We start from the raw sequence: 114,410 nt of genomic DNA, 5'->3' as shown, positions 1-114,410 counted from the left end.
GAGCAGGTTGCTGATCTTCGGTTTCGTCGGGGCCCAGTCGCGCTCCTCGGTCTCGCCGTCCTTGCCGGGCGCCCGGTAAACAGCGTGCTCCAGACGCTCGTACATGGCCTTGCGGACCTGGGCTTCGTCGATCTCCCGCCAGCAGGTGCCGTTCCAGCGCATCCAGGAAGCACGCCAGCGCCGGTAGACGAGTTGTCCGTCCTCGGCCTGCCAGTCCGGCAGCAGACGGCGCGCGACGGCCATGGGGTGCGAGGGCGCGGGGAGTTCCTCGTTCTCGGGGGCCGGGCGGTTGCCGGTCACGCGGCTTCCCTCCCTTCCTGGGGGCTGTGGATCGGGCAGAGGCTGCGGTGGAAGTCGTAGTCGTCGACCAGCGCGGCCACGGCCCGCAGGCCGGTGGCGGTGGCGGTGTGGCCGCACGCACAGGCGTATGCGGCGGTGGGGGTGTCGGCGAGGCGTTTGGACCAGCGGGCCCCGTCCTTGGGGTGGCGGTAGACCGGCGGGGCGTAGATGCGGATGCCGGGCCGTTCCGGTGTGGGGTCGTCTGGGTGGTGGAGCGGGGTGGTGTCCGGCTGCGGGTCCGGACGAAGGACAGAGAGGACGCCCTGACGGGCGACGACCTTCGGCACGCCCACGGTGGGCCGTGGCGGGCCCTGTGCGGCGCCCTGAGGGCCGTTTACGGGGGTTCGCGTTGCTTTGTTCATGCCACCTGCCCGGAGCGCGTCTCAAGGCCGTTGAGGACGGCGCGGCGGGCGTAGGGCTCGGGGACGCCCACGGAGACGGCGGCGGCCACGATCTCCTCCCCGAGGGCTTCCAGGGCGCAGGGGCCGGGGCAGGCGGTGTGCTGGGCGGCGAGGAACCGGGCGACGCCGAACGCCTGTGATCCGGCACCCGATTCGGTCCGGGCTCTCACGCGGGCGAGGCCGCGGGCGAGGCCGGTGCGAATGAAGCGCTCGGTGTGCCGGCACCCGGTGGCCGCGTGCCGGTCCCACGGGGCGCGGAGGGAAGACACCACCCCCCCGCGGGCGGGGGTGGTGTCTTCCTTCACGACCAGCGCCCGGACGGCCGCCGGGAGTTCGAGCATGCGGCCGGTGCCGGGACCGAGCCACCGGGCATAGGCCATGGACGACTTGACGTCGACCCCGGGGCGCACGTGGTTCGCGGAGCGCATCACTCCCCGGTAGATCCAGTGCTCGCCCCGTGTCGTCTGCACGGTCCGGGTCGGGGGCAGGTTTTCACGGGCCCAGTCGACGGCCGCCGCGTCGTCCAGGTCGACGACGGTCACGCCGGCGCCACCGGGGTGGTACGCGACGGCGGCGGCCCGACGCCACGTGGCCACCCACAGCGGGGAGGTAAGGGTGTGGGTCTCGGTGGTGGCGGCGGCCCAGCCGTGGCAGACACCGGGGCAGCGGCAGGGGCCGGGGGTCTTCATGTTCGGCCGTCCGCCACACGCGTTGCCCGAGCAGGCAGGGCAGTTGCCGAACGGCACCTTGCCCGCCCGCAGGGGCAGCACGGGCAGGCCGCGGGCTGCGAGACACCGGGCCGTGCGCAGATGCTCGCTCATGCGGCCGCCCCCAAGGCCGAGCGGACCGGGATGCCGGTGGGCACGGAGACGATGTGTGCGGCGAGCAGCGGGGGGACGGCGTTGCCGACCTGCTCGAACTGCTTGGTTCGGGTCCCGTGGAACGGGTGATCGACCGGGAACGATTGGAGAATCGCGGCTTCCGCGAGCGTCAGGTTGCGCTCCTCGACGCCGTCCCCCACCCACTTGCAGCGGTTCGCGGTGCTGGTGATGGTGAAAGAGGGTTCGCTCAGCGCCCGCTCGTACCGTTCGACGTCGCCGGAGGGCAGCTTCCAGCCCTGCCCGCTGCGCAGCTTCCAGGAGCGCGCCCGGCCGGTCAGTGCGTTGCTCGGGCCGTCGGCCGTGAACTCGTTGCCGCCGGCCGCCCGCCCACGCCCATCCCTGGGGCGGTCGCCGCGCGTGTTGACCGTGACACCCGACGGCAGGCGCAACGCGTCGGCCATGGACACCCAGGGAGCCGGGCACCCGCCGAACAGATCGGTCGCCGGGCTTTTGGCGTGCGTCGGAACGGGCGCGGTCACCGGGCGGACGCGGGAGGCCAGGAGGATCGCCCGCTTTCGGGTCTGCGGCACGCCGTAGTCGGCGGCGTTGAGGATGCCGACCCACACGCTGTAGCCCCAGCCGCGCAGGATCCCGGCGTACTGCTGGAACAGCGGCAGGACGTCGGGGACTTCTTCCAGGCACACCCACTCGGGGCGCAGGTCGTACAGCCAGCGCATCGGCTCTGCGGCGAGCAGGGACCGCGCGTCCTTGCACTGAGAGATGAGTTCGGCGCGGGTGTCGCGGCCATGGGCGAGGTCGTGAACGGCCTGGTGCACGAGCGCCTGATCGGCGAGCCCGCCGCGCTTGCCCGCGCGGGACCAGGCCTGGCACGGCGGCGACGCGATGAGCCCGGTTACGCGGTGCTTGAACGGATCGGTTGGGTAGGCGGCCACGTCGGTCTGAATGGTCGTGTGGCCGGCGGCGCACGCGGTCCTGCACGCCGCCGTGTCCCACTCCAGGCCGATGTCGGCCAGGCCGAGCATGCGCAGGCCCTCTGCCCAGCCACCAGGGCCACGGAACAGTTCAACGATGCCGTCGGGGACGCTCTTGGTCGAGAACGCGTCCACAACCCTGAAGGGCCGGGACACGACCGGTGCTCGCCGGAAGTCGGTCGGTTCGGTCATGCTGGATGTCTCCAGTTCCTTGATGGTGACTGGCTGGACAAGGGCGGCCCCGCGACTTTGGCGAGACGAGGGGGCCGCCCTTGGCGTAGCTACTGGTCGTCGGCCGTCGTGCGGGCGTACTGCTGGCGGACGTAGGCGCGCGGGTCGCAGATGATGCCGGGCTCGTCGATGTCGAGCAGGGCGACGGCCGCCGCGTAGGCGGTCTGGGCGTTGTCGCCGGTCGGGTCCGGCTCGTTCAGGAGCGCGATGCGGTCCAGCAGCGCGGCCTTGCGCAGGTAGAACTCGCGGCCCAGCTCGGTGAAGCACGGGGTGGCGGCGAGAGTGTCGGCCGTCCAGCAGATCTCGTCGGCGATGCCGGGGGCGTCGGCGTAGGCCTGCTCGGGGGTCGGCCACGACGCGGGGTCGGGACGGTGATCGGCGTAGAGGTAGAGGCGGGTGCGCTCGCCGCCGTCGCCGGGGTGGACGGTGATGGTCCCGGCGTCGAAGGCCCCGTCCAGGGCGACAACGACCCGGTCGGTGTCGGCGGGCTCGCAGATGATCCGGATCTCGAACACGAGGGCTCCTGTCAGCCGTAGAACTTGTTGCGCTTGATGACGGCCTTGCGGATGTTGACCGTGGTCCCGGCGCCGTGCCGGTTGCCGCTGAAGATCTGCACGGCGATCCAGCCACCGAAGATCACGGCGGCGAGGGCGATGAGCTGGGTGACCAGCGCGGCCAGCGCGGTGATGAACGCGGTGAGCATCAGCAGGCCGCCGCACACGGCGAGGAACCCCACGCCTCCGACGGCGACGTTCACCGCCGTCCGCGAGACGGCCGGCCGGGTGGCGACCGGCTCGGGCTGCACGGGGCTGACGGCGTACCCGGTGACGACCCGGCCGTCCGGCAGGACGACGCTCGCGACCGTCGGCACCGTGCCGGGCTGCACCGGCACGAGAGGCGCCACGGCGGGCGTGATGGGGGTGGGGTGGTGGACTTCCGGGGCCCGTACGGCGGGCACGTGGTCGGGCTGTTCGGGGTACATGTGGAATCCCTTCCGGTGGTCGGGCAGGGAGGCGGAGGCACACCCTTGCCGGGTAGCTGTGGAGGGGGTTTCAGGGGCGCTGACCTGCACGCCTCCCTGCCTCCCTGAAGGATCATTTGCGCAGGTGGGAGCCAGGGAGGCGGGCGAGGGAGGGGGTTAGGGAGTTCTCCCTGCCTCCCTGGCCCGGGGAGGGTCCGCCTCCCTCTACTTCGAGGCGGAAGCGGAACCGCCTCCGTCGCGGTTGGCGAGGGCGCGGGCGAGGCGGTCGCGGCCGATGACCTTGACGCCGTCGGACTTGTACGGCTCGGCCCCGGTGCCGTCCAGGACGCGGGTGAGGTCGGTGAACGACCAGCGGCCGTAGGCGTCCTCGTTCAGCGCGGAGAGCCGCTTGATGACGTCCTGGGTGCGCACCCGCGCCGCCGTGCCGACCACGGCGGCGATGTCGGCGAGCGGGTCGCGGTCCTCGCCGCGCTCGATGACGTGCAGGGTGGTGACGCCGTCCCGCAGCGCCTTGGCGCGGTCGGCGATCACCTGCGCTTCGTCGGTGCTGATGTAGTGCGTACGCACGGTGATGGACGTCTGTCCCTTGGGGATCTCGATGCCGTCGGAGGCGACGACCAGGGTTCCCTTGTCCAGGCCCTGCCGCAGCAGGTGCGGGGCGGCGCCGCCGTTGACGGCCTTTTCCCCGAGCGCCATGACGGCCTGCGATTCGGTGCCCAGCGCGAGCGAGGCGCGGGTGTGGGCGCCCTCGCGGACCAGCTTGGGGAGGTTCTGGTCGGTGGGGTCCTGCGTGCCCTGCCACAGCAGCACGTTCACGGCCCGCCCCTGGTTGTGAATCTTGCGGGCGGCCATGAAGTAGCGGGAGGTGGAGGACGACCCGCCGTAGGGGCGCTTGTCCTCGTCCTTGACCGGGCACATGAACGCGACCTGCGCCTCGTCCACGATCACGATCAGCGGCGGGAACTCCGTCCCGGGCGGGGCCTGGAGACGGCGGTTCATCTCCTCCACCGCGTCCTCCGCCATCTCGGTGACCTGGATGACGTGATCGTCGGTCGGGCCCTGGATCAGCCGGGTGGCGATGCCGTCGAACATCTTCCAGTCGCCGGCGCCCTTGAGGTCACCCAGCCAGAACTCCACCGACTTGTCCAGCGCGAGCCACAGCGCGAGCGAGCGCAGGGCGGCGGTCTTGCCCTGGTTGGACAGGCCCGTGATGAGCAGGTGCCGCTGATACAGGCTGATCGTGGCGGCGTCGCCGCGCAGGTCCTGCCCCCACGGGGCCTTGCCGGTCTTGTAGTTGGCGGTGATGGTCTCGTCGGTGACCAGCGGGGACGGGCCGATCGGCTCGTCCAGCGCGCCGGAGTCGGCGATCCACAGCCGCACCGTGCGGGCGGCCTCCGGAATCGTGATGAACACTTCGTGCTCGTGCCGGGTGAGGTTCTCCGCGAGCTTCTTGCGGCGCTTCTGCACCTCGTTCGTGGCCACCCCGGACGGGAGGGTGACGTCGACCTCGACGCCGCATCCGGCGATCCGGATGGGGCCGAGCATGGAGGCGCCGGCGTCGCCCATCTCCTTGATGGCGTTGCGCAGGGGCGCGATACCCAGGTCGCGCAGGGCCTTGACCACGATGGACGGGGTGATCGGCTCACCCGCGCCGCTGCGGACGGTGGCGGGAAGAGCCCACTGCGGGGCGGCCTGCTGCTTGCTGCCGACCGCCCACAGTGCGAGCAGGGCCAGGAACGGGCCCAGGGTGACCAGCGGGCCCCAGACCACCTGCACGATCCAGATCAGCAGGTTGATGAAGTCCACCGTGGCCATCAGCGGCGTGACGACGTCCGTCACGTCCTTCGTGGCGACGGCCATGACGATGCCGAGGGCGACCAGACCGCCTATGCCGGTCCCGGTGCCGACGGCCAGGCCCTTGGCCGCGTCGAGCGGGGAGTGGAGCAGGTCCATCCGGCGGCGGTGACGTGCCTCGCGGTAGCGCTGCCCGCGCTCCTCCCACTCGGCGGCCAGCTCCATGTTCCCCGCGGCCTCCGCCGTGCGCATGTAGCGCTCGTAGCGGGCGGCGGTCCGGCCGTCCCACGCGCGCCGGCCGACGATCCGGGCGCCGCCGACGACGTAGAGGCTGTGGCGGGCGACGGCGCGGGCGGTCGTCTTCGTGCGGTCGTGCGTGATGGCCGTCTTCACGGCGCGGCCGGAGCGCACCCACAGCGGGACGGGCGCCGGCGGGGCGGGGTCGGGGACCACGGTCAGCGTGGTCACGGCGGAGGAGTCGGTGGGGGTGGTGTCTTTGTGCAGGTGAACGACGTTCTCGGACATGCGGAAGTCTCCTCAGCACCCCACGACGGGGGCAGGACAGGAAGGGCATGCGGGAAGGGTTGGGGCCGGGACGGGCAGGGCGACCGTCCCGGCGGTGGTTCACGCGGTGCGGGCGGGTGTCACGACCAGCCGGAGGACTTCTTGGCGGCCTTGGCGGCGGCGTACTCGCGCACGATCCGCGCCCGCTCCATGTGCAGCGCGGTCAGTTCGGCCGTCAGCCGGGTGACCGCCTGCTCCGAGAGCGACTCCAGCCGGTTCTCTTGACGGGTGGCGCTCTTGCCGCGCAGGACCCGGTACGAGCCGCCAGCGAGCGCGCCGATCACGGCACGGCGTTCGCTGCTGTTCAGGGGCCAGGTCTCGCCCCGGCGGACGGCCTCCAGCTTGCGGGTGGTCTTGCTGATCTCGCGGTCGATGCTGCGGGTGTCGGGCTTGCCCATGGTCAGGAACTCCCTTGGGAACGTGTGGGGGCCGCGCGTCGGGCGGCGGGTGGGTGAGGTCGCAGGGCTCGTGCGGTCACGCCACGCGCTTCCATGCCTGCCGCAGCCGGACCTCAGAGGCGGAGTGGCCAGCCGCGCGGAAGCGCACGGCCATCTCGCGGTAGGACAGGGCCGGGGTCTCGCTGTGACGGATCTCGTCGACCAGGGCGTCAAGCTCCGCGTCCGTCAGCGCCGGGCCAGCCGCGAGCGCCAGGACCGGTTCCGTCGGGCCCCACACGGGCAGCTCCCACGTGGGTGTGACGTCGGGTGTGACGCGGGCCGTCACGCTGGTCAGCGCCCTGCCGGTGTCCTCGCCCTGCCGTGCCGTCTCCAGCGTCGACCAGGCTTCGGCGAGGGTGGCGGCGGTCTTGGCCTGGACGCGTGCGACGCGGGCCCCGGCCTGCGTCACGGCCGTCAGCCGCGTCTCCTCCGTGCCCGCCTCCGCTCGCAGCTGCGCACGCGCCACGGCCGCCTCGTCGCGCGCTTCCTGCTGGATCCCCCGGATCGCCCCGAGGGCACCGGGCGTGAGGGCGGTGCGCTCCCACAGGCCGTGCACCAGCCACAGTGCCTTGGCGGCGACCGGCAGCCACGCCACGGCGAGCCACGCGCCGGCCGACTGCTCCGCCAGCAGCGCGTGAGCGACCAGCACGCCAGTGGCGATCAGGCCGAAGAACCAGCCGACCGCCATCACGGCGTGGCTGTGGTCGCCCTGCGCGGCCAGGCGGCGTTCGTAGGCGAGGGTGGCGAGCCATCCCCCGTCGATGCCCAGACCGACGACCAGCGCGACCGGCCACGGCATCGCCGTGCCCAGCCACATCACCACCACGGCCAGGGTGAGCACCATGGACACGGCCGTCATGGCGACAGCGGGCAGTACGGTCTTGGTCCGCCCTGCGGCGGCCAGCGCGGCCCTGGTCTTCATGCCGCACCGCCCGCCGTGCTCGCGCCGGCCGCGCGGTTGGCCAGGTCCCGGCGGGCGGTGAGCACCCGGTTCCGGGCGCGGCGGATCCGGCGGGTGTCGATGTCGTTCTCGGGGTGGTCCATGGCCTTGATCTGCGCGTCGAGCAGGTCGACCTCCGCGAGGATCAGCGGGGACTCCTGCTCGATCGCGTCCAGCTCCGCGAGCGTCGGCTCACGGTCGAAATCGTCGGCGGTAACAACCACCTGAACAGCACCGATGTGCTTCATGGGTCTGTGTTCCTCTCACACAGGAACGGCCCGAACAGCGGCCCCGGTGTTCCAGCACCGGGGCCGCGCGCCGTTGAAGTCGGAAGATCCGGCTCCCCTCTGCGCTGCACGTACAAGACGCGCAACGGAGGCAACCGGCCGCAGCGTTGCTTGCGGGATTGAGTCGCTCTGTACTTCACGCGGGAGACCCCGCGTGGCCGCCTACTTGGCCAAGGAGAGGCGGCGTGATCCCCATTCAGTTGTCAAAGAGCGGCCGACGTGGGGCCCCAACTGCACGAGCTATCCCGAACCGGAGCGGCCTGGAGGCAGGCCAAAACAGCCCCTTCCAACCCGCTGTCCTAGGACTGCGAGCGGCCTGAGATGAAGATGGCACGTAGTCCTAGGACTGTCAACAGTCCTAGGACTGTGCTTCACTGGGTCGCATCGAGAGGAGTTCGGCGTGGCACCCAAGTGGCGCGAGCTGGCGGACAGGCTCGCGGAGCAGATCAGAAACGGTGAGTACGAGCCGGGCGCCCAGTTGCCCCAGATCAGGGAGCTGGTCGAGGCTGGCGAGGGCTCGAAGGCCACAGTTCACCAGGCGTACAAGGCCCTGGAGGCTGAGGGGCTGGTGACCTCGACGCGCGGTCACGGGACCGTTGTGCGGCCTCGTACTCCCCTCAAGCGGCTCGGGATCGCCCGGTACGACAAGACCAAGTGGCGTGACGGGGACGAAGTCGCGTTCATCGCAGACCGTGTGGCGTCCGGCCGTGCGTACAAGCGCAACGAGCAGACGCAGACGGTGAGCCGCGAGATTGCCAGCAGTCTCGTGGCGGAGGGCCTAGGCGTCCCGGTCGGCTCTGACGTCTACGCTCGCGCTCGTCTCGTGAAGGAAGGGGCGCAGCCGACCCACACTCTGACCAGCTACTACCGGCCCGAGCATGTCGAGGGGACGCGCATCGTGGACCCCACCCCGGGCCCGGCCGGCCGTGGCGGCGGGTACCGGGTGCTCTATGACGCTGGTTACGAGATCGACCACATGAAGGAAGCGCTGTTCGCCCGCGTCCCGACGGCGGAGGAGGTGCAGCTCCTCCAACTCCCGGCCGGGGAGCCGGTCGTCGAGTTGCACCGGACCACGTACACCGGGGACGGTACGGTCGTCGAGTTCGCCGTCGGCATCCACTCGGCCTCCCGTTTCGCGTGGGAGTACGAGTTCAAGGTTCCCGACTCCGCCAACGACAGCGGCGCGGAGGATTCAGCGTGATCTCCGAACAGGACTGGCAGGACGCCCAGCTCTTGTGGGACTACCAGCAGATGCACCACCAGCCGCGCCCTTGCTCGGTGGCCATCGGTCTGGGCAGTCACGATCTCGGCGTCGCCGACGCCACCGTTGACCTATACCGGCGCGGCATGATGCCGCTGATCGTCTTCACGGGCGCCACCAGCCGGACCACGCAGGACCGCATGCCCCGGGGAGAAGCCGAGCACTACCGGGATCGCGCTGTGGAGCTGGGCGTGCCGGCGGATGCCATCCTCATTGAGCCTTACGCGCGCAACACCGGCGAGAACATCACTCTGTCCCGCGCGCTTCTGGCAGAGCGGGGGATTGCTGTTGAGTCCGTGCTGCTCGTCAGCAAGCCGTACGAGGAACGGCGGGCCTACGCCACAGCCCAGAAACTCTGGCCAGCAGTGGGGTTCGTTAGCGCGTCCATCCTCATGACGCTCCCCGACTACGTCGATTCCATCCAGAACCCGCATCTCGTCATTGATATGCTCGTCGGCTCGCTGCAACGCTTGCTGGTCTATCCCGCGCAAGGCTTCATGATTTCTCAGGATGTACCTGATGATGTGATCTGCGCCTACGAACGGCTTGCGGGCCACGGCTTTACTAGTCGACTCATTCTTGGGGAATCGGGAACGATTCCTAACAGGTACGGTGCGGCGTTCACGTCCAGAACGTCTTAGCTTCCGTCATAATTACCCCGTCCGGCGTCGCCTACTCCGATCCACGCGCAGGGCTGGCGTATGGGTTTGAACGCTGCCAGCCTTGCCCCGCGTAGGACGGACGGACCGAGTGGGAGTAGACGCCACGGTCGCGTTGCGCCGCTTCACCATGCACCATCTGGCCCCGGTTGGATGCGTTACAGCCCGCCCATCAACCAATTCTCAAACATTGCGACGGCCTACATCGAACGGTTTGGGTCGTCGCAATGCGTTTGCCGAGAGGGAGACCATTCCCGCCAAGCTGGAGATTTTCCCCGGACCTAGGAGAGTGTTTGCAAGTCCGCCTCCCCACCTCTTGCAGCGCTGTGCTGGAAGCCACGGTATGTCCCAGGAAGCCAGGGCATGGTCAACTTGCATCAATTGATCAAGACTCGCGGGGGTTTAGTCCGTGGAGGTTTGGCTGGACGTCTCATCGTGCCTCTGACTGCTCACGGCGGCGCATCGTCGCCTCTGCCTGAGCCGGCGGGATCAATTAGCGGTACATGAGGGGACTGTGGATGTCCTGGCGGTTGTCGGTGCCGGGCGGCCCTGGGGCCGTCCGGGGGTGATCAACGACAACCGCCAACGGCCAACAACGGCCAAGGGGGGGGCAGTCGTCTTCTGTGCCCCCTTGCTGTATCGGACCAGCTAGACCCACGTGCCCAGCCACATCCGCGACCGCCAGTCGTCGATCGGGATCGCGGTGCCCGTGTTCAGGGGCCAGAAGTAGATGAAACAGCTCACCGGCAGGTTGAATGATCGGCACACTCTGGTCATGGTTGCTGCCGCTGCTGATCCGTGGTGGGCCGACTGGCCCAAGTTCGTTCCTGGCTGGCTCGCGTTCGTGTGGACCCTGGGTGCTGGTGCTCGCAAGCTATGGCTCCGCCGCCATCAACTTGCCCTGGGACCTGAGGCGGAAGAGCTACGCAAACAGCTCACTGCATTCCGTGCCCTCCTGGACGATGTGGCCTCCGGCAGCCACCGGTCGGACTGGTTCATGCATGAGGACCGGCGCGAGACCAGTCGGGCCCTGCGGGACGCCGCTGGCCGTCGGGATGACCCGGCGCTCAGACTGTCACTGAACCGGTTGGCTGATGCGTGGAATGAGATCTTTGCACTGGCGCCCCCACCGCGCGTCAAGCTGCGCTTTCTCGGCGGCATTGAAGAGGTCCGCCAGCAGCGGGACGCCGCCAGCCAGGAAGCTAGGGACGTGGAACGCATTTCCCAGATGTGCGAGCTGGCGCACACAGCACAGATCGACGTGCAGTCCGCACTCAGTCGCCTAAACGAGCTGGAGCGCAAGACGCACGGCCGCGGCTAGGGTTGTGTGATCCGTCGCGCTACGTCCTGGCAACGACGCCTAGCGGTCAGTGATCCGCTTTCTTCCGGTGGTTGGTGACACTTGCTGGCGCGCCGCGATACTCGCACTCCGGGCACGCCGTCCAGATGCCCCGCGCTTCGGCTTCGTCGACGACTGAGATCTCTGAGCTGAAGCCGTGGTGCGCCAGCAGTCGAACGACGTTGGTTCCGTAGCGTGTGGCCAGCACGGCAGCTTCGGCGATCTTGTCGTGACCTTGGCGAAAGTACGCCCCGGGTCCGGTTGCCGTCCCACATCCGCACCAGCACCTACCGGTCGGCGCCGGTTGCCCCGGGCTCGCTTCGAGTGTCATGTTCACAGGCTAGGGAACCACGGGGGCAGACCGGGCATAGATCGCGGAACCTGGCTCTTCTGGAGAGTGGTGTCAGTGCACGGAGCTACGCTGCGCCGCGTGGATGATCTCCTGAGCAAAGTCCTTGAACTCCAGCCGTCTTGGACGGCGACGAACACGGAGAAGATGCAGGAACGCGGTGCTGTCATCCGACAGCACCTGCCCGACCTACTGCGGGCGGACAAGGCCAGTCTGGCGGCCAAACTCAGGGTTTCGCCCGATGACCTGGGTGTCGAGGGGCGCGACGGTACGGGACTCAAGTCGGAAATCCCGTGGGTTCGCGTGTTCGGGCGCGAGCAGTCGCCCAGTTCGACCACCGGGTGGTACGTGGTCTACCTGTTCAGCGCATCCGGCCAGCGGGTCTACCTGTCGTTGAACCAAGGGACGACGATCTGGACGGGGGGCGTCTTCAAGGCGCGCAGGGTCAAAGACCTCCGGGCCCGTGTCGACTGGGCCCTGCCGCTGCTGGCGGAAGCGACGGCCGGGCGTCCGGATCTGCACGAGACCATCGAACTGGACGCCCGAACCCCCCTGGGGCGGGGCTACGGTCCCGGGAACGTGCTGGCTGTCGCGTACGAGCGCGAGCAGCTGCCTCCGCAGGAGACCCTGCTGGCGGATCTCCTCTTTATGACCGGGCTGCTCAGCATCCTGTACGCCGCGGAGCGACTGGCCCCATACATCCCCGGGGACCCGACCCCCGAGGTGCTGGAGGCTGAGCAGAGCGCGGCGAAGACCGCCGGCCGCCGCACCCCGAGCGGCACGCGGCCCCGCAAGGCGGGACAGGGCTTCCTGCTCACGTCCGGCGAGCGCCGGGCCATCGAGCGGCACAGTGTCCGCATGGCCACCGAGCACTTCGAGGCGCAGGGGTGGAAGGTCAAGGACGTCGGAGCCACAGAGTCCTTCGACCTCTTGCTCACAAGGGGCGAACGACGGCTGCACGTCGAGGTCAAGGGCACGACCTCGGCAGGGCTGGAGGTGATTCTCACCCGCGCCGAAGTCGAGAAGCAGCGAAAGTACTACCCCGACAACGCGCTGGTCGTCGTGCACTCGATCGAGCTGGACCGCACAGGGGTGGAGCCGGCGACGTCGGGGGGTGTCCTCCACTGCACCTCACCGTGGGTTGTGGAAGACGATGACCTCACGGTGATCTCGTACGCCTATCGAACGAAGGTTGGCGGGCCGGTGTCCCGTGATGTGGTCGGGGAGCAGGACCCGTTTCCCCCAGGCGTCCCCCAGCAGCGGCAGGCACAGGAAGAATCGCAGGCCACCGGCGGTGGAGCCAGCCCGCTGTAAATCTGTTCCGTGAGGGGGCCGCTCGCGGGGGAGCATGCGTCACCGACGCCCTCGGTCGCGTGGGGCGGGATCACGGCGCCATGGCGGCGGTCGCCTGGGCCGAGAGTCACGGTCGGTGGTGCCTACTCCAGGAATCCCAGCGCGGTATCAGGACGGCAATGCCTGCATGCCGGCACCTGCTGACGCAGTGCGTCGAGTGCCTGTGTCCGCGAGACGCCGACGCACCGGCCGCTCTTGTGCACCTTCCAGCAATCCCCGGTGTGCACCGCTACCAGATTCCTCTTGTCCAACCCCCGCTCGATCATCCACTCAGGCGGAGCCGGCCGCTTCTCCTCGCCCCGTCGACACTCTGCCTCCCGGCGCTGTTCATCGGCGATCCACCGATCGAGCTGGGCCAGCGCGGCCGTCGCCTGCTGGACCACGACGCGGCGAGCGAAGTGCAGCAGTTCTAGGCGAGAGGGCGCGGGATCGTTCACGCGTTCGATTCTAGATTCGAGTGTGAGGGTGAGCACCACCGGCCCGGGTGAAGCTGCACTGGGCCGTGCGGGGTGGAGCGACGCGGCTTCACCTGCGCAGACGCGCTCACTGGCCACGCAGGGCCGGGCCGTCTGTGGGCCGTCCGAGGGGGGCCCGGGACGACCAGGGACGACCGACAACGACCGCGCTGCGCGGCTCGCGGCGCAGGTCACGACATTCGATCTGCGACACTGGTAGGGCTATGCCTAAGCCCGGAGAACTCACGTTCGTCGCCCCCCGCGGAGCCAAGAAGCCGCCGCGGCATCTTGCTGATCTCTCGCCTGCGGAGCGTAAGGAAGCCGTCGCGGAGATCGGTGAGAAGCCGTTCCGCGCCAAGCAGCTCGCGCAGCACTACTTCGCGCGGTACGCGCACGACCCCGCGGAGTGGACCGACATCCCCGCCGGGTCGCGGGAGCGGCTGCGCGAGGCGCTGCTGCCCGATCTGATGACGGTCGTACGGCATCTGTCGACCGACGAGGGGACCACCCGCAAGACGCTGTGGCGGCTGTTCGACGGCACGCTCGTCGAGTCGGTGCTGATGCGCTACCCGGACCGGGTGACGATGTGCATCAGCTCGCAGGCGGGCTGCGGGATGAACTGCCCGTTCTGCGCGACCGGGCAGGCGGGGCTGGACCGCAATCTGTCGACCGCCGAGATCGTGCACCAGATCGTGGACGGGATGCGGGCGCTGCGGGACGGGGATGTTCCGGGCGGGCCCGCCCGGCTGTCCAACATCGTCTTCATGGGGATGGGCGAGCCCCTCGCGAACTACAAGCGGGTGGTGGGGGCGATCCGCGCGCTGACCGACCCCGCGCCGGACGGGCTGGGGCTGTCGCAGCGCGGTATCACCGTGTCGACGGTCGGGCTGGTGCCCGCCATCCACCGGTTCTCCGACGAGGGGTTCAAGTGCCGGCTCGCGATCTCCCTGCACGCGCCGGACGACGAGCTGCGTGACACGCTCGTCCCGGTGAACACGCGCTGGAAGGTGCGCGAGGTGCTCGACGCCGGGTTCGACTACGTCGAGAAGTCGGGCCGTCGGCTCTCCATCGAGTACGCCCTGATCCGGGACATCAACGACCAGGCGTGGCGGGGCGACCGGCTCGGCCGGCTGCTGCGCGGAAAGCCGGTGCATGTCAACCTCATCCCGCTGAACCCGACACCCGGGTCCAAGTGGACGGCCTCCCGGCCCGAGGACGAGAAGGCGTTCGTCGAGGCCATCGCGGCGCACGGGGTGCCGGTGACCATCCGGGACACCCGTGGTCAGGAGATCGACGGTGCCTGTGGTCAGCTCGCGGCCACCGAGAGGTAATCTGGCCAGGTACCGTCACATCTTCATATTCCGACAGGGGAGCGCCACAGCGCTGAGAGTGCGGCAAGCAGGCCGCAGACCCTCTGAACCTCGCCCAGGTCATTCTGGGTAGGAAGTTCGGTCACTACTCAAGCTGTTGCGCCCTGCCCAGAAGCCTTTCCGGCGTCCGGGCAGGGCCGCGTCTCTTCCTGGTCAACTCCAGGAGGAAGTCCAGTGCAGTTCAAGACGTTCGCGGCCGCCGCCGTGGGCCTCGGTCTCGTCACGCTGTCCGCCTGCGGTTCGTCCGCCGACGAGGGCAGCGGGTCCGAGGGGTCCAAGACCGTCACGCTCATCAGCCACGACTCGTGGGCCGTGTCGAAGGACGTGCTCGCCGCCTTCGAGAAGCAGTCCGGGTACAAGGTCAAGGTCCTCACGGACGGCGACGCCGGGCAGGCCGTCAACAAGGCCGTCCTGACCAAGGACAACCCGCAGGGCGACGTCTTCTTCGGCGTCGACAACACCCTCCTCTCCCGCGCCCTCGACAACGGTCTGTTCCAGCCGTACGAGGCCAAGGGGCTGGACCAGGTCGACGCCCGGTACCAGCTGGACGCCGGCAAGCACCGGGTCACCCCGATCGACTACGGCGACATCTGCGTCAACTACGACAAGCAGTACTTCGCCGACCACAAGCTGGACCCGCCGACGTCGTACGACGATCTGATCAAGCCGGCGTACAAGAACCTCCTCGTCACCGAGAACGCCTCCACCTCCTCGCCGGGCCTCGGCTTCCTGCTGGGCACCGCCGCCGCGTACGGCGACGAAGGCTGGGAGGGCTACTGGAAGAAGCTCGAGGCGAACGGCGTGAAGGTCGTCGACGGCTGGGAGCAGGCGTACAACGAGGAGTTCTCCGGCTCCGCGGGCGGCAAGAAGGCCAAGGCCGACCGGCCGCTCGTCGTGTCGTACGCCTCCTCCCCGCCTGCCGAGGTGATCTACGGCGACCCGAAGCCGACGACCGCCCCCACCGGCGTCGCGACCGGCACCTGCTTCCGGCAGGTCGAGTTCGCGGGGCTGCTGAGCAACGCGGGCAACAGCGAGGGCGGCAAGGCGCTGATCGACTTCCTGATCGGCAAGAAGTTCCAGGAGGACATGCCGCTCAACATGTTCGTCTACCCGGTGCTCAAGGGCGCGGCCGTGCCCGCCGAGTTCACCGAGTACGGTCCCGCCGCCGAGAACCCCGAGACGATGGACCCGGCGAAGATCGCCGCCGACCGTGACCAGTGGGTCAAGTCGTGGACCTCTCTCGTACTGAAGTAGCCGCCCGCCGGCGCGGCAACGCGGCGCGGCTCGGCCTGATGGCCCTGCCCGTCGCGTTCTTCGGGCTCTTCTTCGCCTGGCCGGTCGCCGCGATCCTCGCGCGCGGACTGAAGGTCGACGGGGTGTGGCGGCTCGGACGGCTGGGGGAGGTCCTTGCCCAGTCCGACATCCGGCACGTGCTGTGGTTCACCACCTGGCAGGCGCTCGCCTCCACCGCGCTGACCCTGCTGGTCGCGCTGCCCGGCGCGTACGTCTTCGCGCGCCTGGACTTCCCGGGCAAGCAGGTGCTGCGGGCCGTGGTCACCGTGCCGTTCGTGCTGCCGACGGTCGTCGTCGGTACGGCGTTCCTCGCGCTCGTCGGGCGCGGCGGACTCCTCGACGAGCTGTGGGGCGTACGCCTCGACACCACCGTGTGGGCGATCCTGCTGGCGCACGTCTTCTTCAACTACGCGGTCGTCGTACGGACCGTGGGCGGGCTGTGGGCGCAGCTCGACCCGCGGCAGGAGGAGGCCGCGCGGATGCTCGGCGCCTCCCGGCTGCGGGCCTGGCGGACGGTCACCCTGCCCGCGCTCGGGCCCGCGGTCGCCGCCGCCGCGCTCATGGTCTTCCTCTTCACCTTCACCTCCTTCGGTGTGGTGCAGATCCTGGGCGGCCCGACCTTCTCCACCCTGGAGGTGGAGATCTACCGGCAGACCTCCGAGATCTTCGACCTGTCCACGGCCGCCGTGCTCACCGTCGTCCAGTTCGCCGCCGTCGGCGCGATCCTCGCCGTGCACGCTTGGACCGTACGGCGGCGGGAGACCGCGCTGCGGCTGGTGGACGCGTCCGGGACGGCGCGACGGCCGCGCGGCGCCGGGCAGTGGGCGCTGCTGGCCGGGGTGCTCGCGAGCATCGCGGTACTGCTGGTGCTGCCGCTGGCGGTACTGGTGCAGCGGTCGTTCGACGCACCCGACTTCGCCTACTACCGGGCGCTGACCAGCGACGACGGCAATGTCTTCCTGGTCCCGCCGATCGAGGCGATCGGCAACTCGCTGGAGTACGCCCTCGCCGCGACCGGGATCGCGGTGGTGATCGGTGCTCTGGCCGCGGCCGCGCTCACCCGCCGGGACGCCGGACGGCTGGTGCGGGGCTTCGACGCGCTGCTGATGCTGCCGCTGGGCGTCTCCGCGGTGACCGTCGGCTTCGGGTTCCTGATCGCGCTGGACGAGCCCCCGCTGAACCTGCGCTCCACCTGGATCCTCGTTCCCCTCGCCCAGGCGCTGGTCGGCGTCCCCTTCGTCGTACGGACCATGCTGCCCGTGCTGCGGGCGGTGGACGGCCGGCTGCGGGAGGCGGCGGCGGTGCTGGGGGCGTCGCCGTGGCGGGTGTGGCGGGAGGTGGACCTGCCGATGGTGCGGCGGGCGCTGCTCGTCGCCGCCGGGTTCGCGTTCGCCGTGTCGCTGGGGGAGTTCGGGGCGACCGTGTTCATCGCCCGCTCCGACAACCCGACGCTGCCGGTCGCCGTGGCACGGCTGCTCGGCCGCGCCGGTGAGCTGAACTACGGCCAGGCGATGGCCCTTTCGACGATTCTGATGCTGGTGTGCGCGGTGGCCCTGCTGGTGCTGGAGCGGCTGCGGACCGACCGGACGGGGGAGTTCTGATGCTGCTGAGCCTTCGGGCCGCGACCGTGCGCTTCGGCGGGCGGGCCGTGCTCGACGCCGTCGGCCTCGATGTCGCCGAGCAAGAGATCGTGTGCGTGCTCGGGCCCAGCGGCAGCGGCAAGTCCACGCTGCTGCGTGCCGTCGCCGGACTTCAGCCGCTGGACTCCGGGCGGGTGCTGCTCGACGGGCGCGACCAGGCGGGGGTGCCCGCGCACAAGCGGGAGCTGGGGCTGATGTTCCAGGACCATCAGCTGTTCCCGCAGCGGGACGTCGGCGGCAACGTGGCCTTCGGGCTGCGGATGCACGGCGCCTCGAAGCAGCGACAGGTCGAGCGCGTGGCGGAGTTGCTGGAGCTGGTCGGGCTCCCGGGCGCCGGCCGGCGCGCCGTGGCCGCGCTCTCCGGTGGTGAGCAGCAGCGGGTGGCGCTGGCCCGCGCCCTCGCGCCCCGGCCCCGGCTGCTGATGCTCGACGAGCCGCTCGGCCAGCTCGACCGCTCGCTGCGGGAACGGCTGGTCGTCGAACTGCGGGAGCTGTTCGGGTGGTTGGGGACCACCGTGCTCGCGGTCACCCACGACCAGGGTGAGGCGTTCGCGCTCGCCGACCGGGTCGTGGTGATGCGGGACGGGCGGATCGCCCAGTCCGGTACGCCCCTTGAGGTGTGGCAGCGCCCGGCGGACGCGTTCGTGGCCCGTTTCCTCGGCTTCGACAACGTGGTGGCGGCGACCGTCACCGACGAGGCCGCGGTCACGCCGTGGGGCAAGGTGCCGGTGCCCGTGGGCTCCCCGCAGGGGCCGCGCGCGCTGCTCGTCCGCCCCGCCGGCGTGCTGCTGACGGACCCCGACGAGGGCCTGCGCTGCACGGTCCTCGCCCGCACCTTCAAGGGCACCCATGTCACCGTCCGCCTCCAGCCGGAGGGCGCGCCCGCCCTGGAGGCGGCCTGCGCCCTGCGGGCGGCGCCGGAGGTCGGTGACACGGTCGGGGTGACCTTCGACCCGGTCGAAACCGTCGTGCTCGACCAGGGGGGCACCGGGGCCGACTCCTAGGGAGGATGTCCGGGAGGTCGGGATCCCGCGGGAGCGAGTTCGGCTGAGCGGTCGGTGGCCCGGTACGGCTGTGGCCCGCCCCCGGGAAAGGGGCGGGCCACAGCTGAGCCGGTCGGGGGTCAGCGGTTGCTGGAACCCCGGCGGCGCATGCCGAAGAACACCGCGCCGCCGCCGAGGACGACGAGCAGGGCCGCGAGGCCGGCGATCAGACCGGTGTTGCCGGCGCCGGTCTCGGCGAGGTTGGACTCCTGGGCGGCCGGCGAGACGTCGTTGCTCACCGGGCCGGGCGTGGTGCCGGTGTCGCTCGAGGACTCCGACGGGGCCGGGGACTCGGGCTCGGCCGGCTCCGAGGCGGTCGGCGACGGCGTCGTCGTCGACGGGGTGCCGGACGGCGGCTGCGAGGGGGTGGAGGTGTCGTCGGCCTGGCAGGCCTTCGCGGGGGCGGTCAGGAACGGCTCGATGTCGGCGTTGACCAGCTCCTTGCCCTTCTTCACGGCGTTGATGTGGATCCGGTAGACGGCGTTCGGCTCCCAGTCCTCGGCGAAGGAGATGGTTTCGCCCTTGGCGGAGCCCTCGACGGTCTGCGCCGTGCCGACCTGGCGGACGTCGGCGTTGTTGTTCTCGAGGAAGACGGTGACCACGGCCGGGACACCCGAAGCGTCCTTGTCCGTGACGGTGATGACGCCCTTGGCGCCGTCACAGGCTGCGGTGGCCGAGAAGTCACCGATCTCGCTGGCGAGCGCGGAGCCGGCGGCGCTGAGCGCGAGGGCGGCGGAGGCGGCGGTGACGCCGAGGGCGCGCACGGACCGGGCGGCGGTACGGCGGGAAAGGGACACGTTTGTCCTTACGGGAAGCGCAACTGCGGGGGGTGGAGGGGGAGATGGCGCGGCGCCCCCGGTGAAGCCGAGTGCGTCACCATCCCCAGCAGGCTCACAGGTCTATAAGCGTTCCATAAGAAGTGTCAATCCGTGGACCCCTCTGAACCCTTGGCTTTGCCCGCTTATTAACCGCCGAGACGTTTCAACGCCGCCGGAGCCTCCTCGATCCGGTCAACGAGGGCGATACGGGACTCCATCGACCGCTCCCGGGCGAGTGACCGCAAGAGCGGCCAGGCGGGCAGCCGTTCCGTCCAGTGCGCCCGGTCCACGAGCACCATCGGCGTCGGCTCGCCCCGCGACCCGTAGTAGTTGGGTGTCGCGTTGTCGAAGATCTCCTGTACGGTCCCGGCGGCGCCCGGCAGGAAGACCACACCGGCGGTGCAGCGGGCCAAGAGGCCGTCCTCGCGGGTGGCGTTGGAGAAGTACTTCGCGAGGTGCGCGGCGAACGGGTTCGGCGGCTCATGGCCGTAGAACCAGGTGGGGATGCCGACGGACGGGCCGCCGCCGGGCCACCGGCCGCGCACCTCGAAGGCGGCCCGTGCCCAGTCGGTGATCGACGGGGTGAACCCGGGCGCCTTGGCGAGGATCCGCAGCGCCTCGGTCAGCATCCCGTCCTCGAAGGGGGCGGAGTACGCGCCGAGGTTGGCCGCCTCCATCGCTCCGGGGCCGCCGCCGGTCGCCACCATGAGCCCCTCGCGGGCGAGTTCACGGCCGAGCCGGGCCGCGCCGGCGTACGCCTCCGTGCCGCGCGCCATCGCGTGACCGCCCATCACGCCCACCACCGGGGCGGCGGCGAGGAGTTCGTCGAGCGCGTCGGATATCGCGTCGTCGTGGAGCGAGCGGAGCATCGAGCCGAAGATGTCGCCGTCGGCCTTGGTCTGCTGGAACCACGCGTACGTGCGGGCGTCCGGGGTCGCCTCGTAGCCCTCGTCCAGGTCGGCGAACAGTTCGTCGGGGGTGTGGACGAAGCCGCGGTACGGGTCGAAGGAGAGGCCGGGTACGGGCGGGAAGACCAGGGCGCCGGAGGCGCGGACCTTGGTCGCGGCCTCGGGGTCCATCGGGCAGCCGAGGAAGACGGCGCCCGAGGTGTCCAGGGCGAGCAGGACGTCCGTACGGTCCGTCAGGTCGACGGACTGGACGCGGAAGTGGGAGAGGGTGCCGTGGTCGCGGACCACCTCGTCGAACTCGGCGAGGGACTCGATCTCACGGTCGTGGGAGCCGTCGTACGGCTGGGCGGGTGTCGTCGGATGCACCCGCCCATGCTAGGCACCGCCGGGCGACGGGCCGGTGAACTCCCGTCAGCCCTCGACGGCCGCCGGGTCCATCCAGACGATCTCCCAGGTGTGGCCGTCGAGGTCGTCGAAGGAGCGGCCGTACATGAAGCCCATGTCCTGCGTGTCGCCGCTCGGTGTGCCGCCCAGCGCGAGCGCGCGGTCGACCAGCTCGTCGACCTTCGCGCGGCTCTCGGCGCTCAGGGCGATCAGCACCTCGCTGGTCTGCGTGGCATCCGCGATCTCCTTCTTGGTGAAGGTCGCGTAGAACGGCTTGGTGAGCAGCATCGCGACGATGGTGTCGCTGATCACCACGGAGGCCGCGTTCTCGTCGCTGAACTGCGGGTTGATCGTGTAGCCCAGCTCCGTGAAGAACGTCTTCGCGGCGGCGAGGTCGTTCACGGGCAGGTTCACGAAGATCATCTGCTGGTAGGCCTGGGCGGTCATCGGGGTCTCTCCCATCGGGCGGTGTGTGTCGCGTGCGTGCTGTTCGGTGGGTAGACCGGGGGGCCGGGCGGAACTCATCGGCGGGGCGGATCTTTTTCTCACTGGGCCAGGGGGAGCGCCGCCAGCTCGGCCACGGTCAGGGTGAGCGGGACGAACACCGCGAGGAGCGCGCCCGTGCGCAGGGCGGCTGCGGTGCGCAGCGTCTTGGCGGGGGCGCCGAGGCGGAGCAGGGCGGCGGTGGTCTCGGCGCGGGCCTGGCGGGCCTCCACGGCGGCGGTGAGCAGCGTGGCGATGGTGCTGCCGGCGACGACCAGGGCGCCGAGGGCGGTGAGCGGGCCGAAGGACGGGTCGGCGGGGTCGTACAGGGCGGCCATCGTGTACGCGCCGGAGGCGACCGCGCAGACGACGCCCAGGGGGCGGCCGATGCGGGAGGACTCCTCCATCAGGCCGCGGCCGGCGAGGAGGCGGAGGGCGCCTGGGCGGACGGCCTGGAGGAGACGGCCGCAGAGGTGGGTGAGGCCGGGGCCGGCGAGGGCGAGGCCCACGGCGGTGAGGGTCCAGCCGAGGAGCACCGCGGCGGGTCCGGTGGGCAGGCCGGTGGGGAGGGGGACGTCGGTGGCGGTGGTGGTGCGGCTGGCGTATCCCTCCACGGCGAGGCCGGCGGCCAGGAGGGCGGCGCCCCAGGGGAGGGCGGTGGCGTTGGGGGCCGGAGGGTCGGTGGGGTCGGTGGGGTCGGTGGGGTCGGCGGGGGTGGCGTGGGGCTCCGGGGTGTCGGCGCGACCGCTCGCCGACGGACGGAGTGGCTGGGCGTCGGCTGCGGTGCCGACGCCGGCGGCGGTGTCGACCGCGGTGCGACCGGCCGCGGGCTGACGGGCCTTGAAGCTGCCGTACGCCCCGAACCTCTCGCGCGCACCCTGGCCGCCGTACGCCCCGAACCTGCCGAACATCCTCGGTGCCGCCGCGTGGGCCGCCAGACGGGTGTCCCGGGGGCGGAGCATCAGGGCCACCGACACCGAGGACGCCAGGGGGACCAGGGCGAGGAGGGTCAGGGTGGCGGGGAGCGGGAGGGGGGCCTCGGCGGCCAGGAAGTCGGCGGCGGCGCCGTCGAAGGGCATGCCGGTGAGGTCGCCGCGGAGGTGGAGGAAGAGCAGCAGGGCCAGCATGGAGCCGAGGAGGGTCGACAGGGCGGTCGTCGTCGCCGAGACGGCCATCAGCCGGGCCGGGCCCAGGCCGATCGCCGCCAGCCCGGGACGGGGCCGGGTGCCGGGGTCGGTGCGGGCGACGGCCAGCGCGAAGTAGACCGTCGCGGCCAGCGGGATCGCGCACCAGCCGAGGCGGAGCACGGACGCCGGTGAGGCGTCGGGGTGGGTCAGGGCGTGGCCGAGGGTGCACAGCAGAAGGAAGCCGGTGCCCGCCGAGGCCGCCGCTACCAGCAGACGGCGCAGCTGGACGGCGGGGTGGGCGCTGCGGGTCAGACGGAGAGCGAGCATGCGGCCCCCCGCCCTTCCGGCTCCGGAACCGGGGGGAGGTGGACGGTGGTGACCCGGCGCCCGTCCATGAGCGGCACCGTGCGGTCGGCGAGGGCCGCGGTGTCCGTGTCGTGGGTGGCCAGGACGACGGTGATGCCGTGGGAGCGGGCGGCCGTGGTCAGGGTGCGCAGGACGTGGTTGCGGTCCGCGCGGTGCAGGGGGGCCGTCGGTTCGTCGGCGAAGAGGATCGACGGGGCCGGGGCCAGCGCCCGGGTGATGCACACGCGCTGGCGTTCGGCCTGGGTGAGTTCGTGCGGGCGGCTGCGGGACTTGCCGCCGATGTCGAGGCGCTCCAGCCACTCCAAGGCGGCCGCCTTGGCCCGGCGGCGGCTGGTGCCGCGCAGCATCAGGGGGAGGGCCGCGTTCTCCCAGACGTTCAGTTCGGGGACGAGGACCGGCGCCGGGTCGATCCAGCCGAAGCGGTCGCGGCGCAGCCGTTCGCGGGCCGTCGGGCCCATGGTGTGCACGGGGACACTGTTGAACCAGACCTCGCCGCGCTGGGTGGGCACCAGGCCGGACAGACACTGCAGCAGGGTCGTCTTGCCGCTGCCGCGTGGGCCGCTCACGGCGAGGATCTCGCCTTCCCGCACGCCCAGCGTGACACCGCCGAGGGCGGGTGAGCCGTCCCGGTGCGTGAAGTGCAGGGAGCGTGCCCAGAGCACGTCGTTGTCCGGCGGGGCCTCCATGGCGTACACCTCGGTTCAGATCTGTGGTTCCCGTGCCGATCCCCCGTCCGGGGGAACGAAGACAGGGCCGATCGGTCACGAGCACGCTAGGCAGGCACGAGGGGCGGGCCGGACAGCACACGGCCCCGGGCGCCCGTTTCTCACTCGAACGGACGGCACCGGGGCCGGTGTTGATCATCCAGGAGGAAGATCAGTGCGCGAGGGGCACAGCTGTCACAGCTGTCGCATCTCTCACAGCTGTCACAGCTTGGTCCACGCCTCCGTCAGCGTCGCGCGCAGGATCTGCTCGATCTCGTCGAAGGTCTCCTGGTTGGAGATCAGCGGTGGGGCGAGCTGGACGACCGGGTCGCCGCGGTCGTCGGCACGGCAGTACAGGCCGTTCTCGAACAGGGCCTTGGACAGGAAGCCGTACAGGACGCGCTCGGTCTCGTCGGCGTCGAAGGACTCCTTGGTCGCCTTGTCCTTGACCAGCTCGATGCCGTAGAAGAAGCCGTTGCCGCGGACGTCGCCGACGATCGGCAGGTCGTGCAGCTTCTGCAGGGTCTGGAGGAAGGCGCCCTCGTTGTCCAGCACGTGCTGGTTGAGGCCCTCGCGCTCGAACAGGTCGAGGTTGGCGAGGCCCACCGCGGCCGACACGGGGTGGCCGCCGAAGGTGTAGCCGTGCAGGAAGGTGTTGTCGCCCTTGTAGAACGGCTCCGCCAGCTTGTCGGAGATGATGCAGGCGCCTATCGGGGAGTAGCCCGACGTCATGCCCTTGGCGCAGGTGATCATGTCCGGGACGTAGCCGAACTTGTCGCAGGCGAACATCGTGCCGAGGCGGCCGAAGGCGCAGATGACCTCGTCCGAGACGAGCAGGACGTCGTACTGGTCGCAGATCTCGCGTACGCGCTGGAAGTAGCCGGGCGGGGGCGGGAAGCAGCCGCCGGCGTTCTGCACGGGCTCCAGGAAGACCGCGGCGACGGTCTCCGGGCCCTCGAAGAGGATCTGCTGCTCGATCTGGTCGGCGGCCCAGCGTCCGAAGGCCTCCGGGTCGTCGCCGTGGATCGGGGCGCGGTAGATGTTGGTGTTCGGGACCTTGTGGGCGCCCGGCACCAGCGGCTCGAAGGGGGCCTTCAGGGCCGGCAGACCGGTGATGGACAGGGCGCCCTGCGGGGTGCCGTGGTAGGCGACCGCGCGGGAGATGACCTTGTACTTGGTCGGCTTGCCCTGGAGCTTGAAGTACTGCTTGGCGAGCTTCCAGGCGGTCTCGACCGCCTCACCGCCGCCGGTGGTGAAGAAGACCTTGTTGAGGTCGCCCGGCGCGTGGTGGGCGAGGCGCTCGGCCAGCTCCACGGCCTTGGGGTGGGCGTAGGACCAGACCGGGAAGAACGCCAGCTCCTGCGCCTGCTTGAAGGCGGTCTCCGCCAGCTCCGTGCGGCCGTGACCGGCCTGCACCACGAACAGGCCCGCGAGACCGTCGAGGTAGCGCTTGCCCTTGTCGTCGTAGATGTAGGTGCCCTCGCCCCGGACGATGGTCGGGACCGGGGAGTTCTCGTACGAGGACATGCGGGTGAAGTGCATCCACAGGTGGTCGTACGCGGTGCGGCTGAGGTCCTTGGTGCTCACGGTTATCGGGTCCTCACGGTTATCGGGTTCCCCACATGTAGGTCTGCTTCTTCAGCTTCAGATAGACGAAGCTCTCGGTGGAGCGCACGCCGGGCAGGGCCCGGATGCGTTTGTTGATGACGTCCAGCAGGTGGTCGTCGTCCTCGCAGACGATCTCGGCGAGGATGTCGAACGAGCCCGCGGTCATCACCACGTACTCGACCTCCGCCATGTCGGTGAGTGCCTCGGCTATGGACTCCACGTCGCCCTCGACGTTGATCCCGACCATCGCCTGCCGCCGGAAGCCCACGGTGAGCGGGTCGGTGACGGCGACGATCTGCATCACGCCCTGGTCGAGCAGCTTCTGGACGCGCTGGCGCACGGCCGCCTCGGACAGGCCCACGGCCTTGCCGATCGCGGCGTAGGGCCGGCGGCCGTCCTCCTGGAGCTGTTCGATGATGGCGAGGCTGACGGCATCCGGATGAGGGGTGCCGTTCCTGGACTCGCGGGAGTCCCGCTGCTCTGCGCTTCGACTGGCCACGACCTCACTCTGCACGACGTCTCGACAGTTCCGCAAGGCTGTTGCGATGAAAATCGTTGTTTACGTGACTGAAGCCTGCGGATTTCGCAGCCCTGGCGGGATCGGGGGTGTTGAAAACGTGGGCCTGCGGATTAGGGTGGGTGTCTCAACCTTTGGACACCCACCACGAGGCGCCCGGTCACCGGGCACCCGGCCGTGGGACACCTGCGAACTGGGAGGACCGGCAGTGAGCACCGAGCTGCGTCGTCTGCGCAACTACATCGACGGTGAGTTCCGCGACGCCGTCGACGGACGGACCACCGAGGTGGTCAACCCCGCGACGGGCGAGGCCTACGCGACCGCGCCGCTGTCCGGCCAGGCGGACGTCGACGCCGCGATGGCCGCCGCCGCCGCGGCCTTCCCGGGCTGGCGGGACACCACGCCCGCCGAGCGTCAGAAGGCCCTGCTCAAGATCGCGGACGCGTTCGAGGAGCGGGCCGAGGAACTCATCGCGGCCGAGGTGGAGAACACGGGCAAGCCGATCGGGCTGACCCGCTCCGAGGAGATCCCGCCGATGGTCGACCAGATCCGCTTCTTCGCGGGCGCGGCCCGGATGCTGGAGGGGCGTTCGGCCGGCGAGTACATGGACGGGATGACCTCGATCGTCCGCCGTGAGCCGGTCGGCGTCTGCGCGCAGGTCGCGCCGTGGAACTACCCGATGATGATGGCGGTGTGGAAGTTCGCCCCGGCGATCGCCGCGGGCAACACGGTCGTCCTCAAGCCCTCGGACACCACCCCCGCCTCCACCGTCCTGATCGCCGACATCATGGGCTCGATCCTCCCCAAGGGCGTCTTCAACGTCGTCACCGGCGACCGCGACACCGGCCGGCTGATGGTCGAGCACCCGACCCCCGCCATGGCCTCCATCACCGGTTCCGTGCGCGCGGGCATGTCCGTCGCCGAGTCGGCGTCCAGGGACCTCAAGCGCGTCCACCTGGAGCTGGGCGGCAAGGCGCCGGTCGTCGTCTTCGAGGACACCGACATCGCCAAGGCCGTCGAGGACATCTCCGTCGCGGGCTACTTCAACGCCGGCCAGGACTGTACGGCGGCCACCCGCGTCCTCGTCCAGGAGTCGATCCACGACGAGTTCGTGGCGGCGCTGGCGAAGGCCGCGGCCGAGACGAAGACCGGTCAGCCGGACGACGAGGACGTGCTGTACGGGCCGCTGAACAACCCCAACCAGCTCAAGCAGGTGTCCGGCTTCATCGAGCGGCTGCCCGCCCACGCCAAGGTCGAGGCCGGCGGACAGCGGGTCGGCGACAAGGGCTACTTCTACGCCGCGACCGTCGTGTCCGGTCTGAAGCAGGACGACGAGATCATCCAGAACGAGGTCTTCGGGCCGGTCATCACCGTCCAGTCCTTCACGGACGAGGAGCAGGCGGTGGAGTGGGCCAACGGCGTCGACTACGCCCTCGCCTCCTCGGTGTGGACCAAGGACCACGGCCGCGCGATGCGGATGTCCAAGAAGCTCGACTTCGGCTGCGTGTGGATCAACACCCACATCCCGCTGGTCGCCGAGATGCCGCACGGCGGCTTCAAGAAGTCCGGCTACGGCAAGGACCTCTCGGGGTACGGCTTCGAGGACTACACGCGCATCAAGCACGTGATGACGTCCCTGGACGCGTAGCGCTCCGCGGGTTCGGCCCCCGGTTCTCGACCGGGGGCCGTTTGCCGTGCCGGGCGGCCGCCGGGCGACAGGGTGTCGGGTTCCGCTCGGTGCGCTCGACGCAGCGTCGATTGTCCGCGTGCGGGCCCTCGCGGCATGCTGCCGTGATGCCCCGGACTCCCGCGAACTCCCGTCCCGTGTCCCGCCGTTCCCTGGTGCGTGCCCTCGGCGGTACCGCCGCGCTCGGGGCCCTCGCCGGCTGCGGGGTGCGGTCCGCGTACGTCCAGCCCGGGGACCGGGCCGCGGCCGATCTCTCCGCCACGGACAAGCGGCTGACCTGGGCGAACTGGCCGCTCTACATCGACACGGACGACGCCGACACGACGAAGCGGCCCACGCTCGACGCCTTCGAGCGACGCACCGGCATCGCCGTCGACTACGTCGAGGAGATCAACGACAACGACGAGTTCTTCGGCAAGATCAGCCCCGCGCTGATGAACCACCAGCAGACCGGGCGCGATCTGATCGTCGTCAGCGACTGGATGTGCGCGCGGTTCGTACGGCTGGGCTGGGTGCAGGAGATGGACCGGTCCGCCCAGCCGAACGTCACCGCGCACCTGGACCCGCTGCTGCGTTCGCCCGCCTTCGACCCGGGCCGGCGGCACACCGTGCCCTGGCAGTCCGGCATCACCGGCATCGCCTACAACCGCCGCGAGCTGGGCCGCGAGATACGCGGCGTCTCGGAGCTGTGGGCGAACGACCTGGAGGGTCGCGTCACCCTGCTGTCCGGCCTCGACGAGGCGTTCGCGCTGCTCATGCAGGGCAACGGCGTCGACATCACACGGTGGACGGCCGACGACTTCCACACCGTGTGCGACCAGGTGGAGAAGCAGGTCGGGGCGGGCCGGATCCGCCGCTTCACCGGCAACGACTACACCAAGGACCTGGTCAGCGGGGACGTCCTGGCCTGTCAGGCGTACTCCGGTGACGTCATCCAGCTCCAGGCCGACAACCCCGACATCCGCTTCGTCGTCCCCGAGGAGGGCGCGGAGCTGTGGTCGGACTCCCTGATGATCCCCGACCTCGCCCGGCACAAGGCCAACGCCGAACGGCTCGTCGACCACTACTACGACCCCGAGGTGGCCGCCGAACTCGCGGCCTGGGTCAACTACGTCTGCCCGGTGCCCGCCGCCCAGGCCGTCCTCGCCGACTCCGACGACGCGGAGACCGCCGCGCTCGCCGAGAACCCGCTGATCTTCCCCGACGCCTCGATGCGCCGTCGGCTGGCGGTCGCCCGGGACATCACCTCCACGGAACGGGTGGAGTTCACGAAGCGGTGGAACGCGATCGTGGGGTTGTGAGGGCGAGCAGGGCGGAATTGTGACGAGGATTCTTAGTTGGCACAAAAGAGGGATAGTTGGCACCAAGATCACGACCGTTCTCCGAGGTGGCGGCGCATGACCTCGATGCACACGGCTCGGGCAGCGTTTGATCGGTCGCGCGGATACGGTGCGCCGAGGTTCATGCCGCTGCCGGTTGTGATCGGCGGCTGGTCCCAGGCGAGGCTCATCTGTGCGCCTGCCTCCGCTCGGGCTGTGGCCACGAGCGTCGCGTAGGGGCCCGCGACGGCCGATGCCTCGATCTGGAGCCACGCCTGGTGGAAGGCCATCCGGGCGAGTAAGCCGCTGACTTCGTCGGTGAGCTGTTGTCGTACGGCGGAGGAGGATTTGGGGCGACGCCGTATGCGGTACGGCATCTCCAAGTACTCTTCGACCGCGGTCAGGGCTTCGGCGAAGGTCTTGGCGCGGCGTTCCCTCCGTACGGCCCGCTGGTTGAGGGCGTACGTGAGATAGGCGCCGAAGAGAGCGATGCAGGGGACGATCAGCGCGGCTGTCTGGGCCCAGGTCCAGGTGCCGTCCGTCGCCTGTGCCGCCGCGATGACCGCCACGCACCACTCTCCGGCATGTTGACGAACTGATCCCATGACGCGGTCGTCGAGGTGCGAAGTCGCCGAAGGTACATCGCGGACCTGCCGGAACACCGAGACGGCTTGGCGTCAGAGCGTCGCCCCCAGTTCCGTGCCCTGGCGGATCGCCCGCTTGGCGTCGAGTTCTGCGGCGAGGTCCGCGCCACCGATGAGGTGGGCCGACAGCCCGGCCTCACGCAGTTCCTCGTAGAGGCTTCGGTTGGGTTCCTGGCCCGTGCACAGGACGACCGTGTCGACCGGGATCACTCGCTCCTCGCCGTCGACCGTGACGTGCAGACCCTCATCGTCGATGCGCCGGTACGTCACTCCCGCGACCATGGTGACCCCGCGGTGCTTCAGCTCGGCCCGGTGGATCCACCCCGTGGTCGCGCCCAGACCGGCGCCGACCTTGCTGGTCTTGCGCTGGAGGAGGTGAACGGTTCGTCGCGCCGTGGGCCGCTCAGGGCGCCCCAGTCCGCCACGCGTGCGGTAGTCGACGTCGACGCCCCAGCGCCGGAAGTAGACGTCAGGGCGGCGGCTGGCCTCGTCGCCCGGGTCGGTCAGGTAGAGCGCGGTGTCGAACCCGATACCGCCCGCCCCGAGGACCGCCACCCGCTCGCCCACCGGCACCTGGTCGCGCAGCACGTCCAGGTAGCTGACGACATTCGGGCGATCCCTGCCCGGGATGTCGGGAATGCGGGGGGCGACGCCCGTCGCGACGACGACCTCGTCATAGGCGCCCTCTGCCAGCGCCTCAGCGGTGACCTTCGTGCCGAGGCGGACGTCCACGCCGTGCTCGTCGAGCTGGACGCGGAAGTAGCGCAGGGTCTCGTTGAACTCGTCCTTGCCCGGGACCTGCCGGGCGATGTTGAGCTGGCCGCCGATCTTGTCGTTGGCGTCGAACAACGTGACGTCGTGGCCGCGTTGGGCGGCCGTCACCGACACCGCCAGCCCGGCCGGACCTGCCCCCACCACGGCCAGGCGCTTGCGGTGGCGCGTCGGAGACAGCACCAGCTCCGTCTCATAGCCGGCCCGCGGGTTGACCAGACAGGAGATCGTCTTCTCGCTGAAGCCGTGGTCCAGGCACGCCTGGTTGCAGCCGATGCACGTGTTGATCGTGTCAGGGCGTCCGGCGCGTGCCTTGGCGACGAAGTCCGGGTCGGCGAGGAACGGACGGGCCATCGAGACCATGTCCGCTCTGCCTTCCGCCAGCAGTTCCTCCGCGACCTCTGGGGTGTTGATGCGGTTGCTGGTCACCAGGGGGACGGAAACGACTCCCTTCAGGCGCTGAGTGATCCATGAGAACGCGCCGCGCGGCACTGAGGTCGCGATGGTGGGGACGCGTGCCTCGTGCCAGCCGATCCCGGTGTTGATGATCGTGGCGCCGGCCGCCTCCACCGCCTTGGCGAGCGTGACCACCTCGTCCAGGGTGCTGCCGTCCGGGACGAGGTCGAGCATGGACAGGCGGTAGATGAGGATGAAGTCGGGGCCGACCCGTTCGCGCACGCGACGGACGATCTCCAGGGGGAACCGGACCCGGTTCTCGTAGGTGCCACCCCAGCGGTCGGTGCGGTGGTTGGTGGCCGGGGCGATGAACTCGTTGATCAGGTAGCCCTCGGACCCCATGATTTCGACGCCGTCGTAGCCGGCTGTCCTGGCGAGCGCGGCCGCACGGACGAACGCCTCGATCGTCTCCTCGATCTCGTCATCGGTCAGCGCATGCGGCACGTATCTGCTGATCGGCGCCTGGAGTGCGCTGGGGGCGACCAGATCGGGGTGGTAGGCGTACCGGCCGGTGTGCAGGATCTGCATCGCGATCCGGCCCCCCTCGCGGTGCACCGCCTCGGTGACGAGCGCGTGCTGCTCGGCCTCAGCCTCGGTGGTGAGCTTGGCGCTTCTGGGGAAGGCCCGACCTCGGTGATCCGGGGCGATCCCGCCCGTGACGATGAGCCCGACGCCGCCGCGGGCCCGCTCGGCGTAGAAGGCGGCCATCCGCTCGAAGCCTCGCTCGGCCTCTTCCAGGCTCAGGTGCATCGAGCCCATCAGGACACGGTTCGGCAGGGTGGTGAACCCCAGATCGAGGGGGCTCAGCAGGTGAGGGTAGGGGGACATCGGCAGGGCTCCTGCTCCTGAGTCGTGCTGCGGCATGCAAGCAGTTTTATGACCCCGGAACGTTTATGCAATCAGTTGCAAAAGATCGCCGAAGTCTCGCGAAACAGGCTGTTCACCCCATTCACCAGCGGCTTCGCATCTGAACCGGGTCGCCGCAGCCGACCGTCCCGCAGAAGACAGGTAGGGGATCAGGTATGCCATCAGGTATCCCTACCCGTAGCCCTCGCAACGTGCTGAACCCAGAGTCGGTACATGGACGAAACACATGTCGACGCAGTCATCGTGGGTGCCGGCTTCTCCGGCCTCTACGCCACCCACCGCCTCCGCAACCAGCAGGGTCTGTCGGTTCAGTCCTTCGAGGCGGCCTCGGGGCCGGGCGGCGTCTGGCACTGGAACCGGTACCCCGGCGCGCGTTGCGACTTCGAGAGCATCTTCTACTCCTTCTCCTTCGACGAGGACCTGCAGCGGGAGTGGCGCTGGAAAGAGCGGTACGCCGCGCAGCCGGAGATCCTGGCCTACCTGGAGCATGTGGCCGACCGGTTCGACCTGCGCCGCAGCTACCGGTTCAGCACGCGCGTCACGTCTGCGGTCTGGGACGACGCCGCTCAGCGCTGGGTTGTCGGCACGGACGACGGCGGCGTCACCATCGCGCGGTTCTTCATCAACGCGGCCGGCGCCTTCTCGGTGAACAAGCCGAACGACTTCCCGGGCCAGGAGACGTTCCGAGGCACAGTCGTCCACACCAGCCGGTGGCCGGCCGACGGCGTCGATCTGGCCGGCAAGCGTGTCGCCGTGATCGGCACCGGCTCGACCGGTATCCAGGTCATCCAGACGATCGCCCCGCAGGTCGCCGAACTGACCGTGTTCCAGCGGACCGCGAACTTCGCCTGTCCCCTCGGGAACCGTCCGCTCACCGATGGGGAGTTCGAGCAGACTGTCGCCGATTACCCGAGGCTGCGGGAGGAGTCGCGCAACAGCCTGGCCGGCGCCGCGTACCCGCGCGCCACGCGCTCCGCGATGGCGGACAGCCCCGAGGAACGCCACAAGACGTACGACACGTACTACAACGGCGGCGGCTTCCGGATGCTCGCGTCCACCTACTTCGACCTGATCTTCAATCCGGCCGCCAACGAGACGGCGGCGGACTACATCCGGGACCGGATCCGGGAGCGGGTCAAGGACCCGAAGACCGCGGAACTGCTGACTCCGAAGGGGCACCCGTACGGCGCCAAGCGCGCCACGTTCGAGACGAAGTACTTCGAGACGTTCAACCTGCCGCACGTGCGTCTCGTCGACGCCAAGACGACCCCGATCGAGCGGATCACCGAGAAGGGCATCGCCACCACGGCCGAGGAGTACGAGTTCGACGTGATCGTGCTCGCCACGGGCTTCGACGTGGGCGCGGGCGCCCTGATGCGGATGGGCGTGGTGGGCCGCGACGGCCGGAAACTGACCGACCACTGGGCGGACGGGCAGCGCGCGTACATCGGAATGGCCAACCACGGCTTCCCGAACCTGTTCCACGTCAACGGTCCGCAGAGCGCGGCGGCTCTCTTCAACAACCCGATCGCCATCGAGGACAGTGTCGACTTCATCGCCGACCTCATCGCCTATACGGACGCGCACGGTCACCGGACGGCCGAGGTGACGGCTGCGGCCGAGGACCGGTACAACGAGGTGGTCACGGAGGTCGCCGATGTGACCCTGTTCCCCAAGGCGGTCACCTGGTACATGGGCGACAACATTCCGGGCAAGCCGCGGAGGCCGATCTCGCTGTTCACCGGTGCGCCGATGTACCGCGCCATCTGCGCGGAGGTCCAGGCGACCGAGTACGCCGGCTTCTCGCTCGACGGGGACGAGCGAGCCCTGCCGAACACGATCAAAATGGACGGTGCGGCGGTCTTCCTCCTCGCCGGCATGATGAACATGGGCGCCAAGCCGCTCGAGGGGGCCTCCCTGGAGGAGATCCGAGCCGCCATCGAGAGCTTCAAGCACCTGCAGCTGCCGGTTCCCGCGGATGTCGGCATCACCGACACGCAGTACCCGACGGACGGCGGTGAGCGGATGGTGCGCCTGTACCGGCCGCCGGTCGAGGGCCCGCTGCCCGTGGTCGTCTTCCTCCACGGCGGCGGCTGGGTCGCCGGCAGCCTGGACCTGTACGACGAGCCCTGCGCGTCCCTGGCCCGGCGCCTCGGCGCTCTCGTCGTGTCCCCGGACTACCGGCTCGCCCCCGAGCACCCCTTCCCGGCGGCGATCGACGACACGATGGCGGCGCTGCGCTGGGCGGCGGAGAACATCGCCGAGTACGGCGGCGACCCGGAGCGGATCGCGGTGGGCGGCGAGAGCGCCGGTGCGAACCTGGCCGCGGTGGCCGCGCTGCGCGCCCGGGACGAGGGCGGACCGCGCCTTGCCGCCCAGGTCCTCGTCACTCCGCCCACCGATTTCACCGCCGACACCGAGTCCCGCAAGACCTTCGCGCGCGGCCCGATCATCTCCACTGAGTTGGGCGCCCGCATGGCGGCCTGGTATCTCGGCGACCCTGCCCACGTGACGTCGTCCTGGGCCGCGCCGGCACACGCGCCGGACCTGTCGAACCTGCCGCCCGCACTCGTGGTCACCATGGAGATCGATCCGCTGCGTGACGAGGGCGAGGACTACGCGCGAGCGCTGACGGAAGCCGGTGTGCCGACCGTCTGCAAGCGCCTCGACGGTCTGATCCACACCACGTTCGTGCTCTCCGGCTCGATCCCTCGCGCCGCCGAGATCCAGGACGCCATCAGCGACTTCCTCGCGCCGCTGCTGTCGGCCGAGGCCGGGACGGAGAAGGCCGCGGCCACCCTCGTCTGAGCGGGCCCGGCGAGTTCACGGCACACGAGCCGTGAGCGACGGGTGCCGATTGCTTGCCGGGCGCCCGGCCGGGCCTGTGCCCCGCGCGGCATCGATGGCTTGATGCCCACGGGGCACCGCTTCTGACGCTCGCTCAGCGCACGCCAGGGATACCTGCCGCCGTCCGGCGTGCGATGGCGGGGCACCACAGCACGATCACCATTGCGCAGACCGGAGAGGAAATCAGCATGACCGGAATTCTGGAGGGCAAGCGTGCGCTGCTGACCGGCGCGCACCGGGGCATCGGCCGGGCGGTCGCCGAAGCGTTCGTCGCCGCCGGCGCCCGCGTCGTGATCGCCGACATCGAGGGGGCCGACAAGGCAGCTCTGGAGATCGGCCACGACACCGTCGGCGTCACCTGCGACGTCCGCTCCGGCGACAGCGTGGCCGCGGCGGTCGCCGAGGCCACGCGTGCCCTGGGCGGACTCGACGTGCTGGTCAACAACGCCGGTGTCGAGTGCTTCGGTCTCCTCCACGAACTGACCGAGGACGAGTTCGATCGGATGTACTCGGTCAACCTGCGGGGTACATGGCTGGTCTACAAGCACGCGGTTCCCGCGCTGACGGACGGCGGCGGCGCGATCGTCAACCTCGCGTCGCTGGCCGGCGTCGTCGGGTTCCCCCTGCTCGGCGCCTACGCGGCGGTCAAGGCCGGTGTCGTGCGCATGACCGAGGTGATGGCGCTTGAGCTGCGCGACCTTGGCGTCCGCGCCAACGCCATCTGTCCCGGGTTCATCGACACCCCCATGATCGAGCGCGCCTTCACAGAGTTCGAGGCCGCCACCGGAACACCGCTGAAGGATCTGATCACCCAAGGGCAGGGACGGCTCGGCACACCCGGGGAAGTGGCTTCGCTGGCCACCTACCTGGCCTCGGAGGGGGCCTCGTTCGTCAACGGCACCGCCACCGTGATCGACGGGGGAATGAACGTGCGGCGACTGTGAGAGGGCGAATCTGCCCATTTCTCCCTCTCTCGGATTAGTCCAGGTGCCACTCGTACAGGCCGCTGGTCGGCCTGGGCGCCACGGTGAACTTCCCGAGGGCCAGAACAAGCGAGGCAGCGCGGCCCGCTCCCGGCGCTCGTGCCGGTCTGGGACGAGGAAGGCGGACTCGTCCTTCGCGCGCAACGGCCGGCCTCCGGGCCTTGGGCCCGACTGCCACTCACCGCCGGCGCACCCACTCGGTGGGCAACCGTGCTCACCGGCGGCGTCAGGCGCCGAGGCTCTTGGCGACCGAGCGGGCGGCGACCATCCCCAATCGGAGCGGGGCGGCCCACGTCCCTGGTGAACCCGACGTTTACGTCACAAGAGGGACGGCGGCACAGGCCCTGCCCGACCGGTCCAGCGCGCGGGCAGCCACTGCGGCGCCGCCGACGATCGCCTCACCGAGGTTGGTGGCGTAACCGGTGCGGCGCACCTGGGCCGGCGCCTGCTCGAAGTCCGAGGCGGTGCAGATGGTGGTGTCCGTGCGGGGCGGACATCCGGCGGCCCCGCGGGCCGCCGCCAGGGCAGGGTCGAAGGCCGCGATCGCTTTGCCGGCGCTGGAGCAGTGCGTGGGCCGGCGCCGCTTCGCCTGGCGGGTGGCCGGCTTCTTTTCCGCGAGGCCGCGGCTGCCCAGCATGGTCAGCAGCCGGTGCGCCGTGCTCCTGGCCACACAGAGTCGGCGGGCGATGTCGGACCGCCGACTCTCGGGTTGAGGCCGGGGACAAGATGGGTGTCGCGGGTGGATGCTGCGAGCAGGCTTGTGCTTGCTGGGGGTGGTCGCGAGAATTGATCAGACCCGCGAGGGTGTGGTGTTCGGGTCGGACTCGCCTAGGATCTCTGCATGACTAGCGCCCAGGCCCCTCAACGAGGAGGGAACCGGGTCGGTCCGTCTCTGAATCGCTTGATCGCGCGCAGGAGCGATCTCGACGTCGCACAGCGGACACTTTCGGAATCCAGGCTGCTGACCTTCGTCGGGGCAGGCGGTGTGGGTAAGACGCGGCTGGCCCTGGAATTGGCCTATCGAGCTCGCAACGGCTTCCCCGACGGTGCGTGGCTGGTCCGACTGGCCGATCTGAGCATCGGTGCAGGGGGCGCGGAAGTGGAGTCCGCGGTGGTCGGCGCTTTGGACATCAACGATCAGTCCGCCACACAGCCGCGTGAGAAGCTGCTGTCCTTCTTGAGCAACCGCAAACTGCTGCTGGTTATGGATAACTGCGAGCACGTGCTGGATTCCGTGCGGGCGGCGGTGCCGGTCATGCTGCGCGAGGCTCCGCAGCTGCGCGTGGTGGCCACGAGCCGGGAACCCCTCGGTGTCGAGGGGGAGGTGCTGCGGCCGGTGCTGCCACTGAGCGTGCCCGAACCGGCCACCCCGGCTGCGCAGCTGATCGTGGACGGGTCGGTGAGCCTGCTGGTGGAGCGGGCGCGTGCCGTCGATCCCGAGTTCGATGTCACCGAAGACAACGCTGAGGCCGTGGTCGAGCTGTGCCGACTGCTGGAAGGCATACCGCTGGCTATCGAGCTGGCAGCAGCGAAGCTGCGAGCGCTGACCGTCGAGCAGGTGGTGGAACGGTTCGGCCGACGACTGGCGTCGTTGACCGCGCCGGTTGCCGAGTCCCGGTCGCGGCACGGATCACTGCGGGCGATGGTGGATTGGAGCTACCAGCTCTGCCCGCAGACCGCGCAGATCCTCTGGCGCCGTTTGTCTGTGTTTCCCGCAACCTTCGATCTTGAGCTCGCTGAAGAGGTCTGTGCTTTTGGCGAACTGCACCCCGACGACGTCGTCGATTCCATCGAGCGTCTGGTCGGGCAGTCGATCCTGCTGGCCGAGCGCGACGTCGGCACCATGCGGTACCGCCTGCTCGCTCCCGTCCGTGAGATCGCGGCCGAAAACGCCGAACAGGCTGGCGAAGCGGACGAGTTGCGGCGCAGACATCGCAACGTGATGCTGCGCCGGGCCCAGTGGGTCCTCGACCAGTGGTGCGGTCCCCAGCAGGAGGCCCTGCTGGAGCGGATGTGCCTGGAGCACGCGGACCATGTCGCAGCGGTGCAGTGGAGCCTCTCCACTCCGGGGGAGGAACGAGCCGCTCTGCGCCTGATGGCACGGCTGCGTTACCACTGGCTGTCCGGAGGGTTCCTCGCCGACGGCCGGACGCGGATGGAGGCGGCGCTCGCCGCGGTCACCGCGCCGTCGCCGGAGCGGGCCGAGGGCGTGTGGGTGGTGATCTGGATCGCGTTGATCCAGGGGGACCACCACAGTGCCGCACGGTGGCTCAGCACACTTGCGGACCTCGCCGAGGAACTGGACGACCCCGGCGTGAAGCTGCGTGTCACCCACTGGGGGGCGCTGTGGGCGCTCTTCACCGGAGACACCGACACCGCGGTGCAGGGCTTGCGGACCGCTGTCGACGGACACCGCGACCACGGTGATCGTGAGTTGGAACTCGCCGCTCGCTATATGCTCGCCACCGCGCTCGCCTGCGCCGGCCGGGCGGCCGAGGCCGTGGAGATCAGCCGCAGCACGGTGGCGTTGTGCGAGACGTACCGAGACAGGTCCGCCCGCGCCTTCTCCCTCTGGGCTGAAGGCCTGGCCGAGTGGACGTCGGGCCACCTGGAGGAAGCGGAGCGATCGGCCCGTGCGGCACTGCGGGTTCAGCTCCCGTCCGAAGGGATCGGCGTCGCGCTGTGCACCGACCTGCTGGCCTGGGTGGCCTACGACCGTGGTGAGGTGGACCGCGCGGCCGCCCTGTGCGAGGCGGCACGGCGAGTGTGGCGTTCCCTCGGCACGTCGATCGCCGCATTCGGGCCGCAGGTGTCGGAGTCCGCGGAACGCCACTGCCCCCACCGGCCCGATCTGCCGAGTTCCGGGGGCGGCGAGCCCTCCGTTCCTCTGTGGCGCCTGCGGGACGTGATCGATCTGGCCCTGGGCGCCGAGGGGAGTACGGCCGTGGCCCGGCGCGCCGATGCCACCGAGCCACTCACCAAGCGGGAGCTGGAGGTCGCCGCCCTGATCGAATCCGGCTTGTCCAACCGGGAGATCGCCCATCGGCTGGTGATCGCGAAGCGCACCGCCGACGGTCACGTCGAGCGGATCCTCGCCAAGCTCGGGTTCACCTCGCGGGCCCAGATCGCCGCGTGGATGGCCCGCCGACGCGCACAGTTCGCCGGGCGTACGGGCGGGATCGGATAGCGCCGACCGCACCCGGCTCCGACCGCTGTCGCCAGGCAGACGTGAGGGCCCCCGAGCCGCCACAGCTGCTCAGAGGCCCTCATCCCTTGTCCTCAGACGCTGGGTGCGGTGATCTCCCGCTTGAGGATCTTGCCGGTGGGCCCGGTCGGCAGCGACTCGGCCAGCCACAGCCGGCGCGGGTACTTGTACGCGGCCACCCGCTCCTTGACGAACTCCTGCAGTTCCTCCGGCGTGGCCTGCGCGCCGGGGCGCAGGACGACCACGGCGGCCACCTCCTCACCGAGCATGTCGTCCGGCACACCCACGACGGCGGCCAGGGCGACGGCGGGGTGCTCGTGCAGGACCTCCTCGATCTCGCGCGGATAGACGTTGTAGCCGCCCCGGATGATCAGGTCCTTCTTGCGGTCGACGATGTACAGGTCGCCGTCCTCGTCCCGCCGGGCCATGTCACCGGTGCGAAACCAGCCGTCGGAGATGGCCGCCGCCGTCTCCTCGGGACGGTTCCAGTAGCCCTTCATCACGTTCGGGCCGCGCACGACCAGCTCGCCCACCTCGCCAGTGGCCACTTCCTGTCCGCCGGCGTCCAGCAGCCGTACCTCGACGTCACGGACGGGCGTCCCCACCGAACCGGGCTTGCGCAGGCGGTCAGGGCGGCAGAAGGAGACGGCGGGGCTCGTCTCGGACAGGCCGTAGCCCTCCAACACCATGCAGTCGAAGCGGCGCTCGAAGCCGTGCAGGATCTCCACCGGCAGCGCGGCCCCACCCGAGATGCAGGTACGCAGGGCGGACACGTCCGCGTTCGCGGCAGCCGGGTGCTGCAGCAGCGCCGCGTACATGGTGGGGACGCCCTCGAACACGGTGGCAGCTTCACGAGCGAGGATGTCGAGCACGGTCTCCGCGTCGAACCGGGGGACGAGCACGAGCAGAGCGCCGCTCTTCACCGCGGCGTTGAGGGTGGCGGTCTGGCCGAAGATGTGGAAGAGCGGCAGGCAGCCCACCACCACGTCGTTCGAGGTCATCCTGGCCAGGTCGGTGACGATGATCTCGGTGTTGTTGCGCAGGTTCGCATGGGTCAGCGAGGCGCCCTTGGGGCGGCCGGTGGTGCCGGAGGTGTAGAGGAGGACCGCGATGTCGTCCCCGTCGACCGCGGCGACCTGTCGATCGGGCTCGTGCCGCCCGAGACGCTCGGCGAAGTCGGCGGGCTCGACGACCAGGTGCCGCACGCCGGCGGCGGCAGCGCCCTTGTCGCCCTCACCTGGTGCCTGGTGCCACTCGAAGAGCAGCACGGCACCGCAGTCGCCCAGGTGGTAGGCGACCTCCCGCTCCTTGAGCAGCGGGTTCAGCGGCAGGACTATGCCGCCGGCGCGCAGGATGCCGTAGTAGAGGATGACGAACTCGGGTGAGCTGGGCAGCATCAGGGCGACCCGGTCGCCGGGCCGGATCCCCTCGGCGCGCAGCAGTGCGGCGGCTCGGGCGCTCGCCTCGTCCAGCTCCGCGTAGCTGATGGTCGTCGTTCCCAGCCGCAGCGCCGGACGCTCCGGCTGTCGGGCGGCCGTCGCCACCAGGAAGTCCGCGAGATTGGGCATGAACTGTCTCCTCGTTACCACGATGTGCATCGCTCGTCCCAGCGACACTGGCGGCATGCTGCCGTGGGCAATTGAGGAGCGTCTATGGCAGCACGTACAGTCTCACTGTGGCCTCTTTGTTCCCAGAAACAAGGCCAACGTCATAAGCTGCGAAGATGGACCTCTCGGGTGTGGCTTCGGTGCTGCAGGAGCGTCTCGACGAAATCAGTGAGACGCTGGCACTGCGCATACGCGCCGAGGTCGATTCCTACGCCGATGAAGTGGTCGTCCCCCGGGAATCGCTGCGGCTTTCCCTGGACCGCAATGCCCGGGTCGTCCTGGCGTATTTCGCCGAGGGCATCGAGCCTGACACCCGCCCGGCGCGCGAGACCGGGCGGATCCGCGCCGAGCAGGGCGTCCCGCTGGTGGACGCCCTGCACGCCTACCGGATCGCGTTCGACTCGCTCTGGGCGCAAATCCTCGACGAGGCCCGGCGCTACCCCGAGGTGGACCAGGCGCAGCTCGCAGCCGGATCCTCGGAGATCTGGATGCTGTTCGGCCGGTACGCGGAGGTGCTCGCCACCGCATACCGGGAGACCTCCACCGAGTTGAGCCAGCAGCGCGAGGCGAGACGTTCAGCACTGGTCGAGGCACTGTGCAGGGGCGACATATCGGACGGTGCCGGCCTCGACGACGCGGCCCGCCACCTCGGGCTGCCGCAGGAGGGACCGTACGCGGTGGTGGTGGCCGCGGCTCCCGGAGCGGGGGAGGAGCCGTTGCCGGGGATCGAGGCGGCTTTGCGCGAGGCCCTTATGCCCTCGGCCTGGCGACTGCAGCCGGACCAGCAAATCGGCCTCCTCTCACTCGCCGTCAGCGACGCCGAGACGGTGAGCCTTGGGACGCTGCGACGCTACCGCGCCCGCATCGGGATCAGCCCCCTGTTCGACTCGCTCGGCGATGCCCCCCAGGCGCTGCGCTTCGCACAGCTGGCGCTCACGGGGCTGTCCGACAAGTCGGCGGGGGTTGCCCGATTCGACGACCAACCGCTGGCCATGGTCCTCGCGGCCGCACCCGTGGAAGCGACGCGCCTGGTGCGCGTCGTTCTGGCACCCGTGCTCGCTCTGCCTCCGCACGATCGGGCGCGCTTCCTGGAGACTCTCGGCCACTGGTTCGCTGCGGGCGGCCGGGCACCGGACGCTGCAGCGCGTATGTTTCTGCATCCGAACACGGTCCGTTACCGGCTGCGCCGCGTCGAGGAGCTGATCGGTCGCTCTCTGTCAGACCCCCGCACCGTGGCCGATCTCGGGGCGGCGCTCGAAGCCCTGCGTGTTCTTCCTCGCTGAACAGCCGGTACGGCTCGAGCTAGGAGGCAGCGGCTGGGTGTGTGCTCTGCCCGGCCTATGCTCCCCCGCATGGAGCTACGGCACATCCGGTACTTCGTCGCCGTTGCCGAGGAGTGCCACTTCGGGCGCGCCGCGGAACGTCTGCACATCGCCCAGCCTCCGCTGTCGCAGCAGATCAAACAGCTGGAGACGGAACTCGGCGTACAACTTCTGACCCGGTCGACCCGCCGGGTCGGACTCACACCCGCCGGTGCCCGGTTCCTGGAGCGGGCGCGCGGCATCCTTGCCGCGGTGGACGCCACCGCGGACGAGGCAGGGCGCGTCGCCTCCGGCCTGGTCGGCAAAGTCGCCATCGGTTTCACCGGTTCGGCGACGTACGAGCTGTTGCCGACGGTGGCCCGCGCGCTGCGCGAAGAGTTCCCGGGGATCGAGCTGGAGCTCAAGGGGGAGATGCTGACACCACGCCAGGTGGAAGCGCTGCACGACCGGTCCCTGGACATCGCCTTCCTGCGCCCCCCGGTACGCGACCCCGAGCTGAACGTCCTGGTGTTCCGTCGGGAACCGCTCATCGCCGTGCTGCCGGAGGGGCACGAACTCGCCGACCGGAAGAGCGTGCCGCTGGCCGAGCTGCAGACCGAACCGTTCATCTGTTACCCCTCCCAGCATCGATCGGTGGTGTACGACGCCGTCTTCGATGCCTGCCAGCGAGCGGGCTTCCATCCTTCGGCAGTGCAGGAGGTGGCTGAGACCTCGACTCTCGTTGCCTTTGTCGCCGGCGGGCTCGGCGTCGCGCTCGTGCCCGCCTCGGTGCGGCACCTGCACATCACGGGGGCCACATACCGGCCCCTGTCGGGCACGACCGAGGAGGTCGAGCTGGCCGTCGCGACCCGAGCGGGCGAGGACTCCGCGCTGCTCGCCCGGGTGATGCCCCGCCTGCGGTGGCTGCTGGGCGGCGGCCGACCTGCCGCCCGCTGACGGCTCGGACCTGCTCTGACGTGTCGTGCGTCTCTGTACTGACACGATGGCCGACCGGTAATCTCGCAAAAGCAAGCGCTTAGTCAGACGCTTTCTGTGTGCTCGCCGGTCCGCTGGTCTCCGCTGGTCGCGAGCCGTAACGAAGGAGCATGTCCGTGCGCCGTACGGTATTCAAGGAAGATCACGAGGCGTTCCGGGAGACCCTCCGCGCCTTCATCGAAGCCGAGGTCGTTCCGGTCCACGACGAATGGCTCGCCGCCGGCCAGGCGCCGCGCGAGTTCTACTACAAGCTCGCCGAGCTGGGCCTGTTCGGGATCAACGTGCCGGAGGAGTACGGCGGCGCGGGCTTGCACACCCCCAAGTTCGAGGCCATCCAGTACGAGGAGACGGCGCGCGCCGGTGTCACCTTCGGCGGGTCCGGCGTCCACGTCAACCTCTGCCTGCCCTACATCAAGATGCTCGCCACCGACGAGCAGAAGAAGCGCTACCTGCCCAAGTTCGTCTCCGGTGAGGAGATGTGGGCCATCGCGATGACCGAGCCGGGCACCGGCTCCGACCTGGCCGGCATGAAGACCACAGCCAAGCTGAGCGAGGACGGCACGCACTACGTCCTCAACGGCGCCAAGACCTTCATCACCGGCGGTGTGCACGCCGACCGCGTCATCGTCTGCGCCCGCACCGCCGCCCCGACGGCCGAGGACCGCCGCCACGGCATCTCCCTCCTCGTGGTGGACACCAAGTCCGAGGGCTACTCGGTCGGCCGCAAGCTCGACAAGCTCGGTATGAAGACCTCCGACACCGCCGAGCTGGCCTTCGTCGACGTCAAGGTGCCCGTCGAGAACCTCCTCGGTGAGGAGAACAAGGGCTTCTACTACCTCGGCCACAACCTCGCCTCCGAGCGCTGGGGCATCGCCTACGGCGCGTACGCGCAGGCCAAGGCCGCCATCCGGTTCACCCAGCAGTACGTGCAGGATCGGGTCGTCTTCGGCAAGCCGGTCGCCACGTTCCAGAACACCAAGTTCGAGCTGGCCGCCTGCAAGGCCGAGGTGGACGCGGCCGAGGCCGTGATCGACCGCGCCACGGAGGCCCTCGACGCCGGTGAGCTGACCCCGGCCGAGGCCGCCAGCACAAAGCTCTTCTGCACCGAGGTCGCCCACCGCGTGATCGACCGCTGCCTCCAGCTGCACGGCGGCTACGGCTACATGAACGAGTACCCGATCGCCCGCCTGTACGCCGACAACCGCGTCAACCGGATCGTCGGTGGCACCAGCGAGATCATGAAGACGATCATCGCCAAGGACATGGGTCTGTAGGCATCAGGCACTCCCGTCCCTGCTCGATCGGCTCGACGTCGGGTAGATCGAGCAGGACGTCTTCTGAACATGACGCCCCGGATATCAATCCATTAGTAACCGATATTTCACACGTCATTGCGGCGCTGTAACACTCAGAGCAACCGCAGGCCGCGGCAGTGGCGCACCGCCCGAGCGGCCCCGCGGACGTCGGCTCGGACCAAGGAGCGCCCGATGACGCCGTTCATGATTTCCGTGATGTCCCTGCTCGACGGGGCGCCACCGCCCGTGCCGGAGACCGAGCCGAGCCAGGCCGGCCCGGTGGCGGTCCTCACCGACACGCAGGTCGTCGTCCGGTCCCTCGCAGAGCAGTTGATCTGCGAGGCGAACACCGTCCTCCGGGACCACGGCACCGCCTTCACCCTGGTGGACGCGACCGGCCCCGGAAGCCTGTCATTCACCATCGGCTGCGGCGAAGCCGAAGCCCGGGTGGAGACCGCCGTGTCCGGCCGTACCGCCGTCGCCCGGCTCACCGCCCCCAGTCTCCCGGACGACGTACCGCGCCGGCTCACCAGCGAGGACGAGCTTCAGGCACTCCTGCTCGGCCTGATCGCCGCCTCCGTACGCCGCTGAAACAGCGCGGCAACCGTCCCTGATGCCGATGAAGCCCGTCAGGAGAAGCTCGTGCAATACGAACTGCGCTACCGGGTCCTCGAACCGAGGCGCCAGACCTACCAGAACGTGATCGACCGCCTCGGCGACCAGCCGGCGAGCCGCTATCTCGAAGCGACACTCGACGTCGAGCCGACGGAGAACTTCCACTACCGGCCCACCTGGGCGCAGGACCGAGAGCTGTACGACGAGCGGTTCTCCGCCCTGCGGCTGACGGATCCGTACAGCTACACCGATCCGCGCCAGTACTACTACACGCCGTACGTGACTCAACGGGCCGCGCTGCACGACGAGTTCGGCAAGACGCTGGGCTACCTGGAGGCGCGCGACCTGCTCGCGAAGCTGCCCGAGGCGTGGCACACAGTGCTGACCTCGGTGGTCGTCCCGCTCAGGCACTACGAATCCGGGGCCCAGCTGGTGAGCGTCTCAGGCGCCCGCTTCGCCTACGGCACCTCCCTGGAGCAGTGCTGCACCTTCGCCGCGTTCGACCGGATCGGCAACGCGCAGATGCTCTCCCGGGCCGGGATCGCCGCCGGTGGCGGCACCGCCGAGGCGCTCAAGGAGGCCAAGCGGCAGTGGCTTGAGGGCGAGCACCTCCAGCCGCTGCGCCGCCTGACCGAGGAGATCATGGTCGTCGAGGACTGGGCGGAGGGCCTGCTGGCCGTCGACCTCGTCGACTCACTCGTCTTCCCGCTGCTGTACCAGCACCTCGACGAGACCGCGCTGCTCGGCGGGGCCGGCGCGTACAGCCTGGTCGCACAGCACCTGGCCACGTGGTACGCCGACCAGCGCAAGTGGCTGGACGCGCTGCTCACCTGCTGGGCGAACGACCCGGAACGCGGCGAGGACAACCGCGCCGTCCTGACCCGGATCGCCGCCACCTGGTCCGACCGGGCACGCGAGGCGGTCGCGGCCCTCACCGAGGCGATCGACCAGGCGCTCCCGCAGGCGGCGAGTGCCGCGGCGCTCGGCGAGCTCGCCGACGCCCACGCCACCGCATGGACCAAGACCACCGGAGGCGCCGCATGAGCACCGGAACACTGCGCCAGGTCGCCATCGACCTCCAGGAGTCCGAGGAGAACCGGGCCCTGATCGAGGCGATCAAGGACGACAACCCCGAACTGACCCTCCGTCACCTTCCCGGCCTCGTCAAGCTGCAGGCGGCGGGCCGGATCGTCATCAACCGCGAAAGCGTCGAGAACCGCCTCGGGCGGGAGTGGGAGACCGGCGAGTTCCAGCTGGCCATCGTCTCCTACACCGGCAACTTCTCCGAGTGGGACGACGACCGGATCATTGTGAGCTGGGAGCACTGACATGAGCGTGCCCACGAAGAAAGCCGCCTCGAAGCCGGCCCGCAAGCTGCCGCTCAAGGAGCGCTACGCGCTGCTCACCCGCGACCTGGACTGGGAGCCGGGATACGTCGACCGTGAGCAACTCTTTCCGCACACTCGCTACGAGGGCATCAAGATCCACGACTGGGACGGCTGGCAGGACCCCTTCCGGCTGACCGTGGACGCCTACTACAAGTACCAGGCCGAGAAGGACAAGCGGCTGTACGCCGTGCTGGACGGCTTCGCCCAGAGCCAGGGTCACCTGTCGCTGTCGGACGCCAGCTATCTGAACGCCATCAAGCTGTTCATCCAGGGCGTCACGCCCCTGGAGTACGCCGCGCACCGCCACTTCGCCTACCTGGCCCGCCACCTCGAGGGACCCGCCCCACGATTCGCGGCGCTGTGCCAGAGCGTGGACGAACTGCGCCACTGCCAGACGCAGATCCACACCATCAGCAACTACAACAAGTACTACGGCGGCTTCCACAGCTGGTCGAAGATGCACGACCGGGTCTGGTACCTGTCGGTGCCCAAGTCCCTCTTCGACGACGCGATGACCGCCGGGCCGTTCGAGTTCCTCATCTCCATCTCGTTCAGCTTCGAGTACCTGCTGACGAACCTCCTGTTCGTGCCGTTCATGAGCGGCGCCAGCTTCAACGGCGACATGCCCACCATGTCCTTCGGCTTCTCCGCCCAGTCCGACGAGAGCCGGCACATGACCCTGGGCCTGGAGGCCATCAAGTTCCTGCTGGAGCAGGACGAGGGCAACGTGCCGATCATCCAGGACTGGATCGACAAGTGGTTCTGGCGGGCGTACCGGATGTCCGCGCTGGTCGCGGGGATGATGGACTACATGCTGCCCAAGCCGGTGATGAGCTGGCGCGAGGCATTCGAGCTGTACTTCGAGGAGCAGATGCTCGGCGGGCTCTTCCCCGACCTGGAGTACTACGGCATCCAGCCGCCCCGGCACGTGAACGACGCGATCGCCGAGAAGGACCACCTCTCGCACCAGGTCTACAAGATCCTGCACAACTTCTCGTTCGCTGCCGCCTTCACCACCAAGACGCCCGACGAGGCACACATGGCGTGGCTGGCGGAGCAGTACCCGGACTCCTTCGACCAGGTCTACCGGCCGGTCTGGGAGAAGCACCGCAAGATCGAGGCCGGCGGCGGCCGGGTGTTCTTCCAGGGGCTGCCGCAGCTGTGCCAGGTCTGCCAGGTGCCGATGGCCTTCACCGAGCCCGGAAATCCGGACCGGATCTCCTTCCGGCGCAGCACCTTCCGCGACGAGACCTTCCACACCTGCAGCGACGGCTGCCAGTGGATCTTCGAACGGGAGCCGGAGAAGTACGTCCAGGCCTGGCTCCCCGTCCACCAGATCTACCAGGGCAACTGTGGCGGCCCCACCGTGCCCGATGTGCTCGCCTGGTACGGCATCCAGGAGGGTGACAACGGCGAGTACACGGGTTCCCCCGACCAACTCGCCTGGGCCGCATGGCACAGCGACGGCGACCGCGACGGCAAGGCGGTGTGAGATGACGGTCAAGGCGCTGTACGACTACGAGTTCCCGTCGGCCGACCGCGCCGAGGTGTTCGGCGACGACCAGCTGGTCTACGTGCACTGGCGGGGCAACCCGCTGTTCTGCTCGGCCGCCTGCTTCCGCGTACCGAAGAACATGCCGTTCGCGGAATTCGTCGATTCGATGGTGCACGGCTGGGCCGCGTCCGACCCCGACTTCGATCCCGCGTCAGTCACCGACTGGCGGCTGTTCGACGAACCGCTCACCGGCGGGCAGGACAAGTCGCTGGCCGACCTCGGCATCGGACACAAGGCTCTGCTCAGCTTCGCGGCCTGAGCGGCCACCGCAATCCACCCGCGGGTGCAGGCGCTGCCCGAGAAGCCCCGCACCCGCGGGTCCGGCAAGGGAGAACCGCAGTGACCACTCACACTGTCCGCATCGAGCCGCTCGGCGCGGAGATCGAGTGCCGTGAGGACCAGACGGTGCTGGACGCCGCTCTGCGCGAGGGCATCTGGCTGCCACACGCGTGCACCCACGGCACCTGCGGCACCTGCAAGGCACAGATCCTCGAGGGCGACGCCGACCTTGGTGACGCCTCCCCGTACGCGCTGTTGGAGAGCGAACGTGAGGAGGGCTGCGCACTGCTGTGCGTGGCCTGCCCCCGCGGCGATCTCGTCGTGGAGGGCGAGGTGGACGTCGAGGAGGGCGTGGACATCCACCCGGTGCGGGACCGGGCGGGCCAGGTGACCGTCGTCGAGGACATCGCCCCGGACGTGCGGCGGGTCGTCATCACGCTGGACGAGCCGCTGGCGTTCAACCCGGGACAGTACGTCCTGCTGGACGTGCCCGGCGGCGAGCAGCGGCCGTACTCCATCGCCAGCAGCCCCGCCGACGGCGGTCGTATCGAACTGCACATCAAGCGTTCCGAGGGCGGGGTGTGCACCGACGGCTGGATCTTCAAGACTCTGAGTGCGGGGGAGCGGGTCGCACTCTCCGGTCCGTACGGCCAGTTCTCCTTCCGGCCGCTGCGCGAGGAACCCGTTCTGCTGCTGGCCGGCGGCACCGGTCTCGCACCGATGGTGTCGATGCTCCGGCACCTGGTCGAGACCGGCACCGAGCGCGAGGTGGTGCTCTACCACGGCGTCGCCGCCCAGGAGGACCTCTACGACGCGGAGTGGTTCGAGACGCTTCAGGCGGAGCACGACTGGTTCACCTACCGCCCCGCCCTCTCCCGCGACAGCTGGCAGGGCCGCAGCGGGCGAGTCCCCGCCCTGCTGGCCGAGGACTATCCCCGCGCCTCCGGCCACGTGGCCTACGTCTGCGGCAGTCCGGCAATGGTCGCCGACACGCTGAAGGCTCTGATGAAGGCGCGCCTCTTCCCACGTGACATCTACAGGGAGGACTTCTTCGACGCGGCCGACCGCGCTGCCGGCACTCACGTCGTGCGCAGTCCGCTCATCCGCCGATAAGGACCAGACGTGAAGATCACCAGGATCGAGACGATCCCGTTCGCCATCCCCTACCGCAAGGCGCTGCGCTTCGCGAGCGGAGAGGTGGGCACGGCCGAGCACGTACTCGTCCGCGTCCACACCGAGGACGGGATCACCGGCACGGCGGAGGCGCCACCCCGCCCCTTCACCTACGGCGAGACCCAGGCGTCGATCATCGCCGTGATCGACACCGTCTTCGCCCCGCAAATCCTGGGCGAGTCCGCGCTGCGCCGTGAGGCGATCTGGACCCGGCTGGCCAGGACGGTCGGCAACCCCACCGCCAAGGCCGCCCTCGACATGGCCCTCTGGGACGTCATAGGCCAGTCGCTGGGCGTGTCGGTGACCGAGCTCCTCGGCGGGTTCACCGACCGGATGCGGGTCGCCCACATGGTCGGCTTCGCCCCGGCGGCCGAGATGGTGGCCGAGGCCGAGAAACTGCGCGCCGAGTACGGCATCACCGCCTTCAAGGTGAAGGTCGGGCGCCGCCCCTACCGGGACGACGTCGAGGCCACCCGCGCCCTGCGGGAAGCCCTCGGTGAGGACGTGGAGCTCTATATCGACGGCAACCGGGGCTGGACCGCGGCTGAATCGGCCCGCGCCCTGCGCGAGCTGGAGGACGTGGGCCTCACCTTCGCCGAGGAGCTGTGCCCGGCTGACGACGTCCTCGCCCGGCGCTGGCTCGCCGAGCACAGCAGCATCCCGCTGTACGCCGACGAGAGCGCCACCCGGCCCGCCGAGGTCACCCGCGAACTCCTCGCCGGAGCGGCGCACGGGGTGAGCGTGAAGACGGCACGCACGGGGTTCACCCAGTCCCAGCGCATCGTCCACCAGTGCGAGGGCCTGGGCGTCGACGTGGTGATGGGCAACCAGATCGACGGCCAGATCGGCTCCCTGTGCAGCGCCGCGTTCGGAGCCGCATTCCAGACGACCGCGCGGCGCCCCGCGGAACTGTCCAACTTCCTGGACATGACCGACGACCTGCTCGCCGAGCCGCTGCGGATCGAGAACGGCACGGTCCGCGTACGCGCGGCCGCCGGCCTCGGCATCGAGATCGACGACAACAAGCTGAAGCACTACCGCCAGGACATGTGAACCGCCCATACATCTGACTCGACGACCAGCTCGAAGGAGAGCCGGACATGACCGATGTCACCACACAGCAGAGCATGGAACAGAAGGCCACCGCCGCTGCCTCGGGAGCCTCGGCGACCGAGCGTTTCCAGGCCAAAGAGCGCAGCGAGGCCGCCAGCAGCAAGGAGCGGGTCAGCACGCTCGCCTCGGAAGTCCTGGCCGCGGTACACGACGTGATCCGCCGTCACAAGGTCACCTACGCCGAGTACGACGCCCTCAAGGCCTGGCTGATCCAGGTCGGCCTCGACGGCGAGTGGCCGCTCTTCCTCGACGTGTGGGTGGAGCACGTGGTCGAGGAGGTCAACAACGAGGCCCGCCCCGGCAGCAAGGGCACCATCGAAGGGCCGTACTACGTTCTGGGCGCCCCGGCCCTGTCTGCGGACGCCACCCTGCCCATGCGTGAGGGCGAGAGCGGTACGCCCCTCGTCTTCCAGGGCCAGGTGCGCAGCGCCGACGGCACCCCGCTGCCCGGCGCCCTGGTCGACATCTGGCAGGCCGACGCCGACGGCCTGTACGCGCAGTTCGCGCCGTACCTCCCGGAGTGGAACCTGCGGGGCAGCGTCACGGTCGACGAGAAGGGCACCTTCCGTATCCGCACCGTCGAACCGGCCCCCTACCAGATTCCGACGGACGGCTCCTGCGGCAAGCTGATCGCCGCCGCCGGCTGGCACGCGTGGCGCCCCGCCCACCTCCACCTGAAGGTCAGCGCACCCGGCCACCAGACGCTCACCACCCAGCTGTACTTCCGCGGCGGCGAGCACGTCACCGATGACATCGCCTCCGCCGTCAAGCCCGAGCTGGTCCTCGACCCCGCCCCGGCGGCGGACGGCAACGGGCACGAGGTCCACTACGACCTCGAGCTCGCGCCGCAACAGTGAAGGACCGGAGGAAACGCGATGCTGTTCGCGGTGCGCATGGACGTGGAGATTCCGCGGGACCTCGACCCCGAGGTACGCGCGGACCTGGTGGCCCGGGAGAAGGTCTACTGCCAGGAACTGCAGAAGACCGGTGAGTGGGTGCACATCTGGCGGTGCGTCGGCCAGTACGCCAACATCAGCGTCTTCGACGTCGCCGACAACGAGGCGCTGCACCGGATCCTGTGGAACCTGCCGCTCTTCCCCTACATGAGCGTCGAGGTCATCCCGTTGGCCCAGCACCCGTCCGACCTCGCGGCCGGCGTGGAAGTGGCCTGATGGACAAGACGGTGGCCACCGCCCACGAGGCGGTGGCCGACCTACCGGAGGGTGCCTCGCTGGCGGTGGGCGGGTTCGGGCTCAGCGGTGTGCCGAACGTGCTCATCCAGGCGTTGTACGAGCGCGGGGTCGGCGGGCTGAGCGTGGTGTCGAACAACTGCGGCGCCCTGGAATCCGGTCTCGCGGTCCTGCTGGCCGCGGGCCGGATCGCCCGGGTGACCGGCTCCTACATCGGCGCCAACAAGGAGTTCGCCCGCCAGTACCTGGCCGGGGAGCTGGAGGTGGAACTGATCCCCCAGGGCACGCTGGCCGAGCGGCTGCGTGCCGGGGGCGCCGGGATCCCCGCCTTCTACACCCCGGCCGGGGTGGGCACGCAGGTCGCCGAGGGTGGGCTGCCCTGGCGCTACGACGGTTCCGGCGGCGTCGCGCTGGCCTCGCCGCCGAAGGAGGTGCGGGAGTTCGACGGCGTGGAGTACGTCCTGGAGCGCGGCATCCGCACCGACTACGCCCTGGTGCGCGCGGCCCGCGGAGACCGGCACGGAAACCTGGTGTTCAACAAGTCCTCCCGCAACTTCAACCCGCTGGCGGCGATGGCCGGGCGCATCACCATCGCCGAGGTGGAGGAACTGGTCGAACCCGGCGCGATCGACCCCGATGCAGTGCATCTGCCGGGCATCTTCGTGCAGCGCATCGTCGCGCTCACCCCTCAGCAGGCGGAGGACAAGAAGATCGAGCAGCGGACGGTGAGCCCCTAGATGGCCTGGACTCGCGAACAGATGGCCGCTCGCGCCGCCCGCGACCTGAAGGACGGGCAGTACGTCAACCTCGGCATCGGACTGCCCACACTGATCCCCAACTACCTGCCCGATGACGTGGAGGTGGTGCTGGAGTCGGAGAACGGCATCCTGGGCACCGGCCCCTACCCCACCGAGGACCAGGTCGACCCGGACCTGATCAACGCCGGCAAGGAGACGGTCACCGTCCTGCCCGGCGCCTCCTTCTTCGACTCGGCGCTCTCCTTCGCCATGATCCGCGGCGGGCACATCGACGTCGCCGTGCTGGGCGCGATGCAGGTCTCCGAGCGCGGTGACCTGGCCAACTGGGCCATTCCGGGAAAGCTGGTGACCGGGATCGGCGGGGCGATGGACCTGGTCCACGGCGCCCGACAAGTGATCGTGGTGATGACCCACACCGCCAAGGACGGCAGCCCGAAGATCCTCACCGAGTGCGCCCTGCCGCTCACCGGCAGGGCGTGCGTGAACCGGATCATCACCGACCTCGGCGTCCTCGACGTCACCGACGACGGACTGGTCCTCGTCGAAACCGCGCCGCGCATCTCCGTCGAGGAGATCACCGCCCGGACCGATGCCAAGCTGATCGTCCCGGAGGGCCTCGCCTGACATGAAGACCGTCTACATCGTGGACGCGGTGCGCACCCCGATCGGCCGCTGCAACGGCGCCCTCGCCGCCGTCCGCCCCGACGACCTGGCCGCCCACGTCATCCGACAACTCCTGGGCCAAACCCCCGAGTTGGACCCGGCCGTCATAGGTGACGTGTATTTCGGCAACGCCAACGGCGCCGGCGAGGAGAACCGCAATGTCGCCCGCATGGCCGCCCTGCTCGCCGGACTGCCCACTTCCGTGCCGGGGGTGACCGTCAACCGGCTGTGCGCCTCCGGCCTCGAAGCCGTCATCCAGGGCTACCGGGCGATCGCGCTCGGAGACGCGAGCGTCATCGTGGTGGGCGGGGTGGAGTCCATGACCCGCGCGCCCTACGTGCTGCCCAAGTCCGACCGGCCCTTCCCGGCCGGGCACGCCGAGCTGTACTCCACCACCCTCGGCTGGCGCATGGTCAACCCGAGGATGGACCCGCAGTGGACCATCCCTCTGGGCGAGTCCGCCGAGCTCATCGCCGACAAGCACAAGATCAGCCGAGAGCAGCAGGACGAGTTCGCCCTGCACAGCCACCGCAAGGCCGCCCCAGCTCAGCGACAGGGCCTGTTCGACGCCGAGATCGTCCCCGTCACCATCCCGCAACGCAAGGGCGACCCGGTCTCCTTCGACCGCGACGAGGGCGTCCGGCCGGGCGCCTCGCTGGAGGCGATGGCCAAGCTCAAGCCGTCCTTCCGCGCCGCGAGCGAAGCGAGATGGGGGTCCCCCCGGCCGGAGGCTGGGGGAGGCACGATCACCGCGGGCAACGCCTCACCCCTCAATGACGGCGCGGCAGCCCTACTGCTGGTCGACGAGGAGGGCCTGAAAGCCACCGGTCGCGAGCCGCTCGCCCGCGTGAGCGCCAGCGGCACATCGGCAATTGACCCGCACTACTTCGGACTTGCCCCAGTCGAGGCCGTCAACCGCGCCCTGACCAAGGCCGGCAAGACCCTCGCCGACCTCGACGTCCTGGAACTCAACGAAGCCTACGCCGCCCAGGTCCTCGGCTGCCTCGCCGAATGGCCCGAGTTCGACCCGGCGGTCCTCAACCCCCAGGGCGGCGCCATCGCCCTCGGCCACCCCCTCGGCGCCTCTGGCGCCCGCCTCGCCGGCACGGTCGCTCACCAGCTCGCCCGCCGGGGCAGTGGCACCGGCATCGCAACCCTCTGCATCGGCGTAGGCCAGGGCCTCGCCCTCCTCCTCGAACGCTGAGAACCTCCACAGGAGCCGCAGTGAAGCATCGCCCTCTGCTGCATCACCGGGTGCTCGGTCCCGTCGACGCGCCGCTGCTCGTCCTGGGACCCTCGCTCGGCACGTCGACGACCGTATGGGAACCCCATGTGGCGGTGCTTGCCGAGAGCCACCGCGTGCTGTGCTACGACCTTCCAGGGCACGGCGGCTCGCCGAGCGATCTCGTCCGGGATCACAATCCCGGCCGTACGACAGTCGGCGACCTTGCCCACATGGTCCTGGACCTCGTCGCCCACCACGGCCGGGACCGGTTCCACTACGCCGGCATCTCGCTCGGCGGCGGTGTGGGGGTGCACCTCGCACTGCATCAGCCGGACCACATCGCCTCGCTGGCGCTGGTCTGTTCCTCGGCGTACTTCGGCCCGCCGCAGTTCTGGCAGGAGCGCGCCGATCTCGTACGACGCGAGGGGACCGGCGCCCTGCTCGAGGCCATGCCCGGCCGCTGGTTCGCCGATCCCGGCACAGCCGCGACCTCCCTCGGGAAGACGTTCCTGCAGGACCTCGCCACCGCCGATCCGATCGGCTACGCCGCCTGCTGCGACGCCCTTGCCGCCTACGACGTTCGGCGCGACCTGAGAAGGATCACCGCCCCCACGCTCGTGCTCGGTGGCTCCCAGGACACCGCCACACCCCTGCCACATGCCAGGGAACTCGCCGAGGGGATTTCCGGGGCGAAGTCGGTGACGGTGCATACGGGTCATCTCGCCGTGGAAGAGCCACAGGCCGTCGGGGCGGCGTTGCTGGCCCATCTCCGAATGGCGGGCGGCGCGGAGGACGCCGACCGGAGCTCGTAGAGTGGCTGTGTGTCACAAGGAAACAGCGTTGTCGCGCGCAATGTGCGCCTTCTCAGGGAGCAGCGCGGCCTGTCCCTGGCCGAGCTGGCCCGCCGGGCGGGGCTGGCCAAGCAGACACTGTCGAATCTGGAGCAGGGCACGGGCAACCCCACGGTCGACACCCTGTTCTCCATCGCCACGGCCCTCGGCGTGCCGGTGACCCGGCTGGTCGCCGAGCGGGAACAGGTCATCACCGTGCAGCGGGGCGACGACGTTGTCTGGGAGCAGCACGGAAGGTACGAGTCACGGTCGCTCGACCACATCTACGGCTCAGGTGTCATCGAGAACTACGTGGTGCGCATCGGCCGGCACAGCGACGGTGCGGACATGCCGTCCGAACCGCACCCGGTGGGCACGCTGGAACACCTCTACGTCATCAGCGGCAAGGTACGCGTGGGGCCTGTCGACAGCCCGCTGGAGCTTGCCGAGGGGGATTTCGCGCGCTATCCGGGCGACCGGCCCCACGTGTACGAGTCACTGGCGGACGAGAGCCTGGTGCACATCGTGGTGAGTGTGCCGCGCGTCCAGCCTGGCACCGGCGGTACGAACCTGGCGCGGACCCACGGGAACGAAAGACGCTGAGCTTCGCCGCACCTGGTGTGCCGCATCTCGGCACAACCGATTGGCCCACCCCCGGGACAGGGCGGAATCTGGCGTTGGCCGCTCGTCAGGGCGGTCCGGGGCCGCCAGGCGTGAGCGTCCGGGCTAATACCGTGGTGCTCTTGCGCGCACGCCTGGCCGGCCACCGTTCTCCGCGTCCAGACCAGGGATGGTCGTGTCGGAGACCGGGATCCCTCCACAAACGGGTGGGGCCGGACAGTCCGCGACGGCATGGCAGGCGGATCGGCCGGGTCGGCGTGTCCGATCCGCTTCCCCGGTGACCTCGGTGCCGCGCATGCCGGGGGCACCGGCGGTCCGCTCAGGCCGCCGGCGGCCTGCTCACGTCGTACGGCGCTGCCGCTTGGCGTCCCTTCGCTGCGGTGAGGGCGCTTGCCGCCTCGAAGGCCACGCGGCGCAGGGCCGGGGCGTATCGGGACGGCTCGAAGCGGTGGTGGGCGCCGGCGACCGAGAGCGCCGCCCTGCACGCCTCCTTGGACGGTGCCCGCTGCCGGACTTGCCTGGCCGGTCACTGCCATGACCCGTCCATGTACTTCGCCCATGACATGCGAAGGGCACACACTGTGACCACCGAGGCGTACGTCTACGACGCCATCCGCACTCCACGCGGCCGAGGCAAGCGCAACGGCTCCCTGCACGGGACCAAGCCCATCGACCTGGTCGTCGGGCTGATCCACGAGCTCCAAGCCCGCTTCCCCGGTCTGGACCCGTCCGCGATCGACGACATTGTGCTCGGTGTGGTCAGCCCGCTCGGCGACCAGGGCGGCGACATCGCCCGGACCGCCGCCCTCGCGGCCGGCCTTCCCGACACCGTCGCGGGCGTGCAGGAGAACCGCTTCTGTGCCTCCGGCTTGGAGGCCGTCAATCTGGCGGCGGCAAAGGTCCGTTCGGGCTGGGAGGACCTGATCCTGGCCGGCGGGGTGGAGTCGATGTCCCGGGTCCCGATGGGCTCCGACGGCGGCGCCTGGCTCATGGACCCGCTGACCGCCTACGAGGCCCGGATCGTGCCGCAGGGCGTCGCCGCCGACCTCATCGCCACCATCGGGGGCTTTTCCCGCACGGAAGTGGACGCCTTCGCCGCCGAGTCCCAGAACCGTGCCGCCAAGGCCAAGGCCGACGGCCTCTTCGACCGTTCCGTGGTCCCGGTCAAGGACCGCAGCGGGCTCGTGGTGCTGGACCGCGACGAGTTCATCCGCCCCGGGACGACCGTGGAGACTCTGGCCGCCCTCAAGCCGTCCTTTGCCCGGATCGGCGAGGCCGGCGGCTTTGATGCCCTGGCCCTGCAGAAGTACCACTGGGTGGAGAAGATCGACCACGTCCACCACGCGGGCAACTCCTCCGGCATCGTCGACGGCGCCGCCCTGGTCGCCATCGGCAACCGCGAGGTCGGCGAACGGTACGGGCTGCACCCGCGGGCCAGGATCGTCTCGGCCGCGGTCTCCGGCTCCGATCCGACCATCATGCTGACCGGCCCGGCCCCGGCCGCCCGCAAGGCCCTCGCCAAGGCCGGGCTGGAGCCTTCGGACATCGACCTGGTGGAGATCAACGAGGCCTTCGCGGCGATCGCTCTGCGCTTCATGCACGAACTCGGCTTCCGCCACGAGCAGGTGAACGGTGGAGCATCGGCATCCGAGCCGTTGAGACTCTGCTTTTCCACGCTCGCTCCGACTGCGCGGTGAGGCCGCCGTCTCGATCCCCGATGTGGTCGCTGCACAGCTGGGATGCCCGGCGTGCCCCCTGCTGGGACCGCTTAAAGTGGCCGTGTGTCCACAGGAAACGCCGTAGTGGCGCGCAACGTGCGCTTTCTCAGAGAGCAGCGGGGTCTGTCTCTGGCCGAGTTGGCCCGGCAGGCCGGGCTGGCCAAGCAGACACTGTCGAATCTGGAGCAGGGCACCGGCAACCCCACGGTGGACACCCTGTTCGCCATAGCTGCTGCGCTCGGTGTCCCGGTCACCCGGCTGGTGGCCGAGCGGGAGCAGGTGATGACCGTGCAGCGGGCCGACGAGGTCGTCTGGGAGCAGCACCGCGGATACGAGTCCCGGTCGCTGGACCACGTGTACGGCTCTGGTGTCATCGAGAACTACGTGGTGCGCATCGCCCAGGACCCGCACGGCGTGGTCAAGCCGTCCGAGCCGCACCCGGTGGGCACCCTGGAGCACCTGTACGTGATCAGCGGCCGTGTCCGCGTGGGCCCCGCCGGGGAGCCGGTGGAGCTGTCGGCCGGGGACTTCGTGCGTTATCCGGGCGACCGTCCGCACGTCTACGAGTCGCTGGACGGCGAAAGCCTGGTGCACATCGTGGTGAGCGTGCCTCGCGTGCAGCCCGGCACTGGCGGTGTCAGCGTGGCGCGGACGCACGGCGGCGTCCGGCGCTGATCCGGATGCGCTGTGCCGTCTTTTGGCACGTGTTCTCGCCGCGGTGGGCGCCGACCCGGAATGCTGGCGTCAGCCGCCGGTGGACGTCGGGGGCGACCTCACCGCTGACCACTCCTGGCAAGGACAGCGGTGAACAAGGTCGGGATCAGGCCACTCCGCTGGGCCCGGCCCGTCCGTGAGGCGACCTCGGTGCCGCGCACACCGGGGTCGCCGCCCAGGTGGGTGGCCTGTCGGCTCTCGTGCGAGGGTCAAGCCGCAGACAGATTGTCGAGCCTCGAGGGGGCCGCCTGCCGGCTTGCTGTGGCCGCGTTGACCGCGCGTGCCGCTTCGTAGGCCACGCGTCGCAGAGCCGGCGCGAACCGGGCGGGCTCGAAGCGGCGGTCGGCGCTCGCGACGGAGAAGGCGGCCACGGGTCGCCCGGCCGAACCCATGATCGGTACGGCGACGCAGGTGAGGCCGGGAACAGCTTCCTGGCGGTCGTAGGCGACGCCCTCCCGGCGGATGCGGCGCAGCTCGGACCGGAAACCGTCGGGATCGGTGCAGGTGTACTCAGTGCGTGCCGCGAGTCCGCCGGCGATCGCGGCGTCGATGGCGTCGTGGTCGAAGGCGAGGAGGGCCTTGCCGACGCCGGTGCAGTAGGCGGGCAGGCGGGCGCCGATCCGGGAGGGGGAGCGGGTCGCTCGGTGGCCCTGGATCTTGTTGACGTACACGATGTCGGTGTCGTGCAGTACGGCCAGGTGCACGGTCTCGTGGGTCATCTCGTACAGGTCCGCCAGATGCGGCATCAGGCATTCCTGCAGGAGCGGGGGATTGGGGCCGTAGACCCGTACGCCGATGTCGAAGAGCTGGGATCCCAGCCGGTAGTTGCTGCCGACACGTTCCACGAGGTCGTTGCGGTGGAGGATGCCCAGCAGTCGGAAGGTGGTCGACTTGGTCAGCCGTGTCCGCCGGGCCAGCTCGCTCACGCCGATTTCCCCGTCCATTTCGGCGAGGGACTTCAGGAGGAAGAGCGCCTTGTCGACCGCGGTCTGCTGGTCGGGCTCGCCGGTCGCCGTGGCTGAGGGCTGCGCGGAAGGCGAGGAGGGGAGTGGCATGGCGGGCTCCGATGGGGATCCAGGGTGGCCATTAAAATGGACGCACGTCCAGCTTAATAGATCGTTTCGTCGTTGTAAAACACCGGGGACCCCGCTTGCCCCTGCGTGACGGATCCGATCGTCACCCCGTGCCGTATCTCGGCACGGTGGCTGGGCACGGCGGCCGGGAGCAGCGTCTGCTGTGGCCATGCAGCGACACGCCACAGTGGCCACGACCGCCGTCCTCGCCGCCCCGGCTTCCCCCGACGCACAGCTCGTCGAGGAGCTGGCGGCGTTGCTGCGGCGTGCCGAGGCCTGGGGGCACCTCCCGGCCGAAGGCTGGGGGAGGATTCCCGTCGCACCACTCACCGAGGAGTACGAGGACCTGGACCTGGCCGGCGCCTACGCCGTGCAGGAGGCCAACGTACGGATCCGTCTCGCGGCGGGTGAGCACCTCGCCGGACGCAAGGTGGGCCTCACGTCCTTGCCGATGCGCGAGCAACTCGGCCTGCCCGAAGCGAGCTTCGGGACCCTGTTCCAGTCGATGGTGATCCCGGACGGCGGCACCATCGACACGCGGGAGCTCATCACCCCGCGAGCCGAGGCAGAGGTCGGTCTGGTCCTCGGCCGGCGGCTGTCCGGACCCCGCGTGACGGGCGCGGAGGTCCGGGCGGCCGTCACCCAGGTGGCGCTGGCCGTGGAGATCATCGACAGCCGCATCGCCGACTGCCGCGTTTCCCAGGCCGACACCGTTGCCGACAACGCCTCCTCGGCGCGCGTCGCGTTTGGCCTGGGGGCCGAAGTTCTCGGCGATCCGCTTCGGGCCGTGGCCGGCCGGCCCGGACGCTCCACGCGCACGGCAGCGCTCTCCACCCGGGCGAGCTGCTGCTTCACCGGGTCTGTGCACGCCGGCGTCCCACTGACACCGGGCTCTCGGCTCGCCGTGCGGTCCGGCACCGGCCGCCTGCCCGGACTGACCGTCACCGTCCGATGAACCACCAGCAAGGAAGCGGGTGAGCCGCCATGCCACCGCGTGAACCGAAGCGCTCCGACTCATCGGGTGTGCACATGAACGCACGCCGAACCACCAGCCCACGAGGGCGGCGCAGCGCGCGCCCGATCCGGCCCGAGGAGGCCCAGCGATGACAACCACGCCCGCCCGGCTGGGGGCACCTTCCGCCCGAAGGGTGGGGGAGGACCGCCTGGCTCGCGTACCCGAGCCGACCGTCGACGTCAGCCCTTACTTCGACCTCGACCGCGGTCTGGTCGACCGCACGATCTTCAGCGACCAGGCCGTCTACCGGCAGGAGCTGCGCCGGATCTTCGCGCCGAGCTGGCTGTTCCTCGCGCACGAGAGCCAGTTCACGAAGCCCGGTGACTTCTTCTCCAGCTACATGGGCGAGGACCCGGTCATCGTCACCATGGGCAAGGACCGGAAACTGCGTGCCTTCCTCAACGCCTGCCGCCACCGCGGCATGCGGGTGTGCCGCGCCGACGCGGGGGCGACCAAGGCGTTCACGTGCAGCTACCACGGCTGGTCCTACGACACCTCCGGGAAGCTGATCAACGTCCCCAACGGAGGGGACTACCCCGCCCACTTCGAGCAGGACCAGTGGGGACTGATCGAGGTCGCGCAACTCGACACGTACAAGGGACTCGTCTTCGCGACCTGGAACCCCGAGGCCCCGCCCCTGGTGGACGCGCTCGGCGGACTGGCCTGGTACCTGGACGCGATGCTCGACCACGACCCGGAGGGCACCGAGGCCGTCGGCGGGGTGCACAAGTGGGTGCTGGAGGGCAACTGGAAGCTCGCCGCCGAGCAGTTCGCCTCCGACTGGTACCACGTCAACATCTCGCACGCCTCCGCGCTGATGGTCATGTCGCCCACCGGCAAGGGCCCCAAGACGGAGATCGTGCAGACGCCGGGCCGGCAGTACACCGACTCGCTGGGGCACGGGCACGGCTTTCCGACCCACCCCAAGAGCCGTTTCGACGACCGTGTCGTACACGAGTGGACCGACTACGAGGCGCTGCGCGAACGGCTCGGTGACGCCCGGGTCGAGGGGCCGATGACCACCGGGCACGGCACCGTCTTCCCGAACTTCTCCTACCTGCCCGTCAACGGCTCCATCCGCGTGTGGCACCCCAAGGGCCCGGACAAGATGGAGGTCTGGGCCTGGACCATCGTCGACAAATCGATGCCGGACGAGGTCAAGGACGCCCAACGCATCTACAACCTGCGCACGTTCGGGCCGAGCGGCATCTTCGAGCAGGACGACGGCGAGAACTGGAGCGAGGTGCAGGCCACCGCGCACGGCTTCGTGGCCGGCTCCATGACGCTCAACTACCAGATGGGACTGGGGCTTCAGTCCGAGGACGGCGTCCACCCCGGCACCACCGGCCGCCTCTACAGCGACGGCGCCGCCCGCGGCTTCTACGCCCGCTGGCGCGACCTGATGAACACGCCCGCCTGGCACGAGAAGAACGCCGCGAAGAACCCCGAGGACACCCCATGAGCACCACCGGCACCGGCATCCGGGTCGCCGCCGTCGGCGACATCGAGGAGGGCGAGGCGCTGAAGGTGCCCGCCGAGACCACCGGCCACACCGACGCCATCGCCGTCTTCCACGAGGGCGGCGCCTACTACGCCCTCGACGACACCTGCACCCACGGCCAGGCATCGCTCGCCGACGGCTGGATCGAGGACGGCGAGGTCGAGTGCCCGCTGCACAGCGCCCGCTTCTGCCTCAAGTCCGGCGAACCGCAGTGCATGCCCGCCACCCTCGCCCAGCGCACCCACCGGGTCGAGGTGCGCCAGGATGAGGTCTGGCTGCACCCCGGCGAGGAGGCCGACGCATGAGCGCGCCACGGCGTGTCGCCGTCGTCGGCGCGGGCCTGGCCGCCGTCTCGACCTGCGACGCGCTGCGCGCCCAGGGCTACGACGGCGAGCTCGTGCTGTTCTCCGCCGAGCGCGGCCTGCCCTACGACCGCCCGCCACTCAGCAAGGACGTCCTGCTCGGCAAGTCCCGCCGCGAGAACATCCTGCTGCGGCCCGAGCAGTGGTACGACGAGCAGGGCATCGAACTCCGCGACGGCGCCCCGGTCCGGGCGATCCGCCCGCACGAGGGCGGACTTGAGCTGGCCGACGGCGAGCTTGCCGCAGCCGACCGGATCGTGCTGGCCACCGGCGGCACCGCGCGCCCCCTGCCGGTGCCGGGCGGTGACGACCCGGCCGTACACCTGCTGCGCACCTGGGAGGACGCCGAACGGCTGCGGGAGCGGCTGCTACCCGGCGCCCGGGTGGCGGTGATCGGTGCCGGGCTGATCGGCGCGGAGACCGCGGCCGTCGCCCACGCCCTGGGCTGCCGCGTCACCCTCATCGACCCGCTACCGGTGCCACTGACCGCAGCGGTCGGGGACGACATCGCGAACGCACTGCATCGGAGGCACTCCGCCGAAGGCATCGGCGTCCTGACCGCCGGCGTCGAATGCATCGAGCGCCGTCCAGGCAACCTTGGAGTCCTGCTGCATCTCACCGGCTACGGGGCACCCGTGCTCGCCGACACCGTGGTGGTCGGCATCGGCATGCGTCCGGCCACGGAACTGGCCGAGGCCGCGGGGCTGAACGTCGACAACGGTGTGGTCGTCCACCCGGGTCAGCGCACCTCCCACCCCAATGTCCTCGCCGTCGGCGACGTCGCCCGCCCCGAAGGGCACAAGGTCCGTCATGAGCACTGGGAGGCCGCCCAGCGCGACGGCGAGGCCGCCGCCCACGGCATCCTCGGCCGCCCCCTGCCGTCCTTCGGCGCTTCCTGGTTCTGGTCCGACCGGCACGGCTCCCGGCTGGAGGCGGTCGGCACCATGGCGGACGCCGAGCGCACCGTGCTGCGCGGGGCTCCGGGCGACGGCGCCTTCACCGTCTTCGGGCTGCTGGGCGACCGGCTGGTGGCCGCGGCCGCCATCGACCGGCCACGCGACATCAAGGCCGCCCGGCGGATCGTCGATCGCGGTGTCGCTGTCGACGCGGCCGCCCTGTCCGACGAGAGCGCGGATCTGCGCACGCTGCTGAAGCGCTGAACCGCCACGTGCCGCCTGGTGGCACACGCGCTCCCCGAACCGCCCCCTCCGCGCTGGAATGGCACCACCCGGCGCGGCCCGCAGGAGGACCCCCGATGAGCATCCACCCCCCGGAGACCCCCCGGACGACCGCACCCGCCGTCGACGAGGACATGCGGCTCCACTTCGAGGTACAGCGCTTGTACGCCGTCGAGGCACAGCTGCTCGACCAGCACCGCTACGCCGACTGGCTGGAGCTGTTCACCGACGACCTGCACTACTGGGCGCCGGTACGCACCAACCGCCTGCGGCGCCAGCAGGCCCTGGCCGACGGCTCGCCCGGCGAGGTCGCCATCTTCGACGAGACCAAGCCGAGCCTGGCCTGGCGCATCCGCCGGTTCGACTCGGGCATGGCCTGGGCCGAGGACCCGCCGTCGCGGACCCGGCATCTGATCACCAACATCCTGGTCTGGCCGGCCGACGAGCCCGGCGAGTACGTCGCCGAGTCGTCATTCCTCTGCTACCGCAACCGCCTGGAACGTGAGGTCGACATCTACGCCGGCGGCCGCACCGACCAGCTGCGCCGCGACCCGGACGACGGACGGCTGCTGATCGCGCGCCGCACCATCCTGATCGACCAGAACGTCCTGCTCGCCAAGAACCTCAGCACCTTCCTGTAAGCCCTTGTGAACCGGAGCCCGCTCGTGACCACTGAACAGACCACAGAGGTGAAGCTCGTCGAGCACACCGTGCAGACCACGCTCGGCACCGTCGCGGTCAGCGAGGCGGGCGAGGGCCCGGTGCTGGTGATGCTGCACGGCGGCGGCCCCGGCGCGAGCGCGGTGGCCAACTACCGCCAGAACCTCCCCGCGCTCACCGAGCACTTCCGCGTGATCCTGCCCGACCAGCCCGGCTTCGGCGGCAGTTACCGCCCCACCGAAGCCGACCTCGACGCCCGCAGCATCACCGAGATCACCGTCGACGCCCTGCTGCAGACTCTGGACGCCCTCGGCATCGACCGCTTCCACCTGCTCGGCAACAGCCTCGGTGGAGCGGCCGCCATCGCCACCGCGCTCGCCGTCCCCGAGCGTGTGGAGAAGCTGGTGCTGATGGCGCCGGGCGGCGGCTGGCTGCCGTTCGGACCCACCCCGACCGAGGGCCAGAAGGCGATGTTCCGCTACTACAACGGCGAGGGCCCGACCCTGAAGAAGATGCGGGACTTCATCGGGGTGATGACCGCCGAGCCCAAGCGCTGGACGGACACCGCGCAGGCCCGCTACGAGGCGTCCCTCGACGAGTCCCACATCGCCTTCTACCACGCCTACAACGCCGCTTTCGCCAAGCGGCACGGCATGGACCCGCTGTGGCAGCGCGTTCACAAGATCAAGGCGCCCACCCTCCTGCTGTGGGGCCGCGACGACCGCACCATCACTCTCGACGGCGCCCAGCTCATGCTCAAGCAGATCCGCGACGTCCAGCTGCACGTCTTCGGCGGCTGCGGCCACTGGGTCCAGCTGGAGCGGCAGGCCGAGTTCGAGCGCCTGGTCACCGACTTCCTCGGGGAGCACTGAATCATGGGATGGCTGGAGGGCGAGGTCGCCCTGATCACCGGCGGGGGCTCCGGCATCGGTCGCGCCGTCGCCCTGCGCTACCTCGCCGAAGGCGCGAGCGTCGCCGTCCTCGGCCGTGGGGCCGCGCAGTTGGAGGAGGTCGTCGCCGCGGCGGGCGACCGCTCCGACCGGGTGCTGCCCCTCACCGGCGACGTACGCTCCCCGGACGATCTGCACCGGGCGGTGGACGCGACCGTCGAGAGGTTCGGCAAGCTGGACATCCTCGTCCCCAACGCCGGGATCTGGGACTACCACCGCAGCGTCACCAAGCTCGACGGCAAGGAGCTGTCCGAGGCGTTCGACGAGGTCTTCGGCATCAACGTCAAGGGCTACGTCCTCGCCGTCGAGGCGGCCTGGCGGGAACTCGTCGCCACGCGCGGCAGCATCGTGATGACCCTGTCCAACGCCTCCTTCCACACCGACGGTGGCGGCCCCCTGTACACCGCCAGCAAGCACGCCTGCCTCGGCCTGCTCCGGCAGTTCGCCTACGAGCTGGCGCCGCGCGTCCGCGTCAACGGCGTCGCCGTCGGCGGCATGCGCACCAAGCTGCGCGGCCCGCAGAGCCTGGGCCTGCAGAACCGCACGCTCGAAGCCTCCTTCGCCAAGAACGAGGCGTCCGGACAGGAACAGCAACCGCTCATCCCGCTGTACGACTCCAGCGTCGAGCCGGAGGACTTCACCGGCCCGTACGTCCTGCTCGCCTCCCGCGCCAACAGCGGCACCGTCACCGGCGCCGTGATCCCCGCCGACGGCGGCATCGCCGTCCGCGGATTCCGTTCCCCGGCCGGTGGCGCCGGCCTCTGAACCGTCTCCCCTTCTCACTTCCGCACGACAGCCATCGAAGGAGCCGCCGCATGGCCGCCGTCGACATCAGCCCCGCCGCGGCACTGCACCGCAGAGCCCAGTACCCCACCGCCTGCGCACTCGTCTACGAGGGCCATGAGATCTCTGCCGCCCAACTCAGCCGCAGGACGGCCGAGTTGGCCGTCGGGCTGGCCGAACGTGGACTGCGGCGCGGCGACCGGGTCGCCTACCTCGGCCTCAACAGCGTGACGTTCTTCGAGACGCTGCTGGCCGCGGCACACCTCGGGGCGGTCTTCGTGCCGGTCAACTTCCGGCTCGCGGCCGAGGAGGTGCGCCACATCCTCAGCGACAGCGGTGCGCACACCCTGGTCGTCGAGGAGGGCCATCGCGCACTCGTCGAGTCGGTGATGAGCGACATACCCGCCCGCATCCACGTGCTGGTCGACACAGATCCGCGGTGCCCCGCGGCGACGGCGCCCGCCGCCGTCTGGACACCGCTCTCGGAACTGCTCGGAGCCGACCGACGTGGCACGGAGCCGGTGGCGCTGTACGACGACGACCTGGCGGCGCTCATGTACACGTCCGGCACGACCGGCCGACCCAAGGGTGTCATGCTCACCCACGGCAACCTCTGGTGGAACGCGGTCAACGTCGAAGGTGTCGTGGACACCCGCCCGGACGACGTGAACCTCGCCGTCGCCCCGCTCTTCCACATCGGCGGCCTCAACGCCCTCACCCTGCGCACCCTCGTGCGCGGCGGCACCGTCGTGGTGCGCCGCGCCTTCGACCCCGTCCAGTGCCTGGAGGACCTCGTCCAGCACCGCGTGACGACCCTGTTCGCGGTCCCCGCGATGTACAGCGCCCTGACCCGCGTGCCCGGCTTCGCCGCGGCCGACCTCTCCGCCCTGCGATCCGCGATCGTCGCGGGCGCCCCCGTCCCGTCCCAGCTGATCAGGAACTACGAAGAACGTGGCATCCTGCTCCAGCAGGCGTGGGGGCTGACCGAGACCGCGCCCTTCGCCTGCTACCTCCCGGCGGGGCTCACGGCGGAGAAGGCCGGATCGGCCGGCGCACCCATGCCGTACACGGAGATCCGCATCGTCGACCCGGTCACCGGGGCGGGCGTGCAGGACGCGGACACGCGCGGGGAGATCTGCGTGCGCGGCCCGAACGTCACGCCCGGCTACTGGAACAACGACGAGGCCACCCGTGCCGCCTTCGACGACGCGGGCTGGTTCCACAGCGGCGACATCGCGCATCGGGACAAGGACGGCTTCTACTACATCGTCGACCGCCTCAAGGACATGATCATCAGCGGCGGGGAGAACGTGTACCCGGCCGAGGTCGAGCGCGTTCTCGCCGCGTACCCGGGTGTCCTGGAGGCGGCCGTCATCGGCGTCCCGCATCCGAAGTGGGGCGAGACCGTGCTCGCCGTGCTGACCTGCGAGCCCGGGACCACGCCCACACTGGAGGAGGTGCGCGCCTTCACCGGCGGGCACCTGGCCCGCTACAAGCTGCCCACCCAGGTGCTGATCGCCGAACAGCTGCCCCGCAACGCCAGCGGCAAGCTGGTCAAGTCCGAACTGCGGAGCTGGGTCGAGACCCAGCGGCCCGCCGAGACACCGTGAGCCGGCCATGAGCATCCACACCGCCGTCGTACCGGCACCGCCCGAACCCGTTCTGGGTACCGACTGGACGCTGCGCCCGCTCGACGAGCCCGCCACGGTGACCCCGCAGACGGCGCGCACGTATGCCGTCACCGAGGCCCAGGGCGGTCCGACGCTGCTCCTGCGCGTCCACCGTGTCGCGCACCACCCGCTGCACAGCTGCTATCCGTACGGCACCCACGACCTTGCCCTGGGCCTGGTCCTCCCCGACCACGGGCCGTCGGGCCGGGCGCTTGCCGCGAAACTGCTGTGCGCCCTCGTCCCCGCACTCTTCCTCGCCGACCCCCGCTGCCGCCGCATCGTCGCCGCACCGGACGAGAGCGACACCGTCACCCAGACCGCCCTTGAGGCGGGCGGACTCCTCCGGGTCACCGAGGCCGACCTGCCCGACGCCAGCGTGGTCCTGTTCGCCGCCGAACCGCCGGACCTCGCCGACATGTCCACCGCCCTGGACGACATGCCCCACTGACCACCGCCTCACCGCGTGGAGTGGTGGAGAGGAGCAAGCTCGGCCCAGATGGTCTTGCCGGTGCGTGTGTAGCGCGTACCCCACCTTCGGGTGAGCTCGGCGACCATGAACAGGCCGCGGCCGCCCTCGTCGAACACCCGGGCCCGGCGAAGGTGCGGACTGGTGTTGCTGCTGTCGGAGACTTCGCAGATCAGTGCCTCGTCCTTGATCAGTCTGAGGCGGATCGGGCCGCTGGCGTACCGGATGGCGTTCGTCACCAGCTCGCTGATGACCAGTTCCGTGACGAACGCGGTTTCCTCCAGGCCCCATGCGACCAACCGGTCGCAGGCGCGGCGGCGGGTCTCGGCGACGACCGCGGGATCGACGGGAACGTCCCAGGAGGCGACGCGGTCCTCGTCGAAGAGACGGGTGCGGACCAGGAGCAGGGCGATGTCGTCGGTGCGTGCTTCGGGGCTCAGGGTGCCCAGGACGGTGTCGCACAGCGCTGCAAGCGAGGACGCGGGCCGGGCCAGAGTGTGGCGTAGGGCGTCGAGTCCCTCGTCGATGTCGCGATCGCCGGCCGAGAGGAGGCCGTCGGTGAACAGGGCGAGCAGACTTCCTTCGGGCACGGTGACCTCGGCCGCCTCGAAGGGCAGGCTGCCCAGCCCCAGAGGCGGGCCGGCGGGCAGGTCGAGGACCGTGCTGGTGCCGTCCGGGTGTACCAGGATCGGCGGGGGGTGGCCGGCCCGGGCAAGGGAGCAGATGCCGGAGAGGGGGTCGTAGACCGCGTACAGGCAACTGGCTCCGATGGCGCCGGGGATCTCACCTGTGGCGACGGTGTCGTCCTCGGTGTGGGTGACGATGTCGTCGAGGTGGGTGAGGAGCTCATCGGGCGGGAGGTCGATGTCGGCGAGGGTGCGCACCGCCGTACGCAGGCGGCCCATGGTGGCTGAGGCGTTGATGCCGTGGCCGACGACATCGCCGACGACCAGGCCGACGCGGGCGCCGGGCAGCGGGATCACGTCGTACCAATCGCCGCCCGCCTGCGTGCCGCCGCCCGCAGGGAGATAGCGGGAAGCCGTCTCCACGGCAGGAACCGTGGTCGGGCCGTGCGGCAGCAGGTTGCGTTGCAGCGCCAGCGAGATGCCGCGTTCGCGGGTGAACCGGCGGGCGTTGTCCAGGCAGACCGCGGCCCGCGCGACCAGGTCCTCGGTGACGGCCAGATCGTCAGGGCCGAACGGCTCGCGAGGTGAGCATCTGACGAACATGGCTGCTCCGAGGGTGGTGCCACGGGCGCGGATGGGTACGGCGATCAGCGAATGCACTCCGCGCGCGCGGGCCTGCGCCGCCTGGACAGGGTCGTCGGCGAACCAGCGGACGACCTGGGAGTCGTTGACGTGGTGCCGTGCCGCCCGGCCGCTGGCCAGACACCGGGCGATCGGCGAAGTAGCAACATGGTTGCTGATCTCGTCCGGGGCCGGATGCTCTCCGGACGTCGCGGACGCCACCCTGTATGCCGCCCGGCGCAGCGGGACGGGACCGGACAGGACAGGTGGGGGCACATCGCCCTGGAAGACGGGGTCGAGCAGGTCCACGCTGACGAGGTCGGCGAAGCGGGGTACGGCGACCTCGGTGAGCTCGCGTGCGGTGCCCACCACGTCCAGGCTGGCGCCGATGCGGGTCCGGGCCTCACTCACGAGGGCCAGCCGCTCCCGGGACTCGTACTGCTGGGAGTAGTCGTACGCCGACAGACCCGCCCCATGCACCTGGCCGGCTTCGTCCGTGAGCGGGAAAATGTCGAGAGCCCATGGGTGCGCCCTCGGCTCGCCCGGAAGCCTCACGAAGAGCTCGCTGAATTCGGGCTTCCCGGTCTGAACAACCCGGCGGATCCGCTGCTCGACTTCCTCGTATGCGGGGCCCTGAAGGATCTCGGCCAGGAACCGGCCGCGGACGTCGTGCTCGGAGAGGCCCGTCACCTGCTCCGTGGCCTCGTTGCCGAACAGTATGCGTCCCTCGCGGTCAAAGATCGAAAGGGCGAGGGGCTGCTCCTGGAACATCCATCGCTTGAGTGAGCACTCGTCCGGGGAGTCCGTCCCGGGTACGACCATCACCAGGCACCCGGTCGGCCGCTTGTCGGACGGCAGCGGATAGAGGCGCACCTGAGCATCCGACAGCCTGCCGTCCCGGTGCCTCAGCACTGCCCAGTCAGCGGTGAACAGATCGGCCAGAGGCTTGCCGATGACCTCCTCGGGGGCATAGCCCCACAGCGTCTGGGCGCCGCTGCTCCAATGGGTCACCCGGCCGTCCGGGTCCGTGACCGCGATGGCCGCAGCCGTGCCGAGGAAGGACCCTGTCGACGCCGGAGGGAGTCGGCCGGGCGGCTCGTCGGACGTCATTGTCGTGTCCTTGGTGGCCTGTGGTCGTGCCCTGAGTGGCCTTGTTGCCGGACTTGCTGACCATGTTCACGATCCCCCTGGGGCTGGCAGGTTTCAAGCCGAGCGGCCACGCCGCCCGCTGGTCGGCGTGCCAGGCGTCCGAGGGGAGTGCAGGGGGCCGGGCACGGGCCGCCGTCCGGCAGGAGCCCGGACGTGTGCTGCACCGTGGCACACGGGCTAGGTCCTGCCTCCGGGTGCGGGTGAACGTGGCTGCGTGCTTGCAGCAACCGCCATCTCCCAGAGCGCTGCCGACCCGCTGTCCGGGCTGGTGCTGCGCGACGTACCGGTACCTCACCCGAAGCCCGGCTGGTCCCGGGTACGGGTCGTGGCCTCTTCCCTGAACATGCACGACCTGTGGACGCTGCGTGGCGTGGGCCATCCCCCGGAGCGCCTTCCCATCGTGCTCGGCTGCGACGCGGCCGGACACGACGAGGACGGCAACGAGGTCATCGTGCATCCGGTGCTCGGCGACCCGGACGCGGGCCGGGGCGACGAGACGCTCGACCCGAACCGTGCGCTGCTGTCCGAACAGCACGACGGGGCCTTCGCCGAGTACCTGACCGTCCCCACCCGCAACCTGGTGCCGAAGCCCGCGTGGCTGTCCTTCGACGAGGCGGCCTGCCTGCCGGTCGCCTGGGGCACCGCCTACCGCATGCTCTTCACCCAGGCCCGGATCACCGCCGGCGACCGGGTGCTCGTACAGGGTGCGGGCGGCGGGGTCGCCTCCGCCGCCATCCGGCTCGCGGTGGCCGCCGGGGCCGTCGTCTACGCCACCAGCCGCAGCGAGGCCAAGCGTGCCGAGGCCCTCACCTGGGGGGTGCGCGCCGCGATGGCCCCCGGTGCACGGCTGCCCGAGCGGGTGGACGTAGTGATCGAGACGGTCGGCGAGGCGACCTGGTCCCATTCGCTGAAGTCGCTGCGGCGCGGCGGCACGGTCGTGATCGCGGGAGCGACGAGCGGCGCCAACCCGCCCGCGGACCTGGCCCGCATCTTCTACCTCCAGGGACGAGTCCTCGGCTCCACCGGCTGCACCCGTGGCGAGCTCGTCGCGCTGCTCCGGCTGATGGAGGCCACCGGAGTCCGCCCCGTGATCGACCGCACCCTGCCCCTCACGGACATCCACAAGGGCTTCCAGCTCATGATCGACGGCGGTCTGACCGGGAAGCTCGTCATCCACCCGTCGGCCCCCCAGAGTTAAGGACCCTCTCCCATGACCGCAGCTGTCGTCGGGCTCTCGCACTCGCCCCTGATCGGCAGGAACGACCCCGAGCCCGAGGTTCTGGCCCGCGTCGACGAGGCCGTCGAGAGCGCCAGGGCCTTCGTCCGCCGCTTCGACCCGGAGCTCGTCGTCCTCTACGCGCCCGACCACTACAACGGCTTCTTCTACAAGGAGATGCCCCCGTTCTGCCTGGCCACCGAGGCCCACGCGGTGGGCGACTTCGGTTCCCAGGGCGGGCCGCTGTCGGTCGACACCGACGCCGCCAGGACTCTGGCCAAGGGGGTGCTCGACCGCGGCGTCGATCTCACTGTCTCGGCCCGGATGACCGTGGACCACGGCTTCGCGCAGCCCCTGGAGGTGCTCTTCGGCGGTATCGACCGCGTGCCGGTGGTGCCCGTCTTCGTCAATGGCGTGGCGACCCCGCTCGGCCCGGTCAGCCGTATCCGCGCTCTCGGCACCGCGGTCGGTGAGGCCGCGGCCGCCCTGGACAAGCGGGTGCTGTTCGTCGCCTCCGGTGGTCTGTCCCACGACCCGCCGGTGCCGGTGCTCGAGGGCGCACCGCCCCGGGTCGCCGACGCGCTCATCGAGGGAAACCCGCCCACCCCGGAGCAGCGTGCGAAGGGCGAGGAGCGGGTCGTCCAGGCCGGCCGCGACTACGCCGCCGGGTCGTCGAAGATGATCCCGATCAACCCCGCCTGGGACAACCTCCTCCTCGACCACCTGGAGCGCGGCGACCTCGCGGAGTTCGACTCCTGGACCGTCGACGACATGGCCGCACAGGGCGGCGGCTCCGCCCATGAGGTCCGCACCTGGATCGCGGCGTACGCCTCCCTCGCGGCCACCGGCAAGTACGAGATGACGTCTCGCTTCTACGAGGCCATCCCCGCCTGGATCGCCGGATTCGCTGTGACCACGGCGGAAGGGCGGTGACCGGCATGGCACTCACACCCGTCGAGCTGGCGGCCGCCCGGCTCGCCGCCGCCTTCGCCGAGGGACGGCCCGTGGCCCCGGTACGCGATCTGCTCGGTACCCAGGACGTCGACGCCGCGTACGCCGTACAGCAGGAACTCACCCGCAGCAGAGTGGACAGCGGTGCGGTCGTCGTCGGCCGCAAGATCGGCCTGACCTCCCCGGCCGTCCAGCGCCAACTCGGCGTCGACCAGCCTGACTTCGGGGTGCTCTTCGCCGACATGGACGTCTCATCCGAGGCCGAGGTCCCCTCCGGCAGGCTGCTGCAGCCCAAGGCCGAGGCGGAGATCGCCTTCGTCCTCAAGGAGGACCTGGCCGACGGCGACCTGGACCCGGCGCAGGTGCGGGCTGCGGTCGACTACGCGGTCGCCGCGCTGGAGATCGTCGACAGCCGTATCGCCGACTGGGACATCTCCCTCACCGACACGGTCGCCGACAACGCCTCCAGCGGACTGTTCGTGCTGGCGGAACGCCGCCTCACGCTGGACGAGTTCGAGCCCCGCGAGACCGTGATGCGGCTGTACGCCGACGACGTCCTCGTCTCCGAGGGCAACGGCGCCGCCTGCCTCGGCGACCCCCTGCACGCGCTGGCCTGGCTCGCCCGGACGGCCCGTGACCTGGGTGACCCGTTGCGGGCCGGACAGGTCGTCCTCTCCGGCGCGCTGGGCCCGATGGTCCCGGCCCCGCCCGGCACCCGGATCCGCGCCGAGATCAGCTCGCTCGGCGAGGTCACCGCCGCATTCTCCGAGAAGAGGGACGCATGACTTCCCCCAAGACGTCAAAGACCAAGGTCGCCATCATCGGGTCGGGCAACATCGGCACCGACCTGATGATCAAGATCCTCCGCCTGTCGGACACCCTCGAAGTGGCCGCCATGGTGGGCATCGACCCGGAGTCCGACGGCCTCGCCCGCGCCGCCCGACTGAAGGTCCCGACGACCCACGAGGGCGTCGAGGGCCTGATCGCCATGCCGCACTTCGACGACATCGAGATCGTCTTCGACGCGACCTCGGCCAAGGCCCACCTGGCCAACGCCCACCGGCTCGCCCCCTTCGGAAAGCGGCTCATCGACCTCACCCCCGCCGCGATCGGCCCGTTCGTCGTCCCGCCCGTCAACCTCGACGAGCACCTGGAGGCCGGCGCGGACAACCTCAACATGGTCACCTGCGGCGGCCAGGCCACCATCCCCATGGTCGCGGCCATCTCCGCGGTGACCGACGTCCACTATGCGGAGATCGTCGCCTCCATCGCCTCCAAGTCGGCGGGGCCGGGCACGCGCGCCAACATCGACGAGTTCACCGAGACCACCTCCCACGCCATCGAGAACGTCGGCGGAGCGGCCCGCGGCAAGGCGATCATCGTCCTCAACCCCGCCGAACCCCCGCTGATCATGCGAGACACCGTCCTCTGCCTCATCGGGGACGCGGACCACGACGCCATCCGGGCCTCAGTCAAGGACATGGCGGCGCGGGTCGCGCAGTACGTGCCGGGCTACCGCCTCAAGCAGGAGGTGCAGTTCACCCCGATCGTGGAAGGCGAGCCCGTGCACACCCTGCTCCCCGAGGGCGCGGGCCCGGTGACCACCCGTGTCTCGGTGTTCCTCGAAGTCGAGGGCGCCGCCCACTACCTGCCCGCCTACGCCGGAAACCTCGACATCATGACCTCGGCCGCCCTGCGCACCGCCGAGTCGATCGCCCGGCACAGCACCACCGTCACCGCGGAGGCCAGCCGATGACTCACCAGCTCTACATCCAGGACGTGACCCTGCGGGACGGCATGCACGCCATCCGGCACCGCATCGATCCTGCCGACGTGGGCCGCATCGCGGCCGCCCTCGACGCAGCCGGCGTCGACGCCATCGAGGTCGCCCACGGCGACGGCCTCGCCGGCGGCTCCCTCAACTACGGCCCCGGCAGCCACACCGACTGGGAATGGATCGAGGCCGCGGCGGACGCGATCAACAACGCCGTTCTCACCACGCTCCTTCTCCCCGGCATCGGCACCATCGCCGAACTGGAGCGCGCCTACGCCCTCGGCGTCCGCTCGGTGCGCATCGCCACCCACTGCACCGAGGCCGACATCTCGGCCCAGCACATCGCCAAGGCGCGCGAGCTGGGCATGGACGTCTCGGGCTTCCTGATGATGAGCCACATGGCCGAGGCGCCCCAACTTGCCGCGCAGGCAAAGCTCATGGAGTCCTACGGCGCCCAGTGCGTCTACGTCACCGACTCCGGCGGCCGCCTCACCTTGGACGGCGTACGCGAACGGGTCCGCGCCTACCGCGACGTACTCGACGAGAGCACTCAGATCGGCATCCACGCGCACGAGAACCTCTCCCTGTCGGTCGCCAACAGTGTCGTCGCCGTCGAGGAGGGCGTCACCCGCGTCGACGCCTCCCTGGCCGGACAAGGAGCGGGTGCCGGAAACTGCCCCATCGAGGCGTTCATCGCCGTGGCGAACATCCAGGGCTGGAAGCACGGCTGCGACCTGTTCGACCTCCAGGACGCCGCCGACGACCTGGTCCGTCCCCTGCGCGACCGCCCCGTACAGGTCGACCGCGAGACGCTCACCCTCGGCTACGGCGGCGTCTACTCCTCCTTCCTGCGCCACGCGGAGATCGCCGCCGAGCGCTACGGCGTCGACGCCCGCACCCTCCTGCTGGAAGTCGGCCGGCGCGGCCTGGTCGGAGGCCAGGAGGACATGATCGTGGACATCGCACTCGACTTGATGTCCAACCCGGCTACCAGCCCCGTGAACTGACACACAGTAAGGAGAAAGCCCATGGGCGAACGTCTGCCCATACGCATTCCGATCGACGGAGACGAACTGGACGCCTGGTGGTACGCCCCCGAAGGCGTCGACGGACCCGCCCCCTGCGTCGTCCTGGCGGCCGGTTTCGGCGGCATCAAGGAGATGCGGCTGGCGGCCTACGCCGAGCGGTTCGCCGCCGAGGGGCTCGGCGCCCTGGTCTTCGACTACCGGTCCTTCGGCGAGTCCAGCGGGCGTCCGCGCAACCTGCTCGAGATCAAGCGGCTGGTCGCCGACTATCACGCCGCCGTCTCCGCGGCGAGGTCCCGTCCTGAGGTCGACTCCAGGCGTGTCGCCGTGTGGGGCAGCTCCATGTCGGGCGGCACCGTGGTGCTGGTCGCCGCGGAGGACCCGAGCATCGCCGCAGTGGTGTCGCAGGCGCCCCTCGCCGACGGCCGGGCCGCGCTGGTGCGCATGGTGAAGAGGTCGGCGACCCATGTGCTGGGCCTGGGCGTGGCGGGCGTCCGGGACGCCCTCGGGGCTCGCCTCGGCCGTGAGCCGTACACCGTGAAGGCCGTGGGCCGCCGCGGTGAGCAGGGCGCCGTGCTGGCCACTGCGGACGCCTACGAGGGAATGCTGCGCCTCCTTCCGGCGGAAGTGCCCTACGACAACGAGGTCAGCGCGCGCGTGATCCTGTCGCTGCCCTTCTTCCGCGCCGTCGCGGCCGCCCCCCGGCTCACCTGCCCCCTGCTGGTCCAGGTGATGGACCACGACGACCTCACGCCGCCGGGCCCCGCTGCCGCTCTCGCGGCCGCGGCTCCGCACGGCGAGCTGCTCGCCTACCGCGGCGGCCATTGGGACCCCTACGTCGGAGAGGGCTTCGACCAGGTGGTTCCCGACCAGATCGCCTTCCTCAAGCGGACTGTCGGGGCTCCAGCCGCTCGGTGACGGTGCGGCGCACCCTCACCGGCGCGTCGGCGGGGACCGCTCCCTCGCCGGCGCCGGTGTCGTACGCACGTCGGTGCGATCTGCCTGATCAAGTCGCCCTCGCGTCAGCACCGCGCACTGTCGGGACTGCCGCAGCGGCTGGCCACACTGGCTGATCCGCGGCACCGCGCGGGAAGCGTCACCCGTTCGTGAGCGTGCTGCTGATCGCGTGCTCGGCCGTACTGGTCGGGCCCCTCGTTCGCCGTGATCGGCCAGTGGGCCAAGAACGCTCCGCAGGAGGCTCTTGCCCGGCTCGGTGCCCGCACCACCAGCGTGTTCGCCGTCCGCGTTGCGCCGAGCCCGGCGACCGTCCGCCGGATCATCAACACCACCTGTCCCGGCGGCCTGGCCGACCTGCTCGGCGCCGACCCGGCCGGGTCCGACACCCCGGCCGTGGACGGCAAGAGCACCCGCGGCTCGTGCAGCGGCGACAGCCCGGCCGCACATCTGCCGGCCGCTGTGACCTGTGCCATGACGGCCGTCACCCAGCTGCGAGTGCCGGACAAGACCAACGAAATCACCTGCTTCGCGGCCCCGTTAGAGCCCTACAGCCTGACCGGCGTGAGGTGACCGCCGACGCCCTGCACACCCAGCGCGCACACGCCCACTTCCTCGTCGAGCAGAAGGACGCGCACTATGCCTTCCCCGTCAAGAAGAACCAGCCGATCCCTTATGCGCAGCTCAAGACACTGCCCTGGGACAAGGCGACGGCGAAGTTCTACGACCGGTCCCACGGCAACGGGCGGTTGGAGACCCGGACGGTACAGGTCCTGACGTCACCGCCCTCGGCATCGACTTCCCGCACGCCGCGCAGATCGTCCGCCACCGGACCTGCGTGAAGAGGGGCAGACGCACCCGCGAGACGGTCTACGTGCTGACCGACCTCACCAGCCACCAGGCATCCCCCGAGCGTCTCGCGAAGATCGTGCGCTCGCAGTGGACCATCGAGAACCGGCTCCACTTCGTTAGCCCTCCACCCGAACGCGGGCTGCCGACTCTCGCTCCTCCAGCATTCCCAGCACCGATGCCACCGCGCCCCCCTCGACCATGCAGCGGACACAAGACGTCGCGATGCCTCCCTCAACCCGAGCGAAACCATGCCTGACCAGCAGGAATCAAGGGATCACGTTCGGTTGGGATACGGCTTCTGAGGATCGTGGGCGCGGTCGACGATCCAGACGCCTCGTCCCCGGTCGGCCAGGAAGGCCACGAGCGCGAGCAGGAGCGCGCCTCCTGTCACGGCTTGTGCGCCGACTGTCCCGAGGGGGCCGCCGGCGCACAGGACGGTCATGGTGACCGCCGCCCATTCCGTGGGAGCGAGCCGTCGACGTAGTGGGGTCGAACCGGAATCGCTGCGGCGCGAGTAGTGCATTGACAAGCCGAGACAGCGAACTGATGATGTAATCAGTCATGCGGAGATAGTCAGAAAGTGGGTCTCGTCCCGTTTGCCCGCCACTCCGTGGTGGCCTATTTATGGCGATACGTGAAGTATTGCCGCCCACGCCCAAGGAGAGGCGCCATGAGCGAGACAGACCTGCACGCCAAGTTCCAGCAGTTCCCCGATGCGGTCCGCGAGAAGGTCGAGACCGCCCTGTTGGACGCGAAGATCGCTCTCAAGGTCAAGGCCGCCGAGATCCTCGTTGACAAGGCGGAGATGGCCGAACACGCGGTCACCACCGCCGGCCGGATCGGCGCCAAGAGTGGTGAGGTGTCCGAGCTGACGACGATCCTGCCGCTGAAGCCGAACGGCGCGGCGCACCTGCGGAAGTTCTTCCGGCTGATCGGCGGAAACCTGGCGGGCGCAGGTCAGGTCGGCACCCTGCACAACATGCGGTTCGTGTTCCTCGACAACGACACGAAGCTGCTGTTCGCGACCGCCTTCGACGGCGAGTGGGACGCGTACATCGACGACTTCGCCACCAAGATCCCCGAGATGATGGACTACCTGTTCAGCAACGTCGAGGGCTGGCCCGGCATCACCGCGCCGGACGTGAAGGACTTCATCGTCAAGTACCAGATCCCGGCGGAGGCGTGGTTCGTCGCCCACCCCAACCTCACCGTCGCGGAGGGCCACCGGCTCAAGCGGCAGGAGGCCGCCGTGCAGCGTTTCCTGTCGGACCTGAACTGAAGGCAGGCGCTCCATGCCTTCCCCGCTGTTCCGGCGGCTGCGCCGCCCGCCCACCCTGGACCTCGACGACATCCAGGCGACGCTGCTGCGGGCCCGGCCAGAGCCCTACTTCGGCACCCACGCGATCCTGGAGATCACCGAACCGGCCGCGGGCAGGGAGCTGCTGCGCCGGCTGGCCCCTCGGGTGACCTCGGCGGCGCGCTGGGACGAGCCGCAGCCGTCCTGGCTGGCCCTCGCGATCAGCTACCAAGGACTGGTCGCGCTGGGCCTGCCGGAGACGTCACTGGCCTCCTTCCCCGCCAACTTCCGCGCCGGGATGGCCGCCCGCGCCGAACGGCTGCGGGACACCGGCGTGAACGCGCCGGAGCGCTGGGAGTTCCCCTTCGGCACCCCGCGCGTGCATGTCGCCGTCACGGTCTACGCCGCCAGCGAGGGCGACTGGCGGTCAGAAGTCGCCGCCTATGAAAAGGAGTTGGGCGAGGTCCCGGGTGTGCGGCTGCTGTCGCACCAGGACTTCGCGGCCGACGGGTTCAACGTCTTCGGGTACCGGGACGGCTTCAGCCAGCCGGTGGTCGAGGGCAGTGGCGCCGAACCCCTGCCCGGCGACGGACGGCCCATCAAGGCCGGGGAGTTCGTCCTCGGCTACCCGAGCGAGACCGGTGTACCACTGCCCGTACCGGCTCCGGACGTCCTGGGCCGCAACGGCACGTACGTCGTCTTCCGCAAGTACCACTCCCATGTCGCCGCCTTCAACAAGTGGCTGCACGACAACGCCTCCACCGAGGCCGAACGCGAGCTGCTGGCCGCCAAGCTCGTCGGCCGCTGGCGCAGCGGCGCACCTCTCGCCCTGACCCCGGAGCGTGACACCCCCGCCATCGGCGAGGACCCCAACCGGATCAACGACTTCGACTACTCCGCCGACCCACGCGGACTGCACACCCCGCTCGGCTCCCACATCCGCCGGATGAACCCGCGCGACACCAAGCTCACGGTCCTCACCGACGTCAACATCCGCCGCATCATCCGGCGCGGCACCTCCTACGGCACCCCTCTGCCCCCGGATCGCCTCAAGGACGACGGCACACCGCGCGGCCTGGACTTCATCGCCCTCGGCGCCCGGGCCATCGACAACGTCGAGTTCCTCCAGAGCGAATGGGTCGGCTCCGGCAACTTCATGGGCCTGGGCAAGGAGAAGGACCCGATGATCTCGCTCCAGGACAAGGGCGCCTACTTCACCGTGCCCGGGACCCCGCCCCGCCGGGTGCAGAACATCCAGTCCTTCAACACCCTCCTCGGCGGCGAGTACTTCTTCATGCCCAGCCTGTCCGCCATCCGCTGGCTCAGCAGCAACTGACCCCCCACCCCGCGCGAAGGCACTGCCCATGACCTCGTACGTCCGCTACAGCCCCGACCTCGAACAGCCCTTTCCGGACGAGGACGAACTCGTCCGCCAGGTCGTCGCGGCCATGGGCAAGGCCAACCAGCAGGTCGCCGACAAACACCGGCACGGCCTGCGCGACGCCCACGCCAAGAGCCACGGCGTCCTCGCCGGCGAGCTGCGCATCCAGCCCGACCTGCCCGCCCACCTCGCCCAGGGCCTCTTCGCCGCACCGGCCACCTACCCGGTGATCGTCCGCTTCTCCTCCGCCCCCGGCGACCTGCGCTCCGACCAGGTGCCCGTCCAGCGCGGCCTCGCGATCAAGGTGATCGGCGCCCCCGGGCCCCGCGCCCTCGACGACGGCTTCACCACCCAGGACTTCCTCCTCGTCAACCACCCCACCCTGCCCTTCGGCAACATCGCCGAATACGCCAAACTCCAGGGCATCCTGGAGAAACAGCCCGGCCAGAGCGACCAGCAACTCCAGCTCACCGGCGCAGCCGCCCGAGTGGCCGCCAAGGCCCTCACGCGCGTCGGACGCCCGCTACCGCCTGCCGTCGAGACCCTGGCCGCCGCCAACGACCACATCCTCGGCGAGACCTTCCACTCCATGGCCGCCCTGCGCTACGGCGACCACGTGGCGAAGATGTCCGCCGCGCCCCGCTCGGCGAACGTCAAGGCCCTCACCGGCAGCCACGTCGACAAGAAGGCCGGCGAGTCGGCCCTGCGCGACCTCGTCACCGACTTCTTCGCGCACAACAGCGCCGAGTACGACATCCGCGCCCAGCTGTGCACGGACATCGACCGGATGCCGGTGGAGGACGCCTCGGTCCTGTGGCCCGAGGAACTGTCACCGCACCAGACCGTGGCCGTGCTGCACCTGCCCGCCCAGGACGCCTACAGCGACGCCCGCCGCCGCTACGCCGACGACGTCCTCTCCTTCAGCCCCTGGCACGCCCTGGAGGCCCACCGCCCGCTGGGCTCCATCATGCGCTCCCGCCGCGCCGCGTACCCCGCCTCCAGCGACTTCCGCCACCACTACAACGGCATCCAGCCGCAGGAGCCGTCCGACATCAAGGAGCTGCCCGCCTGACCAGGTCCCGACCGACCCCGGATGCGGCCGCGGGTCGGTCGGGACTCCCGTGCCAGAATGGAGAAGTCCCTTCTCCGCCCTGTCTTCTTCGAGGTTCCTTTCGTGTCCCAGCCCGTCGGCCGTGTGCCCCAGCGACGCAACGCCCGGTCCAACCGGGCGCGCATCCTCGCCACCGCCCGCCAGGAGCTCGGCCGGAACCCCGACATCACCCTGGAGGAACTCGCCCGCGCCTCCGGTGTCGTACGACGCACGCTGTTCGGGCACTTCCCCGGCCGGGCCGCGCTCCTGGACGCGCTGGCCGAGGAGGCCGCCGAGGCCCTTCAGGCCGCCGTCGCGGTCGGCGCGGGGGTGACGGAACCGGCCGACCGGGCGCTCGCCCACTTCACGTTGGCGCTCTGGCCCGTGGGCGACCGCTACCGGATGCTCCTGGCGCTGGCCCGAAGAGACCTCGGCATGGACCGCGTCGCCGGGATCCTGGAGCCCGCCCGGGTCAGGGTCACGGCCATCGTGGAGCAGGGACAACGGGACGGCGTCTTCCACACCCACCTGCCGGCCCCGGTGCTGAGCGTCGGCCTGGAGGCGATGACGGTCGCCCTGCTGGAGGAGGTCAACACCGGGGCGCTGGAGGACGACGGCACCCGGGTGGCCGTCACCACGCTCATCGCGGCCGGTGTGCCGGAGAAGCGGGCGCAGATCGTCGTCGACGAGATGGCCGCCACCGAGGCGTGAGTTCGCCCCCCACAGTTCGACGTGACCCCGATGCGAAGCGCCGGGGTCTTTCCATGTCCGCCCCCGCGCCAGCGTCGTGGCGATGCGGTAGTGCCGGGCCAGCGCCGCCACGTCATATGGGTAGGTCCACTCCGCCCGCCGGACCGGGTCCCGAGGGGCAGGACCAGATCTTCGACGATGCGCACCTCCTGGCGAAACACTTGGCCGGACCGCGCAGTTCGTCGAGGCCGACCTGCATGCCTTGGAACACATTCGGCGGAATCGGGACGGCAAGCGCCGTCTTGCCGTGGTTGAGGTCATCCAGATGCGCGTTGAATTCTCGTTCCCTGATCAGGTCCACGGGCACAGGCGACTACCACCGGCACGGCCGAACTACCTGGACATACCTCGGCTCGGAACTCCTCCAGGGCGTGTTCCGACGTCCCATCCGTGATCTGCTGACGGGGCTCAGCGAGAGCGCCGTCGTCCCGCCCGGGCTCCCAGCCCTTGAATGGTGCCTGCGCAGTGCGCTCCACCGCGAGCAGCCCGGCGGACGCATGTTCAAGACGAGCCGCAGCCCCGTGGAACTGCAAGGGCACGGACGCGGCACATTGGCCGGCCACCCGCATGGCCAGACGCCGCCAGGCACACGCTTCCACCGCCTCGGCCTGCACCATCGCAACCCGGTTGAGGATCACCAGGGCCAACGGAACGCCGAACGAAGCGGTCGTCACGGACGAGAAGACATTGGTGAGGAACGCCTTGTCCGCCCAGAATCCCGCGTGATCTCGCCACCAGCCCAGGCCGAGCAGCGCCATGCCAACCATCCGCAGCGCCGCACCCGGCACTCAACCGCGCGGCGTCTCTTCTCAGATCCCCCCGCACCTGCCCCGCCCCTCCCCGAACGGCTTGATCACCAGCTCCCCGACGCTGCACCGCCCAACTCGGCGTCAAGCCAGTGGTGCCAAACCAAGCCGCCCCCGAAGCCACCCCATAGCGCCTGATCTTCGACAATCATCCCGGAACTGGTCCCGGTTGGGGTCACCTATGAGGGTCCGCTGAACGCCACCCCAGCCACCCGGGACGGACAGCGAAAAAAGGGGGACGGTGCCGGGTGTCCCCTCCCGGCACCGTCCCGGGGCCGTGCGCCGCTCAAGGCACGGCCCGTCCTGGGGGTGGAGGAGGCCGGAATCGGGGTTCCGGCCTCCGGTGTACGGGGCTCAGGCGCCCACGGTCTCGGTCTGCTCCTCGGTCACCGGCGTCGCTTCTTCCTCACCGTGCTTGGCGGTGTGCTTGCGGCCGGGCAGGACGGCGATGACGATCAGGGTTCCGGCGGCCATGATGATGCCGCCGATGAGGCTGGTGTGGGCGATGGCGTGGGCGAAGGACTCGTGCACCGCGCCCAGCAGGGTCTGGGCCTGCTCGGCGCCGCCCTGGGGGTTCTTGGCGACCTGCTCGGCGACCGCGATGCCGCCGCCGACGGAGTCCTTGGCGGTGTCCATGGCCTCGGCCGGGAGGTGGCCGCCGACCATGTCGGTGAGCTTGTCCTTGTAGGACGTGGCCAGCAGCGAGCCGAGGATGGCGATGCCCAGGGCGCAGCCGAGTTCCAGGGCGGTGTCGTTGGCGCCGCCGCCGACGCCCAGTTCGTCCTCGGGGAAGGAGCCCATGATGGTGTCGGTGGCCGGGGACAGGCTCAGGCCGATGGCGAAGCCGAGGAGCAGCAGGGGCGTCAGGAAGTCGGTGTAGGTCGAGCCCGTCTCGATCTGGGTGAGCAGGAAGACGCCCGCGGTGCCGATCACCATGCCGGTGCCGACCATGATCTTCACGCCGAGCTTCGGAGCCAGCTTGCCGGTGACGGCGGCGCCGACGAACACACCTCCGGCCAGCGGCAGCAGGCGGATGCCGGTGTCGAGGGCGTCGTAGCCGAGGACGAACTGCAGGAACTGGGTGGAGTAGTAGATCGAGCCGAAGGTGCCGAAGAAGAAGAACAGCACCGCCATCATCGAGCCGCTGAAGGGACGCTCGGTGAACTTGCGCACGTTCAGCATGGGGTTGGGGTGCTTCAGCTCCCAGGCGACGAAGGCCAGCAGGCCCACGCCTGCGATGACGGCCGCGGTGATGGGGCCGGTGCCCCAGCCGAAGTGCGGGCCCTCGATGGTCGCGTAGACGAGGGAGCCGACCGACACCATCGACAGCAGACCGCCGACGTAGTCGATGCGGCCCATGCCCTCCGCCTTCGACGGCGGCACGAGCAGCAGCGTTCCGACGACGCCGAGGACGGCGACGGGGACGTTCATCAGGAAGGTGGAGCCCCAGGCGTGGTTCTCCAGCAGCCAGCCGGCGGCCATCGGGCCCGCGGCGATGGCGAGCCCGGAGGTCGCGGACCAGGCGGTGATCGCCTTGGCGCGCTCGGCGCGCGGGAAGATCGCGACCAGCAGCGAGAGGGTGGCCGGCATGACGACGGCGGCACCGACGCCCATGATCGCGCGGGCGACGATGACGAGGTTCGTCTCGTCGACCAGGCCGCCCATCACCGAACCTCCGGCGAAGATCAGCAGGCCGAGGACTAGGGCGCCGCGGCGGCTGTACTTGTCGCCGATCGCGCCCAGCACCAGCATCAGCGCGGCGTAGGGGACGGTGTAGCCGTCGATGACCCACTGCAGGTCACTGCTGGACAGCCCCAGGTCCTTGGTCATGTCGGGGGCGGCCACGACCAGTGACGTGTTCGCCATGACGACGATCAGCAGGCTCAGGCACAGGACCAGCAGGGCCCACCAGCGGCGGTGGTAGGGCTCCGTCATCTTCTCGACGGGTGTGTTCGGAAAGAGCGGCATGGTCAGGCTCCTCAGCAGGAGGCGAAGCGCACGCTTCGGGGGTGCGGAATCGATAGATCGGTGCACGCGGGGCCAAGAGGGGGGCCCGGCACCAGGGGCAGCTAATTGCCCGTTGATGTGCAGACTAGTTTATTGCCCGTGGATGTGCAACTATCGAGTCGCCCTCCCCGCCTACCGGAGGTTCGACATGATCCACGCACACTTGACAGCCGCCCCGGAACGCAGCCGAACCCTGCTCACGCGCGCCCGCATCCTTGAGGCGGCCAGGCAGGAACTCGGACGCGACCCCGACAGCAGCCTCGGTGACATCGCCGAGGCGGCAGGGGTGGTGCGCCGTACGGTCTATGGCCATTTCAGCGGCCGGGCCGCACTGATGGAGGGGCTGGTGGAGGAGGCCACGTGGGCCTTGCGGCAGGCGCTCGCGGTCCCGCGCGCACCGGTGGGGGATGCCGTCACGGAGTTGGCGCGCTTCGTCCTCGCGGTGTGGCCCGTCGGAGATCGATACCGCATCCTGCTCCGCCTCGCCCCGCAGGACCTCGGGGCCGATCGGCTCGCTGAAGTCCTGGCCCCCGCTCGGGACATGACGGAGGCGATCATCGGCCACGGGCAACGGCAGGGCGCCTTCCAGACCGGCGTCCCCCCGGTCGTCCTGACCCGGGCGCTGGAGGGGCATCTGCTAGGGCTTCTCGACTGCGTGAACAGCGGGGTCTGGAGCGACGACGGCACCAGCACCGCGACCGCCGCCCTGATCGCGATGGGCGTGGCCGGAGACAGCGCTGCGGCGTGCGTCGACGGGCTTGTCCGGCGCGAGGGCGACGCCGCGTAGGCGCACTTCCCGAGCAAGCACCACTCGAAGAGGAGAACCATGTATCAGTCCCACCGCGACGAGGAGTACGTCGGCGAGCCCTACTACGGCGACGGCTCCGTGTACGTGAGCCCTCCGACCCGGACCAGACGACGCATGATCATCGCTGCCTCGTCCCTGGTGGTCCTGCTGGTCGGCGGCGTCGTGGTCGACCGGATCGCCGCGGCCCGCGCGGAGAGCCGTACGGCCAAGGCGTTCCAGGACGGCATGGGAACCGCCGATCGGCCGTCGGTGCACGTCAGGGGCTTTCCCGTACTGAACCAACTGGCTGCGGGCAGCCTGGACCATGTCGACCTGACCGCCCACGACATTCCGGCCGGCGGCAGCACCCGGCCGCTCCCGGTGACGAAGCTGACAGTCGGGATGGACGGACTCAAGACCTCAGGGAGCGCCGACGAGGCTCACGCGGACAGCGTCACAGCCACCGCTTTCCTGTCGTACGCGGACGTGTCGAGGGCGCTCGGCGTGCAGGTGTCACAGGGGGACGAGTCCGGCCGGGTCAACGCGACCGCGAGTCTGCCGCTCGTCGGCGACGTGACCGTGAGCGCGGCCGTCTCGGCGGCCGGCGGCAACCGCATCGCCTTCACGGACGTACGCGCGGAGCAGGGCGAACTGCTCCCGCCGCTGAAATCGCTGCTCGACAAGGCCCTGGACGAGCCCATTCCGCTGCAGAACGTGCCCGAAGGGCTCCGGCTACGGTCGGTCACCACCAGCGAGGACGGAATCGACGCCCGCTTCACAGGCCACTCGGTCACGTTCCACCCGGACTCGTCGTCCGCGTGAGGTCAGGCGGCGTCAGGCAAGGGGCGTCGGGCGACCTCGTGCGCTTCGTCCGCGGGCAGGCCCAGCATCCGCAGGACCATCTCGGCGAGGTTGACCGCGGCCTCGTCGCCGTCCACCTCGGGGCGGGCGAACCGCAGCTCCACCAGGGACAGCAGGGTTCCGCCCAGTGCGGACAGGGCGACCACGGGGTCGAGGGCAGTGAAGCGGCCGGAGGCGATGCCGACCTGGAGATCACGCAGGGCGCGTCGGGCCAGTCCCTTGCCCGAGTGGATGTGCGCGAGGCCGCGGCGGCGCAGGACCTGCATCAGTTCCGGGTGGGAGTCGGCCATGCGGGCACTGAGCCGAAAGCCGCCCGCGACCCGCTCCGCCGGGTCGTCGACCCCCGTCAGACGCTCGTCGAATTCCTGCGCGAACTCCTCGAGGGCGTCGATCACCGCCGCCTCGAACAACTCCGCCTTGGAGTCGAAGTGGTTGTAGAAGGAGCCGAAGCCCACGTCCGCGCGCTCGGCGATCGCCTGGATGCTCGCGCTGGTGTCGCCGGCCTCGGCGAGTATCTGCCGGGCCGCTCGCACGAGGGCTCCACGGGTCTCTGCGCGACGCCGCTCGAACCGGTTGCTGGGCGGGGCTGACGTAGACATGCACAGAGTCTAACGGTTACCCAATGCAGATCGCAGTCCTGATAAATTCATCATTTCCTGCAGCGAACGCCTTGACGACGGAACTGTCACAGTTGATGATTTCCTCATTACGGCAATGTTGCTCGGAGGGCACCATGTCTGAAACACGCGTCAACGGGGACGTCATCACGGCCCACCAGGACCTCCACAGTGAGCAGGGCGCCCTGCGCGGCGAACACCCCGGCCGCTCCCGGAACCCCGTGATCAAGGTGGCGGACCTGGCCTGGCTGGAGTTCGAGAAGCCCGACCTGGACCGCGCGGAGGTCTTCGCCCGCGACTTCGGCTTCGGCGTCGCCGCCCGCACCGAGAGCGAGCTATGGCTGCGGGGCAGCTTCGCGGGCTCGCCCTGCATGGTGATCCGGCGCGGTCGTACGTCCCGCTTCATCGGCCCGGCGTTCCGCGCCGCCGAGCGGGGCGACCTGGACCGGCTGGCCCGCGCGACGGGCAGGGACGTGCGGGACGCCGACGTTCCCGGGGGCGGCAAGGGCGTCGACCTGCTCGACCCCTCCGGCTTCCCCGTGCGGGTCGTGCATTGCGGCGAACAGCTCCCCGCCCTGCCGGAACAGCAGCCGCTGCTGCTCAACTTCGGTACGGATCACCGGCGTACCAACGCCGCCCAGCGGCCGCCGCGCGAGCCGTCCCGCATCCAGCGGCTCGGCCACGTGGTGCTGGAGACGCGGGTGTTCGGCCGGGCCCTGGACTGGTACCTGGACACCCTCGGGATGATCGTGTCCGACTTCCTGTTCCTGGACGGGCAGCGCGACCGCGGCCCGACGATGGCGTTCATCCGCTGTGACCTGGGCGGTGTGCCGGCCGACCACCACACCCTCGCGATGCATCTGGGGCCGGGCACGGGGTACGTCCACTCCGCCTACCAGGTCACCGACCTCGACTCCATAGCCGCCGGCGGCGAGTACCTCAAGGAGCGCGGATACAAGCGCAGTTGGGGCATCGGCCGGCACATCCAGGGCAGCCAGCTCTTCGACTACTGGCGCGACCCCGACCACTTCATGCTGGAGCACTTCGCCGACGGTGACCTGTTCTCCTGCGACGTCGAGCCGGGCTGGGCTCCGATGTCGACCAGCGGTCTCGCCCAGTGGGGCCCGCCCGCGACTCGTGACTTCCTCGGCGCCAGTCCCTCCCCGCAGCGGGTCCGCGATGTCATCGAGGCCCTGCGCGGCGACAACGAGATGGACCCGGCACGACTGTTCGGCCTGCTCAAGGCCGCCAACTCCTGAACCTCCGCCCGCCAATCCCCTGACAAAGGCACTGACATGAGCACCAATGTCCTGCGTACCGCCGACGGCTGGTGGGTCGTCCGCGGTGACCGGGCCGTCCCGGTCGACACCAAGGCCGTCACCACCGCCGAGCTGCTGACCGACCGTGAAGCCGTCCGTGAGGCCGCCGTCTCCGGCGAGCCGGGCACTCCGATCGCCGACCTGGTGGCGCTCTCGCCGGTCACCACGCCCTGCCGGGTGGTCGCCCAGATGGTCAACTACCGCAGCCACGCCCGCGATTCGGGCTTCAAGGGCGACATCCCGCCCGCGTTCTTCCGCAAGGCGTCCGGCTCGGTCAGCGGCCCCGGCGACGCCGTCGTCCGCCCCTCCCACGTGAAGTTCCTCGACTACGAGATCGAGTTGGGCCTCGTCATGGGCGCGCCGCTGCCCGTCGGCACCGTCGTCGAGGAGCGGGACCTGCCGTCGTACGTCGCCGGGTTGGTGATCACCAACGACGTCAGCGCCCGTGAGGTGCAGCTGACCAAGACGCAGTTCTACGAGAGCAAGTCGTACCCCACCTTCACCCCGACCGGTCCGTACCTCACCCTGCTGGAGCCGGAGGAGTTCGCTCATCTCCTGGACCTGCGGCTGAAGCTGAGCGTCAACGGCGAGCTGCGCCAGGACCGCACCCTCGCCGACATGATCGTCCGCCCGGCCCAGGCTCTGACCCTGCTGGCCCGCTTCCAGACCCTGGACGCCGGCGACCTGCTGCTCACCGGCACCCCTGGTGGCACGGCCCTGAAGGCGCCGCCGAAGGCTGTCGAGAAGATCGGCGCGCTGCTGCCTCCCTCGGTGAAGTGGAAGGTCTTCTTCAAGAGCCAGGCCAAGAACCCGCACTACCTGAACCCGGGCGACGTGATCACGGCGACGATCGCGACCCCGGACGGCCGCATCGACCTCGGCGAGCAGCGCACGCCCGTCGCGGCCGCGAACTAATACCCGAGGTGAGCCGCACATGACCGTCGATGAAGCCGCACGTGTGCCCGTCGTGATCGTCGGGGCCGGGCCGGTGGGCGTGACCGCCGCCCTTCTCCTGGCCCGGCGCGGCGTCCGCAGTGTCGTCCTCGAACGCCACCGGGATGTCTACCCGCTCCCCCGCGCCGTCGCCAATGACGACGAGATCCACCGGATCCTCCAGGCCGCGGGCGTCGGAGAGGAGTTCACCGCGATCTCCCGTCCGGCCAACGGGCTGCGGCTGCTGGATGCCCGGCACCGGGTGATGGCCGAGTTCCGGCGTTCCCAGCACGGCCATCACGGTTATCCGCAGTCCAGCATGTTCGACCAACCCGAGTTGGAACGCGTGCTGCGCGACGCCCTGGCCCGGCGCCCCGAGTGCGAACTGCGCGGTGGTGTGGAGGTCACCGGCGTCGGTCCGGACACTGCGGGCCCCGTCCGCGTGACCTACCGCGACGACGCCGGCGATCACGAGCTGTGGGCCGAGGCCGTCCTCGGCTGCGACGGCGCGGGCAGCCTCACCCGTGAAGCCATCGGCGGCGCCTGGGAGGACCTGCGCTTCGAGGAACGCTGGAAGGTCATCGACGTCGACACGACGGGCCCCGTCCGCTGCTGGGAAGGCGTCGACCAGATCTGCGACCCGGACCGGCCGGCCACCTTCATGCGTGTGAGCGAGAACCGCTACCGCTGGGAGTTCCGGCTCGGGGAAGGACAAGAGCCGGTCCGTGAGCTGGTCGCTCCGTGGCTGCCGCCCTCGTACGACGGGGACTTCGAGGTGGTCCGCGAGACGCAGTACACCTTCCGGGCCCGCGTCGCCGACCGCTGGCGCAGCGGACGGGTCTTCCTGCTCGGCGACGCCGCCCACCTCACCCCGCCGTTCATCGGACAGGGCCTGTGCTCGGGGCTGAGGGACGCCTACAACCTCACGTGGAAAATCGCCCGCGTCCTCCAGCAGGGCGGCGACGAACGGCTGTTGGACACCTACGAGAGCGAACGCAGGCCGCACGCCCGGCATGTGGTCCGCCTCGCGGTCGCCATGGGCTGGGCCATGACCGGCGGCCAGGACGGCGCCGCCGCGATCCGCCGCCGGGCGCTGGCCGCGGCCTGCCGCATACCCGGCCTGACCGAGCTGGCCGGCCGCGACCTCAGCCCGCCCCTCACCGCCGGGCCCCTGGTGCGGCGCGGGGTCCGCCGGGGCCTGGCAGGCACGCACTGCCCCCAGCCGTGGGTGAACGTCGGCGGACGGCATACCCGTCTCGACGAGGCGCTCGGCGACTCCTTCGCTGTGCTGACCGCCGCCGAGCCCGGCCCTTCCCTGACCGCGCTCGCGCACGGTCTCGGCGTGCACGCGATACCGGTGGCCGACCTCGGCGACGACGGCACCCTCACCGCCTGGCTGCGCGGCGGACGCGCGGACGCGGTCCTGCTGCGGCCCGACCGTGTCGTGATGGACGTCGTCCCCTCGGGCGGCCGCGACTTCACGTCGACCGCCGCCTGGGCCTCCCTGCTGCACACCACCCGAAGCCCTGTCCCTTCCGAACGGATGGCCCCGAAAAGCCTGTTGAGGAGTACGACACGATGAGCACGCCCTTCTTCACCCCCGATCCGGAGAAGGCGGCCGCCAGTCGCATCGCGGACTTCGCCCGGCTCCAGGGCATGGACCCGGAGGACTACGCCGCCCTGCATCAGTGGTCTGTCACCGACCTGGAGTGCTTCTGGGGCGCGGTGTGGGAGTACTTCGACATCAACGCCGACACCCCCTACGAGCAGGTGCTGGCCGAGGAACGCATGCCCGGCGCCCGCTGGTTCACCGGCGCCACCCTCAACTACGCCCACCATGCCCTGCGCAACCTCGCCGACGACCGACCCGCGATCATTGCCCTCGACGAGACCGGCTCCGGATACGAGGTGACCGGCGCCTTGTTGCGTACCCTGGTGGCATCCGTGGCCGCCACCCTGCGCGACCTCGGCGTCGGCAAGGGTGACCGGGTCGTCGGCTACCTCCCCAACACCCCGCACGCCATCGTCGCGTTCCTCGCCGCCGCGAGCCTGGGCGCCGTCTGGTCGGTGTGCGGTCAGGACTACGCCCCCAAGGCCGCCGCCGACCGGTTCGCCCAGCTGGAACCCACCGTGCTGATCGCCGCCGACGGCTACCACTTCAACGGCACCACCCACGACCGCCGCCACGCCGCCCTCGAACTCGCCCAGGCGCTGCCGACGTTGAAGGCGACCCTGCTGGTGGACCACGTCGGCCTGCCCTGGCCCTCGCAGGCCTACCCGTCGCTGGTCGTCCCCTGGGAGGACGCCTCGACCCGCACCGAGCGACTCGACTGCGTACCGGTCCCGTTCGACCATCCGCTGTGGGTCGTGTTCTCCTCCGGCACCACCGGCCTGCCCAAGGGCATCGTCCACGGCCACGGCGGCGTGCTCCTGGAGCACCTCAAAACCCTGGCGCTGCATTCGGACTTGGGCCCCGGCGACCGCCTGCTCTGGTACACCACCACCCACTGGATGATGTGGAACCTGGTCGTCTCCACCCTCCTGACCGGCGCCACTACCTGCACCTACGACGGCAGCCCGGCGCCCTTCGCCAAGCTCGACGTCCTGTGGGAACTGGCCGCCCGCCACCGGGTCACCGTGTTCGGCACCAGCCCCCAATACCTGCTCGGCATGGCCAAGTTCGGCATCGGCCCCTCCGCGCACGACCTCTCGGCGATCCGGGTGGTCGGCTGCACCGGCTCCGCGCTGCCGGCCTCCGCCTATCCCTGGGTCCGGGATCACGTCGGTGACCGCGTGCTGCTGGCTTCCATCAGCGGCGGCACGGACGTCGTCTCCGGCTTCGCGGGCAGCGCGCCCAACACCCCCGTCTGGGCCGGAGAGCTGTCGGCTCCGAACCTGGGTGTGGCGCTGGCCGCGTACGACGCCGAGGGCTTCCCCGTCATCGACCAGGTCGGCGAGCTGGTCGTCACCCGCCCCATGCCCTCGATGCCGCTGTACTTCTGGAACGACCCGGAGGGCACGCGCTACCGCGACGCCTACTTCTCGGCGTGCCCCGGGGTGTGGCGGCACGGCGACTGGATCACGGTCACGGGGCACGGCTCGGTGATTATCCACGGCCGCTCCGACTCGACGCTCAACCGCAACGGTGTACGGCTCGGCAGCGCCGACATCCACGATGTCGTCGAACGCCTCCCCGAGATCACCGAGGCCCTCGTCATCGGCGCGGAGGAACCCGACGGCGGCTACTGGATGCCCCTGTTCGTGGTCCCGGCGGCCGGGGTGACCCTGGACGACACCCTGCGCGAGAAGATCCGCGACGCCGTCCGCACCGGCGCCTCACCCCGCCACGTCCCCGACGAAGTCCTCGAAGTGCCGGGCATCCCGCACACACGCACCGGCAAGAAGCTGGAGGTCCCGATCAAGCGGCTGCTCCAGGGCGCCGCGGTGGAGCAGGTCGTCAATCCGGCCACTGTGGACAGCCCCGAACTCATCGACCACTACGTCCGGCTGGGCGCCGAGCGCCGCAAGGGCAGGTCCGCCTCATGACCACCGCGCTCGCTGTCGCCCTGTCTCTGATCTTCCTTCCGCTAGGGCTGGCGAAGCTGGCCTCGGCGCCGTTCATGCGCCAGGCGGCGGCCCATCTCGGCTTGCCGGTACGGCTCTACCGCGTCGTCGGCGCCCTGGAGGTGGCCGGGGTCGCCGGACTGCTGACGGGGCTGACCTGGACGCCGCTGGGCGTGGCCGCCGCGACAGGCCTCGCCCTGCTCATGGCCGCCGCGGCGGTGGTCCACCTGCGCCACGGCGACCCGCCGCCCCGAGCCGTCCCGGCCGCCGTAATGGCCCTGATCTCCTTGACATACGCGGCAACGGCGATGACGTCCGGCTAACGCGTTCTGGACGGCCGGGCACGGGCGGCGGCCCCCTGTGAGGGGGCGGCCGCCCCTCCCCGGCTCCGCGTGGGCTGCCATCGCACATCGGCCTCCCCCTCCCCCCTCCGGTCGGCCCTGGACGCGCTGGGGTTGGTCATCGGCGTCGTGGTGCAGGCCGCCTCGGCCCACGACAACACCGCCGGCACCGCCCTGCTCGGCCAGGTCGTCGAGCGGTGCGGGATGCGGCTGCAGAAGGCCCTGGTGGATCAGGGCTTCTAGGACGAAGTCCTGATCCATGGCGTGTTGTCGGACATCGATGTCAAGGTCGTCCGCCGCAACCCCGATGACCAGCGCAAAGGCTTCGTCCCGCAACCGAAAAGGTGGATTGTGGAGCAGGTCAACGGCGTTGTACCGCCGTCTGGCCCGTGAATACGACCACCGCCCCGGCACCTCTGCCTCACGGATCTAGTGGGCCTCCATCGCGAACATGACCCGCTGCCTCACCGCCCCGGGTCCGGCCTGGCGCGACACTCTCGAGCTGGCTGCGTGAACGTCATCGAGCTCCTGGCAGACCTCCAGGCGCTGCACGAGAAGGCCACGGCCCGGGCCGGTGAACTACACGCCCAGATCAAGCACTTGACCGCCGCCTTGGTCGAGATCGAAGCACGACTCACGGACCTGGCGACCCCCCCGGCAAGTCATCGCCGAACTCGCACCGACCCAAGAAGACTCCGATCGAGCACGGCCTGCTGCCGCTCGTTGAGGCCCCTGTGCATACGGTGCTCCCGTAATTTCCTGGGGCGTGCTGCCCCGGACACAATGCCCGTCGCTTTCGCAGGAATTCCGGGTGTCACGAGAGAACCCTCGTTCGGATGAGGCGTCCTGTGCGGCCCATATACAGGGAGAACACGTTTGAACGAGGCTGCCGATGAAGGAGTGAACGACGTGGTCCGGTGCGAGCATCCGGGTGAACCAGCGCTCGCGCAGCTCGCTTTCAGCACGTCGACGACAAGGCCGGCGCGGTGGTGGTCGGCCATCGAGTAGCGACGATCCATCGGGTAGCAGACCCCTGCTCATCTCAAACCGTGCTGGATTCGTGCTGGGAAAGACGAGAGCGCCCGTGCTGGGGCTTGCACTGTCCAGATTCCCGCGGCGGCAGGAAGCGCGCCGGCGAACGGCCTCCGCACCCCTTTCGCGACCGTGAGGTCGAAGTGGATCAGCCGCCACCCGGCGTTTTCGGGTCCCCTGGCCTCATGCCTCCTCGGCGCCGCGCGCCGGCATTGAGGCGTACTGGCTGCGCAGGCGGGCCTTGAGGATCTTGCCGGTGGCGTTGCGGGGCAGGGCGTCGATGAGGACGACCGATTTGGGGAGCTTGTACTTGGCGAGTCGGCCGGACAGGGAGTTCATGATGTCGTCGGGCGACACCTCGGCGCCCGCGCGGGGCACGACCAGCGCTCTGCCCACTTCGCCCCATCGTTCGTCAGGTACGCCGATCACCGCGCATTCGGCGACCGCGGGATGCTGGTAGAGGAGTTGCTCGACCTCGGCCGGATAGACGTTCTCCCCGCCGGAGATGTACATGTCCTTGATCCGGTCGACGATCGTGACGTACCCCTCCTCGTCGACGGTGGCCCCGTCTCCGGAGCGGAACCAACTTCCGTCCACGAAGGCGTCCTTGGTCGCTTCGGGCCACTGCCAGTATCCCTTCATCACGTTGGGGCCCTCGATGATCACCTCGCCGACCTCGCCCGGTGCGACATCGGTGAGGTCGGGCCGCACCACGCGTACGTCGGTGAAGAAGCAGGGCGTGCCGGCCGAGCCGGCCTTGCGGATGCTGTCCTGCGCGCGCAGGCCCAGCGCGGCGGGAGAGGTCTCGGTCAGGCCGTACGCCTGGAGGAAGGTCAGGCCCCGGTCCTGGTATGTGTGGATGAGGTCCTTGGGTACGGGTGCCGCCGCGCACTGCAGGATCCGGATCGACGACAGGTCGGCCGTAGCCCACCGCGACGACCGGGCCATGGCCTGGTACATCGCGGGCACGCCGAACATCCTCGTCACCCGGTGCTCGGCGATGACGTCGAGCACCCGTTCCGGGTCGAAGCCGCGCATCAGCACCGACGTCCCTCCCTTGAGGAAGCCCGGCAGGAAGACGGTGTTGAGGGCGGCGGTGTGGAACATCGGTGCCACCACCAGAGCGACCTCGTCGGAGACGATGTCCACGTCCAGCAGGATGTTGAAGCAGTTCCAGGCGATGTTGGCGTGAGTCAGCATGACGCCCTTGGGACGGCCGCTGGTGCCGGAGGTGTACTGGATCATGCACACCTCGTCGAGGCCGACCGTCTCGTCCAGAGGGTCGTCGGGTGCGTTCGCCAACAGCCCCTCGTACGGGCTCCCCACCTCGACGTAGTGCTTCACCTCCACGTCGTCCCTCAACGCGTCCACGACATCGGTGAGTTCGGCGCCGTACAGCAGTACCGCCGCCCCCGCGTCCCCCAGGATGAAGGCCAACTCAGGTGCCGCGAGGCGGGTGTTGAGCGGTACGAAGACGGCGCCCAGCGCGTTCGCGGCGAACAGGGTCTCCGCCAGGGCCGGATGGTTCGCGCCCAGGTAGGCCACCCGGTCGCCGTGGCCGACCCCCAGGGCACGCAGGGCGTGAGCGAGCCGCGTCACGCGGGCGGCCAGCTCTCCGTAGGACAGGGATCCGCCGTCGTGCACGACGGCGGTGGCCTCCGGTGCCATGCGGGCGCGCCGCGCGGGCCACGAGCCGAGCCCTTGATTGCGCATGGTGCGTCTCTCCTCTCTCGGATCTCTCAGAGCCAGTCGGGCCATGTGTAGTCGGCCGAGTCGTCGTGGTCCCGGCGGGGCGGCAACGGGGCGAGCCGCCCCCGGGAGAAGACCAGCGGCGAGACGCCGGTCTTCTCCACCCCGAGTTCCCGTACGCGGCCGAGGACGAAGTAGTGGTCGCCGAGGGTCCACACGTCGGCGATGTCGCAGTCGATCCAGGCGGCGACGCCCGCCAGGACGGGGCTGCCCGAGGGCGCGCCGCGCCACGGGTGGCGGTCGAAGACGTCGGGGGCCTTGGCGCTGACATCCCGGCAGAGGCCCTCCTGCCCGGCGGCCAGCACGTTCACGCAGAAGGCGCCGCCGGCCATGATCCTTGGCCAGGTGGTGGAGGAGCGGCCGGGGAAGAACGCGACGAGCGGGGGGTCGAGGGACACCGAGGTGAACGAGCCGATGACCATGCCGACCGGGGTGCCGTCGGGTTCCTTCGCGGTGACCACCGTGACACCCGTCGGGTAGTGGCCGAGCACGTGCCGGAACAAGCCGGGGTCGTCCGCCGGGCCACCGCCGGGCGCCGTCGTGGCGGGCGTCTGCCGGTTCACGCCGGGGTCTCCAGCCCGAGCAGAGAACGGGCGTACCCCGTGGCCCACGAGCCGTGCTGCGCGTTGATGTGGGTCTTGTACGTGGCGACGTCGCGCAGGTACCGCTGCATGCGCTGGCCGTTCGCCAGCGCGCTGGAGCCACTGGCCGAGACCAGCATCTCGACGGCCTGGCAGGCGAGTTGGCCGGACTGCCGGGCCGTGAGGGAGAGAGCCCGGTCGTCCAGTTCGGAGAAGGGCTCGCCCCCTGACAGGCCCCGGGCCGCGTAGGCGGCGTAGTCGTCCGCGACCGACAGGATGATCCGCTGCGCGCTGTCGGCCAGGGCCGTGGCCAGACCGAGGTTGCGCTGGTGTTCCGGATCGTGGCTGCGCGGCTTGAAGGGCGGCAGCGGGCTGTTCTTGGTGGTGATGATCCGCTGGTACTCGTCGACCGCGGCCCAGGCGGTGCCCGCCACGACCGAACACAGCTGGATGTTGAAGAACGACATCAGCCGGCCCGCGTACATCGGGTTGCCGTGCAGTTCCACCCCCGGCCCGTCGGTGGCGTCGTTCGCCAGGAGGTGGGTCCTGGACACGTACTCGTACGGTACGAGGACGTCCTCGGCCACGACGCTGTTGGAGCCGCTGCCGCGGAAGCCCAGGATCTCGCCCCAGTTGTCGAGCATCCGCCAGCCGGAGGGCACGAGCACCATGCCCGGCGTGGGCATGCCGCCCTCTTCGTCGATGATGAGCACGCCACCCAGGAAGTGCGTGGAGACGTTGACTCCGGAGGAGTAGTCCCAGCGGCCGTTGACCCGGTACCCGTCGGGGGTCCTCGTCGCGGTGGCGCTCGGGGCCATCGGCAGCGGGGCCCGGAAGTCACCGTCCGGACCGAACACCTCGCGCTGGGTGCTCTCGGGGAAGCGGCCGGCCACCACCAGGCTGTGGGAGGCGGCCAGACACAGGTTCCAGCCGCTGGACGGGCAGCCGCGGGCCACCTCGGTGACCATCCGGGAGTAGGTCCGCAGGTCGAACTCGTAGCCGCCGAAGCGGCGTGGCTGGAGGGACCGGTAGAAACCCGCCTCCAGGAACGCCTTGTGCGTGTCCTCGGAGATACCGGTTCGCTGTTCGGTCTCGTCCTGATGATCACGTAGCCAGGTCCTCATGCCTGCGGCCCGGCGCACCAGTTCCTCCGGTGTCAGGTCCGGCTCCGGCTGCGGAATCTCGATGATTTTCTCGGCTGCCTCGGTTGTCTCGGACAATTCGCACCCCATCCGCTGCTGTTCTGGGTCGGCCTGAAGGGAGTGTCGGCAGCGCGGCGAAGGACCGTCCAATGCCGGTGACTGTGGGCTTGATGAGTGCCGTGCATCACACCAGGTCGGAAGGGGGGACGGGAATGCCGCACATTTCTGCCTGGTGACGTGCGGGGAAGCGCGCTGTAACCTGGCGCGGACCACAACGCCGTGGACCTCGCCTTTCTGGAGGGCTGAGTGGAACTCCGGAGCCTGCGCCATTTCTCGGCGCTCGCCGAGACCTTGAATTACCGGGTCGCCGCCGAGCGTCTGCACCTCACCCAGCCTGCGCTGACGCGCTCGATCGCCGCCCTCGAGCGTGAGTTGGGCGTCCAGCTGTTCGACCGCGACAAACGGCATGTGGCGCTCACCGCCGAGGGCGCGGAGCTGCTCGAACGGGCGGGCGAGGTGCTGGCCGATGCCGACCGGCTCGCCGCCGCCGCGGGCGCCATCAGGGCCAGGCGGCGGGACGAGGTGCGGGTCGCGCTCTACGGGATGGCTCTCGCGGAGCTGACGCATCCGGTCATCGAGGCGTTCTGCGAGCGGTATCCCAGAGTCACGATCCGGGTGCACGAAGCGGACTTCCACCAGGGGCACGCCCCGTTGCTGGCCGGCGAGTGCGACGTGGCGCTGATGTATCTGAGCGTCGACATGCCGGGCCTGACACGCGTACCGATCTTCACCGAGCCCGTTTCCGTCGGGCTGTGGAAGGGGCACCCGCTGGCCTCGGCCGCCGCGGTGGACATGGCCGAGGTCTATGACCAGCCCTGGGTCACCCCCCACCCGGGCGACGACTGGTGGGTGGGGGGACGCCACGGGGACCACGACGCCCCGACAGTCGGCTCCCACGCCCGCTCGGTCCTGGACATGGCCTCGAAGATCGCCTACCAGCACATGGTGGGACTGATGCCCATGTCGGGCGCCCGGATGTTCCCGCACCCGGGAGTGGAGGCCGTCGCTCCGAAAGAGCCCCTCGAGGCGGTGGCCGCGGTCGCCTTTCCGGAGGCCGGTCACTCGCCCGCCGCCCCGGCGTTCGCCGAGGTCGCACGCCGGGTGGCCCGACGTGCGAGCGGCGTTCCGTACGCCGAACTCGCCCGGTAGAAGCGGTCAGCCGCCGTACGGCGGCTCGCCCGCCCAGGCCGCGTGCAGGACGGCGCGCAGATCGTCGGCGGAGGCCGGGCGGGGATTCGCGTACGGCGCCCCGAGAGCGACATCGACCGCACGATCCACGTCGGCGGCGGTCAGGCCCAGGTCGGCGAGCGATCGCGGGATGCCCAGCCGCTCGCCCAGCTCGTGCAACTCCCGTACCGGATCCGCGGTGAAGCAGCACGAGCCCAAGCCCCGGGTCCTGACCGGCTTGATGACCCTCGATGATCTCCTCGGTGGCGGGCTGCGGCCTGGACGGGTCACCGTGGTCGCTGCCCGTACCTCGACGGGCAAGTCCATGCTCGCCCTGACCATGGCCCGTAACTGTGCCTTCCGCCAGGGCCGTCCCGCTCAGGTCGCTTCTCTGGAGATGTCGAAGGAGGGACTCCTCGAGCGGACGCTCGCCGCGGAAACCGACGTGCCGACCGAGAAGATCCGCCGCCGGACGCTGGATCCCTCCGAACTCGACCTCCTTCACGCAGTCGCTGCGGAGGCCGACAGCAAGGCGCTGTTGAGTTTCGGAGGTGACGGCACCACGCCTGCCGTCGCCGAGATCGAGCGCCGGTGCGCCGCCGTGGTGGGTCGGCACGGCCGCCTGGACTTTCTGGTCGTCGACTATCTCGGCCTGATGGACGGCGCGTTGCTGCAGTGTGCATCGGGGGACCGGAAGAAGGAGGTCGCCGGTGTCGTGACAGATCTCCAGGAACAGGCGACCCGCTTGGAGGCCGCCGTGGTGATCGTGGAACAGCTCACCCGGGCACCGGAACTCCGGCACGATCACCGGCCCTGATCGACACAACCGGGTCTGGGCCCGCTTCCACGGCGACGAACTGATCGTCACCGCGGTCGGCGAGGACGGCTCGGCCCGCGAGGCCGCCCGCCACCGCCGCGGCCGGCCGAGCACCCCGGTCCTGGACGACGCCCACTACCCGCCGCGGGAGAAACAGGACAACGACCGTGCCCCGAAAGCCACTTCGGCAGAAGAGACTGCCTTCCTCCAGCTCGGTCCCGGGGCCGCGGCCTGGCTGGTCCAGGCCGGGGCCGGCGGGGTCCGCCGCATCAAGGCGAAGATGGCCGAGGCCGCCGCCCTGTCCAAGCTCCACTCCGTGGCCGAGGTCGAACGGGCCCTGGGCACCGCCGCGGTCACCGGACGCTTCGCAGACAAGGGCCTGCTGTCCGTCGTCGACTACCAGGCCACCCGCGAGCACACCGAACCCGTCCGTCGCAGCGAGGAACCCTCCCTGCAGCCCGGCACCTCCGCCTGGGCCTCTTTCGGCCTGCCCACCCAGCCCGCCTCCGACGTCTACGAGTACGACGAAAGCGATCTCGCCTGATGGCCACCCCACTTCGCACCGTTCCCGGCACCAACGGCGATCCGCTCGCCGAGGCCATCGAGCTGACCCGGCGGCTCAAACTCCCGGACCTGCGGCGGGTGTTGGCCGACCTGATCCCCACCGCCAAGGCACAACGCTGGGACCCTGCCGAGGTCGTCCGCGTCCTGCTGGCCGAGGAGGTCGCTACGGTTCATGGCGCCGAGAAGCATGAACGCCGTCAGGCCTTCTCGTGACGTTCAGGTAGTGCCGGGGCGGAGGCCACGTGGTGTCGCGCAGGGTCAGGGCGCTGCCGGAGCGGCGACCACCGGCTCGCCGGGGGACGGGTCCAGCGGGTCGTGCTGGTGGCGCAGGCCCAGCAGGACCGTCGCGGCGAGCAGGGCTGCCGCGAGCGCCAGGACGAGCAGGGCCGGCTGGAGGCCTCCGGACGCGGCGCTCAGGCCCGCGACGACCAGGGGGCAGAAGAACTGCCCGAGGTTCAGCGCGCCGCTCCACCAGCCGGTGCCCCGGCCGCGCTGGGAGTAGTTCAGCCGGTGGACCGCCCAGACCAGCAGGGTCGGCAGCATGACCCCGGTGCTGAATCCGGTGATGATCGCGCCGGTCACGACGACGGGCAGCGCCCCGGTCGCGAAGACGGTGGCCAGGCCGACGGCCACACCCGCGAACTCGAGGGGAACCAGGACGCGCGCCGGTCTGGCGGCCAGCCGGGGGAAGAGTGCCGAACCGGTGGCCGTGGCCAGCGCCATGACGGCGGAGATGGTGCCCACGACGGCGGTCGAGTGGATCCCGATGCCGTCCAGGACGAACGGCAGTTCGACGACCAGGGTGAAGAAGTACAGCCCGCCGAACAGCGTGACCAGGCACGGGACCAGGACCTGACGGCGCGGCAGCGGCTCCAGCCGTGTCCCGACGCCCGGCGTACTGGTGCGGGGCGGCTGCCACAGCAGCCTGGCCATCGGCACCAGCAACAGCAGCGGAAGCACGTACATCCAGAACGGGGTCCGCCAGCCCGACACCCCGAGCACTCCGCCCACGGCCAGGAACGCCGTCGCGGCCAGTGACGTGGCCAGCGTCGATACGGAGAGGTACTTCGCCCGCCGCGCTCCCGTCCAGTAGTCGCCGATCAGAGACGTGCAACAGATCAGGATCACTCCCTCGCAGGCCCCCAGCAGCACCCTGCTGACGTCTATCGCCACCAGCGAGGCCAGGTAGAGCGGGGCGCTGCCGACCACGGCATAGAGCGCCATGGCGATCAGCAGGAGCGCCTTGCGGTTGATCCGGTCGGCGACGGATCCGAGAAGTGGCGCGGACAGGGCGAGGAACAGTCCCGGCAGGGCGACCACCATCGGGACCAGGACGTCGCTGCCGGGTGTGCTGTGGAAATGCCGTTCCATCTGCGGCAGCACGGGCGCGATCAGGGCGGAGCCGAGCACGGGCATACAGATCCCCGCCACCAGCAGCGTCAGCTGGGCACGTCCTGCTGGGCGTTCGACTGTGCCGGGGACCGTCTGGTCCGGTACGGGCGCCAGGTTCAGTGCGGGCGGCGACGGCTCGGTCTGCGGCCGGTCGCGGTCGATGTCGTCGGTCACGATGACACACCTCCTTGTGATGTCACGAGCGGGGGACGTGGGGGGAGGTTCGGTGGCGGCCGTCATCGGCAGCAGGCGGGCGCCGGACGCCGGGCGCAGGATCGGGAACAGCCCGTCCACGGCCGTACGGCACTCACCGGATGCCATACGACCGTGGCGGCCCGCACTGCGACGGGACGCGGGGTCAGTTCTGGGCGGTGGGGAGAGGGAGCAGGCGCTGGTAGGCGGGGACGGCGACGGCGGCGACCACGAGGTGCATCACCACCAAGGCGACGACGGCCCCCCAACTCGTACCGGGCTGGCCGGCGGTGGCGCCGACCATGATGTCCGGGACCAAGCTGACGAGCACGACGGCTGGGACCAGGACGCGCAGCACTCGGGCGGGGCGGGTCGATCGTGCGCGGATGATCGCCCAGGCGGCAGCTGCGGCCAGGACGCCGAAGACGGTGAAGGGCACGTAGGCGGACGGCTGGAGCGGCTGGAAATCGTGCGAGGCGCCGAGGGCGTGGGCTGCTGTGGCGACAACGGCGTTGAGGACGGCGGCGACGGCCGCGGTGCCGATCAGACCGCCGGTGACGACGAGGCCGCGGGGGCGGGCCGGCTGGGTGGCGAGTTGTTCACTCATGGGGTGAGGGCAGTGAGCGTGATGGCGGCTCTGTCGGAGGCGTCACAGCGGGAACTGCGCATGAGCGCCCTCGCCGCGTTCGCCGAGGGTTCGCTCTCCCGTCTGTCCCAGGTCGTGGCCCGTCTGGAACGCAAGGGCTACATCCGCCGCCACCCCGACCCGGCTGACGGCCGTTACACCCTTGCCACGCTCACCGACGAGAGGTACCGGAAGACGATGAGCGCTGCTCCCGGCCACATCGAACTGGTGCGTCGGCTTGTGTTCGACCCGTTGACCAGTGCGCAGGTCAAACAGCTCGGCCGCATCGGCCGGCGCATCCTGTACGCCATCGCCCCCGAGCACGCCGACGCCGACCTGCACCGAGACTCCTCAGGCTGACCAGGCGCGCATGCACGGCCCCGGCTGCCTCGTTCATTCCGGGTCACCGAGCTTGAGGAGCAGCTTGCCGGGCTGTTTTCCGCTGAACATCGTCGGCAGCAGGGCGGGCGCGTTCTCGAAGCCGTCCACGACGTTCTCCTCGACGTGACGACCTGGCCGATGCCCATGGTCCGCATCGGCTCACCGACCTGGATCGGCGGCAGGTAGCCCCGTCGTCGGTGAGCCGGATGCGCTGGCTGGCGTCGTAGGCGAAGTACAGGGTGCGGACCAGGATCTCCCCCTCTCCGGGGGCCGGCGGGTCCGACTCGGCGTAGCGGAAGTCGTCGGTGGTGACGGCGCCGACGGGGCGGCGGGCCGGCAGCCATTGACGGTTGACGGTGCGCACGGCCATGAGCGGTTCTCCCTCGGGGATTTCGGCGTGCGGCATTACAGGCCCAGGTCGCGGCCGATGACCTCTTTCATGATTTCGTTGGACCCGGCCCAGATCTTCGTCACGCGGGCGTCCCGCCAGGCGCGTGCGATGCGGTATTCGTTCATATAGCCGTAGCCGCCATGCAGTTGGACGCACTCGTCCAGTACGGAGTTCTGCGTCTCGGCGGCCCACCACTTGGCCTTGGCCGCGTCCACGGGGGTCAGTTCGCCTCGCGTGTGCGCGAGGACGCACTGGTCGACGTACGCCTGGGTCACCTCCACCCGGGTAACCAGTTCAGCTATCAGGAACTTGTTGTGCTGGAAGGAGCCGATGGTCCCTCCGAACGCGCGGCGCTCCTTGGCGTATTCGATCGTCTCGTGCAGGAGCCGCGCGACATGGCCGGTGCTGGTGACGGCGGTCGACAGCCGTTCCTGCGGCAGGAGCCGCATCATCGAGGCGAATCCCTGGCCAACCTCGCCGAGACGGTGGCTGTCGGGGACGCGGACGTCGGTGAAGAAGAGCTCGGCGGTGTCGGCCTCCTCCTGTCCGACCTTGTCCAGCTTGCGGCCGCGTTCGAAGCCTGGCGTGCCGGCCTCGACGACGAAGAGGCTGATGCCCTTGGCCCGCTCGCCGGGGCCGGTGCGGGCGGCCACGATGACGAGGTCCGCCTGGTGGCCGTTGGTGATGAAGGTCTTGGAGCCGTTGACCAGCCAGTCCTCGCCGTGCCGGACCGCGGTGGTCTTCAACGCGGCGAGGTCGGAACCGCCGGAGGGTTCGGTCATGGCGATGGCGCTGATCAGGTCGCCCGAGGCGATGCCGGGCAGCCAGCGCTGTTTCTGTTCCTCTGTGCCGAGTTCCACGAGGTAGGGCGGGCAGGTGTCGGTGTGCAGGGCGAGACTGGCCCCGACGCCGAAACTGAAGCCGGCGAGTTCCTCGTCCGCGACGGCGTTGAAGCGGAAGTCGCTCGCGCCTGTCCCGCCGTACTCCTCCGGGACGGACAGGCCGAGGATGCCGAGTGCGCCCGCCTCCTGCCAGATGTCCCGGGGGATGGACTTCCGCCTGAGCATCTCCTCGTGGCGGGGCGCGAGAACGCGTTCGGTGAACTGGCGGACGGCATCGCGGAAACTGTCGTGATCCTTGTTGAAAAGGGTGCGGTGCATGTGGTGCTCCGATCCTCAGATCTGTCGCTCGTGACCGCGCCAGAACGGCTCGCGTACGTCCTTCTTGAGGACCTTTCCGTTGGCGCTGCGCGGGATTTCGGGCACGAACACGACCCGCTCAGGTGTCTTGATGCCGCCGAGTCGCGGACGGCAGTAGGCGAGGAGTTCCGTCTCGGTGAGTTCCTCGCCGTCGTTCAGCTCCACGTGTGATCCCGGGCGGGCACGAGGGTGCCGTCCACGATGAGCACGGTGTCCTTGGAGAACCGCTTGCGGGGCTGGAGAGCGAGCATCCAACCTCGGAGATACCGGTTCGCTGTTGGGTCTCGCCCTGGTGATCACGTAGCCAGGTCCTCATGCCGGCGGCCCGGCGTACCAGTTCCTCCGGTGTCAGGTCCGGCTCCGGCTGCGGAATCTCGATGATTTTCTCGGCTGCCTCGGTTGTCTCGGACAATTCGCACCCCATCCGCTGCTGTTCTGGGTCGGCCTGAAGGGAGTGTTGGCAGCGCGGCGAAGGACCGTCCAATGCCGGTAACCGTGGCCTTGATGAGTGCCGTGCATCACAGCAGGTCGGAGGGGGTGACGGGAATGCCGCACATTTCTGCCTGGTGACGTGCGGGGAAGCGCGCTGTAACCTGGCGCGGACCACAACGCCGTGGACCTCGCCTTTCTGGAGGGCTGAGTGGAACTCCGGAGCCTGCGCCATTTCTCGGCGCTCGCCGAGACCTTGAATTACCGGGTCGCCGCCGAGCGTCTGCACCTCACCCAGCCCGCGCTGACGCGCTCGATCGCCGCCCTCGAGCGTGAGCTGGGCATCCAGCTCTTCGACCGCGACAAACGGCATGTGGCGCTCACCGCCGACGGCGCGGAACTGCTCGAACGGGCGGGCGAGGTGCTGGCCGATGCCGACCGGCTCGCCGCCGCCGCGGGCGCCATCAGGGCCAGGCGGCGGGACGAGGTGCGGGTCGCGCTCTACGGGGTGGCTCTCGCGGAGCTGACGCATCCGGTCATCGAGGCGTTCCGCGAGCGGTATCCCAGAGCGACGATCCGGGTGCACGAAGCGGACTTCCACCAGGGGCACGCCCCGCTGCTGGCCGGCGAGTGCGACGTGGCGCTGTTGTGTCTGAACGTCGACATGCCGGGCCTGACACGCGTACCGATCTTCACCGAGCCCGTTTCCCTCGCGCTGTGGAAGGGGCATCCGCTGGCCTCGGCCGCCGCGGTGGACATGACCGAGGTCTACGACCAGCCCTGGGTCACCCCCCACCCGGGCGACGACTTGTGGGTGGGGGGACGCCACGGGGACCACGACGCCCCGAGGGTCGGCTCCCACGCCCGCTCGGCCCTGGACATGGCCTCGAAGATCGCCTACCAGCACATGGTGGGACTGATGCCCATGTCGGGCGCCCGGATGTTCCCGCCACACCCGGGAGTGGAGGCCGTCGCTCCGAAAGAGTCCCTCGGCGCGGTGGCCGCGGTCGTCTATCCGGAGACGGGCCACTCGCCCGCCGCCCCGGCGTTCGCCGAGGTCGCACGCCGGGTGGCCCGACGTGCGGCCGGCGTTCCGTACGCCGAACTCGCCCGGTAGAAGCGGTCAGCCGCCGTACGGCGGCTCGCCCGCCCAGGCCGCGTGCAGGACGGCGCGCAGATCGTCGGCGGAGGCCGGGCGGGGATTCGCGTACGGCGCCCCGAGAGCGACATCGACCGCACGGTCCACGTCGGCGGCGGTCAGGCCCAGGTCGGCGAGCGATCGCGGGATGCCCAGCCGCTCGCCCAGCTCGTGCAACTCCCGTACCGGATCCGGGACATCGAGCGCCCGGCGCAGCGCCGCCAGTGCCTCGGGAACCGCCGGCGCGTTGAACGCCAGCACATGGGGCAGGACGACGGCGTGTGTCTCGGCGTGCGGCAGGTCGAAGGTGCCGCCGAGCACATGGCAGAGCTTGTGGTGCAGCCCCATGGTGGTCGCGCCGAGACAGGCACCGCACAGCCACGCCCCGTACAGCGCGCGGCTGCGCGCGTCATGCCCCGAGGGGTCGGCGACGATCTCGGGAAGGGCCGCGGCCAGCGCCCGCACACCCTCCTCCGCCATGAGGGAGACGATCGGAGTGGAGTCCGGGGCGTACAGGGCCTCGACGGCGTGCGCGATCGCGTTCATGCCGCTCGTCGCGGACCCCACGGGCGGCATGGTGAGCGTGAGCAGCGGGTCGTACACGACGCTGCGCGGCAACACCTTCGGGTCGCGCCCGGTGCGTTTGACCGCGCCCTCGGTCAGGCCCCAGACGGGTGTCATCTCCGATCCGGCGTACGTCGTCGGGACGGCGACGATCGGCAGTCCGGTCCTGAGCGCGACGGCCTTGGCCAGGCCGGTCACGGAACCGCCGCCGACCGCCACGCAGCCGTCGGCCCGGGCTTCGCGAGCCGCTTCGACGGCCAGGTCGGCGACCTCCACCGGGACGTGCGTCACCGCCCCCGCGTGCAGCCCGGCGCAGGCGTCGCCGAGAGACGCGGCGACGGCACGGGCCGTGTCCAGGCCATGGTCGTCGCACAGCACGAGGACGCGGCGCAGGCCGAGAAGCGCGACCTCGTCGGGCACCGCGTCCGGGACGGCACCCGACCGGAAGAGGACGCGCATCGGCTGGGCCTGATAGGTGAAGTCCAGGGCCTCGCCCTTCACGCGATCACCGGTTGCAGCACGATGTCGAAGCGCGCCCGGCGGAAGGGGTTGGCCAGGCCCAACTCCGCGGCCTCCGCGGGGGAGTCCACCTCGGCGAACTCCTCGACCAGGCTCTCCTTCACGGCGAAGACGGCGTCCGACTCCAGATAGTCGCTGCCTGCCACGAAGATGTGCGTCGTCACCGGGCTGTACCCCTCGGCGCCCACGATGAAGTGGACATGGGCGGGACGGTAGGGGTGACGGCCGGTCGCCTCCAGCAGCGAGCCGACCGGCCCGTCCGTCGGAATCGGATACGGGCTCGGAACGCACGAGCGGAACCAGAACCGTCCCTCCGCGTCCGCCGTGAACAGCCCGCGCCCATTGCCCGGCGGCTGCTTCTCCGGCTGCTGGACGTCGTAGAAGCCCTGGTCGTCGGCCTGCCACACGTCCAGCGTCGCACCGGGCAGCGGGGTGCCGTCGACAGAGACGACCCGTCCGCTGATCACACACGGCTCGCCGCCGCCGACCAGATCGATGTTTGCCCCGAGTTCACGGACCGGGGACTCGGTCATGTGGAAGGGGCCGAGCACCGTCGAGTCGGTCGCGGCGGCCGCCTTGTGGTCGTTGATCGTCTCGACGAGCATCGACACACCCAGGACGTCCGACAGCAGGATGAACTCCTGCCGGGTGTCGTCGCACATGTGTCCGGTCGCGGTGAGGAAGTCGATCGCCCGCTCCCACTCGGCCTGGGTCGGCTCGATGTCCCGTACGAAATCGTGCAGGTGACGCGTCAGGGAGGCCAGCACCTCGCGCAGTCGGGGATCGGAGGTGTGGGCGAAGCTTTCCAGCACCGCCGTCGTCGTCGCGGAACTCGTGGTCTTCGCGGTCTTCGTGGTCTTCGCGGTGAGGTCCATGGCCGCTCAGCCCCGCCCGAGGATCTGCCGCAGCGCGTCCCGCAGTGCGGCCGTGACGTCGCCGGTGGCGTCCTGGCGGCGGAAGGCCACATGGTTGTCCGGCCGCACCAGCAGCGCGCCCGAGTCGCCGATCTCCCGCAGCCGGGCCCAGTCCCCGTACGGGTCCTCGTACTCCTGGCCGGGGCCGATGACCGCCGTGGCGATCTCCAGGCCGAACTCCTTGCCGAGGATGCGGGCGGCCTCCGTCCAGGGCTCGCCGCCGATGCCGGTGATCAGGGTGAACCGGCCGTTTCCGCCCAGGTCCAGGGTGGACGGATCGCGGGTGCCCGCGGAGAGCCAGGCGTGCGGGAGCTTGGCGCCGGGGCGGGTGCTCGGCTGGAAGTGCAGCTCGGGGTCGCGTGCGAAGCCGGGGTCCTCGGTGCCGTCCGGGACGATCGCGGCGGAGGTGTAGCGCTGGTTGAGGTCCACGCCGTGGGCGTTGAACTCGTACGCCTTGAGGGCGATCGCCTCCCGCAGCCGCGCCCGCTGCTCCTCGGCCTCCATAGTGGCGTCCTTGCGGGCGGCGATGTTCCGCCACAGCTGCTCGGGAGTCTGCGGCGCCAGGCCGCCGAGCGCCTCGAAGACGGGGGCCGTCTCACCGATGGACTTGTTGGCCCGGGTGACGACCTGCCTGCCGACCGGTGCCCGCTCGTCACTGTAGGTGTCCAGCAGGGACGGGGACGCGGTGCCGTCCAGGACGAGCTTCAGCTTCCACGCCAGGTTGTAGGAGTCCTGGATGGAGGTGTTGGAGCCCAGCCCGTTGGACGGTGGGTGCCGGTGGCAGGCGTCGCCCGCGCAGAACACCCGGCCGTTGGAGTACGTCTCGGCGTACATCTCGTTGACCGTCCACGCGGAGGACGACTTGATGGTCACCGGGATCTCGTCGTCGCCGATCAGCTTGCGGACGACGGACAGGGCGTACTCCTCGGTGAGGTCCGGCGGCCCGGCGTCGACGTCGTAGCCCCACACGATCAGCCACTCGTTCCACGTCCGTACGCAGCGCACCAGGCCGGCGCCGATGCCGCCCACGGTCGCGCCGGGCGCCAGCACCCAGTAGAGGGTGGCCGGTCGGTGCGCCACGTATTTGCTGAGGTCCGCGTCGAAGACGATGTTGATGCTGCCGGCCACGCCCATCTGGCCGCCCATCGGCAGTCCGGCGTCCTCGGCCACCTTGCTGCGGCCGCCGTCCGCGCCGATCAGGTACTTGGCGCGGATGGTGTACGTGTCGCCGCGCAGCCGGTCGCGGACCACGGCGGTCACGCCGTCGGCGTCCTGCTCGTGCGACAAATACTCGGTGCCGAAGCGCAGTTGGCTTCCGCGCGCTATGGCCGCGTTCACGAGCACCGGTTCCATCAGGTGCTGCGGCATGTCGCACATGCGGGTGGGGCTCGCCAGCTCGTGCGCGGCCTGCACGAGCGGTTCGTTGCCCCAGGACCTCAGCCGGCCGAGCTCCTCGCCCGCGATGGCGGTGCAGAAGACGGTGTTGCCCATCAGGTGCTGCGGGGTGGCCTGGGCGATCACATCCTCTTCGACACCCAGGTCACGCAGCACTTCCATGGTGCGCTGGTTGGTGATGTGCGCCCGGGGCGTGTCCGCGAGGCGTGAGTAGCGGGTGACCATGACGTTCGGCACGCCGTAGGTGCTCAGCGCCAGTGCGGCGCTCGCTCCCGCGGGCCCGCTTCCCACGATGAGCACATCGGTCTCGACGGTCGGCACGGTCGGCACGGTTGTCATCGGGACGTTTCCTCCAGATCGGCCAGTCGCTTGTTCAGCCAGGTCATCAGTGCCTCGGCCACGTCGTCGGAGTTCTTCTCGCCCATGGGCAGGTGACCGTTGCCCGTGAGCCCCAGGTCCGCCAGGCGCAGCAACTCGGCGTCCGCACCGGCCTGGGCGAGGTAGTCGGCGACACCGTGCTGGAACGGCGCGAACGGCGAGGTGTCGGCCGCGACCACGGCGATCGGGAAGCCCCGGAGCCCTGGCAGGGATCGCACGGGGCCGGCCTGTTCGTCCTGGACGAGGCAGTCCTGCAGCCCGTCGCCCCCGGCCTCGCGCAGCCGGAGGCGCAGTTCCTCCGGGGTCCGTACCGGCGGCTCGTAAGTGATCGGGGCCGCGGTGAGCCCCCACTCCAGCTTTCCGAGGCCGGGCAGTTCGATGAACGGCGGCCCGATCGGCTCGATGGAGACGACGGCCTTCACCAGCCCGGGCCGGGCATCGGCGACCAGCCAGCCGAACGGCGCCCCCATGGAGTGGGTGATCAGCACGGCCGGTCCGATACGGTCCAGCAACTCGGCCCCGCAACGCCGCATCTGCTCCTCGTTCTCGGCGAAGGTGGGCAGCGTCGGGCCCTGGCTCGCCATCAACTGGTCCAGCGCGGAGTCGTCGCCGACCTCGCCGCTGCCGGGCCACTGGCTGCCAGGTCGTCCCGCCCCGTCGCAGAACAGCCAGCGGATGAACTCGTACGTCGGCGCCGCGCCCTCGATGGGCCCGAGGACATCGGGGTGGTACGGGGAGCGTCCATGACCTGGACGGTCGACCACGTACACGGCGTAACCGGCCTGGAGGAACCGGGTGGCCCAGCCGGGGCGCCCGTCCGGCGTCGACAGGTAGTCCGTGCCCTGGCCGCCGCCCCCGTGGACCATCACCACGGGCAGCGGATGCCGGAGATCGGCCGGGATCTGGTACTGGACGTACATCGCGGCCTCGGCGGCGGTCCCGGCCTCGGTTGGCTTGCGCCCGACGCCGACCCAGAACGCGCCTTGCTCGCTGATCGTCAACGGCGAGGCGGCACGGGCCAGCGCGGCGGTTCCAGGTGGTGGGGGGATGGTCATCGGCGAACCTCCGTCACGGCGTCTGCGCCCACGAACAGCACTATTGGTGATCGGCTCCGGGCGGTCCAATGCCGGTTGGGGACGCCGTGATGCATGGCGCTCATCAGCGTCCCCGAGGCCGGCTACTTCACCGGGAAGGTGCGCGTGGCGGCGAGGGTGACCAGGGCGTCGGTGTAGAGCGCGGCCTCCAGATGCTCGACGACCGGCAGCTGCGGGTCGTGATCGCAGACATCGCGGCGACCGGGACGCCGCGGCTACGGAACCCAGCTGTCGCCCCGCGAACTGGAAGTCGCCAAGCTGCTCGCCCCCAGCGCCACCAACCAGGACATCGCCCAGACCCTGTTCCAGTCCCCCAAGTCCAACTGGGCCCAGCCGCTGACCACTCCTCCGTACGTCGCCTTCCCGGTGACCTGCGGCATCACCTTCGCCTTCGGCGGGCTGCGGATCGACGCCGACGCGCACGTGCTGGACCCGAGCGGCCGCCCCGTCCCCGGGCTGTACGCGGCCGGCGAACTCGCTAATCGACCAGGTCCAGTGCCGCCCCGACGATGCTTTCGGTGTCAAGGTGGTGGTACCGGTAGACCTCGTCCAAGGAGCCGGATTGCCCGAAGCGGGTGACGCCGAGTGCTGTGGTCGGGACCTGGTTGATCGTGGCGAGGAAAGCCAGCGAGTGCGGGTGACCGTCCAGGATCGTGACCAGGGGCGTCGCCCTGTCGGCGGGAAAAACCTCGTCAACGATCCAGTGCTCGGCCGGGTCCTGGCCCTGGCGGGCACGCACGGCGCGGTAGAGGAGGTCGGGGCTGGTGATGCAGATGACGTCAGCCCGGATGCCGCTCTGGTCCAGGCGGTCGGCGGCAGCGAGGGCCTCCGGTACGAGGGCGCCCATGACGGCGAGGGTCACCGCCGGGTCGTCTGTGCGCCGCAGAGCGTAGGCCCCGGCCACGACCTGCCGTCGGCGGTGTTCCCGGGCGGCAGGATCGAGTGGGACGGCGGCGAGGCCCTGATCGATCGGGCGGGTGGACAGGCGCAGGTAGGCGGACGTGCCATCCGGCTTCCCAAGGCGTCCGAGACTGGCCAGCAGGGTCCATTCGGTGTCGATGACGAAGGCCGGTTCGTAGGTGACGCAGCCGGGCTGTTCGATGCCGATCGAGGGAGTCTTGATCGATTGGTGGGCGCCGCCTTCCGGGGCGAGGGTCACCCCGGAAGGGGTGCCGACCAGAATGGACTGTCCCCCGGCGTAGATGCCGTACGACCACGGCTCCAGGGCGCGTTCTACGAACGGGTCGTAGAGCACGCCGATCGGCAGCAGGGGCTGGCCCCACCGGCTCCAGGCGGTGCCGAGTTCACTGATGAGGCCGACCAGGTTGACCTCGGCGATGCCCAGCTCAATGTGCTGTCCGCTGGGCTGTTCCCGCCAGTGCAGGATCGTTTCGCGGTCGTCGGCGAACCAGTCGGTGCGCTCGGTGGCCGACCAGACACCGACCTTGTTGACCCACCCGCCGAGATTCGTCGATGAACTGACGTCGGGGCTCACCGTTACTATGCGCCGCGCGGCCTCGGGCGCCTGGCGGGTGAGGTCGAGCAGTGTCCGACCCAGCGCGGCCTGGGTGGTGGCCCTTCTGGACGTGGATGTGCGGCCGAGGTCGAGCGGCAGAGTCTGCGGCGGGACCAGGGAGACTTCGTCCCGTCGCAGGCGGTGTGCGGTCTTGAGGCAGAGCTCCGCCGCAAGGCTGCCAGCGGGTGGCGGCCGCCACGGATCGTCCACATCAGCCCCGACCCGGTCCGCCAGCTGACTGATCTGATCCCCTGTGAGCAGCGCGGAGTGGTTCTGAGGGTGGCCCTGCATGGGCAGGCCGTAGCCCTTGACGGTGTAGGCGAGGATCACGGTGGGCCGTGTGTCATCGATTGCACCGAATGCCGCGTCGAGCCCGTCAAGATCATGGCCGCCCAGGTTGGCCAGGGCCCTGACCAAGCCCTCGTCGTCCAGTCCGGTGATCAGCTTGGCGATGCCGGCCGCATCGGGGCCGGTGCCCGGCAGCCGACGGCGTACCTCGCCTGCGTCGCAGCGCAGCAGGCGCTGGAATTCCGGGTTGCTCATGTCGTCGATACGCCGGCGTAGGGCGTCTCCGCCCGGCTGCCGGAAGAGGTGTTCGAGGACTTTCCCGTATTTCAGCTCTATCACCTGCCAGCCGGCAGCGCTGAAGAGCCCACGGAGTCGGTCTGCAGCCAGGTGCGGGACGACCCTGTCCAGCGACTGGCGGTTGAGGTCGACGATCCACACGATCTCGCCCAGGTCAGAGACGGCAGGGTCCAGCACGGCCTCCCACACTGCTCCCTCGTCGAGTTCGGCGTCGCCGACCAGCGAGTACTGCCGGCCGGTGCCGGCTCCGCCGAAGGCACACTCCACATAGCGGCGGGTCACCGCGCCCCATATCGGCGCGGTCGCGCCGATGCCCACGGAGCCGGTGGAGTAGTCCACCGGGTCAGGGTCCTTCGCGCGGCTGGGGTAGCTCTGCAGCCCGCCGAACTCGCGCAGCCGGGAAAGGTAGGACCTGTCGAGGCTGCCGAGCAGGTAGTTGATCGCGTGCAGGACGGGCGAGGCGTGCGGCTTGACCGAAACCCGGTCGTCGGCGCGCAGATGCCTGAACCACAAGACGGTCATCAGCGACACCATCGAGGCCGACGACGCCTGGTGTCCGCCCACCTTCAGGCCCGACGTGTTGTGGCGGACCCGATTGGCATGGTCGATGATCGCGGTCGACAACCACAGAACCCGGTTCTCGACCTCGCGGAGTACGGCGAGGTCCTCGGAGATCGTGGTCTGGCCGAGTGGGGGGCTCGTCATTGTTGCCGTCCTCTACTTCGAATCTGCATGGTGAGGAGCCAGAAGGCTGCCTGTTCGAGCCGGCTTCCAGTACGGCTGCCAGTGGTCGCGCAGGAACCGGTTCAGCTCCGGCGTCGCCTGCCCGGCCGTGCCGGTGGTGCGCCAGGCGACGTGGCCGTCCGGCCGCACCAGAACCACGCCGTGCCGACCGACCTCGAACAGCTCGACGAGCGTCCCCTCCTCGGCCGGGGACGCCGCGACCAGGCCGACGACGCGCACCGGGAGCGGGCTCTCGGCCGGTCGCCCCCGCAGTGCGTTCTCCCATGCCCCGGGATCCGGTGTGACAAGGGCAAGTCCATCGTGCGGGAGCAGGTCGTGGACCGGGCGCAGGGTGTCCTCGTGCAGGACGAAGGCATGTGGGAGGCGGGCGCCGGGACGGGTGGTCGGGCGGTAGGTGACCACGTCGCCACGACCTGGCGGAGGGGTTTCGGCGTGGATGAGCGGACCGTCGTAGGTGTAGCCGAACTCAAGTCCGGTGGAGACGAAGTGTTCGAACTGGTCCGGGATGGCGGCGGCGATGCGCGCCCGGACTCGCCGGCCGCGGGCGGTGCTCGCGAGCAGCACTCCGGTGCGCTTGAGCTGGAGCGGGGTGAGGCGGTCGCAGGCCCAGCCCAGCGCGCGAGGGGGCACCCGGGACAACAGCGGGCGGGCGAGGGCCTCGGTGGTCTGCCGCACCGCGCGGTTGGTGATCCCCACGGGCGAGGTCACCTCGTCGAGGAGGAAGTGGTTGGCGACACTCTGCTCGGCGAAGCGTTCGACGACGGGTCTGCGCTCGGACTCGTAGGTGTCGAGCAGGGCGTCTTCGGCGCCTCCGCGGAGCACCGCGGCGATCTTCCAGGCGAGGTTGTGGGCGTCCTGTACGCCGCTGTTGAGGCCGAAACCGCCAGTGTGCGGGAAACGGTGCGCCGCGTCGCCGGCGAGGAGCAGGCGCCCCTGCCGGAAGGCGCGGGCCGTCTGGGAGGTCATCTTCCACGTGCCCGTGGACCGGATGGTGACCTCGGTGCTGCCCAGTACCCGGGGGAGTGTCCGTTCCCAGTAGCGCCGGCTGTCCCTGGCGATTTCCTGTTCTGGGTGGAGGTAGGCGGTCATCAGGATGTAGTCGTCGTTCGCGTGGGCGATCATGACGCCGCAGAAGTCGGGCTGGTAGATCCAGCTGAGCAGCGGGCGGACCGTGCCGGGCGGGTGCAGTCCGGGGGCGTGGAAGAAGACGCTGCCCATGTTCGCCAGGACCGGGCCCCGCAGCGGAATGCCGGCGCTGTCCCGGACCACGCTGTTGGCGCCGTCGGCGGCGACCAGGTAGGCGGCATCGAGTGCCTGCGTGGCGCGCTCGGTGTGCACGGCGATCCGGTCGGCGCCCGCCTCGATCGCGCTGACCGCGGTGGCGCGGCGGAAGTCGACGAGCGGCTCGCGCTCCAGCGCCGCCCAGAGCACGGGCATGAGCTGGTGCTGTCCGATGTGGCTGATCAGGAAAGGGCTGTGCGCCTGGAGGTCGGTAAGACGGTCGGGGTCCGACAGCAGGTCGATCTCGCCGAGCGACTCGGTGAGTCGTGAGCACCAGCGGATGACGTTGATCGTGTCGCTGGGCGGCGCCAGTGCGGTGATCTCCCTGGCCAGTCGGGGTGACGTGTGATGCCAGATCTCGAGTGAGCGGGCGTTGATGATGTGGGCCGCGGGGTGCATCAGGGGTTGCTCGCGGCGTTCGAGCACCGTGCTGGGAATACCGTGCTGGGCCAGCAGTAGTGCGAGGGTGGCTCCCGTCGGGCCTGCGCCCGCGATCACGACCGGTGCGGTGCGCATGGCCTAGATGTATTGATCACGAGCGTTGTTGACACCGGCCGGCTTGATCATGACGAAGACCTCCGGTGTGGTGGAGCTGTCTAGGACTGCACCGCACAGGAGGTCTTCGTGTCCCACCGTAATGCCCGGCTGACCGTGTTCGGCAGGCGGCTGCTGGTCGAGCGTGTCCTGTCAGGCCGTG

General features: G+C 70.1%; 106 protein-coding genes and 5 pseudogenes (1 of these 111 running past the window's edge). 68 read left to right on the top strand and 43 right to left on the bottom strand.

From position 1 onward, the window contains the following. The 10 genes from ACZ6D7_RS29485 to ACZ6D7_RS29440 all read right to left on the bottom strand — a co-directional run. A protein-coding gene (locus ACZ6D7_RS29485; protein ID WP_469497086.1) for a DNA primase family protein crosses the window boundary here: on the bottom strand, positions 1-300 show its beginning. Its footprint begins 1,161 nt before the window's first position; 300 of the gene's 1,461 nt are visible here — the first part of the coding sequence; the start codon lies at positions 298-300; the stop codon falls past the left edge of the window. Beyond that, positions 297-626 (bottom strand): hypothetical protein, encoded by a 330-nt coding sequence (locus tag ACZ6D7_RS29480; protein WP_469497084.1) that lies wholly within the window; start codon positions 624-626, stop codon positions 297-299. Before ACZ6D7_RS29480 ends, ACZ6D7_RS29485 begins: the two co-directional genes overlap by 4 nt. A gap of 71 nt (positions 627-697) precedes the next feature. Beyond that, positions 698-1,561 carry a bifunctional DNA primase/polymerase gene (locus tag ACZ6D7_RS29475; RefSeq protein ID WP_469497081.1) on the bottom strand — a complete coding sequence of 288 codons (864 nt, stop codon included), beginning with the start codon at positions 1,559-1,561 and terminating at the stop codon, positions 698-700. After that, the gene (locus ACZ6D7_RS29470) at positions 1,558-2,604 is read right to left on the bottom strand and encodes a DNA cytosine methyltransferase (RefSeq protein WP_469497418.1); all 1,047 of its coding nucleotides are present in this window, start codon (positions 2,602-2,604) and stop codon (positions 1,558-1,560) included. The genes ACZ6D7_RS29475 and ACZ6D7_RS29470 overlap by 4 nt, the downstream gene beginning before the upstream one ends. A 230-nt stretch (positions 2,605-2,834) precedes the next feature. Next, positions 2,835-3,299 carry a hypothetical protein gene (locus tag ACZ6D7_RS29465; protein ID WP_469497078.1) on the bottom strand — a complete coding sequence of 155 codons (465 nt, stop codon included), beginning with the start codon at positions 3,297-3,299 and terminating at the stop codon, positions 2,835-2,837. 11 nt (positions 3,300-3,310) lie between these two features. Beyond that, positions 3,311-3,766 (bottom strand): hypothetical protein, encoded by a 456-nt coding sequence (locus ACZ6D7_RS29460; RefSeq protein WP_469497075.1) that lies wholly within the window; start codon positions 3,764-3,766, stop codon positions 3,311-3,313. 204 nt (positions 3,767-3,970) lie between these two features. Next, positions 3,971-6,085 (bottom strand): P-loop NTPase family protein, encoded by a 2,115-nt coding sequence (locus tag ACZ6D7_RS29455; protein ID WP_469497072.1) that lies wholly within the window; start codon positions 6,083-6,085, stop codon positions 3,971-3,973. Positions 6,086-6,204: 119 nt separating this feature from the next. Continuing rightward, positions 6,205-6,522 (bottom strand): hypothetical protein, encoded by a 318-nt coding sequence (locus ACZ6D7_RS29450; RefSeq protein ID WP_469497070.1) that lies wholly within the window; start codon positions 6,520-6,522, stop codon positions 6,205-6,207. A 76-nt stretch (positions 6,523-6,598) separates the two neighbouring features. After that, positions 6,599-7,483, bottom strand: coding sequence for a protein spdB (locus ACZ6D7_RS29445; protein ID WP_469497067.1), 885 nt, complete (start codon positions 7,481-7,483; stop codon positions 6,599-6,601). Next, a complete protein-coding gene (locus tag ACZ6D7_RS29440; protein WP_469497064.1) occupies positions 7,480-7,749 on the bottom strand; it encodes a DUF6284 family protein in 270 nt (89 codons plus the stop codon). Before ACZ6D7_RS29440 ends, ACZ6D7_RS29445 begins: the two co-directional genes overlap by 4 nt. A gap of 439 nt (positions 7,750-8,188) precedes the next feature. Here ACZ6D7_RS29440 and ACZ6D7_RS29435 point away from each other — a divergent pair, with 439 nt between their 5' ends. From ACZ6D7_RS29435 to ACZ6D7_RS29420, 4 genes are all read left to right on the top strand, one after another. Continuing rightward, positions 8,189-8,989, top strand: coding sequence for a GntR family transcriptional regulator (locus ACZ6D7_RS29435; RefSeq protein ID WP_469497061.1), 801 nt, complete (start codon positions 8,189-8,191; stop codon positions 8,987-8,989). Further along, the gene (locus tag ACZ6D7_RS29430) at positions 8,986-9,690 is read left to right on the top strand and encodes a YdcF family protein (RefSeq protein WP_469497059.1); all 705 of its coding nucleotides are present in this window, start codon (positions 8,986-8,988) and stop codon (positions 9,688-9,690) included. Before ACZ6D7_RS29435 ends, ACZ6D7_RS29430 begins: the two co-directional genes overlap by 4 nt. Before the next feature lie 748 nt (positions 9,691-10,438). Beyond that, positions 10,439-11,029, top strand: a complete 591-nt coding sequence (locus ACZ6D7_RS29425) for a hypothetical protein (RefSeq protein ID WP_469497057.1) — start codon at positions 10,439-10,441, stop codon at positions 11,027-11,029. A 448-nt stretch (positions 11,030-11,477) separates the two neighbouring features. Further along, entirely contained in the window at positions 11,478-12,710 is a 1,233-nt protein-coding gene (locus ACZ6D7_RS29420) for an MrcB family domain-containing protein (RefSeq protein ID WP_469497054.1), read from the top strand. A gap of 122 nt (positions 12,711-12,832) precedes the next feature. On the opposite strand, the gene ACZ6D7_RS29415 is transcribed toward ACZ6D7_RS29420, so the two are convergent. Continuing rightward, on the bottom strand, positions 12,833-13,186 hold the full coding sequence (locus ACZ6D7_RS29415) for a DUF6233 domain-containing protein (RefSeq protein WP_469497052.1): 354 nt from the start codon (positions 13,184-13,186) through the stop codon (positions 12,833-12,835). Between the two features lie 242 nt (positions 13,187-13,428). Between ACZ6D7_RS29415 and rlmN the strand changes: the two genes are divergently transcribed. The 4 genes from rlmN (at position 13,429) to ACZ6D7_RS29395 (ending at position 18,511) form a co-directional block, all read left to right on the top strand. After that, positions 13,429-14,535 (top strand): dual-specificity RNA methyltransferase RlmN, encoded by a 1,107-nt coding sequence (gene rlmN / locus ACZ6D7_RS29410; RefSeq protein WP_469497049.1) that lies wholly within the window; start codon positions 13,429-13,431, stop codon positions 14,533-14,535. A gap of 213 nt (positions 14,536-14,748) precedes the next feature. Then, positions 14,749-15,828 (top strand): thiamine ABC transporter substrate-binding protein, encoded by a 1,080-nt coding sequence (locus tag ACZ6D7_RS29405; protein WP_469497046.1) that lies wholly within the window; start codon positions 14,749-14,751, stop codon positions 15,826-15,828. Next, a complete protein-coding gene (locus ACZ6D7_RS29400; RefSeq protein WP_469497042.1) occupies positions 15,804-17,468 on the top strand; it encodes an ABC transporter permease in 1,665 nt (554 codons plus the stop codon). The genes ACZ6D7_RS29405 and ACZ6D7_RS29400 overlap by 25 nt, the downstream gene beginning before the upstream one ends. Further along, the gene (locus ACZ6D7_RS29395; protein ID WP_469497040.1) at positions 17,468-18,511 is read left to right on the top strand and encodes an ABC transporter ATP-binding protein; all 1,044 of its coding nucleotides are present in this window, start codon (positions 17,468-17,470) and stop codon (positions 18,509-18,511) included. The genes ACZ6D7_RS29400 and ACZ6D7_RS29395 overlap by 1 nt, the downstream gene beginning before the upstream one ends. A 119-nt stretch (positions 18,512-18,630) precedes the next feature. Here ACZ6D7_RS29395 and ACZ6D7_RS29390 read toward each other — a convergent pair whose 3' ends face one another. The 7 genes from ACZ6D7_RS29390 to ACZ6D7_RS29360 all read right to left on the bottom strand — a co-directional run bounded on the left by ACZ6D7_RS29390 (position 18,631) and on the right by ACZ6D7_RS29360 (position 25,462). Then, positions 18,631-19,347 (bottom strand): LAETG motif-containing sortase-dependent surface protein, encoded by a 717-nt coding sequence (locus ACZ6D7_RS29390; protein WP_469497037.1) that lies wholly within the window; start codon positions 19,345-19,347, stop codon positions 18,631-18,633. A 167-nt stretch (positions 19,348-19,514) separates the two neighbouring features. Next, positions 19,515-20,642: an LOG family protein gene (locus tag ACZ6D7_RS29385; RefSeq protein WP_469497035.1), complete on the bottom strand. Its 1,128-nt coding sequence runs from the start codon at positions 20,640-20,642 to the stop codon at positions 19,515-19,517. A 45-nt stretch (positions 20,643-20,687) separates the two neighbouring features. Next, the gene (locus ACZ6D7_RS29380; protein WP_469497415.1) at positions 20,688-21,107 is read right to left on the bottom strand and encodes a VOC family protein; all 420 of its coding nucleotides are present in this window, start codon (positions 21,105-21,107) and stop codon (positions 20,688-20,690) included. Between the two features lie 98 nt (positions 21,108-21,205). After that, positions 21,206-22,597 (bottom strand): hypothetical protein, encoded by a 1,392-nt coding sequence (locus ACZ6D7_RS29375; RefSeq protein WP_469497033.1) that lies wholly within the window; start codon positions 22,595-22,597, stop codon positions 21,206-21,208. Continuing rightward, positions 22,579-23,322: an ABC transporter ATP-binding protein gene (locus tag ACZ6D7_RS29370; RefSeq protein ID WP_469497031.1), complete on the bottom strand. Its 744-nt coding sequence runs from the start codon at positions 23,320-23,322 to the stop codon at positions 22,579-22,581. The genes ACZ6D7_RS29375 and ACZ6D7_RS29370 overlap by 19 nt, the downstream gene beginning before the upstream one ends. Positions 23,323-23,562: 240 nt before the next feature. Further along, positions 23,563-24,927, bottom strand: a complete 1,365-nt coding sequence (locus ACZ6D7_RS29365; protein WP_469497029.1) for an aspartate aminotransferase family protein — start codon at positions 24,925-24,927, stop codon at positions 23,563-23,565. A 19-nt stretch (positions 24,928-24,946) separates the two neighbouring features. After that, on the bottom strand, positions 24,947-25,462 hold the full coding sequence (locus ACZ6D7_RS29360) for an Lrp/AsnC family transcriptional regulator (protein ID WP_469497028.1): 516 nt from the start codon (positions 25,460-25,462) through the stop codon (positions 24,947-24,949). A gap of 211 nt (positions 25,463-25,673) precedes the next feature. Here ACZ6D7_RS29360 and ACZ6D7_RS29355 point away from each other — a divergent pair, with 211 nt between their 5' ends. Both ACZ6D7_RS29355 and ACZ6D7_RS29350 read left to right on the top strand, forming a co-directional pair. After that, complete coding sequence (locus ACZ6D7_RS29355; RefSeq protein WP_469497026.1) at positions 25,674-27,113, top strand: gamma-aminobutyraldehyde dehydrogenase; 1,440 nt, start codon at positions 25,674-25,676, stop codon at positions 27,111-27,113. 146 nt (positions 27,114-27,259) lie between these two features. Beyond that, positions 27,260-28,453, top strand: a complete 1,194-nt coding sequence (locus ACZ6D7_RS29350; RefSeq protein WP_469497023.1) for a polyamine ABC transporter substrate-binding protein — start codon at positions 27,260-27,262, stop codon at positions 28,451-28,453. 68 nt (positions 28,454-28,521) lie between these two features. Here ACZ6D7_RS29350 and ACZ6D7_RS29345 read toward each other — a convergent pair whose 3' ends face one another. Together ACZ6D7_RS29345 and ACZ6D7_RS29340 are read right to left on the bottom strand one after the other, a co-directional pair. Beyond that, the gene (locus tag ACZ6D7_RS29345) at positions 28,522-29,040 is read right to left on the bottom strand and encodes a hypothetical protein (RefSeq protein WP_469497021.1); all 519 of its coding nucleotides are present in this window, start codon (positions 29,038-29,040) and stop codon (positions 28,522-28,524) included. Between the two features lie 108 nt (positions 29,041-29,148). Further along, positions 29,149-31,170 (bottom strand): oxidoreductase, encoded by a 2,022-nt coding sequence (locus ACZ6D7_RS29340; RefSeq protein ID WP_469497018.1) that lies wholly within the window; start codon positions 31,168-31,170, stop codon positions 29,149-29,151. 252 nt (positions 31,171-31,422) lie between these two features. On the opposite strand from ACZ6D7_RS29340, the gene ACZ6D7_RS29335 reads away from it, so the two are divergent. Both ACZ6D7_RS29335 and ACZ6D7_RS29330 read left to right on the top strand, forming a co-directional pair. Continuing rightward, complete coding sequence (locus ACZ6D7_RS29335) at positions 31,423-34,017, top strand: flavin-containing monooxygenase (RefSeq protein ID WP_469497016.1); 2,595 nt, start codon at positions 31,423-31,425, stop codon at positions 34,015-34,017. 227 nt (positions 34,018-34,244) lie between these two features. Next, entirely contained in the window at positions 34,245-35,000 is a 756-nt protein-coding gene (locus tag ACZ6D7_RS29330; protein WP_469497010.1) for an SDR family NAD(P)-dependent oxidoreductase, read from the top strand. A 352-nt stretch (positions 35,001-35,352) separates the two neighbouring features. On the opposite strand, the gene ACZ6D7_RS29325 is transcribed toward ACZ6D7_RS29330, so the two are convergent. Then, complete coding sequence (locus tag ACZ6D7_RS29325; protein ID WP_469497412.1) at positions 35,353-35,727, bottom strand: IclR family transcriptional regulator domain-containing protein; 375 nt, start codon at positions 35,725-35,727, stop codon at positions 35,353-35,355. Between the two features lie 213 nt (positions 35,728-35,940). Here ACZ6D7_RS29325 and ACZ6D7_RS29320 point away from each other — a divergent pair, with 213 nt between their 5' ends. Further along, complete coding sequence (locus ACZ6D7_RS29320) at positions 35,941-38,226, top strand: ATP-binding protein (RefSeq protein WP_469497007.1); 2,286 nt, start codon at positions 35,941-35,943, stop codon at positions 38,224-38,226. Positions 38,227-38,318: 92 nt separating this feature from the next. Here the strand turns inward: ACZ6D7_RS29320 and ACZ6D7_RS29315 are convergent, their stop codons facing one another. After that, a complete protein-coding gene (locus tag ACZ6D7_RS29315; protein WP_469497005.1) occupies positions 38,319-39,812 on the bottom strand; it encodes a long-chain-fatty-acid--CoA ligase in 1,494 nt (497 codons plus the stop codon). Between the two features lie 155 nt (positions 39,813-39,967). On the opposite strand from ACZ6D7_RS29315, the gene ACZ6D7_RS29310 reads away from it, so the two are divergent. From ACZ6D7_RS29310 to ACZ6D7_RS29220, 19 genes and pseudogenes are all read left to right on the top strand, one after another. Next, on the top strand, positions 39,968-41,134 hold the full coding sequence (locus ACZ6D7_RS29310; RefSeq protein ID WP_469497003.1) for a PucR family transcriptional regulator: 1,167 nt from the start codon (positions 39,968-39,970) through the stop codon (positions 41,132-41,134). A gap of 69 nt (positions 41,135-41,203) precedes the next feature. Continuing rightward, positions 41,204-42,109: a LysR family transcriptional regulator gene (locus tag ACZ6D7_RS29305; protein ID WP_469497000.1), complete on the top strand. Its 906-nt coding sequence runs from the start codon at positions 41,204-41,206 to the stop codon at positions 42,107-42,109. A 155-nt stretch (positions 42,110-42,264) separates the two neighbouring features. Then, positions 42,265-43,422, top strand: a complete 1,158-nt coding sequence (locus ACZ6D7_RS29300) for an acyl-CoA dehydrogenase family protein (protein ID WP_469496998.1) — start codon at positions 42,265-42,267, stop codon at positions 43,420-43,422. Between the two features lie 213 nt (positions 43,423-43,635). Further along, positions 43,636-44,034, top strand: coding sequence for a hypothetical protein (locus ACZ6D7_RS29295; RefSeq protein WP_123979875.1), 399 nt, complete (start codon positions 43,636-43,638; stop codon positions 44,032-44,034). Between the two features lie 51 nt (positions 44,035-44,085). Continuing rightward, a complete protein-coding gene (locus ACZ6D7_RS29290; RefSeq protein ID WP_469496996.1) occupies positions 44,086-45,102 on the top strand; it encodes a ferritin family protein in 1,017 nt (338 codons plus the stop codon). Continuing rightward, positions 45,099-45,386, top strand: coding sequence for an MmoB/DmpM family protein (locus tag ACZ6D7_RS29285; RefSeq protein WP_030928026.1), 288 nt, complete (start codon positions 45,099-45,101; stop codon positions 45,384-45,386). The genes ACZ6D7_RS29290 and ACZ6D7_RS29285 overlap by 4 nt, the downstream gene beginning before the upstream one ends. A 1-nt stretch (position 45,387) precedes the next feature. Beyond that, positions 45,388-46,938 (top strand): ferritin family protein, encoded by a 1,551-nt coding sequence (locus ACZ6D7_RS29280; protein WP_469496995.1) that lies wholly within the window; start codon positions 45,388-45,390, stop codon positions 46,936-46,938. Between the two features lies 1 nt (position 46,939). Beyond that, positions 46,940-47,260 (top strand): phenol hydroxylase subunit P4, encoded by a 321-nt coding sequence (locus tag ACZ6D7_RS29275; RefSeq protein WP_123969362.1) that lies wholly within the window; start codon positions 46,940-46,942, stop codon positions 47,258-47,260. 80 nt (positions 47,261-47,340) lie between these two features. Beyond that, positions 47,341-48,393 (top strand): 2Fe-2S iron-sulfur cluster-binding protein, encoded by a 1,053-nt coding sequence (locus ACZ6D7_RS29270; protein ID WP_099923658.1) that lies wholly within the window; start codon positions 47,341-47,343, stop codon positions 48,391-48,393. A 9-nt stretch (positions 48,394-48,402) separates the two neighbouring features. Then, positions 48,403-49,506 (top strand): mandelate racemase/muconate lactonizing enzyme family protein, encoded by a 1,104-nt coding sequence (locus tag ACZ6D7_RS29265; RefSeq protein WP_469496992.1) that lies wholly within the window; start codon positions 48,403-48,405, stop codon positions 49,504-49,506. Positions 49,507-49,553: 47 nt separating this feature from the next. Then, positions 49,554-50,423 carry a catechol 1,2-dioxygenase gene (gene catA / locus ACZ6D7_RS29260; RefSeq protein WP_469496990.1) on the top strand — a complete coding sequence of 290 codons (870 nt, stop codon included), beginning with the start codon at positions 49,554-49,556 and terminating at the stop codon, positions 50,421-50,423. A gap of 18 nt (positions 50,424-50,441) precedes the next feature. After that, positions 50,442-50,738: a muconolactone Delta-isomerase gene (gene catC, locus ACZ6D7_RS29255; protein ID WP_469496987.1), complete on the top strand. Its 297-nt coding sequence runs from the start codon at positions 50,442-50,444 to the stop codon at positions 50,736-50,738. Continuing rightward, on the top strand, positions 50,738-51,493 hold the full coding sequence (locus tag ACZ6D7_RS29250) for a CoA transferase subunit A (RefSeq protein ID WP_469496985.1): 756 nt from the start codon (positions 50,738-50,740) through the stop codon (positions 51,491-51,493). Before catC ends, ACZ6D7_RS29250 begins: the two co-directional genes overlap by 1 nt. Further along, positions 51,494-52,138: a CoA transferase subunit B gene (locus tag ACZ6D7_RS29245; RefSeq protein WP_358978319.1), complete on the top strand. Its 645-nt coding sequence runs from the start codon at positions 51,494-51,496 to the stop codon at positions 52,136-52,138. Between the two features lies 1 nt (position 52,139). After that, positions 52,140-53,381 carry a thiolase family protein gene (locus tag ACZ6D7_RS29240; protein WP_469496983.1) on the top strand — a complete coding sequence of 414 codons (1,242 nt, stop codon included), beginning with the start codon at positions 52,140-52,142 and terminating at the stop codon, positions 53,379-53,381. A 20-nt stretch (positions 53,382-53,401) separates the two neighbouring features. After that, positions 53,402-54,214 carry an alpha/beta fold hydrolase gene (locus ACZ6D7_RS29235; protein WP_469496982.1) on the top strand — a complete coding sequence of 271 codons (813 nt, stop codon included), beginning with the start codon at positions 53,402-53,404 and terminating at the stop codon, positions 54,212-54,214. 9 nt (positions 54,215-54,223) lie between these two features. Beyond that, positions 54,224-54,835, top strand: coding sequence for a helix-turn-helix domain-containing protein (locus ACZ6D7_RS29230; RefSeq protein ID WP_469496981.1), 612 nt, complete (start codon positions 54,224-54,226; stop codon positions 54,833-54,835). Positions 54,836-55,434: 599 nt separating this feature from the next. Then, positions 55,435-56,499 (top strand): annotated as a pseudogene (locus tag ACZ6D7_RS29225) (acetyl-CoA C-acetyltransferase); the annotation flags it as partial. Positions 56,500-56,634: 135 nt separating this feature from the next. Continuing rightward, entirely contained in the window at positions 56,635-57,246 is a 612-nt protein-coding gene (locus ACZ6D7_RS29220) for a helix-turn-helix domain-containing protein (RefSeq protein WP_469496977.1), read from the top strand. Between the two features lie 248 nt (positions 57,247-57,494). On the opposite strand, the gene ACZ6D7_RS29215 is transcribed toward ACZ6D7_RS29220, so the two are convergent. Next, positions 57,495-58,340 carry an IclR family transcriptional regulator gene (locus ACZ6D7_RS29215; protein ID WP_469496975.1) on the bottom strand — a complete coding sequence of 282 codons (846 nt, stop codon included), beginning with the start codon at positions 58,338-58,340 and terminating at the stop codon, positions 57,495-57,497. A 187-nt stretch (positions 58,341-58,527) separates the two neighbouring features. Here ACZ6D7_RS29215 and ACZ6D7_RS29210 point away from each other — a divergent pair, with 187 nt between their 5' ends. The 9 genes from ACZ6D7_RS29210 to ACZ6D7_RS29170 all read left to right on the top strand — a co-directional run bounded on the left by ACZ6D7_RS29210 (position 58,528) and on the right by ACZ6D7_RS29170 (position 66,925). After that, positions 58,528-59,313, top strand: coding sequence for a 2-keto-4-pentenoate hydratase (locus ACZ6D7_RS29210; RefSeq protein WP_469496972.1), 786 nt, complete (start codon positions 58,528-58,530; stop codon positions 59,311-59,313). 148 nt (positions 59,314-59,461) lie between these two features. Next, on the top strand, positions 59,462-60,835 hold the full coding sequence (locus ACZ6D7_RS29205) for an aromatic ring-hydroxylating dioxygenase subunit alpha (protein WP_469496969.1): 1,374 nt from the start codon (positions 59,462-59,464) through the stop codon (positions 60,833-60,835). Beyond that, positions 60,832-61,179, top strand: coding sequence for a bifunctional 3-phenylpropionate/cinnamic acid dioxygenase ferredoxin subunit (locus ACZ6D7_RS29200; RefSeq protein WP_469496967.1), 348 nt, complete (start codon positions 60,832-60,834; stop codon positions 61,177-61,179). Before ACZ6D7_RS29205 ends, ACZ6D7_RS29200 begins: the two co-directional genes overlap by 4 nt. Continuing rightward, a complete protein-coding gene (locus ACZ6D7_RS29195) occupies positions 61,176-62,396 on the top strand; it encodes an NAD(P)/FAD-dependent oxidoreductase (RefSeq protein WP_469496964.1) in 1,221 nt (406 codons plus the stop codon). The genes ACZ6D7_RS29200 and ACZ6D7_RS29195 overlap by 4 nt, the downstream gene beginning before the upstream one ends. A gap of 95 nt (positions 62,397-62,491) precedes the next feature. Continuing rightward, complete coding sequence (locus tag ACZ6D7_RS29190) at positions 62,492-63,055, top strand: 3-phenylpropionate/cinnamic acid dioxygenase subunit beta (RefSeq protein WP_469496961.1); 564 nt, start codon at positions 62,492-62,494, stop codon at positions 63,053-63,055. Between the two features lie 24 nt (positions 63,056-63,079). Beyond that, entirely contained in the window at positions 63,080-63,946 is an 867-nt protein-coding gene (locus tag ACZ6D7_RS29185; protein ID WP_469496959.1) for an alpha/beta fold hydrolase, read from the top strand. A gap of 3 nt (positions 63,947-63,949) precedes the next feature. Further along, positions 63,950-64,789: a 3-(cis-5,6-dihydroxycyclohexa-1,3-dien-1-yl)propanoate dehydrogenase gene (gene hcaB, locus ACZ6D7_RS29180; RefSeq protein WP_469496956.1), complete on the top strand. Its 840-nt coding sequence runs from the start codon at positions 63,950-63,952 to the stop codon at positions 64,787-64,789. A 50-nt stretch (positions 64,790-64,839) separates the two neighbouring features. Continuing rightward, entirely contained in the window at positions 64,840-66,417 is a 1,578-nt protein-coding gene (locus ACZ6D7_RS29175; RefSeq protein WP_469496954.1) for an acyl-CoA synthetase, read from the top strand. Between the two features lie 7 nt (positions 66,418-66,424). After that, a complete protein-coding gene (locus tag ACZ6D7_RS29170) occupies positions 66,425-66,925 on the top strand; it encodes a GNAT family N-acetyltransferase (protein ID WP_469496952.1) in 501 nt (166 codons plus the stop codon). Between the two features lie 8 nt (positions 66,926-66,933). On the opposite strand, the gene ACZ6D7_RS29165 is transcribed toward ACZ6D7_RS29170, so the two are convergent. Then, complete coding sequence (locus ACZ6D7_RS29165) at positions 66,934-69,300, bottom strand: SpoIIE family protein phosphatase (RefSeq protein ID WP_469496950.1); 2,367 nt, start codon at positions 69,298-69,300, stop codon at positions 66,934-66,936. 253 nt (positions 69,301-69,553) lie between these two features. Here ACZ6D7_RS29165 and ACZ6D7_RS29160 point away from each other — a divergent pair, with 253 nt between their 5' ends. The 12 genes from ACZ6D7_RS29160 (at position 69,554) to ACZ6D7_RS29105 (ending at position 80,590) form a co-directional block, all read left to right on the top strand. After that, positions 69,554-70,537: a zinc-binding dehydrogenase gene (locus ACZ6D7_RS29160; RefSeq protein WP_469496947.1), complete on the top strand. Its 984-nt coding sequence runs from the start codon at positions 69,554-69,556 to the stop codon at positions 70,535-70,537. A gap of 12 nt (positions 70,538-70,549) precedes the next feature. Further along, positions 70,550-71,488 (top strand): 3-carboxyethylcatechol 2,3-dioxygenase, encoded by a 939-nt coding sequence (locus ACZ6D7_RS29155; protein ID WP_469496945.1) that lies wholly within the window; start codon positions 70,550-70,552, stop codon positions 71,486-71,488. Between the two features lie 5 nt (positions 71,489-71,493). Then, a complete protein-coding gene (locus ACZ6D7_RS29150; RefSeq protein ID WP_469496942.1) occupies positions 71,494-72,291 on the top strand; it encodes a 2-keto-4-pentenoate hydratase in 798 nt (265 codons plus the stop codon). After that, entirely contained in the window at positions 72,288-73,262 is a 975-nt protein-coding gene (locus tag ACZ6D7_RS29145) for an acetaldehyde dehydrogenase (acetylating) (protein ID WP_469496940.1), read from the top strand. Before ACZ6D7_RS29150 ends, ACZ6D7_RS29145 begins: the two co-directional genes overlap by 4 nt. Continuing rightward, positions 73,259-74,287 (top strand): 4-hydroxy-2-oxovalerate aldolase, encoded by a 1,029-nt coding sequence (gene dmpG, locus ACZ6D7_RS29140; RefSeq protein WP_469496938.1) that lies wholly within the window; start codon positions 73,259-73,261, stop codon positions 74,285-74,287. The genes ACZ6D7_RS29145 and dmpG overlap by 4 nt, the downstream gene beginning before the upstream one ends. 21 nt (positions 74,288-74,308) lie before the next feature. Further along, positions 74,309-75,223, top strand: coding sequence for an alpha/beta hydrolase (locus ACZ6D7_RS29135; protein ID WP_469496935.1), 915 nt, complete (start codon positions 74,309-74,311; stop codon positions 75,221-75,223). A gap of 243 nt (positions 75,224-75,466) precedes the next feature. Further along, positions 75,467-75,832, top strand: a complete 366-nt coding sequence (locus tag ACZ6D7_RS29130) for a hypothetical protein (protein WP_469496932.1) — start codon at positions 75,467-75,469, stop codon at positions 75,830-75,832. Then, positions 75,829-76,101, top strand: a complete 273-nt coding sequence (locus ACZ6D7_RS29125) for a hypothetical protein (RefSeq protein ID WP_393631069.1) — start codon at positions 75,829-75,831, stop codon at positions 76,099-76,101. The genes ACZ6D7_RS29130 and ACZ6D7_RS29125 overlap by 4 nt, the downstream gene beginning before the upstream one ends. A gap of 680 nt (positions 76,102-76,781) precedes the next feature. Further along, complete coding sequence (locus ACZ6D7_RS29120) at positions 76,782-77,390, top strand: hypothetical protein (RefSeq protein WP_469496929.1); 609 nt, start codon at positions 76,782-76,784, stop codon at positions 77,388-77,390. Positions 77,391-77,403: 13 nt separating this feature from the next. Further along, the gene (locus ACZ6D7_RS29115) at positions 77,404-78,744 is read left to right on the top strand and encodes a Dyp-type peroxidase (RefSeq protein ID WP_469496926.1); all 1,341 of its coding nucleotides are present in this window, start codon (positions 77,404-77,406) and stop codon (positions 78,742-78,744) included. 28 nt (positions 78,745-78,772) lie between these two features. After that, positions 78,773-79,861 carry a catalase family protein gene (locus tag ACZ6D7_RS29110; protein ID WP_469496924.1) on the top strand — a complete coding sequence of 363 codons (1,089 nt, stop codon included), beginning with the start codon at positions 78,773-78,775 and terminating at the stop codon, positions 79,859-79,861. Between the two features lie 102 nt (positions 79,862-79,963). Continuing rightward, positions 79,964-80,590: a TetR family transcriptional regulator gene (locus ACZ6D7_RS29105; RefSeq protein ID WP_099946236.1), complete on the top strand. Its 627-nt coding sequence runs from the start codon at positions 79,964-79,966 to the stop codon at positions 80,588-80,590. A 296-nt stretch (positions 80,591-80,886) separates the two neighbouring features. Here the strand turns inward: ACZ6D7_RS29105 and ACZ6D7_RS29100 are convergent, their stop codons facing one another. Both ACZ6D7_RS29100 and ACZ6D7_RS29095 read right to left on the bottom strand, forming a co-directional pair. Further along, positions 80,887-81,387, bottom strand: coding sequence for a hypothetical protein (locus ACZ6D7_RS29100; RefSeq protein ID WP_272113378.1), 501 nt, complete (start codon positions 81,385-81,387; stop codon positions 80,887-80,889). Between the two features lie 402 nt (positions 81,388-81,789). Further along, positions 81,790-83,403, bottom strand: a complete 1,614-nt coding sequence (locus ACZ6D7_RS29095; protein ID WP_469496920.1) for an MFS transporter — start codon at positions 83,401-83,403, stop codon at positions 81,790-81,792. 187 nt (positions 83,404-83,590) lie between these two features. Here ACZ6D7_RS29095 and ACZ6D7_RS29090 point away from each other — a divergent pair, with 187 nt between their 5' ends. Next, positions 83,591-84,229, top strand: a complete 639-nt coding sequence (locus ACZ6D7_RS29090) for a TetR/AcrR family transcriptional regulator (protein WP_469496918.1) — start codon at positions 83,591-83,593, stop codon at positions 84,227-84,229. Positions 84,230-84,268: 39 nt separating this feature from the next. Further along, complete coding sequence (locus ACZ6D7_RS29085; protein WP_469496913.1) at positions 84,269-85,051, top strand: LmeA family phospholipid-binding protein; 783 nt, start codon at positions 84,269-84,271, stop codon at positions 85,049-85,051. 2 nt (positions 85,052-85,053) lie between these two features. Here ACZ6D7_RS29085 and ACZ6D7_RS29080 read toward each other — a convergent pair whose 3' ends face one another. Continuing rightward, positions 85,054-85,689 (bottom strand): TetR/AcrR family transcriptional regulator, encoded by a 636-nt coding sequence (locus ACZ6D7_RS29080; RefSeq protein ID WP_469496910.1) that lies wholly within the window; start codon positions 85,687-85,689, stop codon positions 85,054-85,056. A gap of 134 nt (positions 85,690-85,823) precedes the next feature. Between ACZ6D7_RS29080 and ACZ6D7_RS29075 the strand changes: the two genes are divergently transcribed. The 6 genes from ACZ6D7_RS29075 (at position 85,824) to ACZ6D7_RS29050 (ending at position 92,107) form a co-directional block, all read left to right on the top strand. Continuing rightward, positions 85,824-86,966: a VOC family protein gene (locus ACZ6D7_RS29075; protein ID WP_030250858.1), complete on the top strand. Its 1,143-nt coding sequence runs from the start codon at positions 85,824-85,826 to the stop codon at positions 86,964-86,966. Between the two features lie 36 nt (positions 86,967-87,002). Then, positions 87,003-87,941 carry a fumarylacetoacetate hydrolase family protein gene (locus ACZ6D7_RS29070; protein WP_469496906.1) on the top strand — a complete coding sequence of 313 codons (939 nt, stop codon included), beginning with the start codon at positions 87,003-87,005 and terminating at the stop codon, positions 87,939-87,941. Between the two features lie 19 nt (positions 87,942-87,960). Beyond that, entirely contained in the window at positions 87,961-89,541 is a 1,581-nt protein-coding gene (gene mhpA / locus ACZ6D7_RS29065) for a bifunctional 3-(3-hydroxy-phenyl)propionate/3-hydroxycinnamic acid hydroxylase MhpA (protein ID WP_469496903.1), read from the top strand. After that, complete coding sequence (locus tag ACZ6D7_RS29060; RefSeq protein ID WP_469496901.1) at positions 89,538-91,505, top strand: acetoacetate--CoA ligase; 1,968 nt, start codon at positions 89,538-89,540, stop codon at positions 91,503-91,505. The genes mhpA and ACZ6D7_RS29060 overlap by 4 nt, the downstream gene beginning before the upstream one ends. Beyond that, complete coding sequence (locus ACZ6D7_RS29055) at positions 91,502-91,846, top strand: DoxX family protein (RefSeq protein ID WP_030250875.1); 345 nt, start codon at positions 91,502-91,504, stop codon at positions 91,844-91,846. Before ACZ6D7_RS29060 ends, ACZ6D7_RS29055 begins: the two co-directional genes overlap by 4 nt. A gap of 132 nt (positions 91,847-91,978) precedes the next feature. Next, positions 91,979-92,107 carry a hypothetical protein gene (locus ACZ6D7_RS29050; RefSeq protein WP_467060845.1) on the top strand — a complete coding sequence of 43 codons (129 nt, stop codon included), beginning with the start codon at positions 91,979-91,981 and terminating at the stop codon, positions 92,105-92,107. Between the two features lie 972 nt (positions 92,108-93,079). On the opposite strand, the gene ACZ6D7_RS29045 is transcribed toward ACZ6D7_RS29050, so the two are convergent. From ACZ6D7_RS29045 to ACZ6D7_RS29035, 3 genes are read right to left on the bottom strand one after another with little or no spacing between them, the layout of a single operon-like run. Beyond that, the gene (locus ACZ6D7_RS29045) at positions 93,080-94,609 is read right to left on the bottom strand and encodes an acyl-CoA synthetase (protein ID WP_469496898.1); all 1,530 of its coding nucleotides are present in this window, start codon (positions 94,607-94,609) and stop codon (positions 93,080-93,082) included. 26 nt (positions 94,610-94,635) lie between these two features. Continuing rightward, entirely contained in the window at positions 94,636-95,208 is a 573-nt protein-coding gene (locus tag ACZ6D7_RS29040) for a flavin reductase family protein (RefSeq protein ID WP_469496895.1), read from the bottom strand. Next, positions 95,205-96,446 (bottom strand): acyl-CoA dehydrogenase family protein, encoded by a 1,242-nt coding sequence (locus ACZ6D7_RS29035; protein ID WP_469496892.1) that lies wholly within the window; start codon positions 96,444-96,446, stop codon positions 95,205-95,207. Before ACZ6D7_RS29035 ends, ACZ6D7_RS29040 begins: the two co-directional genes overlap by 4 nt. Before the next feature lie 228 nt (positions 96,447-96,674). Here ACZ6D7_RS29035 and ACZ6D7_RS29030 point away from each other — a divergent pair, with 228 nt between their 5' ends. Continuing rightward, positions 96,675-97,577, top strand: coding sequence for a LysR family transcriptional regulator (locus ACZ6D7_RS29030; RefSeq protein WP_469496889.1), 903 nt, complete (start codon positions 96,675-96,677; stop codon positions 97,575-97,577). A 6-nt stretch (positions 97,578-97,583) separates the two neighbouring features. Here the strand turns inward: ACZ6D7_RS29030 and ACZ6D7_RS29025 are convergent, their stop codons facing one another. Continuing rightward, positions 97,584-97,886: a hypothetical protein gene (locus ACZ6D7_RS29025; RefSeq protein WP_469496886.1), complete on the bottom strand. Its 303-nt coding sequence runs from the start codon at positions 97,884-97,886 to the stop codon at positions 97,584-97,586. On the opposite strand from ACZ6D7_RS29025, the gene ACZ6D7_RS29020 reads away from it, so the two are divergent. The 3 genes and pseudogenes from ACZ6D7_RS29020 to ACZ6D7_RS29010 form a co-directional block, all read left to right on the top strand. After that, positions 97,795-98,412, top strand: coding sequence for a DnaB-like helicase C-terminal domain-containing protein (locus ACZ6D7_RS29020; protein WP_469496883.1), 618 nt, complete (start codon positions 97,795-97,797; stop codon positions 98,410-98,412). The two genes, ACZ6D7_RS29025 and ACZ6D7_RS29020, sit on opposite strands and share 92 nt — an antisense overlap. 10 nt (positions 98,413-98,422) lie before the next feature. After that, positions 98,423-98,956, top strand: a pseudogene (locus ACZ6D7_RS29015) (IS21 family transposase); the annotation flags it as partial. Continuing rightward, positions 98,956-99,177: pseudogene (locus ACZ6D7_RS29010) on the top strand (ATP-binding protein); the annotation flags it as partial. The pseudogenes ACZ6D7_RS29015 and ACZ6D7_RS29010, both read left to right, overlap by 1 nt. A 57-nt stretch (positions 99,178-99,234) precedes the next feature. Here ACZ6D7_RS29010 and ACZ6D7_RS29005 read toward each other — a convergent pair. Continuing rightward, a complete protein-coding gene (locus ACZ6D7_RS29005) occupies positions 99,235-100,542 on the bottom strand; it encodes an MFS transporter (RefSeq protein WP_469496882.1) in 1,308 nt (435 codons plus the stop codon). Positions 100,543-100,726: 184 nt separating this feature from the next. Beyond that, positions 100,727-101,167: a DUF6069 family protein gene (locus tag ACZ6D7_RS29000; protein WP_469496880.1), complete on the bottom strand. Its 441-nt coding sequence runs from the start codon at positions 101,165-101,167 to the stop codon at positions 100,727-100,729. A 3-nt stretch (positions 101,168-101,170) separates the two neighbouring features. On the opposite strand from ACZ6D7_RS29000, the gene ACZ6D7_RS28995 reads away from it, so the two are divergent. Next, positions 101,171-101,545: a MarR family winged helix-turn-helix transcriptional regulator gene (locus ACZ6D7_RS28995; RefSeq protein ID WP_469496876.1), complete on the top strand. Its 375-nt coding sequence runs from the start codon at positions 101,171-101,173 to the stop codon at positions 101,543-101,545. Positions 101,546-101,813: 268 nt separating this feature from the next. Here the strand turns inward: ACZ6D7_RS28995 and ACZ6D7_RS28990 are convergent. From ACZ6D7_RS28990 to ACZ6D7_RS28975, 4 genes and pseudogenes are all read right to left on the bottom strand, one after another. After that, a pseudogene (locus tag ACZ6D7_RS28990) lies at positions 101,814-101,936 on the bottom strand (NADP-dependent oxidoreductase); the annotation flags it as partial. Positions 101,937-101,971: 35 nt separating this feature from the next. Then, a complete protein-coding gene (locus ACZ6D7_RS28985) occupies positions 101,972-103,117 on the bottom strand; it encodes an acyl-CoA dehydrogenase family protein (RefSeq protein ID WP_469496870.1) in 1,146 nt (381 codons plus the stop codon). A 15-nt stretch (positions 103,118-103,132) separates the two neighbouring features. Beyond that, complete coding sequence (locus ACZ6D7_RS28980; RefSeq protein WP_469496865.1) at positions 103,133-103,321, bottom strand: AMP-binding enzyme; 189 nt, start codon at positions 103,319-103,321, stop codon at positions 103,133-103,135. Beyond that, positions 103,321-103,413 (bottom strand): annotated as a pseudogene (locus tag ACZ6D7_RS28975) (IS5/IS1182 family transposase); the annotation flags it as partial. The gene ACZ6D7_RS28980 and the pseudogene ACZ6D7_RS28975, both read right to left, overlap by 1 nt. Before the next feature lie 383 nt (positions 103,414-103,796). Between ACZ6D7_RS28975 and ACZ6D7_RS28970 the strand changes: the two are divergent. Beyond that, positions 103,797-104,702: a LysR family transcriptional regulator gene (locus ACZ6D7_RS28970; RefSeq protein ID WP_469496862.1), complete on the top strand. Its 906-nt coding sequence runs from the start codon at positions 103,797-103,799 to the stop codon at positions 104,700-104,702. Positions 104,703-104,708: 6 nt separating this feature from the next. Here ACZ6D7_RS28970 and ACZ6D7_RS28965 read toward each other — a convergent pair whose 3' ends face one another. From ACZ6D7_RS28965 to ACZ6D7_RS28950, 4 genes are read right to left on the bottom strand one after another with little or no spacing between them, the layout of a single operon-like run. After that, positions 104,709-105,788 carry a maleylacetate reductase gene (locus ACZ6D7_RS28965; RefSeq protein ID WP_469496860.1) on the bottom strand — a complete coding sequence of 360 codons (1,080 nt, stop codon included), beginning with the start codon at positions 105,786-105,788 and terminating at the stop codon, positions 104,709-104,711. Then, positions 105,785-106,681: an intradiol ring-cleavage dioxygenase gene (locus ACZ6D7_RS28960; RefSeq protein WP_469496856.1), complete on the bottom strand. Its 897-nt coding sequence runs from the start codon at positions 106,679-106,681 to the stop codon at positions 105,785-105,787. Before ACZ6D7_RS28960 ends, ACZ6D7_RS28965 begins: the two co-directional genes overlap by 4 nt. Positions 106,682-106,687: 6 nt before the next feature. After that, entirely contained in the window at positions 106,688-108,454 is a 1,767-nt protein-coding gene (locus ACZ6D7_RS28955) for an FAD-dependent oxidoreductase (RefSeq protein ID WP_469496851.1), read from the bottom strand. Next, the gene (locus ACZ6D7_RS28950; protein WP_469496848.1) at positions 108,451-109,548 is read right to left on the bottom strand and encodes an alpha/beta hydrolase; all 1,098 of its coding nucleotides are present in this window, start codon (positions 109,546-109,548) and stop codon (positions 108,451-108,453) included. The genes ACZ6D7_RS28955 and ACZ6D7_RS28950 overlap by 4 nt, the downstream gene beginning before the upstream one ends. A 267-nt stretch (positions 109,549-109,815) precedes the next feature. On the opposite strand from ACZ6D7_RS28950, the gene ACZ6D7_RS28945 reads away from it, so the two are divergent. After that, positions 109,816-110,166, top strand: coding sequence for an FAD-binding protein (locus ACZ6D7_RS28945; protein WP_469497408.1), 351 nt, complete (start codon positions 109,816-109,818; stop codon positions 110,164-110,166). Here ACZ6D7_RS28945 and ACZ6D7_RS28940 read toward each other — a convergent pair. Then, the gene (locus ACZ6D7_RS28940; protein WP_469496845.1) at positions 110,066-112,393 is read right to left on the bottom strand and encodes a transketolase-like TK C-terminal-containing protein; all 2,328 of its coding nucleotides are present in this window, start codon (positions 112,391-112,393) and stop codon (positions 110,066-110,068) included. The two genes, ACZ6D7_RS28945 and ACZ6D7_RS28940, sit on opposite strands and share 101 nt — an antisense overlap. Before the next feature lie 12 nt (positions 112,394-112,405). Next, positions 112,406-114,229, bottom strand: coding sequence for an FAD-dependent monooxygenase (locus tag ACZ6D7_RS28935; RefSeq protein ID WP_469496843.1), 1,824 nt, complete (start codon positions 114,227-114,229; stop codon positions 112,406-112,408). Positions 114,230-114,410 lie beyond the last annotated feature (181 nt).

It is taken from the genome of Streptomyces sp. NPDC041784, from assembly GCF_055591025.1.
This window is presented reverse-complemented; position numbering and strand designations above follow the sequence as displayed.

Coding starts and splice junctions, on each gene's coding strand:
- ACZ6D7_RS29475 (WP_469497081.1), bottom strand. CDS start 1,561: ATGAGCGAGCATCTGCGCACGGCCCGGTGTCTCGCAGCCCGCGGCCTG.
- ACZ6D7_RS29470 (WP_469497418.1), bottom strand. CDS start 2,604: ATGCTCGGCCTGGCCGACATCGGCCTGGAGTGGGACACGGCGGCGTGC.
- ACZ6D7_RS29460 (WP_469497075.1), bottom strand. CDS start 3,766: ATGTACCCCGAACAGCCCGACCACGTGCCCGCCGTACGGGCCCCGGAA.
- ACZ6D7_RS29455 (WP_469497072.1), bottom strand. CDS start 6,085: ATGTCCGAGAACGTCGTTCACCTGCACAAAGACACCACCCCCACCGAC.
- ACZ6D7_RS29450 (WP_469497070.1), bottom strand. CDS start 6,522: ATGGGCAAGCCCGACACCCGCAGCATCGACCGCGAGATCAGCAAGACC.
- ACZ6D7_RS29445 (WP_469497067.1), bottom strand. CDS start 7,483: ATGAAGACCAGGGCCGCGCTGGCCGCCGCAGGGCGGACCAAGACCGTA.
- ACZ6D7_RS29440 (WP_469497064.1), bottom strand. CDS start 7,749: ATGAAGCACATCGGTGCTGTTCAGGTGGTTGTTACCGCCGACGATTTC.
- ACZ6D7_RS29425 (WP_469497057.1), top strand. CDS start 10,439: ATGAAACAGCTCACCGGCAGGTTGAATGATCGGCACACTCTGGTCATG.
- rlmN (WP_469497049.1), top strand. CDS start 13,429: ATGCCTAAGCCCGGAGAACTCACGTTCGTCGCCCCCCGCGGAGCCAAG.
- ACZ6D7_RS29395 (WP_469497040.1), top strand. CDS start 17,468: ATGCTGCTGAGCCTTCGGGCCGCGACCGTGCGCTTCGGCGGGCGGGCC.
- ACZ6D7_RS29380 (WP_469497415.1), bottom strand. CDS start 21,107: ATGACCGCCCAGGCCTACCAGCAGATGATCTTCGTGAACCTGCCCGTG.
- ACZ6D7_RS29375 (WP_469497033.1), bottom strand. CDS start 22,597: ATGCTCGCTCTCCGTCTGACCCGCAGCGCCCACCCCGCCGTCCAGCTG.
- ACZ6D7_RS29370 (WP_469497031.1), bottom strand. CDS start 23,322: ATGGAGGCCCCGCCGGACAACGACGTGCTCTGGGCACGCTCCCTGCAC.
- ACZ6D7_RS29350 (WP_469497023.1), top strand. CDS start 27,260: ATGCCCCGGACTCCCGCGAACTCCCGTCCCGTGTCCCGCCGTTCCCTG.
- ACZ6D7_RS29340 (WP_469497018.1), bottom strand. CDS start 31,170: ATGTCCCCCTACCCTCACCTGCTGAGCCCCCTCGATCTGGGGTTCACC.
- ACZ6D7_RS29335 (WP_469497016.1), top strand. CDS start 31,423: ATGGACGAAACACATGTCGACGCAGTCATCGTGGGTGCCGGCTTCTCC.
- ACZ6D7_RS29330 (WP_469497010.1), top strand. CDS start 34,245: ATGACCGGAATTCTGGAGGGCAAGCGTGCGCTGCTGACCGGCGCGCAC.
- ACZ6D7_RS29315 (WP_469497005.1), bottom strand. CDS start 39,812: ATGCCCAATCTCGCGGACTTCCTGGTGGCGACGGCCGCCCGACAGCCG.
- ACZ6D7_RS29310 (WP_469497003.1), top strand. CDS start 39,968: ATGGACCTCTCGGGTGTGGCTTCGGTGCTGCAGGAGCGTCTCGACGAA.
- ACZ6D7_RS29305 (WP_469497000.1), top strand. CDS start 41,204: ATGGAGCTACGGCACATCCGGTACTTCGTCGCCGTTGCCGAGGAGTGC.
- ACZ6D7_RS29295 (WP_123979875.1), top strand. CDS start 43,636: ATGACGCCGTTCATGATTTCCGTGATGTCCCTGCTCGACGGGGCGCCA.
- ACZ6D7_RS29285 (WP_030928026.1), top strand. CDS start 45,099: ATGAGCACCGGAACACTGCGCCAGGTCGCCATCGACCTCCAGGAGTCC.
- ACZ6D7_RS29280 (WP_469496995.1), top strand. CDS start 45,388: ATGAGCGTGCCCACGAAGAAAGCCGCCTCGAAGCCGGCCCGCAAGCTG.
- ACZ6D7_RS29275 (WP_123969362.1), top strand. CDS start 46,940: ATGACGGTCAAGGCGCTGTACGACTACGAGTTCCCGTCGGCCGACCGC.
- catA (WP_469496990.1), top strand. CDS start 49,554: ATGACCGATGTCACCACACAGCAGAGCATGGAACAGAAGGCCACCGCC.
- catC (WP_469496987.1), top strand. CDS start 50,442: ATGCTGTTCGCGGTGCGCATGGACGTGGAGATTCCGCGGGACCTCGAC.
- ACZ6D7_RS29250 (WP_469496985.1), top strand. CDS start 50,738: ATGGACAAGACGGTGGCCACCGCCCACGAGGCGGTGGCCGACCTACCG.
- ACZ6D7_RS29245 (WP_358978319.1), top strand. CDS start 51,494: ATGGCCTGGACTCGCGAACAGATGGCCGCTCGCGCCGCCCGCGACCTG.
- ACZ6D7_RS29240 (WP_469496983.1), top strand. CDS start 52,140: ATGAAGACCGTCTACATCGTGGACGCGGTGCGCACCCCGATCGGCCGC.
- ACZ6D7_RS29215 (WP_469496975.1), bottom strand. CDS start 58,340: ATGCCACTCCCCTCCTCGCCTTCCGCGCAGCCCTCAGCCACGGCGACC.
- ACZ6D7_RS29210 (WP_469496972.1), top strand. CDS start 58,528: ATGCAGCGACACGCCACAGTGGCCACGACCGCCGTCCTCGCCGCCCCG.
- ACZ6D7_RS29205 (WP_469496969.1), top strand. CDS start 59,462: ATGACAACCACGCCCGCCCGGCTGGGGGCACCTTCCGCCCGAAGGGTG.
- ACZ6D7_RS29200 (WP_469496967.1), top strand. CDS start 60,832: ATGAGCACCACCGGCACCGGCATCCGGGTCGCCGCCGTCGGCGACATC.
- ACZ6D7_RS29195 (WP_469496964.1), top strand. CDS start 61,176: ATGAGCGCGCCACGGCGTGTCGCCGTCGTCGGCGCGGGCCTGGCCGCC.
- ACZ6D7_RS29190 (WP_469496961.1), top strand. CDS start 62,492: ATGAGCATCCACCCCCCGGAGACCCCCCGGACGACCGCACCCGCCGTC.
- hcaB (WP_469496956.1), top strand. CDS start 63,950: ATGGGATGGCTGGAGGGCGAGGTCGCCCTGATCACCGGCGGGGGCTCC.
- ACZ6D7_RS29175 (WP_469496954.1), top strand. CDS start 64,840: ATGGCCGCCGTCGACATCAGCCCCGCCGCGGCACTGCACCGCAGAGCC.
- ACZ6D7_RS29170 (WP_469496952.1), top strand. CDS start 66,425: ATGAGCATCCACACCGCCGTCGTACCGGCACCGCCCGAACCCGTTCTG.
- ACZ6D7_RS29165 (WP_469496950.1), bottom strand. CDS start 69,300: ATGACGTCCGACGAGCCGCCCGGCCGACTCCCTCCGGCGTCGACAGGG.
- ACZ6D7_RS29155 (WP_469496945.1), top strand. CDS start 70,550: ATGACCGCAGCTGTCGTCGGGCTCTCGCACTCGCCCCTGATCGGCAGG.
- ACZ6D7_RS29150 (WP_469496942.1), top strand. CDS start 71,494: ATGGCACTCACACCCGTCGAGCTGGCGGCCGCCCGGCTCGCCGCCGCC.
- ACZ6D7_RS29145 (WP_469496940.1), top strand. CDS start 72,288: ATGACTTCCCCCAAGACGTCAAAGACCAAGGTCGCCATCATCGGGTCG.
- dmpG (WP_469496938.1), top strand. CDS start 73,259: ATGACTCACCAGCTCTACATCCAGGACGTGACCCTGCGGGACGGCATG.
- ACZ6D7_RS29135 (WP_469496935.1), top strand. CDS start 74,309: ATGGGCGAACGTCTGCCCATACGCATTCCGATCGACGGAGACGAACTG.
- ACZ6D7_RS29120 (WP_469496929.1), top strand. CDS start 76,782: ATGAGCGAGACAGACCTGCACGCCAAGTTCCAGCAGTTCCCCGATGCG.
- ACZ6D7_RS29115 (WP_469496926.1), top strand. CDS start 77,404: ATGCCTTCCCCGCTGTTCCGGCGGCTGCGCCGCCCGCCCACCCTGGAC.
- ACZ6D7_RS29110 (WP_469496924.1), top strand. CDS start 78,773: ATGACCTCGTACGTCCGCTACAGCCCCGACCTCGAACAGCCCTTTCCG.
- ACZ6D7_RS29100 (WP_272113378.1), bottom strand. CDS start 81,387: ATGGCGCTGCTCGGCCTGGGCTGGTGGCGAGATCACGCGGGATTCTGG.
- ACZ6D7_RS29095 (WP_469496920.1), bottom strand. CDS start 83,403: ATGCCGCTCTTTCCGAACACACCCGTCGAGAAGATGACGGAGCCCTAC.
- ACZ6D7_RS29090 (WP_469496918.1), top strand. CDS start 83,591: ATGATCCACGCACACTTGACAGCCGCCCCGGAACGCAGCCGAACCCTG.
- ACZ6D7_RS29085 (WP_469496913.1), top strand. CDS start 84,269: ATGTATCAGTCCCACCGCGACGAGGAGTACGTCGGCGAGCCCTACTAC.
- ACZ6D7_RS29080 (WP_469496910.1), bottom strand. CDS start 85,689: ATGTCTACGTCAGCCCCGCCCAGCAACCGGTTCGAGCGGCGTCGCGCA.
- ACZ6D7_RS29075 (WP_030250858.1), top strand. CDS start 85,824: ATGTCTGAAACACGCGTCAACGGGGACGTCATCACGGCCCACCAGGAC.
- ACZ6D7_RS29070 (WP_469496906.1), top strand. CDS start 87,003: ATGAGCACCAATGTCCTGCGTACCGCCGACGGCTGGTGGGTCGTCCGC.
- mhpA (WP_469496903.1), top strand. CDS start 87,961: ATGACCGTCGATGAAGCCGCACGTGTGCCCGTCGTGATCGTCGGGGCC.
- ACZ6D7_RS29060 (WP_469496901.1), top strand. CDS start 89,538: ATGAGCACGCCCTTCTTCACCCCCGATCCGGAGAAGGCGGCCGCCAGT.
- ACZ6D7_RS29055 (WP_030250875.1), top strand. CDS start 91,502: ATGACCACCGCGCTCGCTGTCGCCCTGTCTCTGATCTTCCTTCCGCTA.
- ACZ6D7_RS29045 (WP_469496898.1), bottom strand. CDS start 94,609: ATGCGCAATCAAGGGCTCGGCTCGTGGCCCGCGCGGCGCGCCCGCATG.
- ACZ6D7_RS29000 (WP_469496880.1), bottom strand. CDS start 101,167: ATGAGTGAACAACTCGCCACCCAGCCGGCCCGCCCCCGCGGCCTCGTC.
- ACZ6D7_RS28985 (WP_469496870.1), bottom strand. CDS start 103,117: ATGCACCGCACCCTTTTCAACAAGGATCACGACAGTTTCCGCGATGCC.
- ACZ6D7_RS28960 (WP_469496856.1), bottom strand. CDS start 106,681: ATGGACCTCACCGCGAAGACCACGAAGACCGCGAAGACCACGAGTTCC.
- ACZ6D7_RS28955 (WP_469496851.1), bottom strand. CDS start 108,454: ATGACAACCGTGCCGACCGTGCCGACCGTCGAGACCGATGTGCTCATC.
- ACZ6D7_RS28950 (WP_469496848.1), bottom strand. CDS start 109,548: ATGACCATCCCCCCACCACCTGGAACCGCCGCGCTGGCCCGTGCCGCC.
- ACZ6D7_RS28940 (WP_469496845.1), bottom strand. CDS start 112,393: ATGACGAGCCCCCCACTCGGCCAGACCACGATCTCCGAGGACCTCGCC.
- ACZ6D7_RS28935 (WP_469496843.1), bottom strand. CDS start 114,229: ATGCGCACCGCACCGGTCGTGATCGCGGGCGCAGGCCCGACGGGAGCC.